The 114,111-nt window shown below is 67.2% G+C and carries 96 protein-coding genes, 1 tRNA gene, 1 other RNA gene and 11 pseudogenes (2 of these 109 cut by a window edge); 70 read left to right on the forward strand and 39 right to left on the reverse strand.

All coding sequences use genetic code 11. From position 1 onward, the window contains the following. From secA to JYG37_RS04795, 4 genes are all read left to right on the forward strand, one after another. On the forward strand, window positions 1-1,471 hold the 3' portion of the coding sequence (secA, locus tag JYG37_RS04780) for a preprotein translocase subunit SecA (RefSeq protein WP_213345914.1). The gene continues 1,346 nt to the left of window position 1, outside the view; 1,471 of the gene's 2,817 nt are visible here — the last part of the coding sequence; its start codon lies off the left edge, out of view; it ends in the stop codon at window positions 1,469-1,471. A gap of 142 nt (window positions 1,472-1,613) precedes the next feature. After that, the gene (gene argJ / locus JYG37_RS04785; protein WP_213345915.1) at window positions 1,614-2,855 is read left to right on the forward strand and encodes a bifunctional glutamate N-acetyltransferase/amino-acid acetyltransferase ArgJ; all 1,242 of its coding nucleotides are present in this window, start codon (window positions 1,614-1,616) and stop codon (window positions 2,853-2,855) included. 19 nt (window positions 2,856-2,874) lie between these two features. After that, the gene (locus JYG37_RS04790; RefSeq protein ID WP_050013895.1) at window positions 2,875-3,744 is read left to right on the forward strand and encodes an ATP-binding protein; all 870 of its coding nucleotides are present in this window, start codon (window positions 2,875-2,877) and stop codon (window positions 3,742-3,744) included. Then, entirely contained in the window at window positions 3,741-4,184 is a 444-nt protein-coding gene (locus tag JYG37_RS04795) for an NUDIX domain-containing protein (RefSeq protein WP_050013894.1), read from the forward strand. The genes JYG37_RS04790 and JYG37_RS04795 overlap by 4 nt, the downstream gene beginning before the upstream one ends. A 60-nt stretch (window positions 4,185-4,244) precedes the next feature. Here the strand turns inward: JYG37_RS04795 and JYG37_RS04800 are convergent, their stop codons facing one another. The 9 genes and pseudogenes from JYG37_RS04800 to JYG37_RS04840 form a co-directional block, all read right to left on the reverse strand. Next, window positions 4,245-4,445, reverse strand: coding sequence for a DNA gyrase inhibitor YacG (locus JYG37_RS04800; protein ID WP_011544509.1), 201 nt, complete (start codon window positions 4,443-4,445; stop codon window positions 4,245-4,247). A gap of 28 nt (window positions 4,446-4,473) precedes the next feature. After that, complete coding sequence (zapD, locus tag JYG37_RS04805) at window positions 4,474-5,229, reverse strand: cell division protein ZapD (protein ID WP_050013893.1); 756 nt, start codon at window positions 5,227-5,229, stop codon at window positions 4,474-4,476. A gap of 109 nt (window positions 5,230-5,338) precedes the next feature. Beyond that, window positions 5,339-5,947: a dephospho-CoA kinase gene (gene coaE, locus JYG37_RS04810; RefSeq protein ID WP_050013892.1), complete on the reverse strand. Its 609-nt coding sequence runs from the start codon at window positions 5,945-5,947 to the stop codon at window positions 5,339-5,341. 1 nt (window position 5,948) lies between these two features. Further along, window positions 5,949-6,860, reverse strand: a complete 912-nt coding sequence (locus JYG37_RS04815) for a prepilin peptidase (RefSeq protein WP_050013891.1) — start codon at window positions 6,858-6,860, stop codon at window positions 5,949-5,951. 46 nt (window positions 6,861-6,906) lie between these two features. Then, entirely contained in the window at window positions 6,907-8,118 is a 1,212-nt protein-coding gene (locus tag JYG37_RS04820; RefSeq protein ID WP_089488153.1) for a type II secretion system F family protein, read from the reverse strand. Next, a pseudogene (locus JYG37_RS04825) lies at window positions 8,115-9,391 on the reverse strand (GspE/PulE family protein). Before JYG37_RS04825 ends, JYG37_RS04820 begins: the two are co-directional and overlap by 4 nt. A 116-nt stretch (window positions 9,392-9,507) precedes the next feature. Then, window positions 9,508-10,800 carry an HlyC/CorC family transporter gene (locus tag JYG37_RS04830; protein ID WP_050013888.1) on the reverse strand — a complete coding sequence of 431 codons (1,293 nt, stop codon included), beginning with the start codon at window positions 10,798-10,800 and terminating at the stop codon, window positions 9,508-9,510. Between the two features lie 138 nt (window positions 10,801-10,938). Beyond that, window positions 10,939-11,015: transfer RNA gene (locus tag JYG37_RS04835), tRNA-Pro, on the reverse strand. 149 nt (window positions 11,016-11,164) lie between these two features. Beyond that, entirely contained in the window at window positions 11,165-12,160 is a 996-nt protein-coding gene (locus tag JYG37_RS04840; RefSeq protein WP_050013887.1) for a polyprenyl synthetase family protein, read from the reverse strand. 210 nt (window positions 12,161-12,370) lie between these two features. Between JYG37_RS04840 and rplU the strand changes: the two genes are divergently transcribed. The 4 genes and pseudogenes from rplU (at window position 12,371) to proB (ending at window position 15,486) form a co-directional block, all read left to right on the forward strand. Further along, window positions 12,371-12,682, forward strand: coding sequence for a 50S ribosomal protein L21 (gene rplU, locus JYG37_RS04845; protein ID WP_004194344.1), 312 nt, complete (start codon window positions 12,371-12,373; stop codon window positions 12,680-12,682). Between the two features lie 24 nt (window positions 12,683-12,706). Next, window positions 12,707-12,970, forward strand: coding sequence for a 50S ribosomal protein L27 (gene rpmA / locus JYG37_RS04850; RefSeq protein WP_006476999.1), 264 nt, complete (start codon window positions 12,707-12,709; stop codon window positions 12,968-12,970). 186 nt (window positions 12,971-13,156) lie between these two features. Continuing rightward, window positions 13,157-14,270, forward strand: a pseudogene (gene obgE, locus JYG37_RS04855) (GTPase ObgE). 97 nt (window positions 14,271-14,367) lie between these two features. Further along, window positions 14,368-15,486, forward strand: coding sequence for a glutamate 5-kinase (gene proB / locus JYG37_RS04860; RefSeq protein WP_050013885.1), 1,119 nt, complete (start codon window positions 14,368-14,370; stop codon window positions 15,484-15,486). A gap of 98 nt (window positions 15,487-15,584) precedes the next feature. On the opposite strand, the gene JYG37_RS04865 is transcribed toward proB, so the two are convergent. Both JYG37_RS04865 and JYG37_RS04870 read right to left on the reverse strand, forming a co-directional pair. Next, complete coding sequence (locus JYG37_RS04865) at window positions 15,585-16,193, reverse strand: CNP1-like family protein (RefSeq protein ID WP_050013884.1); 609 nt, start codon at window positions 16,191-16,193, stop codon at window positions 15,585-15,587. A gap of 13 nt (window positions 16,194-16,206) precedes the next feature. After that, complete coding sequence (locus JYG37_RS04870) at window positions 16,207-16,851, reverse strand: RNA pyrophosphohydrolase (protein WP_050013883.1); 645 nt, start codon at window positions 16,849-16,851, stop codon at window positions 16,207-16,209. Between the two features lie 218 nt (window positions 16,852-17,069). On the opposite strand from JYG37_RS04870, the gene JYG37_RS04875 reads away from it, so the two are divergent. After that, on the forward strand, window positions 17,070-18,806 hold the full coding sequence (locus tag JYG37_RS04875; RefSeq protein ID WP_050013882.1) for a proline--tRNA ligase: 1,737 nt from the start codon (window positions 17,070-17,072) through the stop codon (window positions 18,804-18,806). Between the two features lie 21 nt (window positions 18,807-18,827). After that, window positions 18,828-19,436 (forward strand): MarC family protein, encoded by a 609-nt coding sequence (locus JYG37_RS04880; protein ID WP_050013881.1) that lies wholly within the window; start codon window positions 18,828-18,830, stop codon window positions 19,434-19,436. Between the two features lie 88 nt (window positions 19,437-19,524). On the opposite strand, the gene JYG37_RS04885 is transcribed toward JYG37_RS04880, so the two are convergent. Beyond that, the gene (locus JYG37_RS04885) at window positions 19,525-20,076 is read right to left on the reverse strand and encodes a hypoxanthine-guanine phosphoribosyltransferase (RefSeq protein ID WP_023477519.1); all 552 of its coding nucleotides are present in this window, start codon (window positions 20,074-20,076) and stop codon (window positions 19,525-19,527) included. A 94-nt stretch (window positions 20,077-20,170) separates the two neighbouring features. Continuing rightward, a complete protein-coding gene (gene ffh, locus JYG37_RS04890) occupies window positions 20,171-21,538 on the reverse strand; it encodes a signal recognition particle protein (RefSeq protein WP_089488154.1) in 1,368 nt (455 codons plus the stop codon). An 89-nt stretch (window positions 21,539-21,627) separates the two neighbouring features. Here ffh and JYG37_RS04895 point away from each other — a divergent pair, with 89 nt between their 5' ends. From JYG37_RS04895 to JYG37_RS04925, 7 genes and pseudogenes are all read left to right on the forward strand, one after another. Continuing rightward, a complete protein-coding gene (locus JYG37_RS04895; protein ID WP_213345916.1) occupies window positions 21,628-22,521 on the forward strand; it encodes a cytochrome C assembly family protein in 894 nt (297 codons plus the stop codon). A 13-nt stretch (window positions 22,522-22,534) separates the two neighbouring features. Continuing rightward, a pseudogene (locus JYG37_RS04900) lies at window positions 22,535-22,853 on the forward strand (PP0621 family protein). Further along, on the forward strand, window positions 22,850-23,440 hold the full coding sequence (gene ampD, locus JYG37_RS04905) for a 1,6-anhydro-N-acetylmuramyl-L-alanine amidase AmpD (protein ID WP_050013877.1): 591 nt from the start codon (window positions 22,850-22,852) through the stop codon (window positions 23,438-23,440). The pseudogene JYG37_RS04900 and the gene ampD overlap by 4 nt, the downstream one beginning before the upstream one ends. Window positions 23,441-23,889: 449 nt before the next feature. Beyond that, window positions 23,890-26,897: pseudogene (locus JYG37_RS04910) on the forward strand (ribonucleoside-diphosphate reductase subunit alpha). A gap of 457 nt (window positions 26,898-27,354) precedes the next feature. Next, window positions 27,355-28,471, forward strand: a pseudogene (locus tag JYG37_RS04915) (ribonucleotide-diphosphate reductase subunit beta). 82 nt (window positions 28,472-28,553) lie between these two features. Continuing rightward, window positions 28,554-28,880, forward strand: coding sequence for a hypothetical protein (locus JYG37_RS04920; RefSeq protein ID WP_080334256.1), 327 nt, complete (start codon window positions 28,554-28,556; stop codon window positions 28,878-28,880). Window positions 28,881-28,908: 28 nt separating this feature from the next. Then, window positions 28,909-29,559 (forward strand): histone H1-like DNA-binding protein, encoded by a 651-nt coding sequence (locus JYG37_RS04925; protein WP_089488157.1) that lies wholly within the window; start codon window positions 28,909-28,911, stop codon window positions 29,557-29,559. Between the two features lie 228 nt (window positions 29,560-29,787). Here the strand turns inward: JYG37_RS04925 and JYG37_RS04930 are convergent, their stop codons facing one another. The 10 genes and pseudogenes from JYG37_RS04930 to JYG37_RS04975 all read right to left on the reverse strand — a co-directional run bounded on the left by JYG37_RS04930 (window position 29,788) and on the right by JYG37_RS04975 (window position 38,137). Then, on the reverse strand, window positions 29,788-30,228 hold the full coding sequence (locus JYG37_RS04930) for an outer membrane lipoprotein (protein WP_213345917.1): 441 nt from the start codon (window positions 30,226-30,228) through the stop codon (window positions 29,788-29,790). Window positions 30,229-30,279: 51 nt separating this feature from the next. Next, window positions 30,280-31,218, reverse strand: coding sequence for a carbohydrate kinase family protein (locus JYG37_RS04935; RefSeq protein WP_176015581.1), 939 nt, complete (start codon window positions 31,216-31,218; stop codon window positions 30,280-30,282). An 85-nt stretch (window positions 31,219-31,303) separates the two neighbouring features. Beyond that, complete coding sequence (tpx, locus tag JYG37_RS04940; protein ID WP_050013872.1) at window positions 31,304-31,807, reverse strand: thiol peroxidase; 504 nt, start codon at window positions 31,805-31,807, stop codon at window positions 31,304-31,306. Window positions 31,808-31,878: 71 nt separating this feature from the next. Beyond that, the gene (locus JYG37_RS04945; protein WP_213345918.1) at window positions 31,879-33,345 is read right to left on the reverse strand and encodes a zinc-ribbon and DUF3426 domain-containing protein; all 1,467 of its coding nucleotides are present in this window, start codon (window positions 33,343-33,345) and stop codon (window positions 31,879-31,881) included. 45 nt (window positions 33,346-33,390) lie between these two features. Then, window positions 33,391-34,293 (reverse strand): 50S ribosomal protein L11 methyltransferase, encoded by a 903-nt coding sequence (prmA, locus tag JYG37_RS04950; RefSeq protein ID WP_050013870.1) that lies wholly within the window; start codon window positions 34,291-34,293, stop codon window positions 33,391-33,393. A 2-nt stretch (window positions 34,294-34,295) separates the two neighbouring features. Further along, a complete protein-coding gene (accC, locus tag JYG37_RS04955; protein WP_050013869.1) occupies window positions 34,296-35,663 on the reverse strand; it encodes an acetyl-CoA carboxylase biotin carboxylase subunit in 1,368 nt (455 codons plus the stop codon). Window positions 35,664-35,750: 87 nt separating this feature from the next. Beyond that, window positions 35,751-36,220, reverse strand: a pseudogene (gene accB / locus JYG37_RS04960) (acetyl-CoA carboxylase biotin carboxyl carrier protein). Between the two features lie 66 nt (window positions 36,221-36,286). Further along, window positions 36,287-36,738, reverse strand: a pseudogene (gene aroQ, locus JYG37_RS04965) (type II 3-dehydroquinate dehydratase). A 194-nt stretch (window positions 36,739-36,932) separates the two neighbouring features. After that, a complete protein-coding gene (locus JYG37_RS04970; RefSeq protein WP_089488160.1) occupies window positions 36,933-37,487 on the reverse strand; it encodes a TlpA family protein disulfide reductase in 555 nt (184 codons plus the stop codon). 7 nt (window positions 37,488-37,494) lie between these two features. Further along, window positions 37,495-38,137, reverse strand: a pseudogene (locus tag JYG37_RS04975) (UDP-N-acetylmuramate--alanine ligase). A 246-nt stretch (window positions 38,138-38,383) separates the two neighbouring features. Here JYG37_RS04975 and mpl point away from each other — a divergent pair. The 18 genes and pseudogenes from mpl to JYG37_RS05065 all read left to right on the forward strand — a co-directional run bounded on the left by mpl (window position 38,384) and on the right by JYG37_RS05065 (window position 58,250). Then, a pseudogene (gene mpl / locus JYG37_RS04980) lies at window positions 38,384-39,768 on the forward strand (UDP-N-acetylmuramate:L-alanyl-gamma-D-glutamyl-meso-diaminopimelate ligase). Continuing rightward, window positions 39,765-40,334, forward strand: coding sequence for a YqiA/YcfP family alpha/beta fold hydrolase (locus JYG37_RS04985; protein ID WP_050013864.1), 570 nt, complete (start codon window positions 39,765-39,767; stop codon window positions 40,332-40,334). Before mpl ends, JYG37_RS04985 begins: the two are co-directional and overlap by 4 nt. Window positions 40,335-40,414: 80 nt before the next feature. Beyond that, window positions 40,415-42,505, forward strand: a pseudogene (locus tag JYG37_RS04990) (RNB domain-containing ribonuclease). Then, window positions 42,502-43,368, forward strand: a complete 867-nt coding sequence (gene aroE / locus JYG37_RS04995; RefSeq protein ID WP_050013862.1) for a shikimate dehydrogenase — start codon at window positions 42,502-42,504, stop codon at window positions 43,366-43,368. The pseudogene JYG37_RS04990 and the gene aroE overlap by 4 nt, the downstream one beginning before the upstream one ends. Before the next feature lie 14 nt (window positions 43,369-43,382). Next, window positions 43,383-44,120 (forward strand): monofunctional biosynthetic peptidoglycan transglycosylase, encoded by a 738-nt coding sequence (mtgA, locus tag JYG37_RS05000; protein ID WP_089488161.1) that lies wholly within the window; start codon window positions 43,383-43,385, stop codon window positions 44,118-44,120. 422 nt (window positions 44,121-44,542) lie between these two features. Next, complete coding sequence (locus JYG37_RS05005; RefSeq protein ID WP_176015577.1) at window positions 44,543-46,153, forward strand: S10 family peptidase; 1,611 nt, start codon at window positions 44,543-44,545, stop codon at window positions 46,151-46,153. A gap of 80 nt (window positions 46,154-46,233) precedes the next feature. After that, entirely contained in the window at window positions 46,234-46,635 is a 402-nt protein-coding gene (locus JYG37_RS05010) for an EF-hand domain-containing protein (RefSeq protein WP_050013859.1), read from the forward strand. 359 nt (window positions 46,636-46,994) lie between these two features. After that, window positions 46,995-47,889: pseudogene (locus JYG37_RS05015) on the forward strand (IclR family transcriptional regulator). Further along, a complete protein-coding gene (locus JYG37_RS05020) occupies window positions 47,886-48,911 on the forward strand; it encodes a 2-dehydro-3-deoxygalactonokinase (protein ID WP_050013857.1) in 1,026 nt (341 codons plus the stop codon). Before JYG37_RS05015 ends, JYG37_RS05020 begins: the two are co-directional and overlap by 4 nt. A gap of 22 nt (window positions 48,912-48,933) precedes the next feature. Next, entirely contained in the window at window positions 48,934-49,611 is a 678-nt protein-coding gene (locus tag JYG37_RS05025; RefSeq protein WP_050013856.1) for a 2-dehydro-3-deoxy-6-phosphogalactonate aldolase, read from the forward strand. Next, a complete protein-coding gene (locus JYG37_RS05030) occupies window positions 49,611-50,390 on the forward strand; it encodes an SDR family oxidoreductase (RefSeq protein ID WP_213346082.1) in 780 nt (259 codons plus the stop codon). The genes JYG37_RS05025 and JYG37_RS05030 overlap by 1 nt, the downstream gene beginning before the upstream one ends. A gap of 109 nt (window positions 50,391-50,499) precedes the next feature. Beyond that, window positions 50,500-51,495: an arabinose ABC transporter substrate-binding protein gene (locus JYG37_RS05035; protein ID WP_050013854.1), complete on the forward strand. Its 996-nt coding sequence runs from the start codon at window positions 50,500-50,502 to the stop codon at window positions 51,493-51,495. A gap of 67 nt (window positions 51,496-51,562) precedes the next feature. Then, window positions 51,563-53,074, forward strand: a complete 1,512-nt coding sequence (gene araG / locus JYG37_RS05040; protein WP_213345919.1) for an L-arabinose ABC transporter ATP-binding protein AraG — start codon at window positions 51,563-51,565, stop codon at window positions 53,072-53,074. An 88-nt stretch (window positions 53,075-53,162) separates the two neighbouring features. After that, a complete protein-coding gene (araH, locus tag JYG37_RS05045) occupies window positions 53,163-54,176 on the forward strand; it encodes an L-arabinose ABC transporter permease AraH (protein ID WP_213345920.1) in 1,014 nt (337 codons plus the stop codon). A 28-nt stretch (window positions 54,177-54,204) separates the two neighbouring features. Beyond that, the gene (locus JYG37_RS05050; RefSeq protein ID WP_050013851.1) at window positions 54,205-55,014 is read left to right on the forward strand and encodes an SDR family NAD(P)-dependent oxidoreductase; all 810 of its coding nucleotides are present in this window, start codon (window positions 54,205-54,207) and stop codon (window positions 55,012-55,014) included. A 49-nt stretch (window positions 55,015-55,063) separates the two neighbouring features. Further along, the gene (locus JYG37_RS05055; RefSeq protein WP_213345921.1) at window positions 55,064-56,125 is read left to right on the forward strand and encodes an aldose 1-epimerase; all 1,062 of its coding nucleotides are present in this window, start codon (window positions 55,064-55,066) and stop codon (window positions 56,123-56,125) included. A 39-nt stretch (window positions 56,126-56,164) separates the two neighbouring features. After that, window positions 56,165-56,992, forward strand: a complete 828-nt coding sequence (gene pyrF / locus JYG37_RS05060; RefSeq protein ID WP_050013849.1) for an orotidine-5'-phosphate decarboxylase — start codon at window positions 56,165-56,167, stop codon at window positions 56,990-56,992. A 199-nt stretch (window positions 56,993-57,191) separates the two neighbouring features. Then, window positions 57,192-58,250, forward strand: a complete 1,059-nt coding sequence (locus JYG37_RS05065) for a haloacid dehalogenase-like hydrolase (RefSeq protein ID WP_213345922.1) — start codon at window positions 57,192-57,194, stop codon at window positions 58,248-58,250. A gap of 37 nt (window positions 58,251-58,287) precedes the next feature. On the opposite strand, the gene JYG37_RS05070 is transcribed toward JYG37_RS05065, so the two are convergent. From JYG37_RS05070 to thiL, 3 genes are read right to left on the reverse strand one after another with little or no spacing between them, the layout of a single operon-like run. Next, a complete protein-coding gene (locus tag JYG37_RS05070) occupies window positions 58,288-58,788 on the reverse strand; it encodes a CinA family protein (protein WP_050013847.1) in 501 nt (166 codons plus the stop codon). Window positions 58,789-58,819: 31 nt separating this feature from the next. Next, window positions 58,820-59,365 carry a phosphatidylglycerophosphatase A family protein gene (locus JYG37_RS05075; protein WP_050013846.1) on the reverse strand — a complete coding sequence of 182 codons (546 nt, stop codon included), beginning with the start codon at window positions 59,363-59,365 and terminating at the stop codon, window positions 58,820-58,822. After that, window positions 59,355-60,353: a thiamine-phosphate kinase gene (gene thiL / locus JYG37_RS05080; protein ID WP_050013845.1), complete on the reverse strand. Its 999-nt coding sequence runs from the start codon at window positions 60,351-60,353 to the stop codon at window positions 59,355-59,357. Before thiL ends, JYG37_RS05075 begins: the two co-directional genes overlap by 11 nt. A 134-nt stretch (window positions 60,354-60,487) precedes the next feature. On the opposite strand from thiL, the gene JYG37_RS05085 reads away from it, so the two are divergent. From JYG37_RS05085 to JYG37_RS05095, 3 genes are all read left to right on the forward strand, one after another. After that, entirely contained in the window at window positions 60,488-62,830 is a 2,343-nt protein-coding gene (locus tag JYG37_RS05085; protein ID WP_353968254.1) for an NADP-dependent malic enzyme, read from the forward strand. Between the two features lie 377 nt (window positions 62,831-63,207). Further along, window positions 63,208-63,639, forward strand: a complete 432-nt coding sequence (locus JYG37_RS05090) for a guanyl-specific ribonuclease (RefSeq protein WP_050013843.1) — start codon at window positions 63,208-63,210, stop codon at window positions 63,637-63,639. A gap of 16 nt (window positions 63,640-63,655) precedes the next feature. Then, a complete protein-coding gene (locus tag JYG37_RS05095; RefSeq protein WP_006476945.1) occupies window positions 63,656-64,219 on the forward strand; it encodes a barstar family protein in 564 nt (187 codons plus the stop codon). Between the two features lie 107 nt (window positions 64,220-64,326). On the opposite strand, the gene JYG37_RS05100 is transcribed toward JYG37_RS05095, so the two are convergent. From JYG37_RS05100 to speE, 3 genes are all read right to left on the reverse strand, one after another. Then, window positions 64,327-65,094 (reverse strand): 16S rRNA (uracil(1498)-N(3))-methyltransferase, encoded by a 768-nt coding sequence (locus JYG37_RS05100; protein ID WP_050013842.1) that lies wholly within the window; start codon window positions 65,092-65,094, stop codon window positions 64,327-64,329. A gap of 17 nt (window positions 65,095-65,111) precedes the next feature. Next, window positions 65,112-65,528 (reverse strand): VOC family protein, encoded by a 417-nt coding sequence (locus JYG37_RS05105; protein WP_089488163.1) that lies wholly within the window; start codon window positions 65,526-65,528, stop codon window positions 65,112-65,114. Window positions 65,529-65,615: 87 nt separating this feature from the next. Next, window positions 65,616-66,473, reverse strand: a complete 858-nt coding sequence (speE, locus tag JYG37_RS05110) for a polyamine aminopropyltransferase (protein ID WP_050013840.1) — start codon at window positions 66,471-66,473, stop codon at window positions 65,616-65,618. Between the two features lie 215 nt (window positions 66,474-66,688). Here speE and tkt point away from each other — a divergent pair, with 215 nt between their 5' ends. Continuing rightward, the gene (gene tkt, locus JYG37_RS05115; RefSeq protein ID WP_006485709.1) at window positions 66,689-68,761 is read left to right on the forward strand and encodes a transketolase; all 2,073 of its coding nucleotides are present in this window, start codon (window positions 66,689-66,691) and stop codon (window positions 68,759-68,761) included. Window positions 68,762-68,847: 86 nt separating this feature from the next. Next, window positions 68,848-69,858, forward strand: coding sequence for a type I glyceraldehyde-3-phosphate dehydrogenase (gene gap, locus JYG37_RS05120; protein WP_006476940.1), 1,011 nt, complete (start codon window positions 68,848-68,850; stop codon window positions 69,856-69,858). Between the two features lie 77 nt (window positions 69,859-69,935). Here the strand turns inward: gap and JYG37_RS05125 are convergent, their stop codons facing one another. Next, window positions 69,936-70,826: a LysR family transcriptional regulator gene (locus JYG37_RS05125; RefSeq protein WP_213345923.1), complete on the reverse strand. Its 891-nt coding sequence runs from the start codon at window positions 70,824-70,826 to the stop codon at window positions 69,936-69,938. Between the two features lie 151 nt (window positions 70,827-70,977). Between JYG37_RS05125 and JYG37_RS05130 the strand changes: the two genes are divergently transcribed. Further along, the gene (locus tag JYG37_RS05130) at window positions 70,978-71,751 is read left to right on the forward strand and encodes an SDR family NAD(P)-dependent oxidoreductase (protein WP_050013838.1); all 774 of its coding nucleotides are present in this window, start codon (window positions 70,978-70,980) and stop codon (window positions 71,749-71,751) included. A gap of 13 nt (window positions 71,752-71,764) precedes the next feature. Continuing rightward, a complete protein-coding gene (locus JYG37_RS05135; RefSeq protein ID WP_050013837.1) occupies window positions 71,765-72,823 on the forward strand; it encodes an L-idonate 5-dehydrogenase in 1,059 nt (352 codons plus the stop codon). Between the two features lie 157 nt (window positions 72,824-72,980). Here the strand turns inward: JYG37_RS05135 and JYG37_RS05140 are convergent, their stop codons facing one another. Then, a complete protein-coding gene (locus JYG37_RS05140; RefSeq protein WP_176015575.1) occupies window positions 72,981-73,703 on the reverse strand; it encodes a FadR/GntR family transcriptional regulator in 723 nt (240 codons plus the stop codon). Window positions 73,704-73,914: 211 nt separating this feature from the next. Here JYG37_RS05140 and JYG37_RS05145 point away from each other — a divergent pair, with 211 nt between their 5' ends. The 3 genes from JYG37_RS05145 (at window position 73,915) to JYG37_RS05155 (ending at window position 76,894) form a co-directional block, all read left to right on the forward strand. Beyond that, window positions 73,915-75,234 carry a C4-dicarboxylate transporter DctA gene (locus JYG37_RS05145; RefSeq protein ID WP_050013920.1) on the forward strand — a complete coding sequence of 440 codons (1,320 nt, stop codon included), beginning with the start codon at window positions 73,915-73,917 and terminating at the stop codon, window positions 75,232-75,234. Window positions 75,235-75,338: 104 nt separating this feature from the next. Further along, window positions 75,339-76,346, forward strand: a complete 1,008-nt coding sequence (gene alc, locus JYG37_RS05150) for an allantoicase (protein WP_050013835.1) — start codon at window positions 75,339-75,341, stop codon at window positions 76,344-76,346. Window positions 76,347-76,360: 14 nt separating this feature from the next. Next, complete coding sequence (locus tag JYG37_RS05155; protein ID WP_050013834.1) at window positions 76,361-76,894, forward strand: ureidoglycolate lyase; 534 nt, start codon at window positions 76,361-76,363, stop codon at window positions 76,892-76,894. A gap of 91 nt (window positions 76,895-76,985) precedes the next feature. Here JYG37_RS05155 and fur read toward each other — a convergent pair whose 3' ends face one another. Beyond that, window positions 76,986-77,414: a ferric iron uptake transcriptional regulator gene (gene fur / locus JYG37_RS05160; protein WP_006400349.1), complete on the reverse strand. Its 429-nt coding sequence runs from the start codon at window positions 77,412-77,414 to the stop codon at window positions 76,986-76,988. A gap of 141 nt (window positions 77,415-77,555) precedes the next feature. Here fur and JYG37_RS05165 point away from each other — a divergent pair, with 141 nt between their 5' ends. The 9 genes from JYG37_RS05165 to JYG37_RS05205 all read left to right on the forward strand — a co-directional run bounded on the left by JYG37_RS05165 (window position 77,556) and on the right by JYG37_RS05205 (window position 86,877). Next, a complete protein-coding gene (locus tag JYG37_RS05165; RefSeq protein ID WP_050013833.1) occupies window positions 77,556-78,353 on the forward strand; it encodes an outer membrane protein assembly factor BamE in 798 nt (265 codons plus the stop codon). Between the two features lie 65 nt (window positions 78,354-78,418). Next, window positions 78,419-79,216 (forward strand): 4-hydroxy-tetrahydrodipicolinate reductase, encoded by a 798-nt coding sequence (gene dapB, locus JYG37_RS05170; RefSeq protein WP_050013832.1) that lies wholly within the window; start codon window positions 78,419-78,421, stop codon window positions 79,214-79,216. Between the two features lie 17 nt (window positions 79,217-79,233). Next, on the forward strand, window positions 79,234-79,902 hold the full coding sequence (locus tag JYG37_RS05175; protein ID WP_050013831.1) for a MotA/TolQ/ExbB proton channel family protein: 669 nt from the start codon (window positions 79,234-79,236) through the stop codon (window positions 79,900-79,902). A 24-nt stretch (window positions 79,903-79,926) separates the two neighbouring features. Continuing rightward, entirely contained in the window at window positions 79,927-80,370 is a 444-nt protein-coding gene (locus JYG37_RS05180) for an ExbD/TolR family protein (protein WP_124594272.1), read from the forward strand. Window positions 80,371-80,664: 294 nt separating this feature from the next. Then, on the forward strand, window positions 80,665-83,259 hold the full coding sequence (gene leuS / locus JYG37_RS05185) for a leucine--tRNA ligase (RefSeq protein ID WP_050013829.1): 2,595 nt from the start codon (window positions 80,665-80,667) through the stop codon (window positions 83,257-83,259). Window positions 83,260-83,297: 38 nt separating this feature from the next. Further along, on the forward strand, window positions 83,298-83,849 hold the full coding sequence (locus JYG37_RS05190) for an LPS-assembly lipoprotein LptE (RefSeq protein ID WP_050013828.1): 552 nt from the start codon (window positions 83,298-83,300) through the stop codon (window positions 83,847-83,849). A gap of 18 nt (window positions 83,850-83,867) precedes the next feature. Then, on the forward strand, window positions 83,868-84,962 hold the full coding sequence (gene holA, locus JYG37_RS05195) for a DNA polymerase III subunit delta (RefSeq protein WP_050013827.1): 1,095 nt from the start codon (window positions 83,868-83,870) through the stop codon (window positions 84,960-84,962). A gap of 197 nt (window positions 84,963-85,159) precedes the next feature. Further along, entirely contained in the window at window positions 85,160-86,431 is a 1,272-nt protein-coding gene (locus JYG37_RS05200) for a glutamate-5-semialdehyde dehydrogenase (RefSeq protein WP_050013826.1), read from the forward strand. A 23-nt stretch (window positions 86,432-86,454) separates the two neighbouring features. Next, complete coding sequence (locus tag JYG37_RS05205; protein ID WP_089488167.1) at window positions 86,455-86,877, forward strand: CopD family protein; 423 nt, start codon at window positions 86,455-86,457, stop codon at window positions 86,875-86,877. Window positions 86,878-86,970: 93 nt separating this feature from the next. On the opposite strand, the gene JYG37_RS05210 is transcribed toward JYG37_RS05205, so the two are convergent. Then, window positions 86,971-87,819: a MurR/RpiR family transcriptional regulator gene (locus tag JYG37_RS05210; RefSeq protein ID WP_050013824.1), complete on the reverse strand. Its 849-nt coding sequence runs from the start codon at window positions 87,817-87,819 to the stop codon at window positions 86,971-86,973. Between the two features lie 294 nt (window positions 87,820-88,113). Between JYG37_RS05210 and edd the strand changes: the two genes are divergently transcribed. From edd to JYG37_RS05230, 4 genes are all read left to right on the forward strand, one after another. Next, window positions 88,114-89,970 carry a phosphogluconate dehydratase gene (edd, locus tag JYG37_RS05215; RefSeq protein ID WP_050013823.1) on the forward strand — a complete coding sequence of 619 codons (1,857 nt, stop codon included), beginning with the start codon at window positions 88,114-88,116 and terminating at the stop codon, window positions 89,968-89,970. Window positions 89,971-89,989: 19 nt separating this feature from the next. After that, the gene (eda, locus tag JYG37_RS05220) at window positions 89,990-90,616 is read left to right on the forward strand and encodes a bifunctional 4-hydroxy-2-oxoglutarate aldolase/2-dehydro-3-deoxy-phosphogluconate aldolase (protein WP_006483410.1); all 627 of its coding nucleotides are present in this window, start codon (window positions 89,990-89,992) and stop codon (window positions 90,614-90,616) included. A 217-nt stretch (window positions 90,617-90,833) separates the two neighbouring features. After that, on the forward strand, window positions 90,834-92,195 hold the full coding sequence (locus JYG37_RS05225) for a GntP family permease (protein WP_050013822.1): 1,362 nt from the start codon (window positions 90,834-90,836) through the stop codon (window positions 92,193-92,195). 13 nt (window positions 92,196-92,208) lie between these two features. Further along, a complete protein-coding gene (locus JYG37_RS05230; protein ID WP_050013821.1) occupies window positions 92,209-92,712 on the forward strand; it encodes a gluconokinase in 504 nt (167 codons plus the stop codon). Window positions 92,713-92,783: 71 nt separating this feature from the next. Here JYG37_RS05230 and JYG37_RS05235 read toward each other — a convergent pair whose 3' ends face one another. Beyond that, window positions 92,784-93,431: a TetR/AcrR family transcriptional regulator gene (locus tag JYG37_RS05235; protein WP_050013820.1), complete on the reverse strand. Its 648-nt coding sequence runs from the start codon at window positions 93,429-93,431 to the stop codon at window positions 92,784-92,786. Between the two features lie 283 nt (window positions 93,432-93,714). Between JYG37_RS05235 and JYG37_RS05240 the strand changes: the two genes are divergently transcribed. After that, the gene (locus JYG37_RS05240; RefSeq protein WP_124555625.1) at window positions 93,715-95,136 is read left to right on the forward strand and encodes an NAD(P)/FAD-dependent oxidoreductase; all 1,422 of its coding nucleotides are present in this window, start codon (window positions 93,715-93,717) and stop codon (window positions 95,134-95,136) included. 77 nt (window positions 95,137-95,213) lie between these two features. Here the strand turns inward: JYG37_RS05240 and purB are convergent, their stop codons facing one another. Further along, window positions 95,214-96,602: an adenylosuccinate lyase gene (gene purB / locus JYG37_RS05245; RefSeq protein WP_213345924.1), complete on the reverse strand. Its 1,389-nt coding sequence runs from the start codon at window positions 96,600-96,602 to the stop codon at window positions 95,214-95,216. A 255-nt stretch (window positions 96,603-96,857) separates the two neighbouring features. Between purB and JYG37_RS05250 the strand changes: the two genes are divergently transcribed. The 6 genes from JYG37_RS05250 to JYG37_RS05275 all read left to right on the forward strand — a co-directional run bounded on the left by JYG37_RS05250 (window position 96,858) and on the right by JYG37_RS05275 (window position 102,737). Further along, a complete protein-coding gene (locus tag JYG37_RS05250; protein ID WP_050013817.1) occupies window positions 96,858-97,823 on the forward strand; it encodes a LysR substrate-binding domain-containing protein in 966 nt (321 codons plus the stop codon). A 276-nt stretch (window positions 97,824-98,099) separates the two neighbouring features. Further along, entirely contained in the window at window positions 98,100-99,386 is a 1,287-nt protein-coding gene (locus JYG37_RS05255; protein ID WP_050013816.1) for a Glu/Leu/Phe/Val family dehydrogenase, read from the forward strand. Between the two features lie 233 nt (window positions 99,387-99,619). After that, complete coding sequence (locus JYG37_RS05260; RefSeq protein WP_050013815.1) at window positions 99,620-100,513, forward strand: glutamate/aspartate ABC transporter substrate-binding protein; 894 nt, start codon at window positions 99,620-99,622, stop codon at window positions 100,511-100,513. An 84-nt stretch (window positions 100,514-100,597) separates the two neighbouring features. Beyond that, a complete protein-coding gene (locus tag JYG37_RS05265; RefSeq protein ID WP_069616754.1) occupies window positions 100,598-101,338 on the forward strand; it encodes an amino acid ABC transporter permease in 741 nt (246 codons plus the stop codon). Further along, entirely contained in the window at window positions 101,338-102,015 is a 678-nt protein-coding gene (gene gltK, locus JYG37_RS05270) for a glutamate/aspartate ABC transporter permease GltK (protein WP_050013813.1), read from the forward strand. Before JYG37_RS05265 ends, gltK begins: the two co-directional genes overlap by 1 nt. Continuing rightward, complete coding sequence (locus tag JYG37_RS05275) at window positions 102,012-102,737, forward strand: amino acid ABC transporter ATP-binding protein (RefSeq protein WP_124594277.1); 726 nt, start codon at window positions 102,012-102,014, stop codon at window positions 102,735-102,737. Before gltK ends, JYG37_RS05275 begins: the two co-directional genes overlap by 4 nt. A gap of 82 nt (window positions 102,738-102,819) precedes the next feature. Here JYG37_RS05275 and JYG37_RS05280 read toward each other — a convergent pair whose 3' ends face one another. Further along, window positions 102,820-108,084, reverse strand: a complete 5,265-nt coding sequence (locus JYG37_RS05280; RefSeq protein ID WP_213345925.1) for an autotransporter outer membrane beta-barrel domain-containing protein — start codon at window positions 108,082-108,084, stop codon at window positions 102,820-102,822. Between the two features lie 606 nt (window positions 108,085-108,690). Beyond that, on the reverse strand, window positions 108,691-109,605 hold the full coding sequence (locus JYG37_RS05285; RefSeq protein ID WP_176015573.1) for a class II glutamine amidotransferase: 915 nt from the start codon (window positions 109,603-109,605) through the stop codon (window positions 108,691-108,693). A 204-nt stretch (window positions 109,606-109,809) separates the two neighbouring features. On the opposite strand from JYG37_RS05285, the gene pyrC reads away from it, so the two are divergent. After that, entirely contained in the window at window positions 109,810-110,874 is a 1,065-nt protein-coding gene (pyrC, locus tag JYG37_RS05290) for a dihydroorotase (RefSeq protein ID WP_050013810.1), read from the forward strand. A gap of 107 nt (window positions 110,875-110,981) precedes the next feature. Beyond that, window positions 110,982-111,393: RNase P RNA component class A (rnpB, locus tag JYG37_RS05295), an RNA gene on the forward strand. Between the two features lie 67 nt (window positions 111,394-111,460). Here rnpB and JYG37_RS05300 read toward each other — a convergent pair. Beyond that, window positions 111,461-111,925, reverse strand: a complete 465-nt coding sequence (locus JYG37_RS05300) for an OsmC family protein (protein WP_074801272.1) — start codon at window positions 111,923-111,925, stop codon at window positions 111,461-111,463. A gap of 410 nt (window positions 111,926-112,335) precedes the next feature. After that, window positions 112,336-112,632 carry a DUF1090 family protein gene (locus tag JYG37_RS05305; protein ID WP_050013809.1) on the reverse strand — a complete coding sequence of 99 codons (297 nt, stop codon included), beginning with the start codon at window positions 112,630-112,632 and terminating at the stop codon, window positions 112,336-112,338. Window positions 112,633-112,943: 311 nt separating this feature from the next. On the opposite strand from JYG37_RS05305, the gene rplM reads away from it, so the two are divergent. The 3 genes from rplM to erpA form a co-directional block, all read left to right on the forward strand. Further along, window positions 112,944-113,372, forward strand: a complete 429-nt coding sequence (gene rplM, locus JYG37_RS05310) for a 50S ribosomal protein L13 (RefSeq protein WP_009687896.1) — start codon at window positions 112,944-112,946, stop codon at window positions 113,370-113,372. 10 nt (window positions 113,373-113,382) lie between these two features. Further along, window positions 113,383-113,775 carry a 30S ribosomal protein S9 gene (rpsI, locus tag JYG37_RS05315; protein WP_006476904.1) on the forward strand — a complete coding sequence of 131 codons (393 nt, stop codon included), beginning with the start codon at window positions 113,383-113,385 and terminating at the stop codon, window positions 113,773-113,775. Between the two features lie 216 nt (window positions 113,776-113,991). Then, window positions 113,992-114,111 carry the 5' portion of an iron-sulfur cluster insertion protein ErpA gene (gene erpA, locus JYG37_RS05320; protein WP_006759918.1) on the forward strand. Its footprint extends 252 nt past the window's final position, so the window shows 120 of its 372 coding nt (coding positions 1-120); it begins with the start codon at window positions 113,992-113,994; its stop codon lies off the right edge, out of view.

Raw genomic sequence — 114,111 nt, forward strand, 5'->3', positions numbered from 1 at the left:
CGAGCGCGGCCAGCCGGTGCTGGTGGGCACGACCTCGATCGAGAACTCCGAGCTGCTGTCGCACCTGCTGAAGCAGGCCGGGCTGCCGCACGAAGTGCTGAACGCGAAGCAGCACGAGCGCGAAGCGGCGATCGTCGCGGAAGCCGGCCGTCCGAAGCGCATCACGATCGCGACCAACATGGCCGGTCGCGGTACCGACATCGTGCTCGGCGGCAACGCCGAGAAGCAGGCCGCGTTCATCGACGCCGACGACGCGATTCCGGCCGACGAAAAGGCACGCCGCATCAAGCAGCTGCATGACGAGTGGGAAACGCTGCACGAGCAGGTGAAGGCCGCGGGCGGCCTGCACATCATCGGTACCGAGCGCCACGAATCGCGCCGGATCGACAACCAGCTGCGCGGCCGTGCGGGCCGCCAGGGCGATCCGGGCTCGTCGCGCTTCTATCTGTCGCTCGACGATCCGCTGCTGCGCATCTTCGCGGGCGACCGCGTGCGCTCGATCATGGATCGCCTGAAGATGCCGGAAGGCGAGGCGATCGAGGCGGGTATCGTCACGCGGTCGATCGAATCGGCGCAGCGCAAGGTCGAAGCGCGCAACTTCGACATCCGCAAGCAGCTGCTCGAATACGACGACGTGTCGAACGACCAGCGCAAGGTGATCTACCAGCAGCGCAACGAGCTGCTCGAAGCGCACGACATCACCGAGACGATCACCGCGATGCGTCACGGCGTGATCACCGAGGTCGTCCGCCAGTTCGTGCCGGAAGGCAGCATCGAAGAGCAGTGGGACGTGCCCGAGCTCGAGGAAGCGCTGCGCAACGACTGGCAGCTCGACCTCGCGATCCAGGAAATGGTGAACGAGTCGTCGTCGATCACGGCCGAGGAGATTCTCGACGCGGTGACGACGGCCGCCGACGAGCAGTACGACGCGAAGGTCGCGCTGGTCGGCCGCGAATCGTTCAGCGCGTTCGAGCGTTCGGTGATGCTGCAGACGGTCGACCGCCTGTGGCGCGAGCACCTCGCGGCGCTCGACCACCTGCGTCAGGGCATCCATCTGCGCGGCTATGCGCAGAAGAATCCGAAGCAGGAGTACAAGCGCGAGGCGTTCGAGCTGTTCGCCGCGATGCTCGACGCGATCAAGCAGGAAGTCACGCGCGTCGTGATGAACGTGCAGATCCAGTCGCCGGAGCAGCTCGAGGAGGCGGCCGAGCAGATCGAGGAGCGCGGCGGTCATCTCGAGAACGTCGAATACCAGCACGCCGACTACGCGGACGCCGGTGCGCCGGTCGCGAACGTCACGGCCGCCGCGGCGGCCACGGCGGCCACGGCGGCCACGGCGACGGCCGACATGGTCGGCAGCGCGATGACGCACAGCGGCCCCGGCGGCGAAATGCCGAAGGTCGGCCGCAACGACCCGTGCCCGTGCGGCAGCGGCAAGAAGTACAAGCAATGTCACGGGAAGCTGTCATGATCGGCGGCGGCGCGCGTCACGCGTGCCGCGTCGTTCGCAGCGTCGAGTCAGTGATGTGAGTTGTGGCGGCCCGCGTGGGGCCGCCGGTTCTTCCAATCGATGCCGGCGCATGCCGGCATTTTCCATCCGGCAGGTGTGCCCCATGGCTGTCAATTTTCCGTCGATCGATCCCGCCCAACTGCATCCCGTCGCCGGCGTCACGCTCGGCTGGGCGGAAGCGAACATCCGCAAGCCGAATCGCAAGGACGTGCTGGTCATTTCCGTCGACGAAGGCGCGACGGTCGCGGGCGTGTTCACCGAAAATCGTTTCTGCGCGGCGCCGGTCACCGTCTGCCGCGAGCACCTGGCGAAGGTCCGTGCGGGCGGCGCGGGCATCCGCGCGCTGGTCGTGAATACGGGCAATGCGAACGCGGGCACCGGCGACCCGGGCCTCGTGAACGCACGCGAGACCTGCACGGAGCTCGCGCGTCTCGCGGGCATCGCGCCGGCGCAGGTGCTGCCGTTCTCGACCGGCGTGATCCTCGAGCCGCTACCGATCGACCGCCTGAAGGCCGGCCTGCCGGCCGCGCTCGCGAACCGCCAGGCCGCGAACTGGTTCGACGCCGCGCAGGCGATCATGACGACCGACACGCTGCCGAAGGCGACGTCGCGCCAGGTGACGATCGACGGTCACACGGTCACGCTGACGGGCATCAGCAAGGGCGCGGGCATGATCAAGCCGAACATGGCGACGATGCTCGGCTTCCTCGCGTTCGACGCGAACGTCGCGCAGCCGGTGCTCGACACGCTGGTGAAGGAAGTCGCCGACCGCTCGTTCAACTGCATCACGATCGACGGCGACACGTCGACGAACGACTCGTTCATCCTGATCGCATCGGGCAAGAGCTCGCTGCCGGCCATCACGTCGACCGATTCGCCGGCCTATGCGGTGCTGCGCGACGCGGTGACGGAAGTCGCTCAGGTGTTGTCGCAACTGATCGTGCGCGACGGCGAAGGCGCGACGAAATTCATGACGGTGCAGGTCGAAGGCGGCAAGAGCGTCGCCGAATGCCGCCAGATCGCGTACGCGATCGGCCATTCGCCGCTCGTGAAGACGGCCTTCTACGCATCCGACCCCAACCTGGGCCGGATTCTCGCGGCGATCGGCTATGCGGGCGTCGCGGATCTCGACGTCGGCAAGATCGACCTCTATCTGGACGACGTGCTAGTCGCGAAGGCGGGCGGCCGCAACCCGGCCTACCAGGAAGAGGACGGCCAGCGCGTGATGAAGCAGAGCGAGATCACGATCCGCGTGCTGCTCGGTCGTGGCGACGCGCAGGCCACCGTCTGGACGTGCGACCTGTCGCACGATTACGTGAGCATCAACGCGGATTACCGCTCCTGATCGGGAGCGCTCGAACGACATGGACAAGCTTGAACAGTTTCTGACGCGCGCGGAAGCGCTGCTCGGCCGTCTCGAAGGAATGCTGCCGCCCGCACCGGCGGCCATCGACTGGAACGCGGCGCACGCGTTCCGCTGGCGCAAGCGCCAGGGGCGCGGCTACCTGCAGCCGGTACCGGCCGTGTCGTCGATCACGCTCGGCGACCTGCACAACATCGATCGCCAGAAAGTGCTGATCGACCAGAACACGCGGCAGTTCGTGCAGCGCAAGCCGGCCAACAACGTGCTGTTGACCGGCGCGCGCGGCACCGGCAAGTCGTCGCTGATCAAGGCGTGCTTGAATGCGTACGCGAACGACGGGCTGCGCCTGATCGAAGTCGACAAGGACGACCTGCACGATCTCGGCGACATCGTCGACCTGATCTCGCAGCGTCCGGAGCGGTTCATCGTGTTTTGCGACGACCTGTCGTTCGAGGACGGCGAATCGGGCTACAAGGCGCTGAAGGTCGCGCTGGACGGGTCGATCGCCGCGCAGTCGGACAACGTGCTGATCTACGCGACGTCGAACCGCCGCCATTTGCTGCCCGAGTACATGAGCGACAACGAGTCGTACAAGCATCTGCCGGACGGCGAGATTCATCCCGGCGAAGTCGTCGAGGAGAAGATCTCGCTGTCGGAGCGCTTCGGCCTGTGGGTCAGCTTCTATCCGTTCAAGCAGGACGACTACCTCGACATCGTCGCGCACTGGCTGCGTCACTTCGGCTGCCCGGATGCGGAGATCGAGACCGCGCGCGGCGACGCGCTCGTATGGGCGCTCGAGCGCGGCTCGCGTTCGGGCCGCGTCGCGTGGCAGTTCGCGCGGGACTGGTCGGGCCGCAAGGAGCAGGCATGAGCGCGGATCAGGCACAGGGCGCCGTGCGGGCGCCGGACGGTCGCAAGGTGACCGAAGTCGCGGTCGGCGTGATGGTGCAGCCGGACGGGCGTTATCTGCTCGCGCAGCGCCTGCCGGGCAAGCCGTATGAAGGTTACTGGGAGTTTCCGGGCGGCAAGCTGGAGGCCGGCGAAAGCGTCGAGGACGCGCTGGCGCGCGAGCTGCACGAGGAACTCGGCATTGACGTCACGGCCAGCCACCGCTGGCACACGCTCGAGCACGATTATCCGCACGCGTATGTGCGGCTCTATTTCTGCAAGGTGACGGGCTGGACGGGCGAGCCGCACAGCAAGGAAGGGCAGGCGTTCGTGTGGCAGCAACTGCCGGTCGAGGTTGCGCCGCTGTTGCCGGCGGCGCTGCCGGTGCTCGAACTGCTCGAGAAGGAAGCGGCGTCGCAATGACGCCGCGGCGGCCCGCCTGAAACGCGGGCCATATCAGCGGACGGCGGCGTCGCGCGCCGCTCAGCTGTCGCGGCGGTTGTCCGTGCCGTCTTCTTCCGACGACGGACCCTCGTCGGAGGCGCCGCCGATCCGATACTTTTCCGCGGCCCATGCGCCGAGGTCGAGCTGCTTGCAGCGGGCCGAACAGAAGGGACGGAACTTGTTTTCAGGCGTCCAGCGCACTTCGGCGCCGCACGAAGGACATTTCACAACGGTAGTCATACGAAAGCATCGATCCGGCACGTGGCCGTTACAGATTACACAGTGTCAGATGGAACGGCACGTCGATGTCCACCGCGCGCGGCCGTACATCGCCGTCCTGCATGGTGAACCGCACCCACAGCATGTATTTGTTGGCGCTCGCCTCGGGAATGACGCGCAGCTCCGGCGGCACCCGTACCTGCATCAGCTGGTAGGTGCGGCCGGACAGCATCTGCTGGTAGCTGCCCTGCATCGCCATGACCTTCGACGCCTGACCCGATTCGCGCGCGAGCCGCAGCACGATCGCCGCGGCGTCGCGCAACGGCAGCATCGGCAGGACCCACTTCGCGATGTCCTGGCGCCGCTGCTCCGCAGGCCATTGCTGCCACGCGTAGTACGACGGCAGGTCGAACTTGCAGGTACCGCCCGGAATCACCGCGCGGCTGCGGATGCTGGCGAGCCACTCGTTGTCGACGAGGTGCTGGCCGGTCTTGCCCTGCATCTGCGCGAGATTCGCGAGCGTCTGCTCGATTTCGCCGAGCACGGCCTCGAGCGCGTTCTGCTCGATGCCCGGATTGCCGCGAAAGGGGGCGAGCGTCTGGCGTTGACGTTCGAGCTCCTTCATCAGATCCGATTTCAGGTCCGCGCGGCCCGTTACCTCGGCGATTTCGAACAGCGTCGTCAGCGCGACGTGGTGTTCACGCGGGTCCTCCTGAGCCAAAAAGAACGTGAAGCGCTCGAACAGATCTTCGAGACGCAACAGCGTGCGAATTCGCTCGTTGAACGGATACTCGTAAAGAATCAAGCGCGCTCGCCTCTTGGGTAGGGATTGAAACAATGAAGGACATTCTAATGCCCCCTCTCTACCCTAGCAACGCGCCAATTTCGTACACCATCACGATTGCGCGCGATGCTCAGTGCGCGGCGGCCGCGAATTCGACATAGCGTTGGTGCAGTGCATCGACCTGCGCGGCGAGCGCGTCGGGCGTGAGCGCGTCGTTGACGATCACGTCGTCGGCCGCCGCGAGGCGGGCTTCGCGCGACGCCTGTCGCGCGATGATCGCTTCGACCTGTTCGCGCGTGAAACCGTTGCGCCGCATCACGCGCGCGATCTGCGTTTCGACCGGGCAGTCGACGACGAGCACGCGATCGCTGCGCGCCTTCCAGGTGCCCGACTCGACGAGCAGCGGCACGACGAACATTACGTACGGACCCCGCGCTTTGCGCGCGTCGCGATCGGTCTCCGCGCGGATCAGCGGATGCGTGATCGCTTCGAGGCGCCGGCGCGCGGCGTCGTCGCTGAAGATCAGCGTGCGCATCTTCGCGCGATCGAGCGAGCCGTCGGCGGCCACGAAGTCGCGACCGAAAGCCTGCTCGATCGCGGGCATCGCGAGGCCGCCCGGCGCGGTGATGCGGTGGGCAATCAGGTCGGTATCGACGAGCGATGCGCCACGGGCGCCGAACAGGTCGGCAACGGTCGTCTTGCCGCTGCCGATGCCGCCCGTGAGTCCTACGGAAAACATGTCAGCCTCCGAGCGCCGCATAGAAAGGGGTGCCGAAAAACAGCGTGGCGACGCCGCCGGCCGCGAGGAACGGGCCGAACGGAATCGGCTCCTCGAAGCGCATGCGGCCGCGCCAGGTTGCGACGAGCCCGACGATCGCGCCGGTCACCGCCGCGAACAGCACGACCTGCGGCAGCGCGGCCCAGCCCATCCATGCGCCGAGCGCGGCAAGCAGCTTCAGGTCGCCGAAACCGATGCCCTCGATGCCGCGCAGCCATTTGAACAGCCAGTAGATCGACCACAGGAACAGGTAGCCGGCCATCGCGCCGATCACGGCCGAGCGCAGCGACGTGAAGGTGCCGCCGAGGTTCAGCACGAGCCCTGCCCACAGCAGCGGCAGCGTCATCGAGTCGGGCAGGTAGCCGGTCCGGATATCGATCGCGCTCATCGAGAGCAGCGCCGCGCACAACGCGAACGCGGCAAGCGCGGCGACGGTCGGGCCGAACGCCGCGAGCGAGCCGGCGGCGAGCCCTGCGCACGCGATCTCGACGAGCACGTAGCGGATGCCGATCGCATGGCCGCAGCGCCGGCAGCGCCCGCGCAGCATCAGGTAGCTGACGAGCGGGATGTTTTCCCACGCGCGCAATACGTGGCCGCAATGCGGGCAGGCACTGCGCGGGCGCCACAGATCGTAGCGCGGCGGATAACCGTCGTCGGGCGGGGCGCTCGCGGTGCCCGTCGCCTCGGCGATCTCGGCCTGCCATGCGCGCTGCATCATCACGGGCAACCGGTGCACGACCACGTTCAGGAAGCTGCCGATGCAAAGGCCGACGACGACCGCGAACGCATACTGCAGCGCGGGCGGCAGCATCGCCAGCGCGAGCAGCGTGCTCTCGGGCGAATCGGAAACGGCGGACAGGGGCGCGGGCGTCATGAGGCTCAAGGTTCGGACTTAAAAGGCGACAGAATCGGTTGCGATGCTACACCACGTTGCCGAGTTGAAGGATCGGCAGATACATCGCGATCACGAGACCGCCGACGAGTGCGCCCAGCACGATCACGATCAACGGTTCGCCGAGCGCCGCGAGCGCATCGAGGCGCGCGTCCAGCTGGCGTTCGCACAGCGCGGCGATGTCGGCAAGCATCGTGTCGAGCGCACCGGTTTCCTCGGCGACGGCGATCGGCTGCACGACGTCGTCCGGAAAGCAGCCGGCCGAATGCATCGCATCGGCCAGACGTACGCCGCGCAACACGCGTGCGGCGATGTGCGCGGTGGCGTGCGCGAACACCGGGTGGCCGGCCGTGCGCTCCAGCGTGGCGAACGCATCGGCGAGCGGCACGCCGGCGCCGAGCAGGGTCGCCAGCGAGCGGCACCAGCGTGCGGCAGCGTATCGCTCGAGCGCGCTGCCTGCGAGCGGAGCGCGCAGCAGGCGCCGCGCGAGCGCGTGACGCAGCGCGGCCGAGCGCCGCAGCGCGTGCCGCGCGGCAAGGCCCGTGGCGGCCGCGCCGGCCAGGAGTACGCCGCCCCACGCCGACAGCGCGGAGGACAGCGCGAGCAGCGCGCGGGTCGGCGCGGGCAGCGCGGCCCCGAAACCGTCGAAGATCTGCCGGAAGGTCGGCACGACCCACATCATCAATGCAGCGGAGATCGCGAGCCCGAACAGGATGACGGCGGCCGGATACGCGAGTGCGGCGCGCAGCTTGCGCCATTGCGCATCGGCGCGCTCGCGGTGTTCCGCGACCCGTGTCAGCACGACGCCGAGCGAACCGGACGCTTCGCCGACCTCGATCAACTGACGATACAGCGTGCCGAATTGCGATGGATAGCGTGCGAGCGCATCGGCGAAGCGCCGGCCGCCGACGATCTCGCGGGCGAGACCCGCGGCAATGCGCGGCACGCCGTCGCGCGTGCGGGTGCGCGCGAGCATCTCGAGCGACGGCGCGAGCGGCAGGCCGGCCTGCAGCAGGCTCGCGAGCTGGCGCGTGAAGCGCGTGATGTCGCGCGCGGCCGCCGTAGGCGGACGGGCCGGCCCGCGGACGTCGAGCGACAGTACCGCGATGCCGTCGCGCGCGAGCGTGGCGCGCGCGGCCGAGGCGTCGAACGCGATGACGATCCCGCGGCGTGGAGAGCCGTCGCGATGGCGGCCGCGCCATGCGAAGCGGGTTTCGCGCGGCGGCGTGCGCACGTTCACGCGGCGGGGGTGGCGGCGACGGCTTCCGCGAGGCTCGTCGTGCCGTCCATGACGCGCGCGAATGCCGCGTCGCGTAGCGTGCGCACGCCTTCGGCCGCCACGCAGTGCGCGAGTTCGCCGACGCTCGCCCGCGCGACGATGCGCTCGGCCAGCGCGGCGAGACCGGCATCGTCTGATGCAGGCCGATGCGGCCGCGATAGCCGATCCCGTGACAGGCGGAACAGCCGCGCGCGACGAACGGCCGCCAGCCGGCCGCCAGCGCCGCCGGGTCGCAGCCGGATTCCCGCAGCGCGCGCGCCGATGCGTCCGAAGGCGCGCGGCAGTGAACGCACAGGCGCCGGACGAGGCGTTGCGCGGTGACGAGGTGCAGCGCGGCGGCGAGGTTGTACGGCGCGACGCCGATGTCGAGCAGCCGCGCGACGGCTGCCGGCGCGTCGTTCGTGTGCAGCGTCGACAACACGAGATGGCCGGTCTGCGCGGCCTTGATCGCGACGTCGGCCGTCTCCGCATCGCGAATCTCGCCGACCATGATGACGTCCGGGTCCTGTCGCAACAGCGCGCGCAGCGCCGTCGCGAACGTGAGCCCCGCCTTGTCGGCGACGCCGACCTGATTGATTCCGTCGAGCTGGATCTCGGCGGGATCCTCGACCGTGCAGACGTTGTGCGCGTCGCGATCGAGCATTTGCAGCGCGCAGTAGAGCGACAGCGTCTTGCCGCTGCCGGTCGGGCCCGTGACGAGCACGAGGCCATGCGGCGCGCGGATCGCGGCCTCCATCGCGGCCGCCTGCCGCGCATCGAAGCCGAGGTTGGCCAGCGTGAGATCGGGCGGCAGCGTTTCGAGCCGCCGCAGCACGAGCTTTTCGCCGAACAGCGTGGGCAGCGAACTGACACGATAGTCGCCGCGCGTGCCGCCGTCGATCGCGATGCGCAGCCGGCCGTCCTGCGGAAGCCGCCGCTCGGCGATGTCCATGCGCGAGAGCACCTTGATCCGCGTGACGAGCGCATCGCGCAGGTGCAGCGGCGGTCGCGCGTGTTCATGCAGCACGCCGTCGATGCGCAGACGGATGCGCCAGCCGGCTTCGAACGGCTCGACGTGGATGTCCGACGCGTCGCGCACGCGCGCCGCGTGCAGCGTGTCCGTCAGCAGCCGTACGGCGGGGGCATCGTCGAGCTGGGCCGCATCGAGTGCATGGGGCGTGTCGGCGGGCGGCGCGTCGGCGTGCGCGGGCGCCGACCGCGCGTGTAGCGACGCCGCGGAGGAAGGAAAGTGCATGTGAGCCGGCACGCTGGCCGCCAGTTGACCGTGATGCGCAGATCATCGCGCGTCGCGGCCAGCGCCGGCAGTCGGCCGTTCGGCTAGCGCTAGCCCGTTATTAGCGTGAACCGGCCCTAGCGCGAGGCGGCGCGCACGGTGCGCGTGCCGCGCGGCTTGAAGAGCTTGACGGTGCGTACTGCCTGATCGTCGCTGCGCATCACCTCGAGCATCACGTCGCCGATTTTCAGGCACACGTCGTCTTCCGGAATTTCCTCGAGGATCTCGAGTACCAGTCCGTTCAGCGTCTTCGGCCCGTCGGTCGGCAGTTTCAGGTGCAGCCAGCGGTTCAGCTCGCGCAGCGGCATGCTGGCCGACACGATGCATTCGCCGTTCTCGTCCCAGCCGCCCGCGCGTTCGCTGCGCGGCATCGACGTCGTGAATTCGCCGATCAGTTCCTCGATGATGTCCTCGGGCGTGACGAGCCCTTCGAGTTCGCCGTACTCGTTGACGACGAGCGCGGTGCGCTGCCGGGTTTCCTGGAAGAACTGGAGCTGCTGGACCACCGGCGTGCCGGACGGCACGTAGTACGGTTCGGCGAGCAGCGCGCGGAGCGTCTCGCGGTCGAAATCCTGGTTGTGCAGCCCGGTGAGCGTCTTGCGCACGTGCAGCACGCCGAGCACCTTGTCGATGTCGCCTTCGTAGACGACCAGCCGGTTGTGATAGCAGGTTTCGAGCTGATGCAGGATGTCGTCGAGCGGCGCGTAGAAGTTGAGCGACTCGATCTGGCGGCGCGGGACCATCACGTCGTCGACCGTGATGTTCTCGAGGTCGAACAGGTTGAGCAGGATGCTGCGGTGCTTGGTCGGCATGAAACTGCTCGATTCGAGCACGATGGCGCGCAGCTCGTCGGCCGACATCCGCTGGTCGCGGCCCGTCTTCGTGTTGATGCGCAGTACCCACAGCACGCCGTTCGCGAGCGCGTTGACGAACCACACGACCGGCTTGAACACGCGCATCAGCGGGGCGATCACGAGGCTCGCGGGCAGCGCGATGCGTTCGGGGAACGTCGCGCCGACGATCTTCGGCGCGATTTCCGCGAACACGATGATCAGGAACGCGACGACGCCGGTGGCGATCGACAGCGCGAGGTTGTTGCGGCCGAACGTATGGAGCGCGAGCGACGTCGTGAGGACCGGGATGATCGTGTTGAACAGGTTGTTGCCGATCAGGATCACGCTGAGCAGCAAGTCAGTGCGCGTGAGAAGCCCCTGCGTGGTTTTCGCGCCGAGTGCGCCTTGACCTGCGAGATGCTTCAGCCGATGGCGGTTGAGCGCCATCATCGCGGTCTCGGAAATGGAAAAGAAGCTGGAACAGAGAAGAAGCAGGAAGACGGCGCCGATTTGCGCCCATAAGGGAATTTGGTCCACGCGTTGGAAAGGGCAGTGAAGGACAGGGATGGGGGAAATATAGCAGAGGCCGGCGACCGCGATGTGTCGCGCGCGACACGAGGGCCCGCGGCGGCCGGACGAAAAAACCGTGCACGCGGTGCACGGTTTTTTTAAATCTGGTCGGGGTGAGAGGATTCGAACCTCCGGCCTCTACGTCCCGAACGTAGCGCTCTACCAGGCTAAGCTACACCCCGATTTTTGCTCTTCTGACTTCGCCGTCTTCGTTAAGAATCGCTGCGTCGTCACAAGCAAGAACGTAACTATAACGATGTTTTTTCTAAAAGGGAATACTTTGATGAAGAAAATTTTCGAGACAACGCATCGCTTCGCGTTCGCGGCGTGTTTACGATTGCCGCGACGTCGAGTATGAGCACAACCCGAGCAGGCTTTCCTTGTAGATCGAATCGGGGAACGCGGCAATCGCCGCGGCGGCCGCCTGCGCTTCCTGGCGTGCGCATTCAAGCGTGTGATCGAGCGCGCCCGAGCGCGTGATCGCTTCGAAAATCGTGTCGAAGCGATCGGTGCCGCCGTGTTCGATCGCCTCGCGTGCGAGCGCCGACTGTTCGGGCGTGCCGCGCTCGATCAGATAGATGAGCGGCAGCGTCGGCTTGCCTTCGCGCAGGTCGTCGCCGGCATTCTTGCCCATTGCCTCGGCGGTGCCCGCATAGTCGAGCCAGTCGTCCATGATCTGGAACGCGGTGCCGATCCGGCGGCCGTATTCGGCGGCGGCGGCCTCGGTCGGCGCATCGGCGCCCGCGAGCACCGCGCCCAGGCGCGCCGACGCCTCGAACAGCTTCGCCGTCTTGTAGCGGATCACCTGCATGTAGCGCGTTTCGTCGACGTCCGCGTCGTGCATGTTGAGGAGCTGCAGCACCTCGCCTTCCGAAATGATCGTCGTCGCTTCGGACAGGATCTCCATCACGCGCATCTTGCCGACGCCGACCATCATCTCGAACGAGCGCGAGTAGAGGTAGTCGCCTACCAGCACGCTCGCCGCGTTGCCGAACAGCGCATTGGCCGTCTGGCGGCCGCGGCGCAGCTCGGATTCGTCGACGACGTCGTCATGCAGCAGCGTGGCCGTGTGGATGAACTCGACGACGGCGGCCAGCACGTGCCGCTGGTGCGACGTTTCGCCGAGCGCGCCGGCGACGAGCAGCAGCAACGCCGGACGCAGCCGCTTGCCGCCCGCGCCGATGATGTATTCGGCGATCTGGTTGATCAGCAGCACGTCGGACGCGAGGCTTTGCCGGATAACGCGATTCACCTGCTCCATGTCGCTGGTGATCGGGGCGAGCAGGTGGGCGGCGCTGAGGGTGGGGGAGGCGGTGGACGACGACATGATGATGGAATTGGGTGATGCGGCGGATTATAAGTCGAATCCGCGATATGCCGGTCTGTCAGACGTACCAGCGGCGCGATTTTGGCCGTCCGGCCGAAGCCCGCGCGCGGCAATCGTCGATCGGCTTTGACTTGGATGCTAAGCCCATGTATAATCACGTGTTTTCCGCGCGTGGTGTGCGGAAAAATTGGATCCAGAGTGAGGTTCTCAATGTACGCGGTCATAAAAACCGGCGGCAAGCAGTACAAGGTTGCCGTTGGCGAAAAACTCAAAGTAGAACAGATACCGGCTGACATTGACGCTGAAATCACGCTCGACCAGGTTCTCGCAGTGGGCGAAGGCGAATCGATTCAGTTCGGTACGCCGCTGGTCAGTGGGGCTTCCGTCAAGGCCACCGTTGTGTCGCACGGTCGTCATGCCAAGGTCACCATCTTCAAGATGCGTCGCCGGAAGCACTACCAAAAGCACGGCGGCCACCGCCAGAACTACACTGAGCTGCGCATCGACGCGATCAACGCGTAAGCGCCTCGGTAAAGGAGCAATCAGATGGCACACAAAAAGGCAGGCGGCTCTTCCCGGAACGGCCGCGACTCCGAGTCGAAACGTCTCGGCGTGAAAGTGTACGGCGGCCAGGCAATCAACGCTGGCGGCATCATCGTGCGTCAGCGCGGCACGCGCATGCACGCTGGCGAGAACGTCGGCATGGGCAAGGATCACACCCTGTTCGCGCTGGTCGACGGTCACGTCAAGTTCGCGACGAAGGGCGCGGACAAGAAGCATCTGGTCATCGTCGTCCCGGCGGCTGCCTAAGTCAGGCACCCACGGGCTTCGTAGCCGAAAGGCCCCGCAGTCTTCGCGGGGCCTTTTTTATTGGGTCGCCGCCCGCCAGTGCGGACCGGCGACCCTCGCGCAACCGGCGGTCGATCGGCCGAACGGCAGATTGTTCAAGCGTGCCGGCGCGCGGCACAATAGCGGAAATACTGGGCGGAGTGACGAATGAAGTTCATTGACGAAGCACGAATCGAAGTCATCGCCGGCGACGGAGGCGATGGCAGCGCGTCGATGCGCCGCGAGAAATTCGTCCCGTTCGGCGGGCCGGACGGCGGCGACGGCGGCCGGGGCGGCAGCGTTTACGCGATCGCCGACCGCAACATCAACACGCTGATCGACTACCGTTACGCGAAGAAGCACCTCGCGCGCAACGGCGAAAACGGTCGCGGCTCGGATTGCTACGGCAAGGGCGGCGACGACGTCACGCTGCGCATGCCGGTCGGCACGATCATCAGCGACATGGAAACGGGCGAGCTGATCGCCGACCTGACCGAGCACGACCAGCAGGTGATGCTCGCGCAGGGCGGCGCCGGCGGTCTCGGCAACCTGCATTTCAAGTCGAGCACGAACCGCGCGCCGCGCCAGAAGACGGACGGCAAGCCGGGCGAGCGGCGCATGCTGAAGCTCGAGCTGAAGGTGCTCGCCGACGTCGGCCTGCTCGGCATGCCGAACGCGGGGAAGTCGACCTTCATCTCGTCGGTGTCGAATGCGAAGCCGAAGATCGCCGACTACCCGTTCACGACGCTTGCGCCGAATCTCGGCGTGGTGCGGGTCGGCCCGAGCAAGAGCTTCGTGATCGCCGATATCCCGGGGCTGATCGAAGGGGCGGCCGAAGGCGCGGGCCTCGGGCATCAATTCCCTGCGTCACCTGCAGCGTACCGGCGTGCTGCTGCATCTGGTCGATCTCGCGCCGTTCGACGAAAGCGTCGATCCGGTCGCGGAAGCGACGGCGATCGTCGGCGAACTGCGCAAGTATGACGAGGCGCTCTACGAGAAGCCGCGCTGGCTCGTGCTCAACAAGCTGGACATGGTGCCGGAAGACGAGCGCGAGGCGCGCGTCGCGGATTTCCTCGACCGTTTCGGCTGGGACGGCCCGGTGTTCGAGATCTCGGCGCTGACGGGCCAGGGCTGCGAAGCACTGTGCTACGCGATCTACGACTACCTCTCCGAACATTCGGACGCGCATCGCGCGGCGGAGGCGGAGGATCTCGCGGCGGACGTGCGTTTCCGCGATGCGCCGCCGGCGAAGGGCGGCGCGGCCCCGGGCGACGACGCCTGAACGGTCAGGCGGTCAGATCACGCGCCGGGCGTGCCGCCCGGCGTCGGCGTTCCATCGCGCCCGGCGGGCCGGCATCAGATACAGGAGACAGTGCAGGATGCGTTCGATCATCGCGGATTCGAAGCGATTGGTGGTGAAAGTGGGTTCCAGCCTCGTGACCAACGACGGCAAGGGGCTCGATCATGCTGCAATCGGCCGCTGGGCAGCCCAGATCGCCGCGTTGCGTGCGCAGGGCAAGGAAGTCGTGCTCGTCAGTTCGGGCGCGATTGCCGAAGGCATGCAGCGGCTCGGCTGGAGCAAGCGGCCGCGGGAAATCGACGAGCTGCAGGCCGCTGCCGCGGTCGGCCAGATGGGGCTCGCGCAAGTCTACGAGAGCCGCTTCACCGAGCACGGCATCCGCACTGCGCAGATCCTGCTCACGCACGCCGATCTGGCGGACCGCGAGCGCTACCTGAATGCGCGCTCGACGCTGCTCACGCTGCTGCGGCTCGGCGTCGTGCCGATCATCAACGAAAACGACACGGTCGTGACCGACGAAATCAAGTTCGGCGACAACGACACGCTCGGCGCGCTCGTCGCGAACCTGATCGAAGGCGATGCGCTGATCATCCTCACCGACCAGTCGGGGCTGTTCACGGCCGATCCGCGCAAGGACCCGAATGCGACGCTCGTCGGCGAGGCCAATGCGGGCGCACCGGAGCTCGAGGCGATGGCGGGCGGGGCCGGTTCGAGCCTCGGTCGCGGCGGGATGCTGACGAAGATCCTCGCGGCGAAGCGTGCGGCCCACAGCGGCGCGAATACCGTGATCGCGAGCGGCCGGGAGTCCGACGTGCTCGTGCGCCTGGCGGCCGGCGAGGCGATCGGCACGCAACTGATCGCCCGTACCGCGCGGATGGCGGCACGCAAGCAATGGATGGCCGACCATCTGCAGGTGCGCGGCCATGTCGTGATCGACGCGGGCGCGGTCGAGAAGCTGACGGCCGGCGGCAAGAGCCTGCTGCCGATCGGCGTGATCGACGTGCAGGGCGCGTTCGCGCGCGGCGAGGTGATCGCGTGCGTCGGCCCGGACGGGCGCGAGGTGGCGCGCGGGCTCACGAACTACAGCAGCGCGGAAACGAAGCTGATTCACCGCAAGCCGAGCGGCGAGATCGAGACCGTGCTCGGCTACATGCTGGAGCCCGAACTGATTCATCGCGACAACCTCGTGCTGGTGTGAGCGCCGGCCAAATGCCGCCGTTCAAATGAAAAAGCCCGCGCGATGCGGGCTTTTTTGTCCGGCGGGAGGGCGATGCGGACGACCCGCATCGCGTGCCGTCAGCGCAACTGCGTCATCGCGGTGCGGTGGAACCGGATGTTTTCGAGGATCTGCCGGGTCGAGCCCTGCGGCATCTTGTTCGCGCAGAAGTAGTCCTGGTAGAGCGCGGAGTGGTAGGCGTTCAGCTCGCCGTTCTCGATGCGCCGCCAGTCGTTCTCGACGGTGCGATCCCAGCCGTTGTGGTCCGAGTTCAGGCCGGCGTACTGGCGCCATTCGTAGGTGTCGCAGCGGATGCCTTCGTAGTTCACGTTGCGCGCACCGGCCGGGCTCGTGACGACGACTGCGTAGCGCACGACGCCGTCGCTGCCGACCTCGAGGGACTTCGCATCGACGAAGAACTTCAGCGGTGTGTTCTGCGACACGTTGAACGGCAGCAGATCGCCCGTTTGCGGCAGCGGCGGCAGCGTGTCGACGGCGTTTTCCTTCCAGGTTCCCTGACGGTCGAGCAGGTACACGAACTCGCTGTCATCCTTGTTGGACGGCGCTTTCGAGTTCGCGCAGCCGGCCAGGGCGGCCATCGCGGCGATCGATGCGAGCGCGAGAGCAATCGCTTTCAATATGCATTCCTCGTAAAAAAAGGGCGCGACACCAAGGTCGCGCCCGGTCATGCAGTCCGACTCGTCACTTGCCGACGATCACGTGGGGCGGCATCTCGTCGAGCGTGCTCGCTTCCACTTCGATCTCCGAACAAACCACCGATGCGTCGACAATCGTCAGCGTTTGAGCCTGTGCGCCAATGACGCGCGGATAGCGCGACACACGCGGCCCGCGCGGCTTCTCGGCTCGCTGCGCCGGGCGGCGCAGGAAGCGCGACAGTTCCGTCAGCGCCAACTGATAGACATCCCGCTTGAACTCGATCACCGCATCGAGCGGTACCCAATACTCGTTCCAGCGCCACGCATCGAACTCCGGGTGGTCGGTCGCGCGCAAGCAAATGTCGCAATCGCGTCCAACCATCCGCAGCAGGAACCAGATCTGCTTCTGGCCGCGGTAATGACCGCGTACTTCGCGTTTGATGAACTTGTCAGGCACCTCGTAACGCAACCAGTCGCGGGTGCGGCCGATTATCTTGACGTGTTCCGGATGCAGGCCCGTTTCCTCGTGCAGTTCCCGGTACATCGCCTGCATGGGGGTCTCGCCGTACTTGATCCCACCTTGAGGAAACTGCCAGGAATGCTCGCGGAGCCGCTTGCCCCAAAACACCTCGTTGCGCGCGTTCAAGAGGATGATGCCGACGTTCGGGCGAAAGCCTTCACGATCCAGCATACAACCACCTTCGAATCCTTTAAAATTGCTTTGATTATAAACAGATAACGGGCGCTGCGCACCGTGACGGAGCGAATCCGCGCGGGGCACACCGGCTGAATTGTCCCTGATTAGTCTGCTACGTCATCTGCGCCATCGTCGTTCGCGGCGCGCCGCTTTTTCACCTTGAAACTTTTTCGGGCGCCCCGCCTGGGGGCGCCGTTTTTGGAACCGTCCGCATGAAAGCTTCCCGTTTCTTTATCGGCACCCTGAAAGAGGCACCCGCCGACGCAGAGATCGTCAGCCACAAGCTGATGGTCCGCGCCGGCATGATCCGTCGCGTCGCCGGCGGCATCTACAACTACCTGCCGGTCGGCCTGCGTTCGATTCGCAAGGTCGAGGCGATCGTGCGCGAGGAAATGAACCGGGCGGGCGCCATCGAGCTGCTGATGCCGGCCGTGCAGCCGGCCGAGCTGTGGCAGGAGTCGGGCCGCTGGGAGCAGTACGGCCCCGAGCTGCTGCGCTTCAAGGACCGCAAGGACAACGATTTCGTGATCGGGCCGACGCACGAGGAAGTCGTCACCGACATCGCGCGCAACCAGATCAAGAGCTACCGGCAGATGCCGGTGAACTTCTACCAGATCCAGACGAAGTTCCGCGACGAGATCCGCCCGCGCTTCGGCGTGATGCGCGGCCGCGAATTCATCATGAAGGACGCGTATTCGTTCGACAAGGATGCGGCCGGCCTGAACGAGTCGTACCGCAAGATGTACGACGCGTACGTGCGCATCTTCACGCGCCTGGGCCTCGAGTTCCGCGCGGTCGCGGCCGACAGCGGCTCGATCGGCGGCAACTTCTCGCACGAGTTCCACGTGATCGCCGATACCGGCGAGGACGCGATCGCGTACTGCCCGACGTCCGAATTCGCGGCGAACGTCGAGGCGGCCGAAGCGCTGCCGCTGACGCCTGAGCGCGCGGCGCCGGCCGAAGCGATGGAAAAGGTCGCGACGCCCGGCAAGGCGAAGTGCGAGGCCGTCGCCGAACTGCTGGCGATCCCGCTCGAGCGCACGATCAAGTCGATCGTGCTCGCGACCGACAACGAAGGCGCCGAGCCGACCATCTGGCTCGTGATGCTGCGCGGCGATCACGACCTGAACGAGATCAAGGTGTCGAAGCTGCCGGGCCTGAAGAACCACCGCTTCGCGACCGAGCAGGAAATCGTCGAGTGGTTCGGCACGCCGCCGGGCTATCTCGGCCCGGTCGGCACGAAGAAGCCGGTGAAGGTGATCGCCGACCGTACGGTCGCGAACATGAGCGATTTCGTCGTCGGTGCGAACGAGGTCGACTATCACATCGCGGGCGTGAACTGGGGCCGCGACCTGCCGGAGCCGGACGTCGCCGACGTGCGCAACGTGAAGAAGGGCGATCCGTCGCCGGACGGCAAGGGCGCGATCGACATCTGCCGCGGCATCGAAGTCGGCCACGTGTTCCAGCTCGGCACCAAGTACTCGGAAGCGATGGGCGCGACGTTCCTCGACGAGTCGGGCAAGCCGCAGCCGATGCTGATGGGCTGCTACGGCGTGGGCATCACGCGCATTCTCGGCGCGGCGATCGAACAGAACTTCGACGACCGCGGGATCATCTGGCCCGAGTCGATCGCGCCGTTCGAGGTCGTGCTGTGCCCGATGGGCTATGACCGCAGCGACATGGTGCGCGAGACGGCCGACAAGCTGTACGCGGAACTCGTCGCGGCCGGCATCGACGTGATCCTCGACGATCGCGGCGAGCGCCCGGGCGTGATGTTTGCCGACTGGGAGCTGATCGGCGTGCCGCATCGTCTCGTGATCGGCGAGCGCGGCCTGAAGGAAGGCAAGATCGAGTACCAGGGCCGCCGCGACGCCGAAGCGACGCTGCTGCCGGCCGACACGGCCGCGGCGACGGTCGCCGAAAAGATCCGCGCCGCGCTCGCGCACTAAGCGCGGCGACCGGGGGACACGATGGAATACACGTTCCTGTCGGCCACCGTGCTCCTCGTGCTGATCACGGATCCGCTCGGCAACATCCCGCTGTTCATCACGGCGATGCGGGATGTGCCGCGCGAGCGGCGCGTGAAGCTGATCCTGCGCGAAGTGGGGATCGCGTTCGTGATCCTGCTGTTCTTCATGCTGGTCGGCGACCGCTTCCTGCGGATGATGAGCCTCACCGACCTGTCGCTGCGGCTCGGCGGCGGGATCGTGCTGTTCCTGATCGCGCTGCGGATGATCTTCCCGCATCCGGACGGCGCGCTCGGCAGCGATCCGCGCGCGGGCGGCGAGCCGTTCATCGTGCCGCTCGCGATTCCGGCGCTGGCCGGGCCGTCCGCGCTCGCGACGGTGATGCTGCTGACGTCGCAGGCGCCCGGCAAAATGCTCGAGTGGGTCGGCGCGCTGACGGTCACGATGATCGTCTGCGCGATCACGCTGGTGCTGGCCGAACGGATTCAGGCGTGGCTCGGCGAGCGGACCGTCGCCGCGTTCGAGCGGCTGATGGGCCTCGTGCTTGTCGCGATCTCGGTCGAGATGCTGCTCGCGGGCATTCGCGCGTTCGTGCACCAGTTGCAGCCGTAGCGCGGGCGGCGCGGCGGGCCGACGAAAAAAGCGGCGCTCCGGGCAACCGGAGCGCCGCTTTCTATTTATATAGCGGACAGCGCGGCGATCAGACGTTCGCGGTCAGCGCGCGGATCGTCGGCAGGTTGCGCCAGTAGCCCTTCGCGTCCATCCCGCAGCCGAACACGTAGCGGTCCGGCACCGAGAAGCCGCAGAAGTCGGGGTGCAGCGGTTTCGCCTTCGCGAGCGTCTTCTCGCACAGCACGGCCGACATGAAGCGCTTCGCGCCCATGTCGAGGATGCGGTCGCGGATCGCGGCCATCGTCTCGCCTTCGTCGAGGATGTCGTCGAGTACGAGCACGATGCGGTCCTTCACCGATTCGCGCGGCGCGACGCGCCAGTGCATCTCCGGGCTGCCCTGCGTCGTGTTGCGGTAGCGGGTCAGGTGGATGTAGTCGAATTCGAGCGGGAAATCGAGATGCGGCAGCAGCATCCCGGTAAACACCGCAGCGCCGCCCATCACCGAGAGAACGAGCGGGAACGCGTCGCCGATCTCGGCGCGGATCGCGTCGGCCATCTTCGAGATCGACGCATTGACGGCGTCGGCCGAGACGATCTCTTCGGAGTGGTCGAAAATGTGGAGGGCTTCTTCGCGGTTCATGTGTTCTGGCGGGCAGTCGGTATACAAATAAGGATGAAGCAGAACGGCAGGCGCGCGCTACGGCAAAAACCCGCGCGCCGGCCGACGGACGTAATCAGCGCATGCCGGGCATCATGCCTTTCAGGCCGCGCATCATCTTCTGCATGTTGCCGCCCTTCAGCTTCTTCATCATCGTACGCATCTGGTCGTACTGGTTCAGCATCCGGTTGACTTCCTGCACCGGCACGCCCGCGCCGGCCGCAATGCGGCGCTTGCGCGTCGCCTTGATGATTTCGGGTTTCGCGCGCTCGGCGGGCGTCATCGAGCTGATGATGCCTTCCATCCGGCGGATCGACTTCTCGGCCTGGCCCATGTCGGCGCCGGCAGCCGCCTGCTGGAATTGCGCGGGGAGTTTGTCCATCAGCGACGACAAACCGCCCATGTTCTTCATCTGCGAGATCTGCGCGCGGAAATCGTTCAAGTCGAAATCGCCGCCTTTCTTGACCTTGTCGGCGAGCTTCTGCGCGGCCTGGACATCGACGCCGCGCTGCGCTTCCTCGACGAGCGCGAGGATGTCGCCCATGCCGAGGATCCGGTTCGCCATCCGGTCGGGGTGGAACACCTCGAGGCCGTCGAGCTTCTCGGCGACGCCGACGAACTTGATCGGCTTGCCCGTGACGTGACGCACCGACAGCGCGGCGCCGCCGCGCGAATCGCCGTCGAGCTTGGTCAGCACGACGCCGGTGAGCGGCAGCGTGTCGTTGAACGCCTTCGCGGTGTTGACGGCATCCTGGCCGAGCATCGCGTCGACGACGAACAGCGTTTCGGCCGGCTTCAGCGCGCCGTGCAGCGCGGCGATTTCCTGCATCATCGCTTCGTCGATGCCGAGGCGGCCGGCCGTGTCGACGAGCAGCACGTCATGGTAGTGGCGCTTCGCCCAGTCGACGGCCGCGAGCGCGATGTCGACGGGCTTCTGGTCCGGCGTGGACGGGAAGAAGTCGGCGCCGACCTGCTCGGTCACCGTTTTCAGCTGCATGATCGCGGCCGGCCGATACACGTCGCACGACACCGTGAGCACCTTCTTCTTGTACTTCTCGCGCAGCAGCTTCGCGAGCTTGCCGACGGTCGTAGTCTTGCCCGCGCCCTGCAGGCCGGCCATCAGGACCACGGCGGGCGGTGTGACCGCGAGGTTCAGCTCGGCGGCCTTGCCTTCGTAGTCGCCGCCGATCACGGCGGTCAGTTCCTTCTGGACCACGCCGACGAGCGCCTGGCCCGGCGACAGGCTGCTGATCACTTCTTCGCCGAGCGCCTTTTCCTTGACCTTGGCGATGAATTCGCGGACGACCGGCAGCGACACGTCGGCTTCCAGCAGCGCGAGACGCACCTCGCGGAGCATCTCCTGCGTGTTCGCCTCGGTGAGCCGGGCCTCGCCGCGCAGCGTCTTGACGACGCGCGCCATCCGTTGAGTGAGATTGTCGAGCATGGGGAGCGATGGACAGTGGGGCCCGAAGGCGCGGCGGAACCGAACAAAGGGAGCCGTCGCGGGAAGGGGGCCTAGTGTAAACTTCGAACATGGATATTGTACTGTATGCCCTCACCGCATTCCTGTACGGCGGCCTCGCCGTCGCAGGCTGGCGCACGCATCGCCAGGGCGCGACGCCGCTCGTCGCGAGCGTGCCGGCCGTGCCGGTCCCTGCATCGGCCGCGTCCGGGATGAGCGGGGCCGGTCGCGCGCTGCTGTTCGCCGCGCTGCTCGCGCGCGGCGTGCTGCTCCACATGACGATCTTTCCGAACGACGCGATGGTGTTCGGCTTCGCGTTCGCGCTGTCCGCGATGTTCTGGCTCGGCGCCGGCATCTACTGGATCGAGAGCTTCTTCTTCCCGCTCGACAGCCTGCGCCTGCTGGTGCTGCCGCTCGCGTGCGGCGCGTCGCTGCTGCCGCTCGTGTTCGGCGGCGTGCGGGTGCTGCCTTATGCCGCAGCGCCGCTGTTCAAGCTGCATTTCCTGATCGCGAACATCGCGTACGGCCTTTTCGCGATCGCCGCGCTGCACGCGATCCTGATGCTGATGGTCGAGCGGCGCCTGCAGTCGCTGCGGCACGGCGGGCGCGACGGCTCGACCGGCTGGATCGCGAGCTGGCTCGAAACGCTGCCGCCGCTGCTCACGCTCGAGAAGCTGCTGTTCCGCCTGATCGGCGCCGGCTTCGTGCTGCTGACGCTGACGCTCGCGTCGGGCATCCTGTTCAGCGAACAGGTCGACGCGCGCGCGTTGCGGCTCGACCACAAGACGGTGTTCGCGATCCTGTCGTGGCTGATGTTCGGCGGCCTGCTGGTCGCCCGCAAGACGTCGGGCTGGCGCGGCCGCGGCGCCGCGCGCTGGGTGCTCGTGTCGTTCGCCGCGCTGCTGCTCGCGTATGTCGGCAGCCGATTCGTGTTCGAGGTGCTGCTGCACCGCTCCGTGGTTTGACCGCAGGTTTCCGATGCGACAGATTCTTCTCCTGATCCTTCTCTTCTTCGCCGGTTCTTGGCTCGCGCGCAAGCTGCGCCGCGCAGGAACAGGCGCAGGCGCGCACCGGCCGCGGCGCCGGTTACGACGGCGCGCCTGGTGCCGGTGTCGGTGGTGGCGCCGCGCGCCCGAACGGCGACGCGCGGTCGCTGCCCGAGCCGATGGTGCGTTGCGCCGAATGCGGCGTGCACGCGCCGAAGGGCGACGCCGTCGCCGCGAGCGGCGAATACTTCTGCAGCGCCGAGCATGCGCAGCGCCACGCCACGCGCGTGAACGGCCGCGACGCGCGATGAGCGACGCGCCGGTGTTGTCGGTCGACGCGAACGGCTGGGTGCGCGAAGCGCGCCATGCGCCGTCGCCGAACTTCGAGGCGCGGCCCGCGGGTGCGGCGCCGACGCTCGTGGTCGTCCACAACATCAGCCTGCCGCCCGGCGAATTCGGCGGCGACGCGATCGAGGCGCTGTTCCTGAATCGCCTCGACTGCGATGCGCACCCCTATTACCAGCGCCACCTGCGCGGCGTGCGCGTGTCCGCCCATTTCCTGATCCGCCGCGGCGGCGAACTCGTGCAGTTCGTGTCGTGCGACGAGCGCGCGTGGCACGCGGGCTCGTCCGAGTTCTTCGGCCGCACCCGCTGCAACGATTTCTCGATCGGCATCGAGCTCGAGGGCGCGGACGACGTCCCGTTCGACGATGCGCAATACGCGGTGCTCGCCGCGCTCTCCCGCGCGCTCGCCGCGCACTATCCGGTCGACGCGTTCGCGGGTCACTCGGACGTCGCGCCGGGCCGCAAGACCGACCCGGGCCCGCACTTCGATTGGCAACGCTTCGCGAGCGATGCCGGTTTTTCCGCCGAATACTTTCCTTTCCGTCAGCACTGATCGCGGGGTTTTTGAGCGGAGAAAGTTTTTCTCCGACCAATGCCTTGCCGTGTCTGCGCGCGAGCGATGTCAAGACCTTCGCCGCAAATTATCCGTTTGGACGTCCTCCGAATGTCCACTATACTTGGTGCCAGTTGAGTAGTTCTGTACTAGATATAGGTGTGTCGCAGGGGAAAACCCGAGCGGCACCGGCCGGCGGGCAACGTCGGCGGACAGGGTTCTCACGGCGGCGCGTCAGGCCGGGCGGTCCGGGCGTCGCGACCAGCGCAGCGAACATCGACGGGGCAGGGTACACATGACGAAGCACACGACCGGCTGGGTTGTCGCGCATCGACCGAACCGGCTTCCCCGGCGCATCGCTCGCCTCTTACCGCTCGCGCACCGCATTGCGCAGCGTTCGTTTTAATCCGCGGTTCTCTCCGCACCATCCAACACCAGGAGCTTTGCACATGCAAACCACCGACAACGCGACGTCCCAGTACGAGAGCGCCTCGAGCCGTCCGCTCGGCGGGACCGAACAGGGCGCGAAGGCGCTCGCGCCGCAGGCCACGTTCGCCGACTACAAGGTGATCCGCCGCAACGGCAGCGTGGTGTCGTTCGAACCTTCGAAGATCGCGATCGCGGTGACCAAGGCTTTCCTGGCCGTCAATGGCGGGCAGGGCGCGGCATCGGCGCGCGCGTGCGCGAGCAGGTCGAACAACTGACGCACAACGTCGTTCGCGCGCTCGTGCGCAGCCGCCCGAACGGCGGTACGTTCCATATCGAAGACATCCAGGACCAGGTCGAACTCGCGCTGATGCGCGGCGGCGAGCACAACGTCGCGCGTGCGTACGTGCTGTATCGCGAGAAGCGTCACCTCGAGCGCCAGCATGCGGGCGAGGAAGCGGCGGCAGCGGGCGGCGAGTCGACCACCGGCATCAACGTCGTCGACAACGGCGTCACGCGCCCGCTCGACCTGAACGCGCTGCGCGCGCTGATCGTGTCGGCGTGCGACGGCCTCGGCGCTGCGGTTAACCCTGACCCGATCGTCGCGGAGACGGTGAAGAACCTGTACGACGGCGTGCCGATGAGCCAGGTCTACGACTCGGCGATCCTCGCGGCGCGCACGATGATCGAAAAGGACCCGGCGTACAGCCAGGTCACGGCCCGCATCCTGCTGCACACGATCCGTCGCGAGATTCTCGGCGAGGAAGTCGTGCAGGCCGAGATGTCGACCCGCTACGCCGAATACTTCCCGCAGTTCCTGAAGCGCGGCGTCGACGCCGGCCTGCTCGACGACAAGCTGCTGCAGTTCGACCTGAAGCGCCTCGGCGAAGCGCTCGACGCGAACCGCGACCTGCAGTTCGGCTACCTCGGCCTGCAGACGCTGTACGACCGCTACTTCCTGCACGTCGAAGGCACCCGCATCGAAATGCCGCAGGCATTCTTCATGCGCGTCGCGATGGGCCTGTCGCTGAACGAGATCGACCGCGAAACGCGCGCGATCGAGTTCTACAACGTGCTGTCGAGCTTCGACTTCATGAGCTCGACGCCGACGCTGTTCAACTCGGGCACGCACCGCTCGCAGCTGTCGTCGTGCTACCTGACGACGGTCGCGGACGATCTCGACGGCATCTACGAAGCGCTGAAGGAAAACGCGCTGCTGTCGAAGTTCGCCGGCGGCCTCGGCAACGACTGGACGCGCGTGCGCGCCCTCGGCTCGCATATCAAGGGCACGAACGGCAAGTCGCAAGGCGTGGTGCCGTTCCTGAAGGTCGTGAACGACACGGCCGTCGCGGTGAACCAGGGCGGCAAGCGCAAGGGCGCGGTCTGCGCGTACCTCGAATCGTGGCACCTCGACATCGAGGAGTTCCTGGAGTTGCGCAAGAACACCGGTGACGACCGTCGCCGTACGCACGACATGAACACGGCGAACTGGATTCCCGACCTGTTCATGAAGCGCGTGATGGAAGGCGCCGACTGGACGCTGTTCTCGCCGTCGACCTGCCCGGACCTGCACGACAAGTTCGGCGCCGAATTCGAGAAGGCTTACACGGCTTACGAAGACAAGGTCGCGCGCGGCGAGATCAAGCTGTTCAAGAAGATCCCGGCGCAGCAGCTGTGGCGCAAGATGCTCGGCATGCTGTTCGAGACGGGCCACCCGTGGATCACGTTCAAGGATCCGTGCAACGTGCGCTCGCCGCAGCAGCACGTCGGCGTCGTCCATTCGTCGAACCTGTGCACGGAAATCACGCTGAATACGAGCGACACCGAAATCGCGGTGTGCAACCTGGGCTCGGTGAACCTCGTCGCCCACCTGGTGAAGCAGGCCGACGGCAGCTACGCGCTCGACCACGACAAGCTCAAGCGCACGATCAGCGTCGCGATGCGCATGCTCGACAACGTGATCGACATCAACTACTACGCGGTGCCGAAGGCGCGTAACTCGAACCTGAAGCACCGCCCGGTCGGCATGGGCATCATGGGCTTCCAGGACTGCCTGCACCTGCTGCGCACGCCGTACGCGTCGCAAGAGGCGGTCGAGTTCGCCGACCGTTCGATGGAAGCCGTCTGCTACTACGCGTACTACGCGTCGACCGAGCTGGCCGAAGAGCGCGGCCGCTACTCGAGCTACCGCGGCTCGCTGTGGGATCGCGGCATCCTCCCGCAGGACACGCTGAAGCTGCTGACGGAGGCGCGCGGCGGCTACGTCGAGGTCGACACGTCGGAATCGCTCGACTGGACGACGCTGCGTTCGCGGATCGCCGCGCACGGCATGCGCAACTCGAACTGCGTCGCGATCGCGCCGACGGCGACGATCTCGAACATCATCGGCGTGTCGGCCTGTATCGAGCCGACCTTCCAGAACCTGTACGTGAAGTCGAACCTGTCGGGCGAATTCACGGTGGTGGTGAACGAGTACCTCGTCCGCGATCTGAAGGAACGCGGCCTGTGGGACGAAGTGATGGTCGCCGACCTGAAGTATTTCGACGGCATGCTGTCGCGCATCGACCGCATCCCGGCCGACCTGCGCGCGATCTACGCGACCGCGTTCGAGGTCGACCCGACGTGGCTGGTCGAAGCGGCATCGCGTCGCCAGAAGTGGATCGACCAGGCGCAGTCGCTGAACATCTACATGGGCGGCGCGTCGGGCAAGAAGCTCGACGAGACCTACAAGCTCGCATGGCTGCGCGGCCTGAAGACGACCTACTACCTCCGCACGATGGCGGCGACGCACGTCGAGAAGTCGACGGTCGCACACGGCGCGCTGAACGCAGTGCCGACGGGCGGTGCGGGTGGCGGCTCGAGCAGCGGCGGCGCGCAAGGCGCGGCGGGCGGCTTCGGTGCGGCGGGCGGCGGTGCGTCGTCGGGCGCGGTCAACGCGGCGCCGGCACTCGCGCCGGTCGAAGCGGATGGTCCGGTGTGCACGATGCGTCCGGGCGACCCCGGCTTCGACGAGTGCGAAGCGTGCCAGTAACGCAGTGCGCCTGACCTGAGAAGCAGGCCTGCGCGGCGCACACGACGACCGATCGAGGTTGAAGTGTGCGCCGCGCTCAACTAAAAAAATGATAAGGAATCTGTAACGCGACACCTGCGTTGCAGGCAATGACAAGCGATCGAAACATCTCCGACGGCGTCGCGTTTCGATCGGCGTTCGATGCGTCGAGCGCACCTCGCGATACACGCGCGACTCACATCGCGCGCTGCATGAACGACGATGCGTTGCTCAAAGTGTTGTATCGAGGTCGCAACGCGAATCGAAAAAGGATTTTTCGTGAGCGAACCCTTTTATCGCTCAGGAAAAGATGGTACAAACCGTTCTAAATTGATGGTGAGAATTTATGCTCAACTGGGATGACGAGAAGACTGCCGTAACCCCCGCGAGCGGAGCGCAGCAAAACGCGATGCGCACCTCCGCCGGGATGGCTGTCGGAATGCAGGCTGCAACGCCTGCCGCCCATCAGGTCCGCGACATTTTCGAAGGCGATCTTGCGGTGCCGCCGCAAGCATCGGCTGTTCCCGCCGGCGGGTCGGAAGCGCGGGTCAATGTCGCCGACAAGCGCATCATCAACGGCCAGACTGACGTCAATCAGCTGGTGCCGTTCAAGTACAAGTGGGCGTGGGAAAAGTATCTGGCCGGTTGCGCGAACCACTGGATGCCGCAGGAAATCAACATGTCCCGCGACATCGCACTGTGGAAGGACCCGAACGGTCTGACCGAGGACGAGCGCCGCATCGTGAAGCGCAACCTCGGCTTCTTCGTGACGGCCGATTCGCTCGCGGCGACAACATCGTGCTCGGCACGTACCGCCACATCACGGCGCCGGAGTGCCGGCAGTTCCTGCTGCGCCAGGCGTTCGAGGAAGCGATCCACACGCACGCGTACCAATACATCGTCGAATCGCTCGGCCTCGACGAAGGCGAGATCTTCAACGCGTATCACGAGGTCACGTCGATCCGCGCGAAGGACGAATTCCTGATCCCGTTCATTCATACGCTGACGGACCCGGCCTTCAAGACCGGCACGCTCGAAGCGGATCAGAAGCTGCTGAAGTCGCTGATCGTGTTCGCCTGCATCATGGAAGGCCTGTTCTTCTATGTCGGGTTTACGCAGATCCTCGCACTCGGCCGCCAGAACAAGATGACGGGTGCTGCAGAGCAATACCAGTACATCCTGCGTGACGAGTCGATGCACTGCAACTTCGGCATCGACCTGATCAACCAGATCAAGCTCGAGAACCCGCATCTGTGGACCGCGGAATTCCGCGCCGAGATCCGCGAGCTGTTCAAGCAGGCTGTCGAATCGAATACCGCTACGCCGAGGACACGATGCCACGCGGCGTGCTGGGTTTGAACGCGTCGATGTTCAAGAGCTATCTGCGCTTCATCAGCAACCGCCGTTGCCAGCAGATCGGCCTCGACCCGCTGTATCCGAACGAGGAAAACCCGTTCCCGTGGATGAGCGAGATGATCGACCTGAAGAAGGAACGCAACTTCTTCGAGACGCGTGTGATCGAGTATCAGACGGGGGGCGCGCTGTCCTGGGAATAACCCGCAGCAGCGAACCCGTTACATGATGGAGCAGCCGGTGGCCTCTCGGCCCTGGCCCAAGGTTTAGGAGCAAGAACGCCTGATGCAAAGCATGCCCGGTGCCTTAACGGCCCAACGATACGACAGGCACTTTGCGAACCCTTCAGTGGGATGGGCAAACTTCCCTCCGGAAAAAGCGGACGGCCGTGTGGCGGTCCGCTTGATCAAGCGATTAGGGGTAGCGGCGCGAGGTGCGCCGGCTACCGACTTGATTTGGCGTGCGAGGCCATGGGGTCACGCGCGCCATACCGTATTCATTAGCGTAAGCGCGCGGTATCTGCGTACGCCGATGAATAGCCCGCTTCGAAGCGCACGTCCTGAACAGCGTCCGCGGGAAGCGGGTTTTGACGAAGGGTGTAGTTTGAACTGACTCTCATCTGAACCTGAAGGAGAACAACATGGCTACTGCCAAGAAGAAACCGGCTGCTAAGAAGGTTGCTGCCAAGAAGACCGTTGCGAAGAAGGCTGCTGCGCCGGCGAAGAAGGCCGCAGTGAAGAAGGTTGCTGCGAAGAAGGTCGCGGTGAAGAAGGTTGCCGCGAAGAAGGCAGCACCGGCGAAGAAGGCCGCTGCAAAGAAGGTCGCTGCAAAGAAGGTCGCAACGAAGAAGGTTGCAGCCAAGAAGGTCGCAGCGAAGAAGGCGGCACCGGCCAAGAAGGCCGCTGCGAAGAAGGTTGCAGCCAAGAAAGTCGCAGTGAAGAAGGTTGCCGCGAAGAAGGCGGCACCGGCGAAGAAGGCTGCCGCCAAGAAGGCCGCACCGGCGAAGAAGGCTGCTGCGAAGAAGGCTGCGCCGGCGAAGAAGGCTGCTGCCAAGAAGGCCGCGCCTGCGAAGAAGGCTGCCGCGAAGAAGGCTGCGCCCGCCAAGAAGGCTGCCCCTGCGAAGACGGCTGCCGCACCGGCGAAGAAGGCTGCTGCGCCGAAGAAGGCCGTCGTGAAGAAGGCTGCGCCGGCAACGACCGCGTCGACCGCATCGGTTGCGCCGGCATCGGGCGTGAAGACCGCGCTCAACCCGGCAGCCGCATGGCCGTTCCCGACCGGCAGCCGTCCGTAATCGCGGCTGAGCAGCATCACCCGGACACGCACGTGGTGTCCGTGGGTTGAGTAGCGCTACTCAATCAATCCCGCCATCTGGCTCAGATGGCGGGATTTTTTTCGTCCGCATGGGTCGTCGATCGGCCGGCCGACGCGAACGTGGACGAAAGCGCATGGACGAAAAAACGCATGTGCGGCTTCGCACATGCGTTCGACCGCGGCTTGCGCCGCGCGCTGAGGATACCGGTTAGTGCGTGACGCGCGTGACGCCGCCGCTCGACAGCAGGCGTACGCGCTCGCCGGCGCGGAACGCTTCGCCGCTGGCTGCCTGCGTGATCGAGCGCAGATCGCCGTTGTCGAGGCGCACGGTAATTTCGACACCGTTCGCCGTGCTGAGGTTTTCGCCGACCGCGTTACCCGCGACCGCGCCGACGAGGCCGCCGGCGATCGCCGTCAGGATCGAGCCTTTGCCGCCGCCGATCGCGCTGCCCGCGACCGCGCCGAGCGCGCCGCCGCCGAGCGTGCCGATCGCGCTGCCGCCGCCGTCGGACTGGATGCGCACCGCACGGACGCTTTCGACCGTGCCCATGCGGACCGTCTGTTCGCGCTGCGCCTGGCCGACGCTATAGACATCCGCCGAACCGGGTGCCGTGAAGCAGCCGGCGAGAGTCAGCGTGGCCGCCAGCATGGCCGCGAGCGTGAGGGTTTTTTCGTCAACATCTTTGCTCTCCCACAATATTCATTTGAGACTGTAACCGAACGCAGTCTCGAAGCGTGCGTCGATTTCGGCGCGCGTCAGGTCGTAAGTCTGGGGCCCTTGATGGGCGATCTTGACGGAGCCCATCAGGCTCGCGAGGCGGCCGGTGGTTGCCCAGTCGAGGCCGTGCTCGATGCCGTACAGCAGGCCGCCCCGGAAGGCGTCGCCGCAGCCGGTCGGATCGGCGATGCGCTCGGCCGGCACGACCGGAATCTGCTCCGCACCCTGCTTGTGGCGGATGGTCGCGCCGTGCTCGCCACGCGTGATGACGAGCGCGTCGACCCGGCTGGCGATTTCATCTTCGGACCATCCCGTCTTGTCGCTCACCAGCTTGGCCTCGTAGTCGTTGACCGCGACATAGGTCGCAAGTTCAATGCTGCGGCGCAGCGTCGCACCGTCGAACAGCGGCAGGCCCTGGCCCGGATCGAACACGAACGGCACACCGGCCTTGGCGAGCTCTTCCACGTGCTGCACCATCCCGTCGAAGCCGTCCGGACCGACGATCGCCAGCTTGATGTCCGGCGCGTCGCCCGCGTGGTTCAGGTGCGACTGCATCATCGCGCCCGGGTGGAACGCGGTGATCTGGTTGTTGTCGAGATCGGTCGTGATCATCGCTTGCGCGGTGTACGTATCGGGTAGCACGCGAACGTGATCGCGGCGCAGGCCGAGCTGGTCGAACCGATCGAGATACGGCTGCGCGTCGAACGCGCCCATCGTGGCCATGATGCGCGCATCGCCGCCGAGCAGGTGCAGCGCGTAGGCGATGTTGCCCGCGCAGCCGCCGAATTCGCGGCGCATCGTCGGCACGAGGAAGCTCAGGTTGATGAGGTGCACCTGGTCGGGCAGGATGTGCTCGCGGAACCGCCCTTCGAAGGTCATGATGGAGTCGTAGGCGATCGAGCCGCAAATCAGCGTAGCCAAGGTGTGCGTTCCTGTAGAAATGAGGGGCCCTGCGCGACAACGCCGCGCGAAGGGCGCGGCGCGGCAGGGGAAAGCGGAAGAAAGCTTACTTCAGTGCGGCGAGCGCTGCATCGTAGTTCGGCTCGTCCTTGATTTCGCCGACGAGTTCCGCATGGATCACCTTGTCCTGCGCGTCGAGCACGACCACCGCGCGTGCGGTCAGGCCGTTCAGCGGGCCGCTCGTCACGTCGACGCCGTAGGCGTTCGCGAACGCGCGGCCGGTGCGGAACGTCGATGCCGTCACGACGTTCGCGAGGCCTTCGGTCGTGCAGAAGCGCGTGGCGGCGAACGGCAGGTCGGCGGACACGACGATCACGACCGTGTTGTCGAGCGACGACGCGGCTTCGTTGAACTTGCGGGTCGACGTCGCGCAGGTCGGCGTGTCGAGGCTCGGCACGATGTTCAGCACCTTGCGCTTGCCGGCGAAGCTGGCAAGCGTCAGATCGGCGAGATCCTTGCCGACCAGCTTGAAATCGGCGGCTTGCGCGCCGACGGCCGGGAACGTGCCGGCGAGATCGATCGGGTTGCCACCCAGCGTAACTTTGCTCATGTTCGTGCTCCGAAATAGCGCGCCGCTCGGGCGCGCGGGTTGAGACGGGCGCGCAAGCGCGCCGCGGCGCGTCACGGATAGAAGATCTGGACGCGGAAATTCGAGGCGGGCGTGCCGTTCGTTTCGAGGCGGACGACCATCGTCTGCGTCGTGCCGGGCGGCAGCCCGGCGTCGATCGGCGTGCCCGGGCGCACGTAGTCGCGCGGCGCGAGCACGCGGCGCACGGTGACGTGATTGGTGTCGTCGAGCAGCGTGAGTTCGAGCGACGGGTATGCGAGCGCGACGCGGTAGCGGTTCGTCAGCGGCACCTTCAGTTCGAGCTCGCGCGGGCCGTCGAGCTGGCGCAGGTCGGTCGGGTCGAGCCGCAGCCCGTCGATCGCGCGCGGCGGCGTGACCGTGCAGCCGAGCGGCGCGCACGCCTGCCGGAACCAGCCCTGTGTGACGGGCCAGTAGATCATCAGCGTCTCGCGCTGCCACCACGCCAGTTGCGCGACGAGCAGCCCGACCAGCGCGGCCGCGACGAGGCCGCCGAAAAAGCCGCCGAGCATCCCGCGTCGCTGCGGCGCGCGCGTCTCGCGCGTGACGGCGAAGTGCGGGCGATCGTCGTCGGTCAGGGCGGCGGGGAAGGGGGCGACCGGCTGGGCGACCGGCTGGGCGACCGGTTGGACGTCGGGCTGGGCCGGCGGTTGGGTGACCGTCCGGGCGACTGGTTCATCGGTTGCCGCCGCGGTCGACGCGTTGTCGTGCCGGGTGAAGGTGCCGGGTTCCGATGCGGTCTCGGCTTCGGTGAAGGCCGGTGCGGGCGTGAACGCGAAACGGGGTTCGCGCGGCGCGCGTTCGTCGTCCGGCGCCACGAAGTGCGCGGGGACGACGGGTTCGATCGGCGCGGGTTCGACCGGTCCGGCGGCGGTTTCCGTGTCGGACGGAACGTGAGCGACGAAGCGGGGCTCGCGCGGATCGCGCTCGACGGGCGCGATGGGTACGGGCGACGGCGCGGCTTCTTCGGTTTCGTGCGGTTCGTGCCGCGTCTGCGGCGAATGCGGTTCGGCCGGTTGCTCGACGGCAGCCGAAGCATCGAGCTCGGCCGGCGACGACGCGAACGGCTCGGGCGTACCCGACAGGTGGACGACGCCCGCTTCCGTGGACGGCAGCGCGAGCGGTATCAACGGCTCGGTTCGCACGGTCTCGACGCTGTGCTGCAGCGACGGATCGACGCCGGCGTCGAGCCACGGCGCCCACATGTCCCAGCCTTCCGGCTTGTAATCGGCGCCGGTCGGCAATTCGGGCGGCGCGTCGGCGGTGAACAGCCGGGCCGGGGCGGCCTGCTGCGGATGCGCGTCGCCGCCGCCGTGCGGCGCGGCAGCCGGCTCGGTTAATGCCGGCTCGGGCTGCGGCGCGTACTCGGGAACGAGCGATTCGGCGGCGTTGAAGACTTCGTGGCAATGGCCGCAGCGCACGAGCCCCTGATGCAGCGAGAGCTGTTCCTGCTGCAGCCGGAAGACGGTTTCGCAATGAGGGCAGCGCGTCGCAAGAAGCATGTCGAGCCGGGCGGCCTGCTGGCCAGAGTGAAGGACAGCGCTATTCTAATGGCTTTCGCGGCGCGTTCCGGCAAGGCATACCCAGCCTTCGTGTTCGCGCCAGACCGAAATGTCGACGTAGCGCGCATAAACGGCCGCGACTTCGTCCGCCTGGCGCGCGAGCACGCCCGACAGCGCGATGCGCCCGCCCGGCTTGACCTTCGATGCGAGCATCGACGCCATCAGCTTCAGCGGATTCGACAGGATGTTCGCGACGACGATGTCGAATTCGCCGTCCGGGCACGCATCGGGCAGCCCGTACGTAACTTCCGCCCGGTTGCGTTCGCTGTTCTGGCGCGCCGATTCGACTGCCTGCGGATCGATGTCGATGCCGATCACGGGGTTCGCCCCGCATTTCTTCGCGAGGATCGCGAGAATGCCCGAGCCGCAGCCGTAGTCGAGCACCGACTGACCGGGCTTCACCGACTGCTCGAGCCACTCCATGCACAGACGGGTCGTCGGATGGCTGCCGGTGCCGAATGCGAGGCCGGGGTCGAGCTCGAGGACGAGCGCATCGGGATCGGGCGCGTCGTGCCACGACGGCACGACCCAGATCCGCTCGCCGATCGGAATCGGCTCGAACTGCGACTGCGTGAGCCGCACCCAGTCCTGCTCCTCGACTTCGCGCACGACGAACCGGGGCGTCTCGGCGAGGCCGATCTCGTTCGCGGCCGCCGCGAGCAGCACGGCCGGCTCGTGATCGGCCGACAGCAGCGCGACCACGCGCGAGTGCTGCCACGCGGTGCGATCGGGCACGAGGCCCGGCTCGCCGAAGAGCGGCTGTTCGTCGGGCGTGTCGGCGTCGGCGTCCTCGACGGACACCGACAGCGCGCCGAGATCGAGCAGTGCGTCGGACAGGGCCTCCGCATGCTCGCGGGCCAGTTCGACGACGAGTTCGCGATAACTCATGCTTACGCTTCTTCCGGTGCGACCTGCTGCTTCTGCGCGAGCCGGTTTTCGAGGTAATGGATGCTGGTGCCGCCTTCGACGAACTTCGCGTCGATCATCAGCTCGCGGTGCAGCGGGATGTTGGTCTGGATGCCTTCGACGACCATTTCCGACAGCGCGATGCGCATCCGGCGGATCGCCTGCTCGCGTGTCGCGCCGTAGGTGATCAGCTTGCCGATCATCGAATCATAGTTCGGCGGCACGAAATAGCCATTGTAGGCGTGCGAATCGACGCGCACGCCGGGGCCGCCCGGCGTATGCCACGACGTGATCCGGCCCGGCGAAGGCGTGAACTTGAACGGATCTTCGGCGTTGATCCGGCATTCGATCGCATGTCCGCGGAACTGGATGTCGCGCTGGCGCAGCGTGAGCTTCTCGCCGGCCGCGATGCGGATCTGTTCCTGCACGATGTCGACGCCGGTGATCAGTTCCGATACCGGGTGCTCGACCTGCACGCGCGTGTTCATCTCGATGAAGTAGAACTCGCCGTTTTCGTACAGGAATTCGAACGTGCCCGCGCCGAGGTAGCCCATCTTCTTGCATGCGTCCGCGCAGCGATCGCCGATGCGGTCGATCAGGCGGCGCGGAATGCCGGGCGCCGGCGCTTCCTCGATCACCTTCTGGTGGCGGCGCTGCATCGAGCAGTCGCGCTCGCCGAGCCAGATCGCGTTCTTGTGCGCGTCCGACAGCACCTGGATCTCGATATGGCGCGGGTTCTCGAGAAACTTCTCCATGTACACCTGCGGGTTGCCGAACGCACGGCCGGCTTCCTCGCGGGTCATGTTGACCGCGTTGACGAGCGCGGCTTCGGTGTGCACGACCCGCATCCCGCGCCCGCCGCCGCCACCCGCCGCCTTGATGATGACCGGATAGCCGATCGCGCGCGCAATCTTGACGATCTCCTTCGGATCGTCCGGCAACGCGCCTTCCGAGCCCGGCACGCACGGCACGCCGGTCTTGATCATCGTCTGCTTCGCGGTGACCTTGTCGCCCATCATGCGGATCGTTTCCGGGCGCGGGCCGATGAACGTGAAGCCCGACTGCTCGACGCGCTCCGCGAAATCGGCGTTCTCGGACAGGAAGCCGTAGCCGGGGTGGATCGCCTCGGCGTCGGTGACTTCCGCGGCGCTGATCAGCGCCGGCATGTTCAGGTAGCTCAGGTTCGACGGGGCCGGGCCGATACAGACGGCTTCGTCGGCGAGGCGCACGTACTTGGCTTCCTTGTCGGCTTCCGAGTACACGACCACCGTCTTGACGCCGAGTTCGCGGCACGCGCGCTGGATGCGCAGCGCGATTTCACCGCGGTTGGCAATGAGGATTTTTTCAAACATAGCGAGTATTCGTCTCTTCGAGGGGCGCGCGAACGGCGCCTGGCGAGCATCTCGGCGGCGCGCGGCCGGCAGGGCCGCGCGGCGGGCTTAGCCGATCACGAAAAGCGGCTGGCCGTATTCGACGGCCTGGCCGTTCTCGACGAGGATTTCCTGATCACGCCGGCCTTGTCCGACTCGATCTCGTTGAGCAGCTTCATCGCTTCGATGATGCAGATCGTCTGGCCTTCCTTGACCGTGTCGCCGGCCTGCACGAACGGGTCGGCGCCCGGCGACGGCGCGCGATAGAACGTGCCGACCATCGGCGACGTCACGACGTGTCCCTGCGGGACGGCCGGTGCGGCGGCTGCGCCGGCGGCCGGCGCCGCGCCGTCGGTCGGCAGCGCGGCCGACGGAGCCGGCGCGCTGACTTGCGGGGCATACCCAGCCGTCGGCTGCACGTAGACCGGCGGCGCGTTCTTGACGATGCGCACCTTGCCTTCGCCTTCCGTCACTTCCAGCTCGGAGATGCCGGATTCGGAAACGAGGTCGATCAGAGTTTTCAGCTTACGAAGATCCATCGGGAATTCCCCTTTCAATACGTGAAAGCGCCGGTGAGGGGCCGGCGCTGAATCTAGATCGCGAAATCAGCCGCGCGACGCGCCTTGCAGCTTGTCCAGCGCGTACTCGAGCGCGTACAGATAACCTTTCCAGCCGAGCCCGCAGATCACGCCTTCGGCCTGGTCGGAAAAGTAGGAGTGGTGCCTGAACGCTTCGCGGCGATGCACGTTCGACAAGTGAACCTCGACGAACGGGATGCCGACACCGGCGATCGCGTCCCGGATCGCAACGCTCGTGTGCGATACGCGGCCGGATTGATCAGGATGAAATCGGTCTGTTCCTCCCGCGCGGCCTGGATGCGGTCGACCAGCGCGCCTTCATGGTTGCTCTGGAACGACGACAGTTCGGCGCCGGCTTCCCGGGCGCGCGCGGCAAGCGCCTGATCGATCTGCGCGAGCGTGACGCGGCCGTACACCTCCGGTTCCCGGGTGCCGAGAAGGTTCAGGTTGGGGCCGTGCAACACCAGCAATCGTGTCATGGTCGCTTCTATTTCTGCGGAATTGCGCGAACTTTAGCGCTATTTAGAGAAATTTGTCTAGTTTTGCCGAACGGCCAGGCGCGCCGGACCTGCAAGAATTACCGGCGCGGGCGCAAAGTATCCGCGAATTCACGCGAAATTGCCGCGATCGACCTGCAAATCGCCGCCAACGTGCGGGCTGCCGTTCGGACCGATTACAGTGCGTCGAGCGTCTTTTTCAGCTCGGCCGGTTGGATTTGTCCCAATTTTGTCTCGCGAATCTTGCCGGTTTCGTCGATGACGACGGTAAACGGCAGCGCGCCGGCGGTATTTCCGAAATTTCGGGCCAGATCGGCGCCTGCGTAGCCGCTGACGAAGACTGGATAGTCGACCTTCACCTTCTGCAGGAAGTTCTTCACGTTCTGCCCGGAATCGACGCCGATTCCGACGAAACGGATGCCTTTCTGCTTGTACTGATGTGACAGCGCGACGAGCTCGGGCATTTCCTCGACGCACGGGCCGCACCACGACGCCCAGAAATTGACCACAACCTTCTGGCCCTTGAAGGAAGCGAGCGACGCCGGCTTGCCGTCGACGCCGGTCAGCGACGACGCCCACAGCTGGTCGACCGGATTGCCGTGGGCGGCCGGCGCGGCGACGGCGACACCGTCGTCGGCGCTGCCGCCGCGGAACCAGTGGCCGGCGGCGAGCCCGCCGGCGATGGCGGCGGCCGCGACCACCGCGAGCGCCAACATGCGTTTCATCATCATCGTTGAATCATTCCGGTTCGGAAGGAGCCTGGCCTGCATCGACGAGCGCGCGCAGCGCCGCGGCGTCCGCGCGGGCGACGCGGCCGCGCGTCGGCCTTCACCGCGCCGCGCAGGTCGTCGCTCGCATACAGCGCAAGATGGATGCCGATCGCATCCACGTCGCGCCGCGGGCGCCACAGGAAACTGAGCGTCTCGACGTCGCCGCGGCCCGCGAAATGCCGCGTCTCGGACACGTCGTACTGGACGTTCTGGTTCAGCAGGTAGATCGCGACGTCCTTCGGGTTGTCGGTGAAGGCCTGCAAATGGATATCCGAATGCGCGTTCGCAGTGCCGTTCAGCACGGCGCCCGTCACATAAGGATGGAACTCGGCGAGCCGGCCCATCCAGTCGAGCGCGATTTCACGCAGGCGGCGCAGTTCGTCCGGCTGCGTGTCGCTCTGGAACAGCGCGAGGTACTCGCGCAGTTCTTCCTCGATCTGGTCGTTATCCGGCAGCCATTCGCCGGCAACGCGCGAATCGCCCAGTAACTGGCGCGCGGCCTTGCGCTTCGCGCCGGCATAGTCCTGGCCGTCCTCCGCGATCAGGCGGGCGGCGGACTGGGCGATTTCCTCGCGGACGCGCCGCGGGTCGACAAGAGGTTTGCGAGACATGATCCGGCAATCATACTCGATCGCCACGGCGCCCGAGCGCGGGTGCGGCGGCCCGCCGTCCGAGGGCGTCGGCGCTGCTCGCGCGCATCGTTCGGGCCGCCGGGCATCGCAGGCCGTCAGTTACAATACTGCTCTTTGTGTCGCGGCCAGGTCGTTGGCCGGGCGCCGGCCGGACGGCCTCGCCGGCGCGCCGCACACGCATCCTTTCCGAATCGACGGCGCCCGGCGGCGCGAAAGCATTCCTCTATGCACATCCACATTCTTGGCATCTGCGGCACCTTCATGGGCGGTCTCGCCGTACTCGCACGCGAGGCGGGCCACACGGTGACGGGTTGCGACGCGGGCGTCTATCCGCCGATGAGCACGCAGCTCGAGGCGCAGGGCATCACGCTGATCGAGGGCTACGGCGCCGAGCAGATCGACCTGAAACCGGACCTGTTCGTGATCGGCAACGTCGTCACGCGCGGCAATCCGCTGATGGAGGCAATCCTCGATCGCGGCCTGCCTTACGTGTCGGGTCCGCAGTGGCTCGGCGAGCACGTGCTCGCCGGCAAGTGGGTGCTCGCGGTCGCGGGCACGCACGGCAAGACGACCACGTCGTCGATGCTCGCATGGCTGCTGGAAGATGCCGGCCTGAACCCGGGCTTCCTGATCGGCGGTGTGCCGCTGAACTTCGGCGTGTCCGCGCGGCTCACCGATTCGAGCTTCTTCGTGATCGAAGCCGACGAGTACGACACGGCATTCTTCGACAAGCGCTCGAAGTTCGTGCACTACCGGCCGCGCACCGCGGTACTGAACAACCTCGAATTCGATCACGCCGACATCTTCCCCGATCTCGCCGCGATCGAGACGCAATTCCACCATCTCGTGCGCACCGTGCCGGGCGTCGGGCGGATCGTCACGAACGGCCGCTCGGATGCGCTCGAGCGCGTGCTCGCGCGCGGCTGCTGGAGCGAGGTCGAGCGTTTCGGCGTCGACGGCGGCTGGCAGGCGCTGCCGGCCGAGGACGGCGTGCCGGTCGACGAACGCTTCGCGGTGTATCGCCAAGCCGAGCGCGTCGGCGAAGTCGCGTGGCAGGTGCAGGGCGACCACAACCGGATGAACGCGCTCGCGGCGATCGCCGCCGCGCGCCACGTCGGCGTGCCGCCGGCGCAGGCTGCGGTTTCCCTCGCGTCGTTCCGCAACGTGAAGCGCCGCATGGAAGTGCGCGGCAGCGTGGACGCGCGACCGTCTACGACGATTTCGCGCACCATCCGACCGCGATCGATACCACGATCGCCGGTCTTCGTGCGCGCATCGGCCGCCAGAATGCCCGCATCCTCGCCGTGCTCGAGCCGCGCTCGAACACGATGAAGCTCGGCGTGATGAAGTCGCAACTGCCGGCGAGCCTGGCCGATGCCGATCTCGTGTTCGGCTACGGCGCGCCGACCGGGCGCGATGCGCTCGGCTGGAATCTCGCCGAGGCGCTCGCGCCGCTCGGCGAGCGCGCGCGCGCATTCGACGATCTGCATCTGCTGGTGAAGGCGGTGGTCGAGGCCGCGCGTCCGGGCGACCACGTGCTCGTGATGAGCAACGGCGGCTTCGGCGGCGTGCACCAGAAGCTGCTCGACGCGCTCGGGAGCCGCCCGTGATCCTGTATCTGCACGGCTTCCGGTCGTCGCCGGAATCGCAGAAGTCGCGGCTGCTCGCCGCGCGGATGGCCGAACTCGGCCGCGCCGACGAGTGGCGGTGCCCGTCGCTGTCGGTGTCGCCGCTGGAGGCGATCGCGGTGGCGGAAGCCGAGGTCGCGGGCGCACGCGACGTGACCGTGATCGGCAGCTCGCTCGGCGGGTATTACGCGACGTGGCTCGCCGAAAAGCATGGCTGGAAAGCCGTGCTGCTGAATCCGGCGATCGTGCCGCAGCGGGATCTGGAACAACATCTGGGCGAGCAGCCGCTGTGGCACGGCGGCGGCACGATCGTCGTCGAGCGCCGCCACCTGCACGAACTCGACGCGCTGCGCGTGCCGGCGATCACGCGCGCCGACCGCTACTATCTGTTCGCGGCGACCGGCGACGAAGTGCTCGATTACCGCGAGATGCTCGCCCATTACCCGGGCGCGAAAACCCGCGTGATCGACGGCAGCGACCACGGAATCAGCGAATTTGCCGACTATGTCGACGACGTTCTCGCGTTTTGCGACGGAAAGACGTCATAAACCGGCCACGTGCCAATCGAATTCCCATCATCATGCGGCGCCGCCGACGCGGCGCCCGGCAGTCTGAACGAGAGTACTGAGTGAACGTTTTCTTCGAGGAATCGGGCAGTTTCAAGGCGGGCAGCGTGCTGTCGCGCCAGGGCGACGCATTTCAGGTCGAGTTGCCCGGCGGGCGGCGCGCGAAGGTGCGCGCGAAAGACGTGCTGATCGAATTCGACAAGCCGGCTGCAGGCGAACTGATGCAGGAGGCCGACACGGCCGCGCAGCAGATCGATCTGGACTTCCTGTGGGAATGCGCGCCGGCCGACGAGTTCGCGTATCGGCGCTCGCCGCCGAATACTTCGGCGCGACGTACGGCCCGGTCGAGCGCGCGGCGCTGGTGCTGCGGCTGCACGGCTCGCCCGTCTATTTCCGCCGCAAGGGGCGCGGCCAGTACCAGCGCGCGCCGGAAGAGCAGCTCAAGATGGCGCTCGCGTCGCTCGAGCGCAAGCGCCAGCAGGCGCTCGTGCAGGCGCAGTATGAAGAAGAGCTGAAGCGCGGGCAAGCTGCCGGAAGCGTTCGCGGGCAAGGTGCTCGGGCTGCTGACGCGGCCGGACAAGAATTCGATCGAATACAAGGCGATGGAAGCGGCGGCCGGCGCGCGCGGCGTGTCGCCGGCGCGGCTGATGCTCGACTGCGGCGGCATCGAGTCGCCGCGTGCGCTGCACGAAGCGCGCTTCCTCGCGGAATTTTTCCCGCACGGCACCGGCTTTCCGCCCGTCACGGTCGGCCCGCTGCCGGACGACCTGCCGCGCGCGAACGTCGAGGCGTTCTCGATCGACGACATCACGACGACCGAAATCGACGACGCTTTCTCGGTCGAGCACCTGGCCGACGGCCGGGTGCGGATCGGCGTGCACATCGCGGCGCCGGCGCTCGGCATCGTGCGCGGCGATCCGGTCGACGCGATCGCGCGCGCGCGGCTGTCGACCGTCTACATGCCGGGCGACAAGATCACGATGCTGCCGGACGACGTCGTCGACGTGTTCACGCTGAAAGAGGGCGATTACCGGCCGGCGCTGTCGCTGTACATCATCGTGAACCGCGACACGCAGGACATCGTCGCGAACGAGACCCGCGCCGAGCTCGTGTTCGTGAAGAACAACCTGCGCCACAACACGCTCGACGAGCTCGTCAACGAAGAGACGCTCGCGGCCGGCACCGGCGACTACCCGCACAAGGACGACATCGCCGTGCTGTGGCCGCTCGCGCAGGCGCTGTTCGAGAAGCGCCAGGTCGCGCGCGCGGGCTACGGCCTGAAGCGCGAAGTGCAGCGCAACACCGACTACAACTTCTACGTCGAAGGCGAGCACGTGACGATCACGCCGCGCCGCCGCGGCTCGCCGCTCGACCTGATCGTGTCGGAGCTCGCGATCCTCGCGAACTCGACCTGGGGCGCGTTCCTGCACGATCACACGGTGCCCGGCATCTACCGGTCCCAGCGCGGCTTCGGCGCGCCGGGCCCGAAGCGCACGCGGATGCAGACGACGGCCGCGCCGCACGAAGGCCTCGGCGTCGCGCAGTACGCGTGGAGCACGTCGCCGCTGCGCCGCTACGTCGACCTCGTGAACCAGTGGCAACTGCTCGCGTGCGTGCAGCACGGCGTCACCGCGAAGCTCGCCGCGCCGTTCAAGCCGAAGGACGCCGATCTCTACGCGGTCGTGCAGGGCTTCGACGATACGTACACGGCCTACGCCGACTACCAGCGCCGGATGGAGTACTTCTGGTGCCTGCGCTGGCTCAAGCAGGAGCAGAAGAAGCAGGTCGTCGCGAGCGTCGTCAAGGGCGATCTCGTGCGCCTCGAGGAAATCCCGCTGCTGCTGCACGTGCCGGGACTCGGCGTGCATGCGCGCGGCACGCGCGTGCTGCTCGACGTGATGTCGCTCGACGAACTGACGATCGAGGCGTCGGTGCGTCTGCTGAACGTGCTCGACGCGCCGACCGTGACGAGCGGCGATACGGCCGAGGCCGACGAAGAGGATGATGCCGAAGGCGGCGACGACACGCTGGTCGACGCGGAAGACGCGTCGGCGCAAACCGAGGCCGAAGCGCTGGCCGAATCGGGCGACGCGGCGGCACAGGGCGGCGAAGCCGCGAGCGGCAACGACGGCGAAGAGGGACGCGCATCATGAACGCAGTTGCGTCGACGAGCGGCACGGACCGCTATGTCGTGTTCGGCAACCCGGTGGCGCACAGCAAGTCGCCGTTCATCCACGCGCAGTTCGCCGCCCAGACCGGCGAGCCGATCGAGTACGCGCACCGGCTCGCGCCGGTCGACGGATTCGAGGCCGCCGTGCGCGCGTTCGTCGCCGAAGGCGGTCGCGGCGCGAACGTGACGGTGCCGTTCAAGCTCGACGCGCATGCGCTCGCCGACACGCTGTCGCCGCGCGCGGCGGCGGCAGGCGCGGTGAACACGCTGCGCATCGACGCCGACGGCCGCCTTTACGGCGACAACACCGACGGCGTGGGCCTCGTGCGCGACATCGAAGCGAATCTCGGCGTGTCGCTCGCGGGTGCGCGCATCCTGCTGCTCGGCGCGGGCGGCGCCGCGCGCGGTGTCGTGCTGCCGCTGCTCGACCGCGCGCCGCTGTCGATCGGAATCGTCAATCGCACCGCGAGCAAGGCCGAGGCGCTCGTCGGCCAGTTCATGCAGGCCGCGCACGATGCGGGCTGCATGCTCGCGGGCGGCGGGCCCGGCGTCGTGCGGGCCGAGCCGTACGACGTGGTGATCAATGCGACGGCCGGCAGCCTCGATGCCGCGCTGCCGGAATGCGACGCGGCCGCGTTCGGCGCCGGCACGCTCGCGTACGACATGATGTACGGCGCGCAGCCGACCGTGTTCATGCAGCACGCGGCGTCGCTCGGCGCGCGCACGGCCGACGGGCTCGGGATGCTGGTCGAGCAGGCGGCCGAATCGTTCTTCATCTGGCGCGGCGTGCGGCCGGACGGCGCACCGGTGCTGGCCGCGCTGCGCCAGGCGCTCGCGGCGAGCTGAACGGAGCGCGGCACGTGGCGGCGGTGAGCGGCACGCAGCGCACGCGGACGGTGAGCATCGCGCGCTGGATCGTCTATGCGGGATCGGTGTTCGCGCTCGCGTGGCTCGCGACGCAGCTGTTCTATCTCGCGCAGATCGCGCTGTGGTCGTTCGTGAATCCCGGCTCGACCGCGTTCATGCGCACCGACGCGTGGTGGCTGTCGCGCGACACGCCGCCCGCGCAGATCCGGCACCAGTGGGTGCCGTACGACCAGATCTCGCGCAACCTGAAGCGCGCGCTGATCGCGTCCGAAGATTCGACCTTCGCGACCAACAACGGCTACGACGTCGACGCGATCCTGCAGGCGTGGGAGAAGAACAAGGCGCGCGGCAGGATCGTCGCGGGCGGCTCGACGATCACGCAGCAGCTCGCACGCAACCTGTTCCTGTCGCGCGAGAAAAGCTACATCCGCAAGGGGCAGGAGCTGATCATCACGTGGATGCTCGAAACGGTGCTCGACAAGGAGCGCATTTTCGAGATCTACCTGAATTCGGTCGAATGGGGGCGCGGCGTGTACGGCGCGGAAGCGGCCGCCCGCTATTACTACAAGATTCCCGCGAGCCGGCTCGGCGCGTGGCAGTCGGCGCGTCTCGCGGTGATGCTGCCGAAGCCGCGCTGGTTCGATGCGCATCGCGGCTCGGCCTACCAGGCGCAGCGTGCGGCGATCATCGCACGCCGGATGGGCGCGGCCGAGCTGCCGCAATCCGAGTAAGCGGCGCGCCCGCATCGCTGCGTTGTCCGTTCTGCCGTTCGCGCAGGATTGCTGCGTTGCAGCGCATTCGTGTCATCACCCTTTCGGGCCGCATCCTTTAGACGAATTCGTCTATTTCGCTTTGCTGAGCAATATCGGCGAGTGCATGTTTTTGTTGAGCGTCATCGCACGAAACGGGTGCTTTTTTAGTCGTTACCAGTAAACGCGAAAGTCGATGAAAGCGACGTGAAATGCAACGTTTCGCGAATCGAAGCATTCCTGAAAGGTGTGCGCTGCACTGCTTGCGCGCCGAATATTTCCAAATTTTTCAAAGCCGGCGGGCTCGCGTATATTGGCCGGCGCCTCGGCTCATCGGCCGCAATCGAGGCGGGGGCGGCTTATCCGGCTGCTCGACAAAAAAACATGCGAGAAGGGACGCAACGATGCCAGCGAGCAAAGCGAAGCTGTTGTTGGGAGTGGTGTGTTCTTCGCTGATACTGACGGCCTGCAATGACGACGTGACGTCGTCGTCTGCAGCGAGCGCCGCCAATTCAGCCGACCCTGCCGGTCAGGTCGACCGCGCGTACAACGATCCAAACAGTTATTCGTCGAGCGCGAACGCGTCGCTCGATGCCTCCACCGCGGTCGAAAAGGCCGCCGTCACGCACCATCAGATCACGCTGAACGGCAAGACGATCCGGTACACGGCCACGGCCGGCCACCTCGTCGCACGCAATCCGCAGACGGGCGCGCCCGAGGCCTCGTTCTTCTACGTCGCGTACACGGCCGACAACCAGCCCGCGGCGAAGCGGCCCGTCACGTTCCTGTACAACGGCGGCCCCGGCTCGGCGTCGGTGTGGCTGCACCTCGGCTCGTTCGGCCCGCGCCGGATCCAGACCGGCGACCCGAACGCGAACGCGTCGACGTTCCCGTTCGTCGACAACCAGGAAACCCTGCTCGACACGACCGACCTCGTGTTCGTCGATGCGATCGGCACCGGCTTCTCGGAAGCGGTCGCGCCGAACACGAACCAGACGTTCTGGGGCGTCGACCAGGACGCCGGCGCGTTCCGCGATTTCGTGACGCGCTACCTGAGCGTGAACCAGCGCAACGATTCGCCGAAATACCTGTTCGGCGAATCGTACGGGACGCCGCGCACCGACGTGCTCGCGAACCTGCTCGAGACGGCCGGCGTGAAGCTCGACGGCATCGTGCTGCAGTCGTCGATCCTGAACTACAACACGAACTGCGACATGGCGAGCGACTATGTCGGCAACTCGAACAACGGCGCGAGCCCGGTGAGTTGCGCGGGCTTCGTGCCGTCGTATGGCACGGTCGGCGCGTATTACCAGCTCGACAACCCGAACCCGTCGAACCTGCCGCAGTATGCGGACCAGATGCGGCTGCTGACGGCCGGCAGCTACGCGCCCGCCGTGAACGCGTACCTCGCGAGCCATACGCCGCCGCCGCCGAATCTCGTCACGACGATGGCGAATTCGACCGGCGTGAAGCAGGCGTTGTGGAATGCGGACTTCAACGTGGTCCCGACCTTCTTCGACAACAGCTTCCAGCTGTCGCTGGTGCCGGGCACGCTGATCGGCCGCTATGACGCACGCGTGAACGTGCCCGTGTCGAGCCCGCTCGCGGCCGACGGCGATCCGTCCAGCTCGTTCATCACGAAGCCGTTCACCGACACGATCGGCAGCTACCTGCCGAACGAGCTGAAGTACACCGCGCAGTCGGCCTACTCGGTGAGCAGCAATGCGATCAACACGTGGGACTGGACGCACGACGGCCTCGCGATGCCCGACACGATCCCCGATCTGGCCGCGGCGCTGACGCTGAACCCGGCGCTGAAGGTGCTGTCGCTGAACGGCTATCACGACATCGCGACGCCGTTCTACCAGACCGAGCTCGACCTCGCGCGGCTCGGCACGCAACCGAACCTGACGATCAAGGACTATCAGGGCGGGCACATGGTCTATCTCGACGATACGTCGCGTCCGCAGGAGAAAGCCGACCTCGTGACCTTCTACAACGTGGCCGCGCACTGATTGCGCCACGCCGGCGACGGGCGCCCTCGGCGGCGCCGCTCGCCGGCAGTCGACGACCTCATTCCAGACTGGAGCCTGACATGAAGAATCGTTTCATCGTCGTTGCCGCGGCGCTCGCATGCGTCGGCGCCGCCGCATCCGTTTCCGCGTTCGCGCAGGCGAGCGACGCCGCTGCCGCACCGGCGCGTGCGCGCCAGGCGCAGCTCGGCGATCCGTACGTGCCGCCGGCCGCGCGCCACGCGACCGCCGGCACGCAGACCACCGGCGCCGCGCTGCATGCGCAGGTGGTGCGCAAGCTCGCGCGGCAGTTCAGCGCGGCCGACACGCAGAACACGGGTTCGATCACCGAGTCGCAGGCGCGCGCGGCCGGCCTCGGCTATGTCGCGAACCACTTCCGGCAGATCGACGCGGGCGGCAGCGGCCGTGTGTCGTTCGCCGACGTCCAGCGCTACATGCAGGCGCGCAGCACGAGCCAGCAGTAAGCGCGGTACGGCATGAACAAACGGGGGCGGAACCTGCGACACGGCAGGTCCCGCCCCCGTATGCATGGCGCGGCCGGCGCAGCGAGCCCGCTGCCTATCCCGCCTGAATTCTCATTATCTGGACAACGCACTCAAATATTGGAGACGAGTGCGTGCGCTCCTACAATCCGAAGCACATCGACAGCTTCGGACCCACGCATCGCGCGGCGCCCGTCGCACACGGAGACACCTTCCATGAAGTTCGCCGGGCGCTTTACTCGGTGCATCGACCGCCGCCACGCCGCCGCACCGGACGCAGTTCCGGCGCCGCGCGAGCGGCTTCACCGATTCCGTTGAAGACGCCCCGTTCCATGACCAAGATGCCAGACTCTCTTGCCCTCGACGCCCGGCGTGCGATGCCGGCCGAACCGTCGCTGACCGACAGCATCGGCGCGACCAGCACGCCGCTCGACCTCGCCGCGCAGCAGGCCGGCACGCAGACGCTGCTGCGCGGCCTCGCGATCCTCGAGGCGATCGCGAACGGTGCGCGCGACATGCGCGCGATCGGCGCCGCGCTCGGCACGACGCGCAGCACGACGCACCGTCTCGTCAGCAGCCTCGTGCAGGCGCGCTATCTGCGCCAGGTGCAGGGCGGCTACCTGCTCGGCCCGAAGCTGATCGAGCTCGGCACGATCGCGCTCGAGCAGATGCCGCTGACCGCGGTGGCGCGCCCGCATCTGGAAGCACTCGCGGAAGCGACGCTCGACACGATCCATCTCGGCGTGCGCGACGGCGACGACGTGCTGTACATCGACAAGATTCCCGGCACGCACGCGCGGCCTTGAGATGCGCTCGCGCGTCGGCCACCGGATGCCGCTCGCGTCGACCGGCATCGGCAAGGCGATGATGCTCGACCTCGATCCGGATCTGTGGCGCTCGCTGTTCGAAGCCGCGCGGCGCGCGCTGGCCGGCGTCAACTTCAAGCCCGACAACCGGCCCGAGACGAGCGCGTTCCTGCAGCGCATGGCCCATTACGCGGCCGGCGGCTATACGTTCGATCTCGAGGAAAACGAGGCGTCGATCCGCTGCGTGGCCGCGCCGATCCGCGACGCATCGGGTGCGATCGTCGCGGCGGTGTCGGTCGCGAGCACGATTCCGTACATGCCGCACGACCGCATGGACGAACTGATTCCGCTCGTGCAGCGCGAAGCGCGAGCCATTTCCGCGGAGCTGGGCTGGAGCCCGCCGCAGGGTACCCGCAGGATCAAACGATGACGACTTCGACCCGGCCCGTTCCGGATGCCAGTTCCGCCTCCCCGTCGCTGATCGCGCTCGACTGGGGCACCACGTCGCTGCGCGCGTATCTGTACGACGCGCACGGCGTGCCGATCGACACGCGCAGCCGGGCGGCCGGCGTGATGCACGTGCCGGGCGGCGGCGCGCGTGCGTTCGACGCGGTGTTCGAGGAAGCGTGCGGCGACTGGCTCGACCGCACGCCCGGCCTGCCGGTGCTCGCCGCCGGGATGGTCGGCAGCGCGCAGGGCTGGCGCGAAGCGCCGTACGTCGCGGTGCCGGCCGGCGCCGACGCGCTCGTCGCAGGTCTCATCACCGTGACGACGGCGCGCGGCACGACGGTTTCGATCGTGCCGGGCGTGATCGCGACGGGCGAATTGCCCGACGTGATGCGCGGCGAAGAAACGCAGATCGTCGGCGCGCTTGCGAGCGATCCCACGCTTGGCGCTGATCGTTCAGGGGTACTGATCGGCCTGCCGGGCACGCATGCGAAATGGGCGTGGGTGAAGGACGGCCTGATCGAACGCTTCCAGACCTTCATGACCGGCGAGCTGTTCGCGGTATTGCGCGACCACACGATCCTCGGCCGCACGATGCGCGCGGGCGAATCACCCGATCGCGCGGCGTTCTTGCGCGGCGTGGCAGTCGCCCGCGGCGCGCAGCGCACGGGCCTGCTCGCGACGATTTTCAGCACGCGCACGCTGGGGCTGACCGACCGGCTCGCCCCCGATGCGCAGGGCGACTATCTGTCCGGCTTGCTGATCGGCCATGAGCTGAACGCGCTCGACGCGATGCTCGCGGAGCGCGGCATCGCGCTCGCGGACCAGCCGCTGCTGCTGATCGGCGACGACGCTTTGTGTTCGCGCTACGTCGATGCGCTCCGGGTATTCGGCCATATGCATGCGCGTGTCGCCCCGCATGCGACCGAGCGCGGCCTGTGGCGGATCGCGTCGCGCGCCGGGCTCGTGCGCGCGGACGGCGAGCCCGTCTGTGCCGACCAGTGAACTGCTTGAAGAGGAATTGCCGATGCCGTCCGACCTGACCTTGCCCGCACCGTACATGCCCCACGCCGCATTGATGCGTGCGTTCGACGCGTGTCCGCTGATCGCGATCATGCGCGGCATCACGCCTGCCGAAGCGGCCGACCATGGCCGTGCGCTGTACGAAGCCGGCTTCCGGATCGTCGAGGTGCCGCTCAACTCGCCGGAGCCGTTCGACAGCATCGCTGCGCTGCGGCGTGCGCTGCCCGACGACATGATCGTCGGCGCGGGCACCGTGCTGCGCGCCGAGTACGTCGACCGCGTGCAGGACGCGGGCGGCGCGCTGATCGTGATGCCGCACAGCGACGCGGCCGTGATCCGCCGCGCGCGCGAGCGCGGGCTCGCGAGCGCGCCGGGCGTCGCGACGCCGACCGAAGCGTTCGCGGCGCTGACGAATGGCGCCGACGTGCTGAAGATGTTCCCGGCCGAGCAGCTCGGCGTGACGGTCGTGAAGGCCTGGCGCGCGGTGATCGACCGTGCGGTGCCGCTGATTCCGGTCGGCGGGATCGCGCCGGACAACATGCAGCCGTTCCTCGACGCCGGCGCGAACGGCTTCGGGCTCGGCTCGGCGCTGTACCGTCCCGGCCAGTCGGCGGATGCGACCGCGGCGAATGCGCGCGCGTTCCAGGCCGGCTTGCGCATCGCGCGCGGCGGAGCCGCATGATGGGCCGCCTCGCGGGCAAGGTCGCGATGGTGACGGGTGCGGGCCGTGGCATCGGCGCCGCGATCGCGCGTGCGTTCGTGCGCGAAGGCGCGGCCGTCGCGCTCGTCGATCTCGACTTCCCGCAGGCGCAGCACACGGCCGCCGCGATCGCACGCGAATGCGACGGCGCGCGCGTGCTGCCGCTGCAGGCGGACGTCGCGCGGCAGCAGGCGGTGCGCGACGCGCTCGCGCAGACGGAAGCGGCGTTCGGCCCGCTCGACGTGCTCGTGAACAACGCGGGCATCAACGTGTTCGCCGATCCGCTGACGATGACCGACGACGATTGGCGCCGCTGCTTCGCGGTCGATCTCGACGGCGTGTGGCACGGCTGCCGCGCGGCGCTGGAGGGCATGGTCGAGCGCGGTCGCGGCAGCATCGTGAACATCGCGTCGACGCATGCATTCAGGATCATCCCGGGCTGCTTTCCGTACCCGGTCGCGAAGCACGGCGTGCTCGGCTTGACGCGTGCGCTCGGCATCGAATACGCGGCGCGCAACGTACGCGTGAACGCGATCGCGCCGGGCTACATCGAGACGCAACTGACGCGCGACTGGTGGGACGCGCAACCCGATCCGGCCGCCGCGCGCGCCGATACGCTCGCGCTGCAGCCGATGAAGCGCATCGGAAAACCGGAGGAGGTCGCGATGACGGCCGTGTTCCTCGCGTCCGACGAGGCGCCGTTCATCAATGCCGCGTGCATCACCGTCGATGGCGGGCGCGCGGCGCTGTATCACGACTGACACGATTGACGCAACGATTCGAAAGACCGCACGTGCGACGGCCGCGCGCGCTGCGTCGAAACCAACAAGCGGCTGCATCCTGTTCGATGAAAACAAGGAGACACTGGAGATGAAACGCAGAACGTTCGTAACGCTGGCCGCCGCGGCCGCGGTGGTGATGGGCAGCCCGGTCGCGCACGCGGCCGACCCGGTCAAGATCGGCTTCCTGGTGAAGCAGCCGGAAGAGCCGTGGTTCCAGGACGAGTGGAAATTCGCCGAGATCGCCGCGAAGCAGAAGGGCTTCACGCTCGTGAAGATCGGCGCGCCGTCCGGCGAGAAGGTGATGAGCGCGATCGACAACCTGTCCGCGCAGAAGGCGCAGGGCTTCATCATCTGCACGCCCGACGTGAAACTCGGGCCGGGCATCGTCGCGAAGGCGAAGTCGCACAACCTGAAGATGATGACGGTCGACGACCGCCTCGTCGACGGCGCGGGCAAGCCGATCGACGCGGTGCCGCACATGGGAATTTCCGCGTACAACATCGGCAAGCAGGTCGGCGACGGCATCGCGGCCGAGATCAAGAAGCGCGGCTGGGACATGAAGGACGTCGGCGCGATCGACATCACCTACGAGCAGCTGCCGACCGCGCACGACCGCACGAGCGGCGCGACCGACGCGCTGGTCGCCGCGGGCTTCCCGAAGGCGAACGTGATCGCGGCGCCGCAGGCGAAGACCGATACCGAGAACGCGTTCAACGCGGCGAACATCGCGCTCACGAAGAACCCGCAGTTCAAGCACTGGGTCGCGTACGGCCTGAACGACGAGGCCGTGCTCGGCGCGGTGCGCGCGGCCGAAGGGCGCGGCTTCAAGGCCGACAACATGATCGGCATCGGCATCGGCGGTTCCGATTCGGCGTTGAACGAGTTCAAGAAGCCGCAGCCGACGGGCTTCTACGGCACCGTGATCATCAGCCCGAAGCGCCACGGCGAGGAAACCTCGGACCTGATGTACACGTGGATCACGCAGGGCAAGGCGCCGCCGCCGTTGACGCTGACGACGGGCATGCTCGCGACGCGCGACAACGTGTCGAAGGTGCGCGAGGAGATGGGGCTCGCGTCGAAGTAAGCGGCCCGCCGGCGGCCGCGGCGGCGCGGCGGCGGGCGGTCGATGGATCTGGAAGTGGGGAGACGACGTGTCAGCGGCACTGCGTTTTGACAATATCGGCAAGGTATTTCCCGGCGTGCGCGCACTCGACGGCATTTCGTTCGACGTGCATGCGGGCGAGGTGCATGGCCTGATGGGCGAGAACGGCGCCGGCAAGTCGACGCTGTTGAAGATTCTCGGCGGCGAATATCAGCCCGATGCGGGCAGCGTGCTGGTCGACGGCCAGCCCGTGCAGTTCGCGAATGCGGCCGCGTCGATCGCGGCCGGCATCGCGGTGATTCACCAGGAATTGCAGTACGTGCCCGACCTGACGGTCGCGGAGAACCTGTTGCTCGGCCGCCTGCCGAATGCGTTCGGCTGGGTCAGGAAGCGCGAGGCGAAGCGTTACGTGCGCGAGCGGCTTGCCGAGATGGGCGTGGACCTCGATCCCGACGCGCGGCTCGGGCGGCTGTCGATCGCGCAGCGACAGATGGTCGAGATCTGCAAGGCGCTGATGCGCAATGCGCGCGTGATCGCGCTCGACGAACCGACGAGCTCGCTGTCGCATCGCGAGACGGAAGTGCTGTTCAAGCTGGTCGACGACCTGCGCGCGCAGGGCCGTGCGCTGATCTACATCTCGCACCGGATGGACGAGATCTACCGGCTGTGCGACGCGTGCACGATCTTTCGCGACGGGCGCAAGATCGCGTCGCACGAAGCGCTGGCCGACGTGCCGCGCGAGCGGCTGGTCGCCGAGATGGTCGGGCGCGAGATCACGGACATTTACCATTACGCGCCGCGCGCGCTCGGCGACGTGCGGTTCTCCGCCGAAGGCGTCGACGGCCCGGCATTGCGCGAACCCGCGAGCTTCTCGGTGCGCGCGGGCGAGATCGTCGGCTTCTTCGGGCTCGTCGGCGCGGGCCGCAGCGAACTGATGCGGCTCGTGTACGGCGCGGACCGCCGGCGCGCGGGCGTGCTGACGCTCGACGGCAAGCGCATCGACGTGAAGCGCACCGGCGACGCGATCCGCCACGGCATCGTGCTGTGCCCCGAGGACCGCAAGGAAGAAGGGATCATCGCGATCGCGTCGGTCGCCGAGAACATCAACATCAGCTGCCGCCGCCATTCGTTGCGCGCGGGGCTGTTTATCAACGGCAAGACCGAAAGCGCGACGGCCGACCGCTTCATCCAGCGGCTGAAGATCAAGACGCCGAACCGGCGGCAGAAGATCCGCTTCCTGTCGGGCGGCAACCAGCAGAAGGCGATCCTGTCGCGCTGGCTCGCGGAGCCCGACCTGAAGGTCGTGATCCTCGACGAGCCGACGCGCGGGATCGACGTCGGCGCGAAGCACGAGATCTACGACGTGATCTACCGGCTCGCGGAGCGCGGCTGCGCGATCGTGATGGTGTCGTCGGAACTGCCGGAAGTGCTCGGCGTGTCCGACCGCATCGTCGTGATGCGCGAAGGCCGGATCGCCGGCGAGCTGCCGCGCGCCGACGCGAACGAGCACGCGGTACTGAACCTCGCGCTGCCGCAGACGAGCGCGGTCGAGGCAGCCTGACGCGGCCGGCTACGTCCGGACAACCCCGGGACATTCGAATCGAACACGCGCGGCGCGGGTCGCGCGATGCAGGAGCAGGAGACACACCATGCAAGCCAACGAAAACCTTGCCAGCGCCGCAGTGAAGTCGGCCGACGTGCTGGTGCCGCAGCAGAGCGACCGCCAGAAGTGGTGGCAGCATCTGACCGAATACAGCCTGATCGCGATCTTCGCGGTGATGTTCATCACGATGTCGCTGACCGTCGATCACTTCTTCTCGATCGACAACATGCTCGGCCTCGCGCTGTCGATCTCGCAGATCGGCATGGTCGCGTGCACGATGATGTTCTGTCTCGCGTCGCGCGACTTCGACCTGTCGATCGGCTCGACCGTCGCGTTCTCGGGCGTGCTGTGCGCGATGGTGCTGAACGCAACCGACAACACGTTCGTCGCGATCATCGCGGCGGTCGCGGCCGGCGCCGCGATCGGCTTCGTGAACGGCGCGGTGATCGCGTATCTGCGCATCAACGCGCTGATCACGACGCTCGCGACGATGGAGATCGTGCGCGGGCTCGGCTTCATCGTGTCGAAGGGGCAGGCGGTCGGCGTGTCGTCGGATACGTTCATCGCGCTCGGCGGGCTGTCGATGTTCGGCGTGTCGCTGCCGATCTGGGTCACGCTGCTGTGCTTCATCGGCTTCGGCGTGCTGCTGAACCAGACCGTCTATGGCCGCAACACGCTCGCGATCGGCGGCAACCCGGAAGCGTCGCGGCTCGCGGGGATCAACGTCGAACGCACGCGCGTGTACATCTTCCTGATCCAGGGCGCGGTGACCGCGCTCGCGGGCGTGATTCTCGCGTCGCGCATCACGTCGGGCCAGCCGAACGCCGCGCAAGGCTTCGAGCTGAACGTGATCTCCGCGTGCGTGCTCGGCGGCGTGTCGCTGATGGGCGGCCGCGCGACGATCTCGGGCGTCGTGATCGGCGTGCTGATCATGGGCACCGTGGAGAACGTGATGAACCTGCTGAACATCGACGCGTTCTACCAGTACCTGGTGCGCGGCGCGATCCTGCTCGCGGCCGTGCTGCTCGACCAGCTGAAGAACCGCGGCGTACGCGACTGACCGACCTGTTTCCACGGAGACGATCCGCATGACCATCGATACATCAGTGCACGGCGCGAACACGGCGGCGAGCGACGCGCGCTTCGCGCGCTACCCGAGCCTCGAGGATCGCGCGGTGCTGATCACGGGCGGCGCGACCGGCATCGGCGCGTCGTTCGTCGAGCACTTCGCCGAACAGGGCGCGCGCGTCGCGTTCGTCGACCTCGACGCGGCGGCCGGCGCCGCGCTGGCCGAACGCCTCGCGCACGTACGCCATGCGCCGCTGTTCCTGTCCTGCGACCTGACCGACATCGACGCGCTGCGCCGCGCGATCGACGCGATCCGCGCACGCATCGGCGCGATCGCGGTGCTCGTGAACAACGCGGCGAACGACACGCGCCACACGATCGGCGACGTGACGCCCGCGTCGTTCGACGCGGGCATCGCGGTGAACCTGCGTCACCAGTTCTTCGCCGCACAGGCGGTGATCGACGACATGAAGCGGCAGGGCGGCGGCGCGATCATCAATCTCGGCTCGATCAGCTGGATGCTGAAGAACGGCGGCTATCCCGTCTACGTGATGGCGAAGGCGGCCGTGCAGGGCCTGACGCGCGGCCTCGCGCGCGATCTCGGCCCGTTCGGCATCCGCGTGAATTCGCTGGTGCCCGGCTGGGTGATGACCGACAAGCAGCGCCGGCTGTGGCTCGACGACGCGGGCCGGGCGGCGATCAAGGCCGGCCAGTGCATCGACGCCGAACTGCTGCCGGCCGATCTCGCGCGGATGGCGCTGTTTCTCGCGGCCGACGACAGCCGGATGATCACCGCGCAGGACGTGATCGTCGACGGCGGCTGGGCCTGACCGCTCGCACGACCTGCATCGTTTCTTCGACGAAGGAAAGGAGCTCACCATGACCGCCACGTCCTCGCGCGCATCGTCGTCCACCAGCCAGTCGCGCCGCGCGCGCCTGGCGGCCGCCGCCCAGCCGGTCAGCCCCGGCCCGCAGACGGCCGTGTTCGCGCAGGGCGTCGGCGCCGCGCATGCGGCGGTCGTCACGCTGTCGAACGCATCGCTGCGGCTCGACGTGCTGCCGCACCTCGGCGGCGGCATCGCGCGCTTCGACTGGCGCGGCGACAACGGCGTGCTGATGCCGGTGTTCCGCCGGTGCGAGCACCCGGAGACGGCGACGGACCCGAACGAGCTCGCGTGCTATCCGCTGCTGCCGTACTCGAACCGGATCGGCGACGGGCGCTTCGAATGCGACGGGCGCAAGGTCGCGGTGCCGCGCAACCGCCGCGACGAGCCGCTGCCGATCCATGGCGACGGCTGGCTCGCGCCGTGGCAGGTGGACGATGCGACCGACACGTCGCTGCAACTGTCGCTCGACCGCGCCGCCGGCGCGCCGTACGCGTTCCGCGCGATCCAGTCGTTCGAACTCGACGACGCGACGCTGTCGATCGCGCTGACGATCGAGAACGCGGGCCGCGCGCGGCTGCCGTTCGGGCTCGGCGTGCATCCGTTCCTCGTGCGCGATGCGGCGACCGAACTCGCCGCGGCGGCGGGCGGGCTGTGGTTGTCGGGCGCCGATTTCCTGCCGGTGCGGCACGTCAGCGTGCCGCCGGCCTGGCAGTTCGGCGTCGCGTATCCGCTGCCGGCCACGCTCGTCAATCACGCGTTCACCGGCTGGGGCGGCCACGCGACGGTGAGCTGGCCGCGCCGCCGCCTGTCGCTGACCGTCGCGGCCGACGCCGACGCGTACGTGCTCTATACGCCGCCGGGCGCGGATTTCTTCTGCTTCGAGCCGGTCGATCATCCGATCAATGCGGTGAACCTGCCGGGCGGCGCGACCGCGCACGGGATGACGCTGCTCGCGCCCGGCGAGCGGCTCACGCGGCGTTTCGCGTTCACCGTCGGACGCACCGATGTGTGCAGCCATGCCGCGACACGCGAGGGACACCGGCGACGCGGGTAAAATACGCGGTCTACCAACGGTTTGCCGCGAGTATCCGCCATGTCTTCCCCGCTTACTTTCATTGAATCGCTGCGCGCCGCGTGGCAGCGCACGAATTCGCTGCTGTGCGTCGGCCTCGATCCCGAGCCGTCGCGCTTTCCCGTGCAGTTCGACGGCCAGCCCGACGCGATCTTCGAGTTCTGCCGGCAGATCGTCGACGCGACCGCGCAGTACGCGAGCGCGTTCAAGCCGCAGATCGCGTACTTCGCCGCGCATCGCGCGGAAGACCAGCTCGAGCGGCTGATCGCGCATATCCATCTCCAGCATCCGGGCCTGCCCGTGATCCTCGACGCGAAGCGCGGCGACATCGGCAGCACGGCCGAGCAGTACGCGCGCGAAGCGTTCGAGCGCTATCGCGCGGACGCCGTCACGGTGAACCCGTACATGGGCTACGACTCGGTCGAGCCGTATTTCGAGCACGAAGGCAAGGGCGTGATCGTGCTGTGCCGCACGTCGAACCCGGGCGGGTCCGACCTGCAGTTCCTCGATACGAACGGGCGGCCGCTGTACCAGGTCGTGGCCGATCTCGCGGCGAACAAGTGGAACGCGAGGAACGGCCAGCTCGGCCTCGTGGTCGGCGCGACGTTCCCGAAGGAAATCGAGATCGTGCGCGGGATCGTCGGCGACATGCCGCTGTTGATCCCCGGCATCGGCGCGCAGGGCGGCGACGTGCAGGCGACCGTCAACGCGGGCCGCACGGCCGACGGCACCGGGATGATGATCAACTCGTCGCGCGCGATCCTGTACGCGAGCAAGGGCGAGGATTTCGCTGAAGCCGCGGCGCTTGCCGCGCAGAAGACGCGCGACACGATCAACGCGCATCGCTGAAATACCGGCCGCCCGCCCCGGGCGGCCTTCGACCGCCGCGCCCGCGTCCGCGGGCCGCGCGCGTTCATCGCGTGTTCGCCGTCCTGGCGCACGCGAACAACTTCCCGTCGCTTCCGTATCGCATGCGCGCAATTTAGTCGCGCGATGCTGCCGGTTGTCACCGATCCGTCACAAAAATGTCAAGAAAAGGAGCGACGCCATGCCCAAGCTGTTCCGCCGTCTTCTGAGCGCGTTCGCCGCGTCGCTATGCATGACGTTCGCCCATGCGGCGGATCTGTCGCACTGGCCCGCCGACAGCGCGAAGGCGCTGAACGCGATGATCGCCGCGCACGCGAACCGCGGCGACTACGCGGTGTTCGACGCCGACAACACGACCTACCGCTATGACCTCGAGGAAGCGCTGCTGCCGTATCTCGAGAACCATGGGGTGCTGACGCGCGATTCGCTCGATCCGTCGCTGAAGCTGATCCCGTTCAAGGATTCCGCCGACTACCGGGAATCGCTGACGAGCTACTACTACCGGCTCTGCGAGATCGACGATCTGGTCTGCTATCCGTGGATCGCGCAGGCGTTTGCCGGGCAGTCGCTCGCCGACCTGAAGCGCCACATCGACGCGATGCTCGCCGACGGCAAGCCGATTCCGATCCGCTACTGGCAGGGCGACAAGGTGGTCGACGGCACGGTGAACCCGCCGCGCTTCTTCCGCGGGATGCAGGAGCTGTACAACGCGCTGTGCGAGAACGGGATCGACGTCTACGTGATGACGGCCGCGCACGAGGAGCTCGCGCGGCTCGTGCTGGCCGACCCGAAGTACGGCTACAACGTGAAGCCGCAGAACGTGATCGGCGTGACGACGCTGCTGCGCAACCCGGCGACCGGCGCGCTGACGACGTCGCGGCTGCAGATCAAGGCCGGCAAGTACGACGAGGCTGCGAACCGCAATCTCGTGATCACGCCGTTCCTGATGAACCCGATGACGTGGTACGAAGGCAAGCTCGGTTCGATCGTCGGCTGGATCGACCAGTGGAAGAAGCCGGTGCTCGTCGCGGGCGACACGCCGACGTCCGACGGCTACATGCTGCTGAACGCGACCGACGTCGCGCGCGGCGGCGTGCGCGTGTGGGTCAACAAGAAGGACAAGCAGATGACGCAGATCCGCGCGTGGTCGGACGAATCGGCCGCGAAGCAGAAGGCGCTCGGGCTGCCGGTGACGGCGGACAAGAACTGGATCGTCGTGAAGCCCGACGCGATCCAGTAAGCGAGTAGAGCGGGCGCGGCACGCGCGCCCTGCCCGGTCAGCGTTCGCGCTCGTCGAGCAGCTTCAGCAGCCCGCGCAGCGCATGCGCGGCCGCCTGCGTGCGGATCTGTTCGCGATCGCCCTTGAACACGAGCGTCTCGACGTCGGTATGCAGCCGGTTGCTCCAGCCGAACGACACGGTGCCGACCGGCTTGTTCTCGCTGCCGCCGCCCGGGCCCGCGATGCCGGTGACGGACAGCGCGACCTGCGCGCGGCTGTTGCGCAGCGCGCCTTCGGCCATCGCGCGCGCGACGGGCTCGCTGACCGCGCCGTGCTTGTCGATCAGGTCGGCCGGCACGCCGATCATCTCGATCTTGGCCTGGTTCGAATACGTGACGAAGCCGCGCTCGAACCACTGGCTGCTCCCGGAAATATCGGTGATCGCCGCGGCGATCATGCCGCCGGTGCAGGATTCGGCGGTGGCGAGCGTCAGGTGCTCGTCACGCAGCTTGTTGCCTGCGCGGATCGCAAGCTGATGGACGACGGAATCGGTTGGCATGCGCGTCGGGAAACGGGAGTCGGGAAATCGGTCAGCCGGCGACGGAGCGCCACAGCGCGATCACCAGCAGCGTCATGAACGCGGCGACGAGGTCGTCGACCATGATGCCGAGCCCGCCTTTCAGGCGGCGGTCGAAGTAGCGGATCGGCGGCGGCTTGAGCATGTCGAAGAAGCGGAACGCGACGAACGCCCACAGCTGGCCGACGAAGGTCGCGGGCGTGACGAACAGCATCACGAGCCAGATCGCGACGATCTCGTCCCAGACGACGGCGCCCGGATCGGACACGCCGGCCTTCTTCGCGGTGAAACCGGTGACCCAGGTGCCGGCCACGAAGCCGACGGCGATCAGCGCCCACCATTCGGGCACCGTCAGGTAGCGGTTGAGCACGACGAACGTGAGCCAGCCGAACAGCGAGCCGAACGTGCCGGGCATGATCGGCGCGAGCCCGCTGCCGAAGCCGAGCGACACGATATGCGCCGGGTGCGACAGCATGAAGCGGGCCGTCGTGCGGGTCGGCGCGGGCGGCGCGGCGCCGGGCTCGGCCGCGGCGTGCGCGGGCGTCGGATCAGTCTGCATGGAAGTGGTCGAAACCGTGCAACGTGAGAGCGAGGGGCGCGCCGGCGGCGTCGCGCCACGCGATGGCGGGTTGCGCCGATGGCGCGGACAACGCGCGTATTGTACCGATTCGCGTGACCGGCACGCCGGCCGTGGCGCCCGCCGCTTCGACCGCTGCGCGGGCCGCGACCGGCGCCGTGAAGCACAGTTCGTAGTCGTCGCCGCCGGCCAGCGTGCAGCGGCGCTGCACGTCGGCCGGCAGCGTCGCGAGCGCGGCCGAGCGCGGCACCGCGTCGGCGTCGATCTCGGCGCGCACGTTCGAGCGCGTCAGGATGTGCTGGAGGTCGCCGGCGAGGCCGTCCGACAGGTCGAGCGCCGCATGCGCGACGCCCGCGAGCGCAAGCCCCAGCGCGACGCGCGGCTCCGGACGCTCGAGCGCGCGCCGGAATGCGGCGGCTTCTTCCGCGCCGGCCGTCCATTCGCCGCGGGCGACGCCGAGGCCCGCGCGTGCATCGCCGAGCGTGCCGGACACCCATACGTCGTCGCCGTCGCGCGCGGCATCGCGCCGCAGCGCCGCGTCGGGCGCGACTTCGCCGAACACGGTCACGCACAGGTTCAGCGGCCCGCTCGTCGTGTCGCCGCCGATCAGCTCGCAACCGTAGCGCTCGGCCAGCGCGAACAGGCCGTCGCTGAACGCCTCGAGCCACGCCGCGTCGGCGCGCGGCAGCGCGCACGCGAGCGTGAACGCCCGCGGCGCGGCGCCCATCGCCGCGAGGTCCGACAGGTTGACCGCGAGCGTCTTGTGGCCGAGCGCGTCCGGCGCGACATCGGGGAAGAAGTGGCGGCCTTCCACCAGCATGTCCGTCGAAATGGCCAGCAATTTCCCGGATCGGGGCGCGATCAGCGCGCAATCGTCGCCGATGCCGAGCGTCGACGCGCGGGCGCCCTGCGCGGCGCGGCGCGTGAAGAAGCGTTCGATCAGCGAGAACTCGGAGAGGGCGGCTGGCACGGCGGGCGATCCGAAACGGTTGAAGGAACGGCATTGTACGAGGCGGGCGGCGGCGCGCCTGTACTGTCCAGTTCATTTTTGTCGCGGCTGTCGCACCCGAATCGCCGGTCTGGCGGCCGATGATTGGCGCTACAATGCCGTCGAACAGTTATTCTAATCCGCCCGTCACGAGACACATGTCCACCCAAGCCTCCTCTAAAGCCAAGCTCCGCGAAGCCGCGCTCGACTATCACGAATTTCCGACCCCCGGCAAAATCGCGATCGCCCCGACCAAGCAGATGATCAACCAGCGCGACCTCGCGCTCGCGTATTCGCCGGGCGTGGCGTACGCGTGCGAGGAGATCGTCGAGAATCCGCTGAACGCGGCGCGCTTCACCGCGCGCAGCAACCTGGTCGGCGTCGTGACGAACGGCACGGCGGTGCTCGGTCTCGGCAACATCGGCCCGCTCGCGTCGAAGCCGGTGATGGAAGGCAAGGCCGTGCTGTTCAAGAAGTTCGCGGGCATCGACGTGTTCGACATCGAGCTGAACGAGTCGGACCCGCACAAGCTCGTCGACGTGATCGCCGCGCTGGAGCCGACCTTCGGCGGGATCAACCTCGAAGACATCAAGGCGCCGGACTGCTTCATCGTCGAGCGCGAAGCGCGCAAGCGGATGAAGATCCCGGTGTTCCACGACGACCAGCACGGCACCGCGATCGTCGTGGCCGCGGCCGTCACGAACGGGCTGAAGGTCGTCAACAAGGACATCAAGAAGGTCAAGCTCGTCGCATCCGGCGCGGGCGCGGCCGCGCTCGCGTGTCTGGACCTGCTGGTCGACATCGGGCTGCCGCTCGAGAACATCACGGTGACGGACCTGGCCGGCGTGGTCTACAAGGGCCGCACCGAGCTGATGGATCCGGACAAGGAGCGTTTCGCGCGCGAAACCGACGCCCGCACGCTGGCCGAAGTGATCGACGGCGCGGACATCTTCCTCGGCCTGTCGGCCGCGGGCGTGCTGAAGCAGGAGATGGTGAAGGGCATGGCCGAGCGCCCGCTGATCCTCGCGCTCGCGAACCCGACGCCGGAAATCCTGCCGGAAGCGGCGCTCGAAGTGCGCCCCGACGCGATTCTCGCGACCGGCCGCACCGACTACCCGAACCAGGTCAACAACGTCCTGTGCTTCCCGTTCATCTTCCGCGGCGCGCTCGACGTCGGCGCGACGACGATCACGCGTGAAATGGAGATCGCGGCCGTCAATGCGATCGCCGAACTCGCGCAGCACGAGCAGAGCGACATCGTCGCGACCGCGTACGGTATCCAGGATCTGTCGTTCGGGCCCGAATACCTGATTCCGAAGCCGTTCGATCCGCGCCTGATCGTGAAGATCGCGCCGGCCGTCGCGCAGGCCGCGATGGACGGCGGCGTCGCGACGCGCCCGATCGAGGACATGGACGCGTACAAGCAGCATCTGCAGCAGTTCGTGTATCACAGCGGCACGACGATGAAGCCGATCTTCCAGATCGCGCGCGCCGCGCCGGAAGAGAAGAAGCGCGTCGTGTTCGCGGAAGGCGAAGAAGAGCGCGTGTTGCGCGCCGTTCAGATCATCGTCGACGAAAAACTCGCGAAGCCGATCCTGATCGGCCGTCCGTCGGTGATCGAGCACCGTATCCAGCGCTACGGCCTGCGCCTGAATCCGGGCGTCGACTTCACGGTCGTCAACACCGAGCACGACGAGCGCTACCGCGACTTCTGGCAGACGTATCACAAGCTGATGGCGCGCAAGGGCATCAGCGAGCAGCTCGCGCGCGTCGAGATGCGCCGCCGCACGACGCTGATCGGCTCGATGCTGGTGAAGAAGGGCGAAGCGGACGGGATGATCTGCGGCACGATCAGCACCACGCACCGCCATCTGCACTTCATCGACCAAGTGATCGGCAAGCGCCCGGGCTGCAGCGTGTACGCGGCGATGAACGGCCTCGTGCTGCCCGGCCGCCAGATTTTCCTCGTGGATACGCACGTGAACGTCGATCCGACCCCTGAGGAACTGGCCGAAATCACGATCATGGCCGCGGAAGAAGTGCGCCGCTTCGGCATCGAGCCGAAGGTCGCGCTGCTGTCGCATTCGAATTTCGGCACGAGCAACGCCCCTTCGGCGAAGAAGATGCGCGATACGCTCGCGATCCTGCAGGAAACCGCGCCGGAGCTGAAGGTGGACGGCGAAATGCACGGCGACGTCGCGCTCGACGCGGCGCTGCGCAAGGAAATCCTGCCGGAATCGACGCTGGAAGGCGACGCGAACCTGCTGATCCTGCCGAACATCGACGCCGCGAATATCGCGTACAACCTGCTGAAGACGGCCGCGGGCAACAACATCGCGATCGGGCCGATTCTGCTGGGCGCCGCGGAGCCCGTGCACGTGCTGACCGAATCGGCGACCGTTCGTCGCATCGTCAACATGGCGGCGCTGCTGGTCGCCGACGTCAACGCCGCACGCTGAGCCGGAACGAACCCGCGGCGTCGGTCGAACCGGCGTCCCGGGTCGGGCGAAATTGTAAACAAAGGCAAAAAGAGGCGTGCCCGCAAGGGGCACGCCGCGGGTAGGGCGCAACCGCGCTTCCCATAAAGCAACAGCAGCATCTCTCCACTCCGGGTAGCGAGTGTGGCAAGGAGGCAGGGTCTTGCCATACGAGCGATGCCGCCCGCATTTTATCTCATGTAAGATAAGTGTAGTGTAATTTCGGTAAGAAATACGGAATCTCGAGTGCCGAGAGGCTTTCGATTCCCAAACGGACATTGATTCGCGCGGCCAATAACGCTACGCTAACGCCTTTGTTGGTCGTCAACTACTTGATTTAACAGCGGGAACCCTGGTTCATGGCACGCAAGTGGCTCCGCAACGGCGCGCTCGCGTCCGTCTTCGCGATGTTCGCGATGGGTATCGTCGGCACGCCGACGGGCAGTCTGGTTTCCGCCGCTTACGCACGGGAGGCCGTTCCGGCCGACGTGGCCGCGAGCGGGCTCGATACGATCCCGACCGCCCGTCTTCCGCGCGAGGCCGTGACCACGCTGGGCCTGATCGGCGCCGGCGGCCCCTATCCGTACGAGAAGGACGGCGTCGTGTTCGGCAACCGCGAGCGGATCCTGCCGAAGGCGAAGCGCGGCTACTACCATGAGTACACGGTGCCGACGCCGCGTGCGCGCAATCGCGGCGCGCGCCGGATCGTCTGTGGCGGGCCGTTGCGCCGGATCGACAACTGTTATTACACGGGCGACCACTACACCAGTTTTAAACGTATTGTTGAATGACTTCGGGACGAATGGCATGAGCGACTCCATCTACGCGCACGATACGGCGGCGGCGGAACTGTTCGCGGCCGGCGACGGCAATCTGTTTCAGCGTGTGATTCAGTTGCACGCGGCGGCGCAGGCCGGCGGCACGCCGGAGCAACAGGAAGCCGAGCCCGGGCTTTCATCGAACGAGGAGCCTATGAGCCTTTTCACGACCGTGCGACCCAATCTCGTGCAGTCGATCCGCGCGTTCCGCGTGCAGGATCTCGCCGACGAAGCCGGTCGGCTCGGCCAGCATTTCCTGTATGCGTATTGCGGCGCCGCGCAGTCGAAGCAGGAAGTGATGGAAACGATCGCGACCTCGTTCCTGTTTCCGAAGCATTTCGGGAAGAACTACGACGCGCTGTACGACTGCCTCACCGACCTCGTCGCGAAGGCCGGCGCGCAGCCCGGTTTCGTGATCGTCCTCGAAGGGCTGCCGATCGCGCAGAAATTCGACAAGGAAGGGCGCGAAACGCTGCTCGACGTGTTCCGCGAGGCGGCCGAATTCTGGGCCGAGCGCAAGGTCGCGTTCCGCGTGTTCTACTCGTTCGCGTAAGCGCACGGTCGGCCCGCGCGGCCGATTCGGTAACAAGCCCGCTTCGAGCGGGCTTTTTTGCGTGTGCGATTCGCGCTCGGCTGCATGGCGCGGCGCGCTGACGCGCTTTACCACCCGCCCCAGCGCGCCGCCAACGCCGCGAGCACGGCCGCGCCGGCCGTCTCGGTACGCAGCACGCGCGGCCCGAGCGACAGCGCGGTGAACCCCCGTGCGCGGGCTGCATTTTCCTCGTCGGGCGACAGCCCGCCTTCGGGCCCGATCAGCAGCGTGACGGCCGCCGCGGGCGGCGCGTCGGGCAGCGACGCGAACGGGATGCTCGCGCGCGGGGACAGCAGCAGCCGCAGCTCGCCGTCGGCCGGCGCGGCCTGCCGCGCATCGAGCCATGCGTGGAAGCCGGCCACCGGTGCGACGTCGGGCACGCGGTTGCGTCCGCATTGCTCGCACGACGCGCGTACGACGCCGCGCCAGTGCGCGACGCGCTTGTCCGCCCGTTCGCCGGACAGCTTCACGACGCCGCGCGCGGTCGACAGCGGCACGACCGCCGCGACGCCGAGCTCGACGGCCTTCTCGATCACCCAGTCCATCTTGTCGCCGCCCGCGATCCCCTGCGCGAGCGTCACGCGATAGGGCGGCTCGGCCTCGACGGGCTCGAACGTATCGACCTGCACGAGCGCGCTGCGCTTGTCGACCTCGACGAGCCGTGCGCGGTACTGGCCGCCCGTGCCGTCGAACAACGCCAGCACGTCGCCCGGCTGCAGGCGCAGCACCTGCACGTGGCGCGCGACGTCGGCCGGCAATGCGAGCGTGGCGTCGGCGCGCAGCGCGACATCGACGAAAAAGCGCGGCACGGCCGCGGTGGTGGTGGCTTCGTTCATGCGTGTGGCGGTTTCGGTCATGCGTCGAGACGGCACCCGAGCGCCCAGCGGTAGCCGTCGAGATCCTCGATCTGCGCGAACCGGTCGCCCCAGAACTGGTCCTGCGGCGCGCTCAGCGATTTCGCGCCCGCATCGAGCGCGCGCTGCCAGGTGGCGTCGACGTCGTCGACATACAGATAGAACGATTGCGGCGCGGTGGCGTTCGCGTGCTTCGGCGTGAGCGCGGGCGAACCGAACGCGCCTTCGGGCGCGAACATCACGATCAGCTGGCCGCGATAGGCCATCTCGACGTGCATGATCGCGCCGTCCTCGTCGTGCACGTCGCGTACGGTGAAGCCGAATGCGGCCTTGAAGAACTCGATGGCCGCGCGCGCGTTGCGTACGGCCAGGTAGGGCGTCAACCAAGGCACGTTGGCCGGACGTGGATCGGTCATGAAAATCTCCTGTTGCTCGGTGTCGGCGCGTCGGCGCCTGCGCCGGTCTCATGCTGGAGCAGCGGAACGGTGCAGCCGTCCTGATGTTCAGCGGCGAACGCCCAGTGTATCGCGCAGTGCGCGCGGCAGGGTAAAGAGGGACGCATGCAGCCGCGCATCGTAATAGCGCAAGCCGCCGACGCGGCGGGCCGCGAGCCGTTCGTCGACGTCGTGCGCGAACAGCGCCGCCGCATCGAGCGTGTCGCTCGCGATCGCCATCAGCCACTGCGAGCCGTACAGCGGCACGTGCGCGGACAGCAGATCGACGACCGCGAAGCGCGCGCGCAGGTCGTCGAGCAGCGCGGCGATGCGCGCGGCATGGAACACCGGCGAGCCGAGATGCATCGAGATCACGCCGCGCGGCGTCAGGATCCGCTTGAGCCGTGCGTAGAAGTCGCGCGTGTAGAGGCCGGCCGCCGGCGAATCGGGCGGCGTGAGGTCGAACACGACGAGATCGAAATGTTCGACCGTCGACTCGACGAAATGCGCGGCGTCGCCGATCACGACCTCGACGCGCGGGTCGTCGAGCGCGCCCTGGTGCACGTCGTCGAGATAGCGGCGCGCCATCCCGACCACCTCGTCGTCGAGTTCGGCGATCACGATCCGCTCGATGCACGCGTGCTTGAGCAACTGGCGCGCGGCGCCGCCGTCGCCGCCGCCGAGCACGAGCGCCTTCCTCGGGCACGGATGCGCGAGCGCGGCCGGGTGCGTCATGCACTCGTGATAGACGAACTCGTCGCCGACCGACGTCATCGGCCGGCCGTCCAGCGTGAACAGCCGGCCGAGCTGCGGCGTTTCCCAGACTTCGATCTGCTGGTGCGCGGACGCGACGTGCGCGAGCCGCCGCGCATTCGGGAAGCCGTAGGTGGCGTCGGGCGTCGGGTGAAAGAGAAGGGTGGTGCTCACGGGCGGGCCGCTGGGGCAGGCAGTTCCGACGCCTGAATTATAGGAGGCGGGCGGTTCGACGGAAAACCGTGCCGGAACACTACGCGCCGACAAGGGAAATGTCGGCCCATCTGTTAAAATGACGAGCTTTGCAGCCCCGTCCGTTGGCTCCGTCCGCTTCGCGTCCGTCAGGCGCCGCACCGCGCGCCGGGAACGATTGACGCTCGAGCTTCCGGATGCCGCCGTGCCCCCGTTTCCTCGACTCGTTCTCCGGACTCGACATGACGACTTCGTCTCCCGCCTCCACCACCCTGATGGCCAACGCGATCCGTGCGCTCGCGATGGACGCCGTCCAGCAAGCGAACTCCGGCCACCCCGGCATGCCGATGGGCATGGCCGAAATCGGCGTCGCGCTGTGGTCGCGCCATCTGAAGCACAACCCGACGAACCCGCACTGGGCCGACCGCGACCGTTTCGTGCTGTCGAACGGCCATGGCTCGATGCTGCTGTACTCGCTGCTGCACCTGACCGGCTACGACCTGCCGATCGAAGAGCTGAAGAACTTCCGCCAGCTGCACTCGAAGACGCCGGGCCACCCGGAATACGGGATCACGCCGGGCGTCGAGACGACCACCGGCCCGCTCGGCCAGGGTCTCGCGAACGCGGTCGGCATGGCGCTCGGCGAAGCGCTGATGGCCGACGAGTTCAACCGTGACGGCGCAAAGATCGTCGATCACCACACGTACGTGTTCCTCGGCGACGGCTGCCTGATGGAGGGCATCTCGCACGAAGCCTGCTCGCTCGCGGGCACGCTGAAGCTGAACAAGCTGATCGCGCTGTACGACGACAACGGCATCTCGATCGACGGCGACGTCGTGAACTGGTTCCACGACGACACGCCGAAGCGCTTCGAAGCGTACGGCTGGAACGTGATCCCGAACGTGAACGGCCACGACGTCGATGCGGTCGACGCAGCCATCGCGAAGGCGAAGCTGTCGGACAAGCCGACGCTGATCTGCTGCAAGACGGTGATCGGCAAGGGCGCGGCGACCAAGGCCGGCGGCCACGACGTGCATGGCGCCGCGCTCGGCGCGGAAGAAATCGCGAAGACGCGCGAAGCACTTGGCTGGAAGTGGGAGCCGTTCGTGATTCCGCAGGAAGTCTACGCGGCATGGGACGCGAAGGAAGCCGGCAAGCGCGCCGAGTCCGAATGGGACGCGACGTTCGCGGCCTATCGCGCGAAGTTCCCGGCAGAAGCCGCCGAATTCGAGCGCCGGATGGCGAACAAGCTGCCGGCCGACTGGGCCGAGAAGGCAGCCGCGATCATCGCCGGCGCGAACGAGCGCGCCGAGACGGTCGCGACCCGCAAGGCGTCGCAGCAGGCGATCGAAGGCCTCGCTGCCGCGCTGCCCGAGCTGCTCGGCGGCTCGGCCGACCTGACCGGCTCGAACCTGACCAACTGGAAGGCGTCAAAGGCGGTGCGCGCGAATCCGGAAGGCGCGGGCGTGCTGCTCGGCAACCACATCAACTACGGCGTGCGCGAATTCGGCATGAGCGCCGCGATCAACGGCCTCGCGCTGCACGGCGGCCACAAGCCGTTCGGCGGCACGTTCCTGACGTTCTCCGACTACAGCCGCAACGCGCTGCGCGTGGCCGCGCTGATGAAGGTGCCGTCGATCTTCGTGTTCACGCACGATTCGATCGGCCTCGGCGAGGACGGCCCGACGCACCAGTCGATCGAGCACGTGTCGAGCCTGCGCCTGATCCCGAACCACGACGTCTGGCGTCCGGCCGATACGGTCGAGACGGCCGTCGCATGGACCCACGCGGTCGCCGCCGACCGTCCGTCGAGCCTGATCTTCAGCCGCCAGAACCTCGCGTTCAACCCGCGTACCGATGCGCAGATCGCCAACATCGAGAAGGGCGGCTACGTGCTGAAGGACTGGGATGAAGAGATCGTCGCGCGCAAGATCATCCTGATCGCGACGGGCTCGGAAGTCGAACTCGCGATGAAGGCCGTCGAACCGCTCGCGCAGCAGGGCATCGCGGCGCGCGTCGTGTCGATGCCGTCGACCAACGTGTTCGATCGCCAGGACGCCGAATACCGCGAACGCGTGCTGCCGCACGGCGTGCGCCGCGTCGCGATCGAAGCGGGCGTGACGAGCTTCTGGCACAAGTACGTCGGCCTCGAAGGCGGCGTCGTCGGGATCGACACGTTCGGCGAATCGGCGCCGGCCGGCGTGCTGTTCAAGTACTTCGGCTTCACCGTCGAGCACGTCGTCGAGACGGCCAAGGCCGTGCTGGCCTAAAAGCCTACGCGGCGCGCGCCACCCGTTGCGCGCGTCGCACCGTGAAGCTGCACGAAACGAATTTTTTCAGCCATCAGGAGATAACCATGACGATTCGCGTCGCAATCAACGGCTACGGCCGTATCGGCCGCAACACGCTGCGCGCGTTCTATGAAAACGGCAAGAAGCACGATCTCGAGATCGTCGCGATCAACGACCTGGGCGATGCGAAGACCAACGCGCACCTGACCCAGTACGACACCGCGCACGGCAAGTTTCCGGGCGAAGTGTCGGTCGACGGCGACTACCTCGTCGTGAACGGCGACAAGATCCGCGTGCTGGCGAACCGCAACCCGGCCGAACTGCCGTGGGGCGAGCTGGGCGTCGACGTCGTGATGGAATGCACGGGCTTCTTCACGACGAAGGAAAAGGCGAGCGCGCACCTGAAGGGCGGTGCGAAGAAGGTGATCATCTCGGCGCCGGGCGGCAAGGACGTCGACGCGACGATCGTCTACGGCGTGAACCACGACGTGCTGAAGGCCGAGCACACGGTCATCTCGAACGCATCGTGCACGACGAACTGCCTCGCGCCGCTCGTCAAGCCGCTGAACGACAAGATCGGCCTCGAAACCGGCCTGATGACGACGATCCACGCGTACACGAACGACCAGGTGCTGACGGACGTCTATCACGAAGACCTGCGCCGCGCGCGTTCGGCCACGCACAGCCAGATCCCGACGAAGACGGGTGCGGCATCGGCCGTCGGCCTCGTGCTGCCGGAACTGAACGGCAAGCTCGACGGCTACGCGATCCGCGTCCCGACGATCAACGTGTCGATCGTCGACCTGTCGTTCATCGCGAAGCGCGACACGACGGTCGAGGAAGTCAACGCGATCATGAAGGAAGCATCGGAAGGCGCGCTGAAGGGCATCCTCGGCTACAACGACGCACCGCTGGTGTCGATCGACTTCAACCACAACCCGGCTTCGTCGACGTTCGACGCGACGCTGACCAAGGTGTCGGGCCGCCTCGTGAAGGTGTCGAGCTGGTACGACAACGAGTGGGGTTTCTCGAACCGCATGCTCGATACGGCAATCGCATTCGCGAACGCGAAGTAATCGCGTACGTCGCTCGGCCGCTGGAAGGCGGCCGGCGTGGCGAACGAACCCGGCCCGGAGTTTTCCGGCCGGGTTTTTTATTGCCCGGCGTTCGCCGTCACGTGCTCGATCGCATCGACGAAAGCCCGTTTGAGCGGGCTGTCGAGATCGGTCCACGCGAGGCCGATGCCGCTGCGGTGACCGGCCAGATCGAGTGGCCGCGCGAGCACGTTCGGCGGCAGCGCGCTCGCCGCCTGCGCCGGGATCAGCCCGATCCCCATTCCCGCCGCGACGAGCGCGAGCATCGTCGTGAATTCGCCGAAGTCCTGCGCAATCTCGAGCGTCGTGCCTGCACGGCTCAGCGCGAGCAGCATGTCGTCGTGAAAGCCAGGCGCATAGCGGCGTGCGAGCACGAACGCGGGGTGGCCGCGCAGGTCGGCCGGCGCGATCGCATCGCGCGCGGCCAGCGGATGGTCGAGCGGCAGCGCGACGACGAACCCTTCCTCGAGCACCACGCGCGTGTCGATGCCCGCATACGCGGCCGGCAGCCGGATCATCCCGAAGTCGATCCGCCGGTCGCGTAGCGCGGCGATCTGGTCGGGCGTCGGCATGTCCTTCAGTTCGAGCGCGATCGACGGATAGCGTTCGCGCATCGTGCGCAGCACGGCTGGCAGCAGCGTCGGCAACACCGACGACACGAACGCGATCCGCAGCGTGCCGATTTCGCCGCGGCTCGACAGCCGCGCCATCTGTTCCGCGCGCGCGGCCTGCTGTAGCGTTGCCCGCGCTTCGGGCAGGAACACGCGCCCGGTGTCGCTCAGCTCGACCTTGTGCCGGTCGCGCTCGAACAGGCGCGCGCCGAGTTCCGCCTCGAGCGCCTTGATCTGCATGCTCAGCGCGGGCTGCACGATGCACAGGCGCTGCGCGGCGCGCCCGAAATGCAGGTCTTCCGCGAGCGTGACGAACGCGCGCAATTGCTTGAGTTCCATGGGGCGGCGGGCACGAGAGAGTGGTAATCAATTTTCATGATAACCGGATCAAAAAAGACCATTGGCGCGGACCCGGCCGGCGGTCGAAGATACCGTCAACGCGAGACCGGCCGCGACGGGCAGCCGGCTCGACTGGCACGAGGAGACATCCATGACTCACGCGCTTGACCGGTTCCGCCTCGACGGCCGCCGCGCGCTGATTACCGGTTCCGGCCGCGGGATCGGGCTGACGCTTGCCCGCGGGCTCGCGGAAGCCGGTGCGGCGATCGTCATCAACGATCGCAATGAAGAGAAGGCCGCGACGCTCGCGCGCCAGTTTCGCGATGAAGGCTTCGCGGCCGACCATGCGGTGTTCGACGTGGCTGAGCACGCGCAGGTACGCGCGGCGGTCGACGATTTCGAGGCGCGCGTCGGCGCGATCGACATTCTCGTGAACAACGCGGGCATCCAGCGTCGCGCGCCGCTCGACGCCTTCGACCCGGCCGACTGGCATGCGCTGATGCGCGTGAATCTCGACGGCGTGTTCAACGTCGCGCAGGCGGTCGCGCGGCACATGATCGCGCGCGGCCGCGGCAAGATCATCAACATCTGCTCGGTGCAGAGCGAGCTCGCGCGGCCGACGATCGCGCCGTATGCGGCGACCAAGGGCGCGGTGCGGATGCTGACCAAAGGGATGTGCGCGGACTGGGCGCGCCACGGGATCCAGGCGAACGGCCTTGCACCCGGCTATTTCGAAACCGAACTGAATCGCGCGCTGGTCGACGACGCGGCGTTTTCGGACTGGCTGTGCAAGCGCACGCCGGCCGGCCGCTGGGGGCAGGTCGACGAGCTGTGCGGCGCGGCGATCTTCCTCGCGTCGGCCGCATCCGATTTCGTGAACGGGCAGACGCTGTTCGTCGACGGCGGGCTGACGAGTGCGGTCTGACAAGGAGAATGTCGTGCGTATGCGTTGCATGTGTGTGGTGATCCACGGGCCGAACGACCTGCGGGTCGAGGAGCAGGACGCGGGCGAGATCGGCCCGGGCCAGGTGCGCGTCGACGTCGCGATGGGCGGCATCTGCGGCTCCGACCTCCATTACTTTCGGCATGGCGGCTTCGGCGCGATCCGGCTGCGGCAGCCGATGGTGCTCGGCCACGAGGTCGCCGGCACGGTCGCGGAAGTGGCGCCGGACGTGACGTCGGTGAAGGTCGGCGATCGCGTCGCGGTCAATCCGAGCCGGCCGTGCGGCGCATGCCGCTACTGTCTCGAAGGGCTGCCGAACCAGTGTCTCGACATGCGCTTCTACGGCAGTGCGATGCGGATGCCGCACGTGCAGGGCGCGTTCCGCAATGCGCTCGTGTGCGACGCGGTGCAATGCGTGAAGGTCGCCGATCACGTGCCGCTGTCGCTCGCGGCGCTGGCCGAGCCGTTCGCGGTCGGACTGCACGCGGTGTCGCGCGCGGGCCCGCTGATCGGCAAGCGCGTGCTCGTGTCGGGTTGCGGGCCGATCGGCGTGCTGGCGGTCGCGGCGGCGCGCGTGCACGGCGCGGCGGAAATCGTCGCGACGGATGTCGTCGAAGCGCCGCTCGCGGTGGCGAGCGCGCTCGGCGCGGACCGCACGATCAATGCGGCGGCCGATACCGGCTGGGTCGAGCGCTACAGCGCCGACAAGGGCACGTTCGACGTGATGATCGAGTGTTCGGGCAATGCGCGTGCATTGCGCGACGGGTTGGACGTGATGCGGCCGCGCGGTGTCGTCGTGCAGCTCGGGCTCGGCGGCGACGTGAGCCTGCCGCAGAATGTGGTGGTCGCGAAGGAGCTGTCGATCTGCGGCTCGTTCCGCTTTCACACGGAATTCGCGCTGGCGGTGCAACTGATCAACGCGGGGCGCGTCGACCTGCGGCCGGCCGTCACGCGCGTGTTCCCGATGCGCGACGCGAACCTCGCGTTCGAACTGGCAGGCGATCGCCAACGTGCGATGAAGGTGCTGATCGATTTCGCGAACGAGGCCGCGTGACGGTGCCGCGTTAGCGTCGCGACGGCAGCGGCGCCCTTTGCAAAAAAGGCACGCCCGCGATGCGCGGCGCGTGCCTTTTTCGTCGTGCGGCGGAAACGGATCGCCGGCCCGCCGCATGACTGCGTGACCGGCCGCGTGCCAACGCGGCGCGGGAGGATTACGCGCCGGGCGTCGGGAAGAACACGCCTGCGCGCTGCGCGGCGTTCGCGATGTGCGTTTCGATCGCGGTGCCGGCGGCGGCCGCATCGCGCGCGATCAGCGCGTCGACGATCGCGCGGTGCTCGTGCCACGTCGACAGCAGCAGCTCGCGCCGGTAGAACGGCATGCGCTGGCTTTCCTTCATGATGTCCGCGCTGCTGCGCAGGATCGACTCGATCGCCGCATTCCCGGCCAGATGGATGATCCGCATGTGGAAGTCGAAGTCGAGCCGCGATGCCTCGTCGAGCGCGCTTTCGGTCAGCGCGACGTGCAGGTCGGCGAGGTTGTCCTCGAACCACGCGATGTCATCGTCGCTGACGACGTGCGCGGCCATCCGTGCGGCGAAGCCTTCGAGCGCATAGCGCATCTGGTACGTATCGGGCGGCGACGACTGCTCGGCGAATTGCCACGGATGCGCGGCCGACGCCTGCGCGCTTTCGACGTACACGCCCTTGCCCGCGCGGATGCGCAGCATCCCGAGCGCCTCGAGCGTCGACAGCGCCTCGCGCAGCGACGCGCGGCTGATCTCCAGCTCCTCGGAGAGCTGGCGCTGGGCCGGCAGCAGGCTGCCGACCGGATACACGCCTGCCTCGATCCGGTCGCGGATCGTCGCGATGGCGGCGTCGGTCACGGTGTGCGGAACGTTCTTCATGATATGAGTGATGGCCGGTCTGACCAGCATTGTAATCCGCACGCGCTCGGCGCATGGGCGGCCTACGGGTAAGCCACGATCAAGCCGACTCCGGCGCGTTCCGGCCCCGCTGGAGGGGCGGGAAATCCCTATTTTGTTCGTCCTTGACGCGACTATATCGGCTTCCTACTATCCACCATAACATCACTGGTCTTACCAGTATGAACAGACGAAACTGCAACCGTTGGATCGGGAGAGCGCCGTGTCGAAATTCCTCAATTCGCTGTTTGGCCGGGTAGTCGTCGCATTGATACTAGGGGTCGCGCTCGGCGCGTTCTTCCCGCATTTCGCCGAGTCGCTGCGTCCGCTCGGCGACGGCTTCCTGAAGCTGATCAAGATGGTCATCGGCCCGATCGTGTTCTGCGTCGTGGTCAGCGGGATGGCCAATGCGGGCGACCTGAAGAAGGTCGGCCGGGTCGGCCTGAAGGCCGTCGTCTACTTCGAGGTGATGACGACGCTCGCGCTCGGCATCGGGCTCGTCCTCGCCTGGGTCACGCGCCCGGGCGTCGGGATGAACATCGACCTGCGCTCGCTCGACGCGGCGTCGCTGTCGACGTACGCGAAGAACGCCGAAAGCCTGAAGGACACGGCCGGCTATCTGATGAAGATCATCCCCGACACCGCGATCGACGCGTTCGCGAAGGGCGACATCCTGCAGATCCTCGTGTTCGCGGTGCTGTTCGGCTCCGCGCTGTCGCTGCTCGGCGACAAGGCGCAGCGCGTCAATTCGCTGATCGAGGAACTGTCGCACGTGTTCTTCAGGATCATCGGCTTCATCATCAAGCTCGCGCCGCTCGGCGTGCTCGGCGCGATCGCGTTCACGACCGGCAAGTACGGCGTCGCGTCGCTCAAGCAGCTCGGCTACCTCGTCGCGGTGTTCTACCTGAGCTGCTTCGTGTTCGTCACGGTCGTGCTCGGCGTGGTGATGCGGCTCGCGGGCTTCTCGGTGTTCAAGCTGATCCGCTACCTGCGCGAGGAACTGTCGATCGTGCTCGGCACGGCGTCGTCGGATGCGGTGCTGCCGCAGGTGATGAGCAAGCTCGAATACATGGGCATCAAGGATTCGACGGTCGGCCTCGTGATCCCGACCGGCTATTCGTTCAACCTCGACGGCTTCTCGATCTACCTGACGCTCGCGGTGCTGTTCATCGCGCAGGCCACCAACACGCCGCTGTCCACGCACGACCTGATCGTCGTGCTGCTCGTGTCGCTCGTCACGTCGAAGGGCGCGCACGGCATCCCCGGCTCGGCGATCGTGATTCTCGCGGCGACGCTGTCGGCGATTCCCGCGATTCCGGTGCTCGGCCTCGTGCTGATCCTGCCGGTCGACTGGTTCGTCGGCATCGCCCGCGCGCTGACCAACCTGATCGGCAACTGCGTCGCGACGGTGGTCGTCGCGGTGTGGGAGAACGACATCGACCGCGCTCGGGCGACGCGCGTGCTGAACCGCGAGCTGCGCTACGTGGCCGACGCGCCGGGCGCCGCCGCACCGGTCGCCGGCGATCAGGCCCATGCGCTCTGAACACCGCTCTCGCGCGGCGCGGCTTCCCCGGCCGCACCGCGCGACCGACCTTCATGCGACCGGCGCGCTGACGCGCCGGCGCCTCTCAAAATAATGGAGACGACATGGCAGCCCCCATCCTCGATCCGAACGCGCCGGCTTTCACGCGGCGCTACATGAACCTCGCCGACCCGCGCCTGGGCGCGCAGGCGCTCTTCGCCAGCGACGAATTCTTCGCGCCGAAGGAGCGGATGCTCAATCCCGAGCCGGCCGTGTTCATTCCCGGCAAGTACGACGACCACGGCAAGTGGATGGACGGCTGGGAAACGCGCCGCAAGCGTACGACCGGCCACGACTTCTGCGTGGTGCGTCTCGCGCGGCCGGGCGTGATTTATGGCGTCGATCTCGATACGAGCCACTTCACCGGCAACTTCCCGCCGGCCGCGTCGATCGACGCGTGCGCGGTGGACGGCGACACGCCGCCGGACGACGCCGAGTGGCGCACGATCGTCCCCGCGACGACGCTGCAGGGCAATTCGCATCACTACGTGAGCGTCGACGATGCGCGGCCGGTCACGCACCTGCGTGTGAACCTGTATCCGGACGGCGGGCTCGCGCGGCTGCGCGTGTACGGCCAGCCGCAGCGCGACTGGCGCCACGTGCCGGCGGGCGAGCTCGTCGATCTCGCGGCGATCGAGAACGGCGGCTATCTGGTGGCCGCGAACAACCAGCACTTCGGCCCGGCCTCGCAGATGCTGATGCCGGGGCGCGGCGCGAACATGGGCGACGGCTGGGAAACGCGGCGCCGCCGCGAGCCGGGCAACGACTGGGCGATCGTCGCGCTTGCGCGGCCGGGCATCATCCGGCGCGTCGAGGTCGACACGGCGTTCTTCAAGGGCAATTTCCCCGACCGCTGCTCGCTGCAGGCCGCGCACGTGACGGGCGGCACCGACGATTCGCTCGTCACGCAGGCGATGTTCTGGGCCGAACTGCTCGGCGAGCAGAAGCTGCAGATGGACCACGTGCACACGTTCGATCAGCTCGCGGCGCTCGGCCCCGTCACGCACGTGCGGTTCAACATCTTCCCGGACGGCGGCGTGTCGCGCCTGCGTCTGTGGGGCGAGCCGGCTTGAAGGAGGGCAGCGGCATGAGCGGAACTCCGATCCTGCGCGTCGAGCGCCTGACCCGCGAAGCGTTCGCGCCGTTCGGCGACGTGATCGCGCTCGAAGGCGCGCGGCATTTCCCGATCAACGGCGGCACGACCGAGCGCTTTCACGATCTCGCGACGATCGACGTGTGCGCGGACGGCGGCCGGCCGCTCGTCAGCGTGTTTCGTGCGCAGCCGCGCGCGCTGCCGGTCGCGGTCACGCTGATGGAGCGCCACCCGCACGGCAGCCAGGCATTCATCCCGCTCGCGGCGGTGTCGCGCTACGCGATCGTCGTCGCGCCGGCCGGCGAATTCCGGCCCGACGCGATGCGCGCGTTCCTGGCCGAGGGCTGGCAGGGCGTCAATTATGCGAAGGGCGTCTGGCACCATCCGCTGCTCGCGCTCGATGCGGTCAGCGATTTCGTGATCGTCGATCGTGGCGGCCCGCAGCCGAACTGCGACGAGATCCCGCTGGAACGCGCGTGGGCGCTCGATTTCGAGCCGGCCTGCGCGCGCGCCGAAGGGCTTTCGTAAGCATGCCGGGCGCGCGGCACGCGCGCCGAAAAAGCACACGGCCCGGGCGGCGAGATGCCGGCCGGGCCGTGCCGTGTGCGGGTGGCGCGATTCAGTGCTTGCGGTGCGGGCAGTTCTCGGTCGTGCACGAACCGTACATCGCGAGCGAGTGCTCCTGGAGCCGGAAGCCGCGCTCCTTCGCGATTGCCTGCTGGCGGCTCTCGATCTCGGCGTCGAAGAATTCCTCGACGCGGCCGCAATCGAGGCACACGAGGTGGTCGTGGTGCGAACCTTCGTTCAGCTCGAACACCGCCTTGCCGGACTCGAAGTTGCTGCGCGACAGCAGGCCGGCCTGCTCGAACTGCGTGAGCACGCGATAGACGGTGGCGAGCCCGATGTCGAGCTGCTCGTTGAGCAGGTTGCGGTAGACGTCTTCGGCCGTCAGGTGGCGCACGGGGCTCTGCTGGAAGATCTCGAGAATCTTGAGGCGCGGTAGGGTGGCCTTTAGCCCGATATTCTTGAGATCCGTCGGATTGGTCATGGCTAGGCATCCCTAGAGTACAATGCAGGGCTTCAATGTTACCGGCTTTTCGCCGTTCCAGATATACGCGCGGCCTGCACGCGGGCCAGCACGGTGAAGGAAATGATCCCAGAATCGCTTTCGCACTTTCAGAGGAGTCGCATGCGGAGTGCCATCATCGCTGCCGCCGCCGTCGTCGCGCTGGCGGGTTGTTCGTCGTACGACAGCGTGACGCAGCGCATCGCGCAGAGCATCACGCCGTATCGGATCACCGTCGTGCAGGGCAACTTCGTGTCGCAGGAGAAGGCCGCCCAGTTGCAGGTCGGCATGACGCGCGAGCAAGTCCGCGCGCTGCTCGGCACGCCGCTGCTCGCGGACATGTTCCACGCGGATCGCTGGGATTACCTCTTCTACTTCAAGCGCGGCTCGACGTCGATCGTCCAGCAGCGCGACCTCGTGGTGACCTTCGCGGGCGATCGCGTCGCCAGCTGGACCGGCGCCGACAACCTGCCGTCCGAGCTCGACCTGCTGGCCGACATCGACGGCGACCGCGGCGGCAAGAAGGCGAAGGCCGCTGCCGCGGCGAAGAAGGCGTCCGAAGCCGCTGCGGCCGCGAGCGCCGCGCAGGCTGCCGCTGCCGCGAGCCCGGCTACCGAGCCGGCGCCGGGCGCGGTGGTCGACCAGGATGCGAACGCCCAGGCGGCGCGCGCGGCGAACCGTGCGACCAACCAGGTGTCGGGGCAGGGTTCGGGGTCGCGCCGGTTCACGCCGGCCGCGCAGGCCTCGGGCGGCGCGCCGGTGCCGGGCGGCCAGCCGCCGGGCGCCGCGCCGGCGATCCAGCCGCAGTTCCAGTTCCATCGTCCGCCGCAGCCGAACGCGACGAACGAAGCGGCGCCGCCGGTCGGCCCGCAAGGCTCGGACAACCTGCAGAACCAGCCGCTCACCGCCCCGGCGCAGTAAGCGGCCGGCCTGCGGAAACGGGGCGGCATGCGCCGCCCGCCTTTAGACCTGTCGTGTAGAAAGCCATGAAGATTGCGATTGCCGGCGCATCGGGCCGAATGGGCCGGATGCTGATCGAAGCCGTTCTCAACGATGCCGACGCGCAGCTCGTCGGCGCGCTCGACCGCGCCGGTTCGCCGTTCCTCGGCCAGGACGCCGGTGCGTTCCTCGGCAAGGACACCGGCGTCAAGCTGACCGACGACCTCGACGCCGTGTTCGCACAGGCCGACTATCTGATCGATTTCACGCGTCCGGAAGGCACGATGGCCCACATCGAGGCCGCGCTGCGCCACGACGTGAAGCTCGTGATCGGCACGACCGGTTTCACCGCCGAGCAGAAGGCCGAGTTGCAGGCCGCGGCGGGCAAGATCGGCATCGTGTTCGCGGCGAACATGAGCGTCGGCGTGAACGTCACGCTGAAGCTGCTCGAATTCGCGGCGCAGCATTTCTCGCACGGCTACGACATCGAGATCATCGAAGCGCATCACCGCCACAAGGTCGATGCGCCGTCGGGCACCGCGCTGATGATGGGCGAGGCCGTCGCCGGCGCGCTCGGCCGCTCGCTCGACGACTGCGCGGTGTACGGCCGCCACGGCGTGACCGGCGAACGCGATCCGTCGTCGATCGGCTTTGCCGCGGTGCGCGGCGGCGACATCGTCGGCGATCACACCGTGCTGTTCGCCGGGATCGGCGAGCGCATCGAGATCACGCACAAGTCGTCGAGCCGCGTGTCGTACGCGCAGGGCGCGTTGCGTGCGGTCCGCTTCCTGTCGGCGCGCGACGCCGGCCTGTTCGACATGCAGGACGTGCTCGGCCTGCGCTGACCCGCGAGGAAACTCCGATGGCGATTCCCACCGGCGTTGTCCACTACCTCGAAAGCGGCGATGCGATCACGCACGCCGTCTCCTATGTGCTGCTGGCGATGTCCGTCGCCAGCTGGTGCTTCCTCTTGATGAAAGCCTGGCTCCTGGTCCGCGCGAAGCGGCAGGGGTCGCGCGCGCTCGCCGCGTTCTGGCGCGCGCCATCGCTCGATGCCGGCATCGCCGCGCTGGCCGGCGCCGATCGCGAGCGCGTGTTCGTGCCGCTCGCCGAAGCCGCGCGCGACGCGGCCGACGACCACGACCCGGCCGCGCTGGCCGCGCGCGTCGAGCGCGGCGAACGCGTGCTGCGCGCGTTGCGTCATGCGATGCTGCGCTCGCAGCGGCGCCTCGAATTCGGCCAGGTGCTGCTCGCGTCGATCGGCAGCACCGCGCCGTTCGTCGGGCTGCTCGGCACCGTGTGGGGCATCTATCACGCGCTCGGCAGCATCGCCGCGAGCGGGCAGGCGCAGATCGAGAACGTCGCGGGGCCGGTCGGCGAGGCGCTGATCATGACCGCGTTCGGGCTGGTCGTCGCGATTCCCGCGGTGCTCGCGTACAACATCCTCGGCCGGCTCGTCCGGCAGCTCGCCGAGGAACTCGACGGCTTCGCACGCGATCTGCACGTATTCGTGTGCGCGCAGGGCGCCTGACGCGCCGGCTCCGGAGGAACGACCATGGCATTCGGCGGGCTCGAGCACCACAAGACGTCCGCGCCGATGGCGGAGATCAACATGACGCCGCTGATCGACGTGATGCTCGTGCTGCTCGTCATCTTCATCATCACCGCGCCGCTGATGACGCACGCGATCCGGCTCGACCTGCCGAAGGTCGCGGCGAGCGTCGCGCGCGACACGCCGCAATCCGTCACGCTGTCGATCGACGACGCGGGCAAGCTCTACTGGGACGACGCGCCCGTGGCGCTCGACGCGCTGCCCGCGCGGTTCCGGGCCGCCGCCGCGGGCGCCGCGCCGCCCGAGTTGCGGCTGCGTGCGTCGCGCGCGACGCGCTACGACGTGATCGCGCAGGTGATGGGCGCCGCGCAGGCCGCGGGCCTCACGCGGATCGGCTTCGTGACCGACGTGCCGCCGGCGGGTGCCGCCGCGGGCGCGCAACGCTGACGCGCCGGCGAACCGCCGCGCGGATCATCAGGCGAGTTCGCGCCCGCCGCGGGAACGGGCCGCGCGCCGCAAGACCGGCCGGATGGGCCGGCGCTGACGGTATAATCAACGTTTTTCCCGGTTGGCAGGTTTTTTCCAGGTAACCCGGAATTTTCCCGGTAACCCGGAAAATATCCGGAAACCCCGAACAGGTCCCACAACAGCGAACCTGCAGTGCCGCCGGGCACGCACGATTTTCGATCCAATCCTGCGCGCGAGCCGTCGCGCCGCTTAAAGCCTAGCCCGAACCACACCATGCACGAGAGATACGTACCCGCCGACGTCGAAGCCGCCGCCCAGGGCGACTGGCGCGCAGCCGATGCCTACAAGACGAAGGAAGATTCGCAGAAGCCGAAGTTCTACTGCGTGTCGATGCTGCCGTACCCGTCCGGCAAGCTGCACATGGGTCACGTGCGCAACTACACGATCAACGACGTGATGTACCGCTATCTGCGGATGAACGGCTACAACACGCTGATGCCGATGGGCTGGGATGCGTTCGGGATGCCGGCCGAGAACGCCGCGATGGCGAACGGCGTGCCGCCCGCGAAGTGGACCTACGACAACATCGACTACATGAAGGGCCAGATGCAGTCGATGGGCCTCGCGATCGACTGGTCGCGCGAAATCGCGACGTGCAAACCCGAGTACTACAAGTGGAACCAGTGGCTGTTCCTGAAGATGCTCGAGAAGGGCATCGCGTACAAGAAGACGGGCACCGTGAACTGGGACCCGGTCGACCAGACCGTGCTCGCGAACGAGCAGGTGATCGACGGCCGCGGCTGGCGCTCGGGCGCGCTCGTCGAGAAGCGCGAGATCCCGATGTACTACCTGCGCATCACGCAGTACGCGGATGAGCTGCTGAACGATCTCGACGGCCTCGGCTGGCCCGAGCGCGTGAAAATCATGCAGCAGAACTGGATCGGCAAGAGCTTCGGCGTGAACTTCGGTTTCCCGTACGAACTCGACGGCGAGCAGAAGCTGCTGCGCGTGTTCACGACGCGCGCCGACACGATCATGGGCGTCACGTTCTGCGCGATCGCGGCCGAGCACCCGCTCGCCACGCGCCTCGCGCAGGACAAGCCGGAACTGCTCGCGTTCATCGAGGAATGCAAGCGCGGCGGCGTGGCCGAAGCCGACGTCGCGACGATGGAGAAGAAGGGCGTTGCGACCGGCTTCTCGGTCAAGCACCCGCTGACCGGCGAGCCGGTCGAGGTGTGGATCGGCAACTACGTGCTGATGAGCTATGGCGAAGGCGCGGTGATGGGCGTGCCGGGCCACGACGAGCGCGATTTCGCGTTCGCGAAGAAATACGATTTGCCGATCAAGCAGGTGATCGCGAGCGAAGGGCAGACGTACTCGCTCGACGCATGGCAGGAGTGGTACGGCGACAAGGACACCGCGGTCTGCGTGAACAGCGGCAAGTACGACGGCCTGCGCTACGCGGACGCGGTCGACGCGGTCGCGGCCGACCTGAACGCCGGCGGCTTCGGCGACAAGCAGGTCACGTGGCGCCTGCGCGACTGGGGCGTGTCGCGCCAGCGCTACTGGGGCACGCCGATCCCGATCATCCACTGCCCGTCGTGCGGCGACGTGCCGGTGCCGGAGCAGGACCTGCCCGTCGTGCTGCCGGAAGACCTCGTGCCGGACGGCTCGGGCAACCCGCTCGCGAAGTCCGAAGCGTTCCTGAACTGCACGTGCCCGAAGTGCGGCGCGGCCGCGAAGCGCGAAACCGACACGATGGATACCTTCGTCGATTCGTCGTGGTACTTCTCGCGCTACACGGCGCCGGACGCCGAGACGATGGTCGACGCGCGCACCGATTACTGGATGCCGATGGATCAATACATCGGCGGCATCGAGCACGCGATCCTGCACCTGCTGTATTCGCGCTTCTGGACCAAGGTGATGCGCGATCTCGGCCTCGTGAAGTTCGGCGAGCCGGCGAAGAACCTCCTCACGCAGGGGATGGTGCTGAACGAGACGTACTACCGCGAGGACGCGGCGGGCAAGAAGACCTGGTACAACCCGCTCGACGTGACGGTCACGCACGACGACAAGGGTCGCCCGGTCGGCGCGACGCTGAATGCGGACGGTCAGCCGGTCGTGCTCGGCGGCATCGAGAAGATGTCGAAGTCGAAGAACAACGGCGTCGATCCGCAGCTGCTGATCGATCAGTACGGCGCCGATACCGCGCGCCTGTTCACGATGTTCGCCGCGCCGCCGGAGCAGCAGCTCGAGTGGTCGGGCGCGGGCGTTGAAGGCGCGAGCCGCTTCCTGCGCCGCGTATGGAGCTTCGGCGCCGGCAATCGTGAAGCGCTTGCCGCCCGCGCCGGTTTCGACGCGGCGACGCTCGGCGACGCCGACAAGGCGCTGCGCCGCGAGATCTACAGCGTGCTGAAGCAGGCCGACTTCGACTACCAGCGCCTGCAGTACAACACGGTCGTGTCGGCCGCGATGAAGATGCTGAACGCGATCGACGGCGCGAAGGGCGCGACGCCTGCCGTGCTGCGCGAGACGTACGGCGTGCTGCTGCGCGTGTTGTACCCGGTCGTGCCGCACGTCACGTTCGAGCTGTGGAAGGCGCTCGGCTACGCGGACGAATTCGGCCCGCTGCTCGATGCACCGTGGCCGAAGGTCGACGAGGCCGCACTCGAGCAGGCCGAGATCGAACTCGTGCTGCAGGTGAACGGCAAGGTGCGCGGCGCGCTGAAGGTCGCGAAGGACGCGAGCCGCGACGCGATCGAAGCAGCGGCGGTGGCCGACGAGGCATTCGCGAAATTCAGCGACGGCAAGCCGGCGAAGAAGATCGTCGTCGTGCCGGGCCGCCTCGTGAACATCGTCGTCTGACGGCCGCCGGCCGTCGGACGTACCCAGAAGGAGCGAAGGTGATCCGCAGATCGTTTTTGATGCTCGTCGGCAGCGCGGTCGTGCTGTCGGCATGCGGCTTCCAGTTGCGCGGCCAGCAGGACTACGCGTTCAAGCACCTGTTCGTGGCCGGTGCGCCGGCGTCCGTCGGGGCGCGGCTCACGCGCCTCGTCGAGGCCGGCAGCGACACGAAGATCGTCAAGTCGCCGGACGACGCCGACGCCGTGCTGCGCATGTGGGAGTCGCGTGGCCAGAACACGCTGACGCTCAACAAGTACGGCTCCGCGCAGGAATACGCGCTGTTCTACACGCTGAACTACACGCTGACGAGCAAGGACGGCACCGTGCTGATCCCGCCGAGCGCGATCGCGCTGAACCGCGCGATGACGTACAGCGACCAGTACACGAACGCGAAGGCGCAGGAAGCCGACATCCTGTACGGCGACATGCAGAACGACGCGGTCGACCAGTTGATGCGGCGTCTCGCGATCGTCCATTCGCTGACGCCGGCGCCGGAGGACGTGGTGCCGGGCGTGGCGCCGCGCGCGCCGCTGCCGCCGCCGCCGCTCTGATCGCGGGCGCACGCAGCGATGCAATTGCGACTTGATGCGCTGGAGCCGCACCTCGCGAAGGGGTTGGCCGGGCTCTATACCGTCTACGGCGACGAGCCGCTGCTCGCGCAGGAAGCGTGCGACCGCATTCGTGCGGCCGCGCGCGCGGCCGGCTTCACCGAGCGTTCGGTGCATACGGTCGAGCGCGGCTTCGACTGGAGCGTGCTGCTCGGCGCGACCCAGGCAATGTCGCTGTTCGGCGAGCGCCAGCTGATCGAGCTGCGCATTCCGTCGGGCAAGCCCGGCAAGGAAGGCGCCGATGCGCTGAAGATGCTCGCGGCCACGCCCAATCCCGATGCGCTGATGCTCGTCACGTTGCCGCGCCTCGACGCGGCCACGCAGAAATCCGCGTGGTTTACCGCGCTGCAGAACGGCGGCGTCGCGCTGAAGATCGATCCGGTCGACCGCGCGCAACTGCCGAACTGGATCGGCCAGCGCCTGTCGATGCAGGGCCAGCGCGTCGCGTCCGGCGACGACGGGCGCCGCGCGCTGCAGTTCATCGCGGAGCGCGTCGAGGGCAACCTGCTCGCCGCGCACCAGGAAATCCAGAAGCTCGGGCTGCTGTATCCGCAAGGCGCGCTGTCGTTCGAGCAGGTGCACGACGCGGTGTTGAACGTCGCGCGCTACGATGTGTTCAAGCTCAACGAAGCGATGCTCGCCGGCGACGCCGCGCGGCTCGCGCGGATGATCGACGGGCTGAAGGGCGAGGGCGAGGCGATCGTGCTCGTGATGTGGGCCGTCGTTGAGGAACTGCGCACGCTGCTGCGGATCAAGCGCGGCACGACGGCCGGCAAGCCGCTCGCGACGCTGCTGCGCGAGAACCGCGTGTGGGGGCCGCGCGAGCGGCTGATCGCGCCCGCGCTGAACCGCGTGTCGGAAGCGGTGCTCGAAAAGGCGCTCGCGTTCGCCGCGAAGCTCGACCGGCAGGTCAAGGGGCTCACGGCTGTCACGCCGGGCCGCCGCACGCAGGACGAACCGCCGCCCGACCCGTGGGACGGGCTGTTCCAGCTCGCGATGACGGTCGCGGGCGCCCGCGGCGAGCGACCGCCGACCGCGGGTCGCGTGCGACGCTAAGTTCCGTTCGGGCCTTCAGCGCGCGCTGCGCAACCCGCTTACAATGCTTCGATGACCGGGGCGCCGCCCTGCGCGGCGCGGTCTTGCGGCCGTTACCCCGCCCGGATGGTCGTCCCGGATAGCCGTCTCCGCATGGCCGTCCCCGCTTCCCCCACGAATTCATGCCGCTCCGCGCGGCTCGCTTCTCGAGTCACACGATGGATATCGATCAGTACATGACCGACCTGGGCCGTCGCGCCCGGCACGCCTCCCGCGCGATGGCGCGCGCCAGCACGGCCGCGAAGAACGCGGCGCTCGACGCCGTGGCCCGCGCGATCGAACGCGACGCGCAGGCGCTGAAGGACGCGAATGCACGCGACGTCGCCCGCGCCCGTGAAAAGGGGCTCGATGCGGCGTTCGTCGACCGCCTGACGCTGTCGGACAAGGCGTTGAACACGATGATCGAAGGGCTGCGTCAGGTTGCGTCGCTGGCCGATCCGATCGGCGAGATCGGCAACCTGAAGTTCCGCCCGAGCGGGATCCAGGTCGGCCAGATGCGCGTGCCGCTCGGCGTGATCGGCATCATCTACGAATCGCGCCCGAACGTGACGATCGACGCGGCCGCGCTGTGCCTGAAGTCGGGCAACGCGACGATCCTGCGCGGCGGCTCCGAAGCGCTCGAGTCGAACGCGGCGCTCGCGAAGCTGATCGGCGAAGGGCTCGAGGCGGCAGGCCTCCCTCAGGACGCGGTGCAGGTCGTCGCGACGGCCGATCGCGCGGCGGTCGGCAAGCTGATCACGATGACCGAATTCGTCGACGTGATCGTGCCGCGCGGCGGCAAGAGCCTGATCGAACGGCTGATCAACGAGGCACGCGTGCCGATGATCAAGCACCTCGACGGCATCTGCCACGTGTACGTCGACGATCGCGCCGATCTCGACAAGGCGCTGACCGTCTGCGACAACGCGAAGACGCACCGCTACGGCACCTGCAACACGATGGAGACGCTGCTCGTGTCGAGCGGCATCGCCGCGAAGCTGCTGCCGCCGCTCGGCAAGCTGTATCGCGACAAGCAGGTCGAACTGCGCGTCGACGCGGCCGCGCGCGCGGTGCTCGCCGATGCGGGCGTCGGCCCGCTCGTCGACGCGACCGAAGAAGACTGGCACACCGAATATCTGGCGCCGGTGCTTGCGATCAAGGTCGTCGACGGGCTCGACGCCGCGATCGAGCACATCAACCATTACGGCTCGCATCACACGGATGCGATCGTCACCGAGGATCACGACCGCGCGATGCGCTTCCTGCGCGAAGTCGATTCGGCGAGCGTGATGGTCAACGCGTCGACACGCTTCGCGGACGGTTTCGAATTCGGCCTCGGCGCGGAAATCGGCATCTCGAACGACAAGCTGCACGCACGCGGCCCCGTCGGCCTGGAAGGGCTGACGTCGCTGAAGTACGTCGTGCTCGGGCACGGCGAAGGTCGTCAGTAAGTCAACCGCGAGGCGCACAATCGATGGCAATGCTCTGGGTCAAGACGTTCCATATCGTTCTGATCGCCGCGTGGTTCGCGGGGCTGTTCTACCTGCCGCGCATCTACGTGAACCTGGCCATGGAGACCGATCCGGCTGCGGTGCGGCGCCTGCTGCTGATGGCGCGCAAGCTGTTCCGTTTCATGACGATGATCGCGGTGCCGGCGCTCGCGTGCGGGCTGTGGCTGTGGCTCGTGATCGGCATCGGCCAGGGGCAGGGCTGGATCCATGCGAAGGTGACGGTCGTGTTGCTGCTGATCGTCTATCACGCGTATTGCGGGCATCTGCTGAAAGTGTTCGAGCGAGGCGAGAACCGCCGCACCGACAGGTGGTATCGCGTGTTCAACGAGCTGCCGGTGCTCGGCATGCTCGCGGCGGTCGCGCTGGTCGTGATCAAGCCGTTCTGAGCGGCGCGGCCGGCGAGTCCGTCGCCGCCGAATCATGCGCAACGGCGCCCCGCGGGGCGCCGTCGTTCGTTTACGCTCGGCGTTCCGCGACGACTAGTCCTTCGTCGGGTCGTCGATCCGGCGTCGCGTGATCGCTTCCTTCGCGCGGCCGACGCGCTCCATCAGCGCCGGCCCGCGCGACAGCGCGACGCCGACCGCGAGGATGTCGCCGATCGCGAGATGCGACATCCGCGACGTCATCGGCGAGAACACGTCCGTTTCCTCGGCGACGTTCGACGCGAGGCTGACCGTCGCGAGCTTCGCGAGCGGCGAATGGCTCTGCGTGATCGCGACGACTTTCGCGCCGCATGCGAGCGCGGAGCGCGCGGCGTCGACGATGTCGCGCGTGCGGCCGGTGTTCGAGATCGCGACGACGACGTCGTGCGGGCCGAGCAGCGCCGACGACATCGAGAACGTGTGCGGGTCCGAATACGCGACGCTCGGCACGCCGAGCCGGAAGAACTTGTGCTGGATGTCCTGCGCGGCGATGCCCGAGCCGCCGGCGCCGTAGAACTCGATCCGCGACGCGTTCGACAGCAGCGCGATCGCGTCGGCGACGCTGCCCGCCGACAGGCTGTTGCGCACCTCGATCAGCGCGCCGATCGTGCGGTCGAACACCTTGCCGATGATGCCGGGCGCCGGCTCGTCGGGCTCGACGTCGCGGTACACCGACGACACGCCCGGCGCGACGCTCTGCGCGAGCCGGATCTTGAATTCGCGGAAGCCGCTGCAGCCGAGCGCCTGGCAGAAGCGCGCGATGGTCGGCTGGCTGACGCCCGCGCGGGTCGACAGCTCGGTCATCGCGAGGTCGAGCACCTCGCGCGGCGCGGCGAGGATGTAGTCGGCGAGCTTGCGCTCGGACGGGCGCAACTCGGCGCGGATCGCTTCAATGCGAGGCAGCATGGGACGGCACGTGGAAATCGGGTTCGGATGAGCGAGTGTATCGCACTCCAATTGTAGAAAATCTACATGAAAATACTAGCGCAATTGCAGCGGTTCGGATGCGAGTTCAGCAGGGGGAATTAGGGTTTTCACTGATTAAAGCCTTGCTGGTGGCGGGAATAAGGGTTGCGAGCCAACCGATCCGCATTGCGTGCTTGTAGTTTTTCTACTAGACTTGCTTCGTTCGATCGACGAAGCTCGACCGTCCCCACGATTCCAACCGCCGGTGTCGGCCGGCATACAGGAGCGCCCAGCATGACGTCGCTGCACCCCACTCTGGCGAAGGTCACCGAACGCGTGATCGCCCGCAGCCAATCGACCCGTTCCGCCTATCTGCAGCGCATCGACGGCGCGCAAGGCAAGTTCCCGGCACGCGGCGCGCTGTCGTGCGCGAACCTCGCGCACGGCTTCGCGGGCCTCGAGGGTAACGACAAGTTCTCGATCAAGGCGATTCGCGAGCCGAACATCGGCATCGTGTCCTCGTACAACGAGATGCTGTCCGCGCACGCGCCGTACAAGGATTTCCCCGAGATCATCAAGGCGGCCGCGCGCGAGAACGGCGGGGTCGCGCAGTTCGCGGGCGGCGTGCCGGCGATGTGCGACGGCGTCACGCAGGGCAACCCGGGGATGGAGCTGTCGCTGTTCTCGCGCGAGGCGATCGCGATGGGCACGGCGATCGCGCTCACGCACAACATGTTCGATGCCGCGCTCTGCCTCGGCATCTGCGACAAGATCGTGCCGGGCCTCTTGATCGGCGCGCTGCAGTTCGGCCATCTGCCGACGATCTTCGTGCCGGCCGGCCCGATGACGAGCGGCCTGTCGAACGACGACAAGGCGAAGATCCGCCAGCAGTTCGCGACCGGCCAGGTCGGCCGCGACGCGCTGCTCGAAGCCGAATCGGCCGCGTATCACGGCCACGGCACCTGCACGTTCTACGGCACCGCGAACAGCAACCAGATGCTGATGGAGCTGATGGGGCTGCACCTGCCGGGCTCGGCATTCGTTCATCCGCACACGCCGCTGCGCACCGCGCTGACGGCCGAGGCCGCGCGCCGCGTGCTCGACCTGACCGTCGAGCGCGGCCAGTACACGCCGATCGGCCATGTGATCGACGAAAAGGCGATCGTCAACGGGATCGTCGCGCTGCTCGCGACGGGCGGCTCGACCAACCACACGCTGCACCTCGTCGCGATCGCGCGCGCGGCCGGCATCCTGATCGACTGGAACGATTTCGACGAGCTGTCGGCAGTCGTGCCGCTGCTCGCGAAGATCTACCCGAACGGCAAGGCCGACGTGAACCATTTCCACGCGGCGGGCGGTGTCGCGTTCCTGGTGCGCAACCTGCTCGAAGGCGGGCTGCTGCACGAGGACGTGACGACGGTCGCCGGCAAGGGGCTTGCGCACTACACGAAGGAGCCGAAGCTGATCGACGGCAAGCTGACGTGGGTCGACGGCGCGGCCGAGAGCCACGACACGAAGGTGCTGCGGGGCATTCGCGACCCGTTCCAACCGGACGGCGGCCTGCGCCTGATGCAGGGCCGGCTCGGCCGCGGCGTGATCAAGATCTCGGCGGTCGCGCCCGAGCACCGCAAGGTGAAGGCGCCGGCGATCGTGTTCGACTCGCAGGAAGCCGTGCAGGCCGCGTTCGATCGCGGCGAGCTGAAGCGCGATTTCGTCGCGGTGGTGCGCTTCCAGGGCGCGCGCGCGAACGGCATGCCCGAACTGCACCGTTTGACGCCGCTGCTCGGCGTGCTGCAGGATCAGGGCTTCCACGTCGCGCTGGTCACCGACGGCCGCATGTCGGGCGCGTCGGGCAAGGTGCCGGCCGTGATCCACGTGTCGCCGGAGGCGCTGCTGGCCGGCCCGATCGGCAAGGTGAAGACGGGCGACATGCTCGTGATCGACGCGGAAGCCGGCGTGCTCGACATCGAGGTCGACGACGCCGAATGGCACGCGCGCCCGGTCGCGCAGCCGCAGCACCAGGCCGAGAACGAAGTCGGCTTCGGCCGCGAACTGTTCGGCGTGTTTCGCGCGGCGGCCGCGCCGGCCGAGCAGGGCGCATCGGTTTTCGGGACGCTGGTCGGCGAAACGGCCGCCAGCGTCGCCGCATGAATTTCTAGGAGCCAATTCAATGAAGACGATTGCTGAAATCGTGAAGCTGGGCCCGGTCATTCCGGTGCTCGCATTCGACTCGGTCGAGCAGGGCGAAAACGTGTCGCGCGCATTGCACGCGGGCGGCGTGAAGGTGCTCGAGATCACGCTGCGCACGCCGGCGGGCCTCGAGGCGATCCAGCGCGCGAGCCAGCTCGCGGACGACATCGTCGTCGGCGTGGGCACGATCACGAAGCCCGAGCACTGCGCGCAGGCGAAGCGCGCGGGCGCGACGTTCGGCGTGTCGCCGGGCCTGACGAAGGAGCTGCACCTCGCGTCGCTCGACGCGGGCCTGCCGCTGCTGCCGGGCGTGATGACGCCGAGCGACATCATCCAGGCGCTCGAATTCGGCTACGACATCGTGAAGTTCTTCCCCGCGCAGCAGGCGGGCGGCGTGCCGATGCTGCAGGCGTTCCACGGCCCGTTCCCGGCGCTGAAGTTCTGCCCGACGGGCGGCATCACGGTCGATACCGCGCCGAACTTCCTGAAACTGCCGAACGTCGTGTGCGTCGGCGGCTCGTGGCTCACGCCGAAGGCCGCGCTCGCCGCGCAGGATTGGGCCGAAGTCACGCGCCTCGCGCAAGCGGCGAGCCAGCTTCCCCGTTAAGACTTGTGCCAAATGACGGTTTGGCCCTCGGAAAGCAAGCGTTAGTGCTTGTTTTACCGAGGGTTTTTGCTGATGGAACCGGTTCTATCCGCGGATCGCAAAGATAAGTAAAATTCAGCGTCCTGACGGGGGGGTACCCCCGTGTTTCGGAGACCTGCATAGCCGGGCATACTCGCAACGACTCGCCCGGTTCGAACAATTCTAGGAGGAGTGCCACATGGGGGCCGTCCAAGGCAGCATGCTGCTCGTATTCACGCTGATCGCGATTGCCGCGCTGATCCTGATGATCGCGCGCTACAAGATCTACCCGTTCCTGGTGCTGATCATCGTTTCGCTCGGCCTCGGCCTCGTCGTCGGCATGCCGATGGACAAGATCGTCAAGTCGTTCGAAACCGGTACCGGCGGCACGCTCGGCCACATCGCGATCGTCGTCGGCCTCGGCACGATGCTCGGCAAGATGATGGCCGAATCGGGCGGCGCCGAGCGGATCGCGACCACGCTGATCGACTGGTTCGGTGAAAAGAACATCCACTGGGCGATGATGTTCGTCGCGATCATCGTCGGCCTGCCGGTGTTCTTCGAAGTCGGCTTCGTGCTGCTGATCCCGATCGCGTTCAACGTCGCGAAGCGCACCGGCAAGTCGCTGCTCGTCGTCGGCCTGCCGATGGTGGCCGGCCTGTCGGTGGTGCACGGGCTGATCCCGCCGCATCCGGCCGCGCTGCTGGCCGTCCAGCAATACGGCGCCGATATCGGCAAGACGATCGCGTTCGGCCTCGTCGTCGGCGTGCCGACCGCGATCATCGCGGGCCCGCTGTTCGCGCTGATGATCTCGAAGTTCGTGAAGCTGCCGGAAAACAACCCGCTCGCATCGCAATTCGTCGATTCGCGCACGGATGGCGGCAAGCGCGAACTGCCGAGCTTCGGCATCACGCTGTTCACGATCCTGCTGCCCGTCGTGCTGATGCTCGTCGGCAGCTGGGCCGACCTCGTGTTCACGCCGAAGTCGCTGCCGAACAACCTGCTGCGTTTTGCCGGCAACTCGGACGTCGCGCTGCTGATCGCCGTGCTCGTGAGCTTCTGGACCTTCGGCGCGAAGCAGGGCTTCAACCGCGACCAGATCCAGAAATTCTGCGGCGAGTGCCTGGCGCCGATCGCCGGCATCACGCTGATCGTCGGCGCGGGCGGCGGCTTCGGCGGCGTCCTGCGCGACAGCGGGATCTCGCAACAGATCGTCGAGACCGCGAAGCACGCGCATCTGTCGCCGCTGCTGCTCGGGTGGTTCGTCGCGGCGCTGATGCGTCTCGCGACGGGTTCGGCGACGGTCGCGATGACGACGGCCTGCGGCATCGTCGCACCGATCGCGGCGGCGTCGGGCGCGGCGGTCCGGCCTGAGCTGCTGGTGCTCGCGACGGGCTCGGGCTCGCTGATCTTCTCGCACGTGAACGACGGCGGCTTCTGGCTGATCAAGGAATATTTCGGGATGACGGTCGGCCAGACGTTCAAGACCTGGTCGCTGCTTGAAACCATCATCTCGGTGCTCGGTCTGAGCTTTACGCTGTTGCTGAGCGTGGTTCTGTAACAAGGGGTAGTCAATGATTCTGATCGCAATGGGCGTGTCGGGCGCGGGCAAGTCGCGAATCGGCGAAATGCTGGCGGAACGCCTGTCGTGCAGCTATACCGATGGCGACGCGTTTCACAGCGCGGCCAACAAGGAAAAGATGCACCACGGCATTCCGCTGACCGATGAAGACCGCTGGCCGTGGCTGCGCACGATCCGCGCGGCCATCGAGGAAAAGCAGCACGCGGGCGAAACCGCCGTGTTCACGTGCTCGTCGCTGAAGCGGTCGTACCGCGACGTGCTGCGCGGCACCGACACCGACGTGCGGTTCGTGTATCTGAAGGGGTCGTTCGAGGTGCTGCAGGAACGCCTGAAGAGCCGCACCGGCCATTTCTTCGATCCGTCGCTGCTGAAGAGCCAGCTCGACACGCTCGAGGAGCCGGGCCCGGACGAGGCGATCGAGGTCAGCATCGAGCTGACGCCCGAGCAGATCGTCGATCAGGTCATGCTGAAGATCGGCCTCGCGCATCAGCACTGAGCGCGGTTCGCGGCCATCGTCATCGAAAAGGCGCCTTCGGGCGCTTTTTTCGTTGGCGGGGTGGACGCCGGTCAGGCCGTGCGCGAGCGTTGGGCTATGCCGTCAAGCAGCACGTCGAGCATCGTGTCATGGACGGCCGCCGGATCGAGCTGCGCATAGAGCGGCGCGGCCGACTTGACGAGCGGATGCGCGGCGTCGGACAGCGCGTGCATTTCCGCGAGCTCGACGTCGTTCGCGGGCCGTGTGAGGCCGCCCGCTTCGGCAGCGGCCAGCCCGATCACGCTCGCGTACCAGCCGACGCATACCGACGGCAGCGCCGCGCGCGGGATGCCGGCGTCGGTCAGCGCGCGATGCACGGCCTCGATGTGCGCGAGGTCGGCCGGGCCGGTGCTCATGTGCCGCTGCAGCAGCGCGAATGCGGCCGGGTAGCGCAGCGCGAGCGCGCGGTACTGGCGCGCGAGGTCGCGCAGCCGTTCGCGCCACGGTAGTGACGGATCGACCGGCACGAGCGAGCGCGACAGCGCATTCGCGATCGCGCGGCTCAGGCCGTCCTTCGACTTGAAGTGATACAGCACGCTCATCGGATCGCAGCCGACCGATTGCGCGAGCTTGCGCACGCTGAACGCGGCTTCGCCGACGTCTTCGAGCAGCGCGAGCGCGGCCGCGACGAGCGCGTCCTTGTCGAGGCCGCGCGGCCCCTGGGCGGGTTTGTCTTTCATCGACGCAGGCTGGCACGCCGGCACGGCACCGGCTGTAAACTTGACGAAAGCTTATTCTACACTGTAGAATTATTTCTGCGGTGTAGAAATTGGGTGTCCCGGCACCTTTCAATACGTGCTTTCGCACAGTCCGGGATCCAGGCGGCACGAGCGTGCCGCCGTCAACACGGGCCATCGCGCCCCTTTTCTCGTTGACACCCATGTGGAACCGGCTGCCCCACCCGCGAAGCCTCGAAGCAACGAGGCCCTTCGACAGGCGGCCCAAGACCATGCAAGTGCAATCATGACGTCCAACAACAGGCCCTTGATCCAGGGCGAATCGCGTTTCGAGCAAACGCAACTGAATATCGAAAAAGACAACTGGAACTGGTGCGATCCGGCCCGCCACGACGGCGAACGGCCGGCCAACTGGTACGAGGCGTCGTTGTCGCGCCATGAAAACAGCGCGCCGCTGGCGCGCGACGCCGTCTGCGACGTGCTCGTGATCGGCGCCGGCTTGCTCGGCGCATCGGCCGCCCTGCATCTCGCGGAAGCGGGCGTCGACACGATCCTCGTCGACAAGCATCACGTCGGCTCGGCCGCGTCGGGCCGCAACGGCGGGCAACTGACGCCCGGCCTTGCGCGCTGGGAAGCCGCCGACATGATCGACTACCTATCGCACGACGATGCGAAACGGCTGTGGCGCTTCGCGTCGGCCGAGTCGATGGACCTGATCGACGAAATCGGCGCGCGTTACGCGCTCGATCTCGATCGCAAGCGCGGCCACGTCACGGCGGCGGTTCACCCCGGCCACATGAGCGCGCTGCTCGACGGCGCGGATGCGCGACGCCATCTCGGCGACGCGGGCGTGACGCTCGTCGGCCGCCATCAGCTGCACGACGAATACGTGCGCTCGGGGCTGTATCACGGCGCGGCGATCGACGCGGTCGGCGGGCAGATTCATCCGCTCGCGCTGGTGCGCGGCCTCGTGCACGGCTTCCGGCTGAACGGCGGAGCGCTGTACGAGGGCACCGAGGTGCTCGAACTCGACGAGACGCCCGCGGGCGTCGTCGCGACGACGCCGGGCGGCACGATTACCGCGCGCCGCGGCGTCGTGCTCGCGCTGCACAACACGACGTTCCGTTTGCTCGACGACGGCGCGGCGACCACCGTGCCGTTCTTCACGTACGTGAGCGTGACGGCGCCGCTCGACGTCGACGTCGCGACGCTGATGCCGGCCGGCATGCCGGTGTACGACACGCAGTTCCAGATCGACTACTACCGGCCGGTGCGCGGCAACCGCCTGCTGTTCGGCGGGCAAGGCACCGGCAGCTGCTGGGCGCAGCCCGACGTCAACGCGTATCTGCTGACACGGCTGAACACGGTGTTTCCGCAGCACGACGGCCGCTTCGCGCTCGACTACTGCTGGAGCGGCGTCAGCGACTTCACGCTGAACGGCGCGACCGACAGCCGCAAGACCGACGGCCGCGTGCCGATGTACATGGTGCAGGGCTGGAGCGGGCACGGCGTCGCCCAGACGGTGCGGATCGGCAAGGCGATCTGCGACGATTTCGTCGGCCGCAACGACGACTTCTCGATGCTCACGGGCATCGACCATCGTGCGATTCCGCTCGGCCGGCAGCTGTCGCCGATCGCGATTCCCGCCGCGAAGGCCGCGATGAGCGTGATGAGCGCGCTGAACCCGGGGCGGATGATCTCGTTCTGACCGGCTGCTGCAGGCAATAAAAAGCCCGATGCGAATCGCTTCGCATCGGGCTTTTTTGCGTCAGGCGACGGCGGCGCTTACGCGATCCGCTTCGCGAGTTCGACGGCTTTGCCGATGTACGACGCGGGCGTCATCGCGAGCAGGCGATCCTTCGCGTCCTGCGGGATTGCCAGCGTGCCGACGAATTCCTGCAGCGCTTCGCGCGTGATGCCCTTGCCGCGCGTCAGTTCCTTCAACTGCTCGTACGGGTTCTCGATGCCGTAGCGGCGCATCACCGTCTGCACCGGCTCCGCGAGCACTTCCCAGCAGTTGTCGAGATCTTCGTTCAGGCGCTGCGGGTTCACTTCGAGCTTGTCGAGGCCGCGGATCAGCGAATCGTACGCGAGCAGCGAGTAGCCGAGCGCGACGCCCATGTTGCGCAGCACCGTCGAGTCGGTCAGGTCGCGCTGCCAGCGCGACACCGGCAGCTTGTCGGCGAGGTGGCGCAGCGTCGCGTTCGCGAGGCCGAGGTTGCCTTCCGAGTTCTCGAAGTCGATCGGGTTGACCTTGTGCGGCATCGTCGACGAGCCGATCTCGCCGGCCTTCGTCTTCTGCTTGAAGTAGCCGACCGAGATGTAGCCCCACACGTCGCGGTCGAGGTCGAGCAGGATCGTGTTCGCGCGCGCCACGGCGTCGAACAGTTCGGCCATGTAGTCGTGCGGCTCGATCTGGATCGTGTACGGGTTGAACGTGAGTTTCAGGCGGCTTTCGATCACGTCGCGCGAGAACGCTTCCCAGTCGAATTCCGGATACGCGGACAGGTGCGCGTTGAAGTTGCCGACCGCGCCGTTCATCTTGCCGAGGATCTCGACCTTCTCGATGCGCGCGATCGCGCGGGCGAGGCGCGCGGCGACGTTCGCGAGTTCCTTGCCGAGCGTCGTCGGGCTGGCCGGCTGGCCGTGCGTGCGCGACAGCATCGGCTGTTCCGCGTGCGCGTGCGCGAGCGCGACGAGGCGCTGGTAGACCGTGCGCAGCGCCGGCAGGATCACGTGTTCGCGCGCGCCGGCGAGCATCATCCCGTGCGACGTGTTGTTGATGTCCTCGGAGGTGCACGCGAAGTGAATGAATTCGCTCGCCTTCTCGAGTTCGGCCTGGCCCTTCACCGATTCCTTCAGCCAGTATTCGACGGCCTTCACGTCGTGGTTCGTCACGCGCTCGATTTCCTTGATGCGTGCGGCGTCGTGCGCGGTGAAGCGCTCGGCGAGCTGCAGCAGGAACTGCTCGGAGGCTTCCGAGAAGCGCGGGACTTCCGCGAAGCCGGCGCGCGACAGCGCGATCAGCCAGTGCACCTCGACGGTGACGCGGTGGCGCATGAAGGCGGCTTCGGAGAGCCAGTCGCGCAGCGCTTCGGTCTTGCTGGCGTAGCGGCCGTCGATGGGCGAGAGCGCGGTGAGGGCGAAAAGCGTATCGGGACGAGTGTCGGACATGATCGGGCAGGGCCTTTTGGGGCCGGGGCGAACGAGGGGAGGAGAATCCGGCATTTTACCATCGGCGCGCGTCGATTCCGGCCGAACCGGCCCGGCCGCGCGCGCCGCCGGCGAGCGATGCCCGGGCGGCACGCGAATGGCGTGTCGGCAGGCGCCCCCGCGGGCTCGCCGGGCTGTCCGCCAAGCCGCCGGCCGGGCCCGCCCGCCGGTAGAATGCAGGCTTCTTCCCGACCGCCGCCCGCCGCGCCCGCCTGCATGGAACTGAAATGGCTCGAAGACTTCGTCTCGCTCGCGGAGACGCGCAGCTTTAGCCGGTCCGCCGAGCTGCGGCACGTGTCGCAGCCGGCGTTCTCGCGGCGCATCCAGGCGCTCGAGGCATGGCTCGCGACCGAGCTGATCGATCGTTCGGTCTATCCGACGCGGCTCACGCAGGCCGGGCAGATCTTCTACGAGCAGGCGCTGACGATGCTGTCGCAGGCGCACGAGGCGCGCACGCTGCTGCGCGGCCACGTCGGCGCGCCGGTGCCGACGATCGAATTCGCGGTGCCGCACACGCTGTCGCTCACGTATTTCCCGCGCTGGCTCGAGCGGATCGAGGCGAAGATGGGCCAGGTCCACACGCGGCTGCGCGCGCTGAACGTGCACGACGCGGTGCTGTCGCTCGTCGAAGGCGGCTGCGACCTCGTGATGGGCTACCACCACCCGAGCCACCCGGTCGCGCTCGACCCGGCGCGCTACGACATGCTCGTCCTCGGCAGCGAGCCGATCAGCCCGTTCTCCGCGCCCGGCCGCGCGGGCCGGCCGCGCCATACGCTGCCGGGCACGGCCGACGCGCGCGTGCCGTACCTGTCGTATACGCCGAACGCGTATCTCGGCCGGATGACCGAAGTCATCATCGCGAACGCGCCGACGCGGCTGTTCCTCGATCGCGTGTACGAAACCGACATGGCCGAAGGGCTGAAGGCGATGGCGCTCGCGGGCCACGGCGTCGCGTTCCTGCCGCACAGCGCGGTCGACGATGCGGTCGCGGGCGGCCGGCTGATCCGCCTCGACCGGTCGGCGCGCGGCGGCGCGCATCCGTTCACGCTGACGATGGAGATCCGGCTGTACTGCGACAAGCTCGCGCTGCAGGGCGACGATCCGCGGCAGAAGCTCGTGCGCGCGCTGTGGGACGTCGTGCGCGACGAACTGCGCGAGACCACCGGCGATACTGCCGGTTAACCGCCGGCGGTTAACCCGGCCGATTGGCCCGGTCGGCTGACGGCGGCCTTGCACCGCCTGTCGGACGGCTGTCCCGCGGCCGGCTCGCGCCTGTCCAATCCGTTTTTCCACGAACGCGATGCACGGCCGATCGCGGGCGTTCTTGCGCAAATCGACCGCCGATTTGCAAAAAATCGCGATCATGCAAGAAACGCATAATCGAATAAACAAACGGCATTGGATAAAAAAAACGGCTTTTTCGACAATGTGCGCAATCCGTTGAACGTTGGAGCTTCCATGTCTTCGCAACAGCAGTCCATCCCGTCCTACCTGCACGCCGACGATCTCGGCCCGTGGGGCAACTACCTTCAGCAGGTCGATCGCGTCGCGCCGTACCTCGGTTCGCTGTCGCGCTGGCTCGAAACGCTGAAGCGTCCGAAGCGCATCCTGATCGTCGACTGCCCGATCGAGCTCGACAACGGCACCGTCGCGCACTTCGAAGGCTATCGCGTGCAGCACAACGTGTCGCGCGGCCCGGGCAAGGGCGGCGTGCGCTACCACCAGGACGTGACGCTGTCGGAAGTGATGGCGCTGTCCGCATGGATGTCGGTGAAGAACGCGGCCGTGAACGTGCCGTACGGCGGTGCGAAGGGCGGCATCCGCGTCGACCCGCGCAAGCTGTCGCGTGGCGAGCTCGAGCGCGTGACGCGCCGCTACACCAGCGAAATCGGCATCATCATCGGGCCGAACACCGACATTCCGGCGCCGGACGTCAACACCAACGAACAGGTGATGGCGTGGATGATGGACACGTACTCGATGAACCAGGGCCAGACGTCGACCGGCGTCGTGACCGGCAAGCCGATCGCGCTCGGCGGTTCGCTCGGCCGCAAGGAAGCGACGGGCCGCGGTGTGTTCGTCGTCGGCTGCGAAGCGGCGAAGAAGAAGGGCCTCGAGATCGAAGGCGCGCGCATCGCGGTGCAGGGCTTCGGCAACGTCGGCGGCATCGCGGCGAAGCTGTTCCAGGAAGCGGGCTCGAAGGTGATCGCGGTGCAGGATCACACGGGCACGATCTACCAGCCGGCCGGCCTCGATTCGAACAAGCTGCTCGACCACGTCGCACGCACGGGCGGCGTCGCGGGCTTCGAAGGCGCCGAGCCGATGCCGAACGACGAGTTCTGGACGGTCGAGACCGACATCCTGATCCCGGCGGCGCTGGAAAACCAGATCACCGAGAAGAACGCGGCGAAGATCCGCACGAAGATCATCGTCGAAGGCGCGAACGGCCCGACGACGACCGCGGCGGACGACATCCTGAGCGCGAACGGCGTGCTCGTGATCCCCGACGTGATCGCGAACGCCGGTGGCGTGACCGTGTCGTACTTCGAGTGGGTGCAGGATTTCTCGAGCTTCTTCTGGACGGAAGACGAGATCAACCATCGTCTCGAGCGCGTGATGCGCGAAGCGTTCGCCGGCGTGTGGGCGGTCGCGGAAGAGCACAAGGTGACGGTGCGTACGGCGGCGTTCATCGTCGCGTGCAAGCGCATCCTGATGGCGCGCGAAATGCGCGGCCTCTACCCCTGACCGGGCGTCCCTGATCATCGACCATGAAAGATTCATGACGCAATCCACCCGATTGCGGATGTGAACCCTCGCGGGCGGTGCCGAATCCGGCACCGCCCGCGCGCGCATCTGGCGCGCCCGGAGCCGGGAGGACGGCTTCGCACAGGGCGATTCGTAGTGCGGTAAACAACCAGTACTTTCAAAAATATTACTTTGATACACTGGCGCGGGTTTTAGCCAAGGAGATGACCAAAATGAAATACCACAAGGCAGTCCTGATGGCCGCGGCGCTGTGCGCGTTCGCAAGCGGCGCGCATGCTCAGGAGACTGGCACGCTGAAGAAGATCAAGGACACGGGCGTGATCGCGCTGGGCCACCGCGAATCGTCGATTCCGTTCTCCTACTACGACCAGAACCAGCAGGTGGTCGGCTATTCGCGCGAGTTCCAGCTGAAGATCGTGGACGCGGTGAAGAAGAAGCTGAGCCTGCCGAACCTGCAGGTGAAGAACATCCCCGTCACGTCGCAGAACCGCATCCCGCTCGTGCAGAACGGCACGGTCGACATCGAGTGCGGCTCGACGACCAACAACCTCGAGCGTCAGCAGCAAGCCGCGTTCTCCGACACGATTTTCGTGATCGGCACGCGCCTGATGACGAAGAAGGATTCGGGCGTCAAGGATTTCGCCGACCTGAAGGGCAAGACGGTCGTGACGACCGCCGGCACGACGTCGGAGCGCCTGCTGCGCAAGATGAACAACGACAAGCAGCTCGGCATGAACATCATCAGCGCGAAGGATCACGGCGATTCGTTCAACACGCTGGAATCGGGCCGCGCGGTCGCATTCATGATGGATGACGCGCTGCTCGCGGGCGAGCGCGCGAAGGCGAAGCAGCCGGGCGAATGGGTGATCGTCGGCACGCCGCAATCGGAAGAGGCTTACGGCTGCATGATGCGCAAGGGCGACGCCGACTTCAAGAAGGTCGTCGACGACGCGATCTCGCAAGTCGAGAAGTCGGGCGAAGCCGCGAAGATCTACGCGAAGTGGTTCGAGAACCCGATCCCGCCGAAGGGGCTGAACCTGAACTTCCCGCTGTCCGAGTCGATGAAGAAGCTGTACGCGAACCCGAACGACAAGGCGCTCGACTGACCGCACGGCCGTTGATGCAGAAATGACGCTAATGAGACGGAAGAGGCCACGCTTCTTCCGTTTCTTTTTGCTGGAGTCTTGCCCATGTCTTACCACTGGAACTGGGGCATCTTTCTGAGCCCCGTGTCGACCGGCGAGCCGACGACTTATTTCGGATGGCTGATGTCCGGCTTCTGGGTGACGATCGAAGTGTCGCTCGTCGCCTGGGTCATCGCGCTGATCGTCGGGTCGCTGTTCGGTGTGCTGCGCACCGTGCCGAACAAGTGGCTCGCCGCGATCGGCACCGTGTACGTGTCGATTTTCCGGAACATCCCGCTGATCGTGCAGTTCTTCGTCTGGTATCTCGTGATACCCGAGTTGCTGCCCGCATCGATCGGCACCTGGATCAAGCAGTTGCCGCCCGGCACGCAGTTCTTTACCGCGTCGATCGTCTGTCTCGGCCTGTTCACCGGCGCGCGCGTGTGCGAACAGGTGCGCTCGGGGATCAACGCGCTGCCGAAGGGCCAGCGCGCGGCCGGTCTCGCGATGGGTTTCACGCAATGGCAGACGTACCGCTACGTGCTGCTGCCCGTGGCATACCGGATCATCGTGCCGCCGCTCACGTCGGAATTCCTGAACATCTTCAAGAACTCCGCCGTCGCGTCGACGATCGGCCTGCTCGACCTGTCCGCGCAGGCGCGCCAGCTCGTCGACTACACCGCGCAGACCTACGAGTCGTTCATCGCCGTGACGCTCGCGTACGTGGTCATCAACCTCGTCGTGATGGCGTTCATGCGCTGGATCGAAGGCCGTACGCGGCTGCCCGGCTACATCGGAGGCAAGTGATGCATCAGTTCGACTGGAGTAGTATTCCCGGCGCGCTGCCGACGCTGTGGTCCGGTGCGATCGTCACGTTCAAGATCACGCTGATCGCGATCGTGGTCGGCATCGTCTGGGGCACGCTGCTGGCGCTGCTGCGGCTGTCCGGCGTGAAGCCGCTCGCGTGGTTCGCGAAAGCGTACGTGACGGTGTTCCGCTCGATCCCGCTCGTGATGGTGCTGCTGTGGTTCTTCCTGATCGTCCCGCAGTTGCTGCAGGGCGTGCTCGGGCTGTCGCCGACGATCGACATCCGCCTTGCGTCGGCGATGGTCGCGTTCTCGCTGTTCGAAGCCGCGTATTATTCCGAGATCATCCGCGCCGGCATCCAGGCGGTGCCGCGCGGGCAGGTGAACGCCGCGTTCGCGCTCGGCATGAACTACGCGCAGGCGATGCGCCTCGTGATCCTGCCGCAGGCGTTCCGCGCAATGGTGCCGCTGCTGCTCACGCAGGCGATCGTCCTGTTCCAGGATACGTCGCTCGTGTACGTGATCAGTCTCGCGGACTTCTTCCGCACGGCCGCCAACATCGGCGATCGCGACGGCACGACCGTCGAGATGGTCCTGTTCGCCGGCGCATGCTATTTCGTGATTTGCTCGTTGGCGTCTGCTCTCGTCAAGGGTCTCCAGAAAAAGGTCACAAGATGATTTCCATCAAGAACGTTTCGAAGTGGTACGGCCAGTTTCAGGTCCTCTCCGAATGCACGACCGAGGTCAAGAAAGGCGAAGTGGTCGTCGTGTGCGGCCCGTCGGGCTCCGGCAAGTCGACGCTGATCAAGACCGTGAACGGCCTCGAGCCGTTCCAGCAGGGCGAGATCCTCGTGAACGGCCAGTCGGTCGGCGACAAGAAGACGAACCTGTCGAAGCTGCGCTCGAAGGTCGGGATGGTGTTCCAGCATTTCGAACTGTTCCCGCACCTGTCGATCACCGAGAACCTGACGCTCGCGCAGATCAAGGTGCTCGGCCGCGGCAAGGACGAAGCGAACGAGAAGGGCATGAAGCTGCTCGATCGCGTCGGCCTGAAGGCGCATGCGCACAAGTTTCCCGGCCAGCTGTCGGGCGGCCAGCAACAGCGTGTCGCGATCGCGCGCGCGCTGTCGATGGACCCGATCGCGATGCTGTTCGACGAGCCGACGTCCGCGCTCGATCCGGAGATGATCAACGAAGTGCTCGACGTGATGGTCGAACTCGCGCAGGAAGGGATGACGATGATGGTCGTCACGCACGAGATGGGCTTCGCGAAGAAGGTCGCGCACCGCGTGATCTTCATGGACAAGGGCGCGATCGTCGAGGACGACCGCAAGGACGATTTCTTCTCGAATCCGAAATCGGAACGCGCGAAGGACTTCCTCGCGAAGATCCTGCACTGAGCGTTCGCGCGTTTTCGCGCGCACCCATGCGAAAACCGCCCGGCAGGCCGCCGGGCGGTTTTTTTTCGTCCGCCGCCGGGCGTTACCAGCTGTACCGGTAGCCGACCTGCCCGACGATCCCGCGCCGGTAATCGCCGCCGATGTTGCGCGCGATCTTCGCGTTCGCGTACAGCTCGCCCGACTTGCCGAAGCCGGCGGTCACGCCGACGCCGAGCTCGTACCAGGTGCGTCCGAGATGCGTCGCGAACGGCGTGCCGCCGACGACGGTCTGCCCCGGCGACAGGAAGTCGTGCAGCACGTCGGCCGTGAAGTACGGCGTCGCGGCGCTGCCGCCCGCGCTCGACTGGAGGTTCGGCCGGAAGATGCGCACGCCGACGCGACCGCGCAGCGCATTCGTCGTCGTACCCGACACGGCCGACACGTTGTCGTTGAACCCGTTCAGCTTCAGGTACTGGTACATCAGTTGCGCCTGCGGCTCGACCGCGACCGGCAACGCGCCGATCGCGAACGGCTTGCCGACTTCCTGCGACAGCGCGACGCCGAAGCCGTTCTGCGACGCTTCGTTGCCGTAGCTGTCGCGATAGCGGTTGCCGTAGTGCGTGACCTGCCCGACGCTGTCGAAGTAGGTGCCGTCCGGCAGGTAGCGCGTCCAGTAGCCGCCGACGCTCTGCGCGTGCATCTCGACCGAGCCGGTCGACGTCGACAGGTTGGGCGAGCCCGCGCGCGCCATGTCGCTGAAGCTCGCGTTCGACACGCCGATGCTGGCCGTCACGCCCGCATGCGTGCTGCCGGCGCCGTTCGGCGCCTGGTCGACAGTCCAGTCCTTGCCGAACTGCGCGAAGAACGTGCGTTCGTCGGCCGAGAAACGGCCCGCGTTCGCATCGAGGCTCTGGCCGCCGATGCGCCCCCACACGCCGTCGCGATTGCCGGGCTGCTGCTGCTCGACGTTGTAGATGTCGCCGACGCGTTCGTGCAGCTTGCCGAGCGTCGAGAAGCCGTAGTCGGCGTTCAGCAGCGGCGTCATCGCGTAGCCGGAAACGCCCGGACGATACGCGAGCGTACCGCCGTTGCCGTTGATGCCGCCGCCGCCGCCGGACGGGTGGATCGGGTCGCCGGGGTCGGTCGGGTCGAGCTGCGAACGCAGGTACCAGCCGTTCGCATCGCCTTGCCCGCCGCGATAGAGCCGGTACTCGTACGCGCCCGCTTGCACCGGGCCCGCGAGATGGAACGCCGACGCGGCGGTCGTACCGCCGTTGGCCGTGACGACCACCGGAATCCCGTCGCCGGTCGTCTGCGCGCCGGTGCCGGCCGTGTTGGCGATCTTCAGGCCGGTCGTGCCGCTCGCCGCGCCGCCGTTCACGATCAGCCGGTCGGTCGGCGACGCGTCGGCGCCGAGATACGTATTCAGCGCGATCATGCCGCCGTTGCCGACGTAGCCGCCCGTTGTCAGCGTCTTGTAGCTGCCGGTCAGCGTCGGCGAGCCGGTCGGCGCGGCGAATGCGACGAGGCCCGCGTTGTTCAGACTGCTCAGCACCGAGCTGCCCGTCATGCGCCACGTGCTCGTGCCGTCGACCGTCAGCGCGACCGGGTCGATCTTCCCGGTCAGCGTCGTGCCGTTCGCGAGGAACACGTTGCCGGTGCTCGACGCGTCGGAAACGATGTCGCCCGCGAGGTTCACCGCCGATGCATTGAACGTCACGTTGCTGCCGTTCGCGAGGTTCAGCAGCGTGCCGTTGCCGGCCGTCACGACCGTACCGTTGCGCACCGCGATGTCGGCCATGCCGCCGCGCGCGGCGAAGGCCGGCCCGGTGGCGGACGTCACGCTGCCGCCGTCGACGAGCACCGAGCTGGTCGCGCCGTTCGCGAGCGTGTCCGACGTCAGTACGCCGGCCGTCGCGCCCGTGAGCGCCGTGCCCGTCAATGCGAGCACGCCGCCGCTGTTCGCGGTTGCGCCGTTGCCGGCGGCGCTGGCGAGCGCCGACCCCGTATCGGCGATGCGGCCGCCGTTTTGCGCGACGACGCCGTCGGCCGCAGCACCCGATGCGGAAATCTTCGCGCCCGACAGCAGGGCCGTCGCGCCGCCGTCCATGACGATTGCATGGGCGTTCGTGCCGGTCGTCGCGACGGTCGTTCCGTTGGCCGCGAGCGTGGAATCGGCCCCCGACACGAACAGGCCGCGCGCGTCGGCGCCGCTCGTGCGGACGACCGCGGCCGCATCGGCCGCGATGTGCGCGCCGGCGCCGGTCGACGTGACGCCGGCGGCGCCGTTGCCGGTCGTCGCGATCTGCGTGCCGGACAGCGCGATCGTTGCATTCGCACCGAGGTTGCGGATCCCGCTGCCCGAGCCGCCGACCGCGATCGACGTCGCGCTGGCCGCGATGCCGCCGCCGGTGACCGTCGCGTCGATCAGCACGCCGTCGGCGCTGCCGTTCGCGATGACGGTGCCGGCGCCCGACAGCGCGACCGATGCGCCGGCGCCCGTCAGGCGTATGCCCGCGACGCCGTCGTCGGCTTCGATGGAACCCGCGTTCGCGAGCGTGGCCGACGCACCCTGCACGAGCGCGCCGGTGCCGTTGGCGACGCGGATCGTCGACGCGTTGTTCACCGTGCCCAGCGTGCCGGCCACGACGCCTGTCGAGCCCGCGCCGGTCAGCAGCACCGTGCTGCGGTTCTCGAGCGTGCCGAGGTTCTGCGCGATGAAACCGGTCACGCCGGCGGTCGACGACGTGACGGCGGCGTCGTTGGTCAGCGTCGTCGCGACCGGCGCGCCGGCGTTCGCGCCGGCGAGGTCGTGCGCCTGGCCGTCGACGATGCCCGCGGTCGCGCCGGCCGCGTTCAGGTCGATCGTCGCACCCGCGTCGATCGTGCCCTTCGCGCCGCCTTCCACGGCGATCGCGACGCCGTTCGCGCCGTTGACGTGGTAGACCGCGTTGCCGGTCGACAGCGTGGTGCCGGCGTCGGTCGCGAGTACGCCGCGCGAGCGCTGGCCGTTGACGTCGGTCGTCAGCGTGCCGGCCGCCGACGCGCCCGTGTAGGCCGCGCCGCCCGCGACGCGGAACAGCGTCGAGTCGTCGGTGTCGACGCTTAGGTGCTGCGCGGCGACGTTGATTTTCGAACCCGCGCCGTATGCGTAGAAGCCGATCTGGTTCGTGCCGGACATGAAGGCCGGCACCGCGTTCGCGCCGACGTCGATCGTCGCGCCCGAGCGTGCGTGCACGCCGATCGCGCCGGTGCCGGTCAGGTTCAGCGCACCGTCGAGCGTGGCCATCGCGAGCGGCCCTTCGGCCCAGACGCCGTAGTTGCGCGTGTCCGACGCGGGGTCGAGGCCGCCGGCCACGTCGATCGTGCCGGTCGACGTCGCAGTCGTCGCGTGCGTGCCGGTGCCGACGACCATGATGCCGATGCCGTTCACGCCATTCAGCGTGATCGTGCCCGTATTGGTCACGGTCGCGGCGGTGTCGGCCGCGAGCATGCCGACGTTCGCGAGCGGCGTGCCGGGCGCGGCGCCGTTGACGACGATCGCACCCGCGTTCGTTAGCGTGCCGGCGCTCGAGCCGATGCTCGCCAGCGCGGCGCCGTTCTGCGTCTGCGAGCCGATCACGATCGTGCCGAGGTTGCTCGCGCTGCCCGACGCGCCGAGCAGGATGCCGTACGCGTGCGCGGACAGCGCGACGTCGTTTGCCGCCTGGCCGGGCGCGTACTGCGCGGCGCGGCCCAGATAGATCGTGCCGCCTGCTTCGTTCGTGAAGCTGCCGCCGGCGACGAGGCCGCCGATCACCTGGCTGTCGAGCGTCGTCGCGTTGACGCCGACGTTGATCGTGCCGGCGTTCGTCGCGCGCGCGCCGTCCGTCGCGGCCACCGCGTAGTTCTGCAGGTCGGGGCGGTTGCCGTCGAGCGTCCATGCGCCGACGTTCATCACGCCGTTGTTCGCGAACGTGGTGCCCGCGCCGCTCGCGTACACGCCGTTGCCCTCGGTGTACGCGTGGAAGCCGAAATTGTCGGGTGGCGTGCTGCCGCTCGTGTCGACGTTGTTGCCGGACGCGTAGCCGGACGAGATCGCGCCGTTGTTGACGCCGCTCGCGCCGCTCAGGAGGCGCACCAGCGTGAAATCGCCCGACAAGCGCCCGTCGTTGACGAAGTGCGCGCCGTTTTCCGCGAGCACGGCCGAGCTCGATTCGATCGTGTTGGTGCCGCGGAAGTCGATCTGGCCGTCCTTGCCGATGTGCAGCGTCGCGTTCGCGCCCGTGCCGTGCATCACCGACAGGTGATCGATCGGCAGCGTGTTCTTGTCGCCGGCGGACACGTTGTTCGCGTACTGGAAGGTTTGCTGCGAGAACGTGACGGCCTGGCCGAACGCGGTGTCGTAGGCGGCCTGCGAGCCGAGCGCGCCGCTCTGGACCGAGCGCACCAGAAAGTCGTTGTACGCAGCGAGCGATGCGGCGTCGGTGACGGTCCAGCGACTGCCGTCGAACGCGGTGAAGGTGCCCGCGTAGGCCGGCACGTCGAGCTGGAGCTGGCCGACCGGGCCGCCGCTGGCGAGATAGTCGCCGGTGCCGAGCCAGATCTGGTTGCGGGAATTCCAGTTGACGACGCTCTTTGCCGCACCGGTGCCGTCCGCAAAGGTCAGGTCGGTCTGCTTCGGTGCGATCGAGATTCCATTGCCGGTCGCGTCTGGCGCATCCGCGGCATTGCCGATCGACACGTTCAGCGTGCCGCCGGTGCTGTCGACGGTGCCGATCCGCGTATTCACGTACTGGCCGCCGTTCACGTCGTGGTAAACGGGCACGGTGGTCGAGCCGGCCGTGGATGCGGTGAATTCGGCGGAGTTGTAGGTGGCGACCGACGTGTGGGTGGCCGTGATCGAGTCGGGCGTGCTGACGCTTTGCGTCTTGCCGCCGAGCGAGACCAGCGGCTGGTTCGGGTTGCCCGACACGAGGGTCGCGCTGCCGAGCGGCGTCAGCGTATAGCCGGGGTCGCCGGGGACGCCCGTCCATGCGCCTGCCACGCCGATCGTTTCGCCGCCCGACACGATCGTGGCGCCGGCCAGGTTGTCGTTGACGGTCGGGCTGAAACTGCCGAGTGCGCAGGTGCCGCCGCTCGCGACGGTCGCGCCGTCGCCGCACGTCGACGCGTGCGCCACGCCGGCCGACAGCGCGGCCAGCGCGGCCCCGAGCGCCGCGACGCGCCGCGGCGAGCGGCCTGCCGGGTGGTGCGCCACCTTGTGCGCGGTGCGGCGGCTCGAACCCGATTCGCTGCCCGAACGCTTGCCGCGCGCCCGAGCCGTTTCCGCCACCGCGACCCAGCAGCCGGCGGCGTCGCTCCATATCGATCGAAATGAGTGATTCACGACATACCCCTCTTTCTTCTTTTGACGTGGCATTCGCCGCGATTCGGCGAATTCGCATTCCGCGGTGGGGAAATGATCCGAAGGGGCGTGCGGCGGCTGTGGCTGCGTGTCGCGCCAATCGTGTTTCGTTACACCGAGGATGGGGCGAGTCTACTGATTCGGGCAGTCGCCGATTATCGAGAAAGGGGAAACTGTAATGATTCGAACCGTAATGCGTGGTATTTTTGATTTGTGTGGTTGATCGAACCGAAAGCCGTGGTGGTGGCGGGCTTGAGGGGTTTTGTTAAAGGCTGGCAGGACTGCTGGAGTCGGTGGGATAGCGCACGGTTTCGGCGGATGACGCGCGATAAAATGCGGGCCCGGAATTTTTGTTTTAATTGGCGGTTATTTTATCCGCTTCATCTTTTACTTATTTTCACTTGTAAATTAATAAAATCAAGCGAATGTTGCGTGACGTCGATTCGTTGCGCCGGGTGGTGGCCGAAATGAAACCGTATTGGCCGGAGCCGGGCGATTTGCGTCGATGACGGGCGTCGTCGGACGCATCGTACGACGCACGCGGCAAGCAGGAAGCGAGCAGAAAGCGGACGCGGCCGATGCCGCACTTCAGAAATCGATCGCGTCGTCGGCATCGCCGTCGGCCGCGGTGGCGAGCGCTTCGCGCACCACCGTGCGCGGTGCGGACGCCGACGCGTCGAGCGACGGGTTGCGCAGCTTCTCGAGCACGCGCGCGGGCACCGGAATCTGCATCCGCGCGGCGACGTCGCCGCACTGGAACATGATCAACTCGCCCGGCTCGAATGCGGTCCAGACTTCGTTGTCGGTGAGCGGCTGCGTCGCGATCACCGCGACGCGATCCTCGGGCGTCGTGTATTTCGCGAAGTCGATCGACAGGTCTTCGTCGACGAGATGCGCGGTCGAGAACGGCCAGCGCCGCACGAGGTAGTGCAGCCGCGTCGAGCAGTGCGCGAAGAGCGCCTGGCCGTTCGACATCAGGAAATTGAACACGCCGTGATCGGTGATGCCGCGCGTCAGTTCGCCGACCCGCTCGAACAGCTCGGGCAGCGGCGGCTGCGCGCCGGGAAAGGCTTCGCGCAGCCCCTGCATCAGCACGCAGAACGCCTGTTCGCTGTCGGTCGTGCCGACCGGATGGTAGACGCTGCCGTCCATGTCCGGTGCGTAGTCCTGCAGGTCGCCGTTATGCGCGAAGATCCAGTGCCGGCCCCACAGCTCGCGCATGAACGGATGGCTGTTCTCGAGCAGGATGTGCCCTTGCGTCGCCTTGCGGATGTGCGCGATCGTGTTCTTGGACTTGATCGGGTAGCGCTTCACCATTTCGGCGATCGGCGACGTGGCCGAGGCCTGGTGATCGATGAAGAGGCGGCAGGCCTTGTCTTCGAAGAACGCGATGCCCCAGCCGTCGGCATGGTGATCGGTGAGCCCACCCCGGGCCGCGAAACCTGTGAAGGAGAATGTGACGTCCGTCGGCGCGGCGCAGTTCATTCCAAGGAGTTGGCACATTTTACGTGGGGCGGCAGGCTGAAGCGGGGGTAACGAACCGGGCGAACCCCGGTACAATGCGGCTTCTAGCATATCACCGAGCCCTGAGCGGTAAAAAGCGGATTCCGCTGGCCAAAGGCCCCGTGTTGCGGTTTGCCGTCAATCGGCCCGTGCACGCGCGTTCCGGCCCCGCCGATCGCAAGCCCGTTCCTCACGACGCCTCCTATGACTGCCTCGAACGCTTCCTCCCCGGCGACGCTTTCGCTCGCCCGTCCCGACGACTGGCACCTGCACCTTCGCGACGGCGACATGCTCGCCGCCGTGCTGCCGCACACCGCCCGCCAGTTCGGCCGCGCCATCGTCATGCCGAACCTGAAGCCGCCGGTCACGACCACCGCGCAGGCGCAGGCCTATCGCGCGCGCATCCTCGGCGCACTGCCGGCCGGGATGACGTTCGAACCGCTGATGACGCTGTACCTGACCGACAACACGCCGCCCGACGAAATCCGCCGCGCCCGCGAAAGCGGCTTCGTGCACGGCGTGAAGCTGTATCCGGCAGGCGCGACGACGAATTCCGACCATGGCGTCACCGATCTGGCGAAATGCGCGAAGACGCTCGAGGCGATGCAGGAAACCGGCATGCCGCTGCTCGTGCACGGCGAGGTGACCGATGCGTCGATCGACCTGTTCGACCGCGAAAAGGTGTTCATCGACCGCGTGATGACGCCGCTGCGCCGCGATTTCCCGGGGCTGAAGGTCGTGTTCGAGCACATCACGACGAAGGACGCGGCCGACTACGTGCGCGATGCGGACGCGGCGCCCGGTCTGCTCGGCGCGACGATCACCGCGCATCACCTGCTGTACAACCGCAACGCGCTGTTCGTCGGCGGGATTCGCCCGCATTACTACTGCCTGCCGGTGCTCAAGCGCGAGACGCATCGCGTGGCGCTGGTCGAGGCCGCGACGTCGGGCAACCCGCGCTTCTTCCTCGGCACCGACAGCGCGCCGCATGCGCGCGGCGCGAAGGAAACCGCGTGCGGCTGCGCGGGCTGCTACACGGCGCTGCACGCGCTCGAACTGTACGCGGAAGCATTCGACACCGCCGGCGCGCTCGACAAGCTGGAAGGGTTCGCGAGCTTCTTCGGCGCCGATTTCTACGGGCTGCCGCGCAGCGCCGAGACGGTCACGCTGCGCCGCGAGGCGTGGGAGTTGCCGCGCGAGATCTTCGCGGGCGATACGCCGGTCGTGCCGCTGCGCGGTGGCGAGGCGATCGGCTGGAAACTCGCGTGAGCGGCGTGCCGCCGCGCGAACCCGGTCGCGTCGATCCGGCCGTGTTTCGCCGTGGCGGTGGCTCGCGCGCTGCCGACCGCGGCGCGCAGTGCTAGAATGCGCGTCGCAAAGCAGGCCAGGCAGTCGCGGCCTCGCCGCCTTCGGGCGCGCGGGGGCGAGGAAAGTCCGGACTCCACAGGGCAGGGTGATGGCTAACGGCCATCCGTGGCGACACGCGGAACAGGGCAACAGAAAGCAAACCGCCGATGGCCCGGCGCAAGCCGGGATCAGGTAAGGGTGAAACGGTGCGGTAAGAGCGCACCGCGGCGACGGCGACGTTCGCCGGCACGGTAACCTCCACCCGGAGCAATTCCAAGTAGGCAGGCGCGCATTTTCGGATGCAGGACGGGGCCCCCGTCTCGTCTGCGGGTAGGAAGCTTGAGCGCGTCAGCAATGGCGCGCCTAGAGGAATGGCTGCCACGCGTTGCGCGCTTCGGCGCGCGGCGTGCACAGAATCCGGCTTATCGGCCTGCTTTGCCGCTCGAATGCGAAAGGGCCGGCGCTCCCTGCGGAGCGCCGGCCCTTTTTTCATGCGCGCGCCGCGCGATCAGGCGGCGACGATGTCGAACGAATGCGTGAGTTCGGCCGTTTTCGCGATCATGATCGACGCGGAGCAATACTTGTCGTGCGACAGGTTGATCGCGCGTTCGACCGTGGCCGGGTTCAGGTTGCGGCCGGTGACCGTGAAGTGGAAGTGCACCTTCGTGAACACCTTCGGATCTTCGCTCGCGCGCTCGGCCTTCAGCGTGACCGAGCAGCCGCTCACTTCCTGGCGGCTCTTCTTCAGGATCAGCACGACGTCATAAGCCGTGCAGCCGCCGGTGCCGAGCAGCACCATCTCCATCGGACGCGGCGCGAGGTTGTGGCCGCCGCCTTCGGGCGCGCCGTCCATCGTGACGAGATGCCCGCTGCCGGTCTCGGCGGAAAACGCCATGCCGTCCTGGCCCATCCAGCTTACTTTGCATTCCATGCTTGCGCTCCAGCGTTGCCTGATTCGGATTCGATCCGGCATTGTAGCCCGCGGCGCAACGGTCGGCTGATGCGCTGCAAGACGAGCAATGCCGGCGCCGAGCGAGCGGCGCGGCGAGCGGCGATTTCCCTGCTGAATTTAGGGGTTTTGCTCTAGATGCGGGCGGTTTGAAGTTGTGCGTGACGCGCTTATATGCTTGATTTTGAATGGAAATTAATTTGCGTAAGCTTTTCGACTGGCATCCCATATCGTGGGAGTTGATTTCGCAATGCAAATTTTCTTGTGGACTCGGTCGGGCATTCGTATAATGACTCTCATTGGTTGTCGCGCTGCGGCAACCTCCGAATGTCTCCTCCACCCTCCTCCTGAGGTGGATTAAGCCCGAACCAGCCGTTCGGGCTTTTTTTCGTCCCATGCAAACATCGGCGCGCGGCTTGCGCGCGTCGGCACCGTCACGCGGGCTGCCGCGCGGCCGGCTGCGACGTCGCGTCCGGCGGCGTGCCGCGCGAGTCGGCCTCCGGCGCCGGTGCAGGGGCGGCCGACGCGTGGCCGCGTGCGCAGAAGTGGCGGACGCGTTCGCGCACCGCGCGCAGGCGCACGATGCGGTCTTCGGCATGGGCGGTTCGGGCTTCGGCGATGCGTGCATCGAGCGCGTCGAGCTTGGCTTCGCAGCCGGACGCGGCGACGGCGGGCGCCGCGGCGGCCAGCAGCGCGGCCGCGAGGAAGGGCGTAAGTCGTTGTTTCATCATGCTGGTTTGTTGTTTTTCGGGTTTGGCCGGTCTGGCGCGGCAAGGTCATGTGCCGCACGTCGATGGGTGCCGCCGCAGGCGCTCGGTTCGCCTGGCTTGTCGGGGCACGACCGGATTTTGGCCCATTTCGGCCGCCGCGAACACGGGGCGTGGATTCTCTTTGACCACGCAGCCGTATTTCCTTTATAATTCAGGGCTTTTCCGCATTCATGCCCACGGAAAAAGAACAGGGAGAGCCTGCACCGCGCCTCGAAGCGCACACAGACAAGCAGGAAGAACACATCGGGCAAAGCATTTTTTTTGGATCGATCATGAAGACGTTTTCCGCAAAAGCCCATGAGGTGACGCGCGAATGGTACGTGATTGACGCGACGGATAAGGTTCTCGGCCGTGTTGCCAGCGAAGTGGCACGCCGTCTGCGCGGCAAGCACAAGCCTGAGTTCACCCCGCACGTCGACACTGGTGATTTCATCATCATCATCAACGCGAGCAAGTTGAAGGTCACGGGCAACAAGACGCTGGACAAGAAGTACTACCGTCACTCGGGCTACCCGGGCGGTATCTATGAAACGACGTTCGGCAAGATGCAAGAGCGCTTCCCGGGCCGCGCGCTCGAGAAGGCGGTCAAGGGCATGCTGCCGAAGGGCCCGCTCGGCTACGCGATGATCAAGAAGCTGAAGGTCTACGCAGAAGCGACGCATCCGCACTCGGCTCAACAGCCGAAGGCGCTCGAGATCTAAGGGGACCCACATGATCGGTAACTGGAACTACGGTACGGGCCGCCGCAAGAGCGCAGTCGCACGTGTCTTCATCAAGGCTGGCAAGGGCGACATCATCGTCAACGGCAAGCCCATCGCTGACTACTTCTCGCGCGAAACGTCGCTGATGATCGTGCGTCAACCGCTGGAACTCACGAACCACGGCCAGACGTTCGACATCAAGGTGAACGTCAACGGCGGCGGCGAAACGGGTCAGGCAGGCGCAGTGCGCCACGGCATCACCCGTGCACTGATCGACTACGATGCGACGCTCAAGCCGTCGCTGTCGAGCGCAGGCTTCGTCACGCGCGATGCGCGTGAAGTCGAGCGTAAGAAGGTCGGTCTGCGCAAGGCTCGCCGCGCAAAGCAGTTCTCGAAGCGTTAATTCCGCTTCATGGCCTCGCCGCCTTCGGGCGGCGTCCGCCGGAAAAACCGCCAGCTTTCACGCTGGCGGTTTTTTTATGTCCGCTTCCGGGCCGCTGCGGCGGCCCCCGCGCGGGCGCGTTTGATGAAATCGACAAGAACCTATTGATTTCATGGACTTCAGCACGATCTTCTGATCGGCCCTACAATAGCGGCTAAAGCTTTTTGGAGAGTTCGAATGAACGCTGTTACCGAATCCGCAGCAACGACGACCGATATGCCGCTGCCGTTCGTCTTCACCGACGCCGCGGCCGACAAGGTCAAGCAACTGATCGACGAAGAGGGCAATCCCGACCTC

Origin of the sequence: Burkholderia sp. LAS2 (assembly GCF_018417615.1) — a bacterium.
GTDB classification, from domain to species: Bacteria; Pseudomonadota; Gammaproteobacteria; order Burkholderiales; family Burkholderiaceae; genus Burkholderia; species Burkholderia sola.

What these genes read in the sequence shown, in the direction of transcription:
- argJ (WP_213345915.1), top strand. Translation starts at nt 1,614, where the DNA reads ATGGCTGTCAATTTTCCGTCGATCGATCCCGCCCAACTGCATCCCGTC.
- JYG37_RS04790 (WP_050013895.1), top strand. Translation starts at nt 2,875, where the DNA reads ATGGACAAGCTTGAACAGTTTCTGACGCGCGCGGAAGCGCTGCTCGGC.
- JYG37_RS04795 (WP_050013894.1), top strand. Translation starts at nt 3,741, where the DNA reads ATGAGCGCGGATCAGGCACAGGGCGCCGTGCGGGCGCCGGACGGTCGC.
- JYG37_RS04800 (WP_011544509.1), bottom strand. Translation starts at nt 4,445, where the DNA reads ATGACTACCGTTGTGAAATGTCCTTCGTGCGGCGCCGAAGTGCGCTGG.
- coaE (WP_050013892.1), bottom strand. Translation starts at nt 5,947, where the DNA reads ATGTTTTCCGTAGGACTCACGGGCGGCATCGGCAGCGGCAAGACGACC.
- JYG37_RS04815 (WP_050013891.1), bottom strand. Translation starts at nt 6,860, where the DNA reads ATGACGCCCGCGCCCCTGTCCGCCGTTTCCGATTCGCCCGAGAGCACG.
- JYG37_RS04840 (WP_050013887.1), bottom strand. Translation starts at nt 12,160, where the DNA reads ATGTCGTCGTCCACCGCCTCCCCCACCCTCAGCGCCGCCCACCTGCTC.
- rplU (WP_004194344.1), top strand. Translation starts at nt 12,371, where the DNA reads ATGTACGCGGTCATAAAAACCGGCGGCAAGCAGTACAAGGTTGCCGTT.
- rpmA (WP_006476999.1), top strand. Translation starts at nt 12,707, where the DNA reads ATGGCACACAAAAAGGCAGGCGGCTCTTCCCGGAACGGCCGCGACTCC.
- proB (WP_050013885.1), top strand. Translation starts at nt 14,368, where the DNA reads ATGCGTTCGATCATCGCGGATTCGAAGCGATTGGTGGTGAAAGTGGGT.
- JYG37_RS04865 (WP_050013884.1), bottom strand. Translation starts at nt 16,193, where the DNA reads ATGACCGGGCGCGACCTTGGTGTCGCGCCCTTTTTTTACGAGGAATGC.
- JYG37_RS04870 (WP_050013883.1), bottom strand. Translation starts at nt 16,851, where the DNA reads ATGCTGGATCGTGAAGGCTTTCGCCCGAACGTCGGCATCATCCTCTTG.
- JYG37_RS04875 (WP_050013882.1), top strand. Translation starts at nt 17,070, where the DNA reads ATGAAAGCTTCCCGTTTCTTTATCGGCACCCTGAAAGAGGCACCCGCC.
- JYG37_RS04880 (WP_050013881.1), top strand. Translation starts at nt 18,828, where the DNA reads ATGGAATACACGTTCCTGTCGGCCACCGTGCTCCTCGTGCTGATCACG.
- JYG37_RS04885 (WP_023477519.1), bottom strand. Translation starts at nt 20,076, where the DNA reads ATGAACCGCGAAGAAGCCCTCCACATTTTCGACCACTCCGAAGAGATC.
- ffh (WP_089488154.1), bottom strand. Translation starts at nt 21,538, where the DNA reads ATGCTCGACAATCTCACTCAACGGATGGCGCGCGTCGTCAAGACGCTG.
- JYG37_RS04895 (WP_213345916.1), top strand. Translation starts at nt 21,628, where the DNA reads ATGGATATTGTACTGTATGCCCTCACCGCATTCCTGTACGGCGGCCTC.
- ampD (WP_050013877.1), top strand. Translation starts at nt 22,850, where the DNA reads ATGAGCGACGCGCCGGTGTTGTCGGTCGACGCGAACGGCTGGGTGCGC.
- JYG37_RS04920 (WP_080334256.1), top strand. Translation starts at nt 28,554, where the DNA reads ATGCAAAGCATGCCCGGTGCCTTAACGGCCCAACGATACGACAGGCAC.
- JYG37_RS04925 (WP_089488157.1), top strand. Translation starts at nt 28,909, where the DNA reads ATGGCTACTGCCAAGAAGAAACCGGCTGCTAAGAAGGTTGCTGCCAAG.
- JYG37_RS04930 (WP_213345917.1), bottom strand. Translation starts at nt 30,228, where the DNA reads ATGCTGGCGGCCACGCTGACTCTCGCCGGCTGCTTCACGGCACCCGGT.
- tpx (WP_050013872.1), bottom strand. Translation starts at nt 31,807, where the DNA reads ATGAGCAAAGTTACGCTGGGTGGCAACCCGATCGATCTCGCCGGCACG.
- JYG37_RS04945 (WP_213345918.1), bottom strand. Translation starts at nt 33,345, where the DNA reads ATGCTTCTTGCGACGCGCTGCCCTCATTGCGAAACCGTCTTCCGGCTG.
- prmA (WP_050013870.1), bottom strand. Translation starts at nt 34,293, where the DNA reads ATGAGTTATCGCGAACTCGTCGTCGAACTGGCCCGCGAGCATGCGGAG.
- accC (WP_050013869.1), bottom strand. Translation starts at nt 35,663, where the DNA reads ATGTTTGAAAAAATCCTCATTGCCAACCGCGGTGAAATCGCGCTGCGC.
- JYG37_RS04970 (WP_089488160.1), bottom strand. Translation starts at nt 37,487, where the DNA reads ATGATGATGAAACGCATGTTGGCGCTCGCGGTGGTCGCGGCCGCCGCC.
- aroE (WP_050013862.1), top strand. Translation starts at nt 42,502, where the DNA reads ATGAACGCAGTTGCGTCGACGAGCGGCACGGACCGCTATGTCGTGTTC.
- JYG37_RS05005 (WP_176015577.1), top strand. Translation starts at nt 44,543, where the DNA reads ATGCCAGCGAGCAAAGCGAAGCTGTTGTTGGGAGTGGTGTGTTCTTCG.
- JYG37_RS05010 (WP_050013859.1), top strand. Translation starts at nt 46,234, where the DNA reads ATGAAGAATCGTTTCATCGTCGTTGCCGCGGCGCTCGCATGCGTCGGC.
- JYG37_RS05020 (WP_050013857.1), top strand. Translation starts at nt 47,886, where the DNA reads ATGACGACTTCGACCCGGCCCGTTCCGGATGCCAGTTCCGCCTCCCCG.
- JYG37_RS05025 (WP_050013856.1), top strand. Translation starts at nt 48,934, where the DNA reads ATGCCGTCCGACCTGACCTTGCCCGCACCGTACATGCCCCACGCCGCA.
- JYG37_RS05030 (WP_213346082.1), top strand. Translation starts at nt 49,611, where the DNA reads ATGGGCCGCCTCGCGGGCAAGGTCGCGATGGTGACGGGTGCGGGCCGT.
- JYG37_RS05035 (WP_050013854.1), top strand. Translation starts at nt 50,500, where the DNA reads ATGAAACGCAGAACGTTCGTAACGCTGGCCGCCGCGGCCGCGGTGGTG.
- araH (WP_213345920.1), top strand. Translation starts at nt 53,163, where the DNA reads ATGCAAGCCAACGAAAACCTTGCCAGCGCCGCAGTGAAGTCGGCCGAC.
- JYG37_RS05050 (WP_050013851.1), top strand. Translation starts at nt 54,205, where the DNA reads ATGACCATCGATACATCAGTGCACGGCGCGAACACGGCGGCGAGCGAC.
- JYG37_RS05055 (WP_213345921.1), top strand. Translation starts at nt 55,064, where the DNA reads ATGACCGCCACGTCCTCGCGCGCATCGTCGTCCACCAGCCAGTCGCGC.
- pyrF (WP_050013849.1), top strand. Translation starts at nt 56,165, where the DNA reads ATGTCTTCCCCGCTTACTTTCATTGAATCGCTGCGCGCCGCGTGGCAG.
- JYG37_RS05065 (WP_213345922.1), top strand. Translation starts at nt 57,192, where the DNA reads ATGCCCAAGCTGTTCCGCCGTCTTCTGAGCGCGTTCGCCGCGTCGCTA.
- JYG37_RS05070 (WP_050013847.1), bottom strand. Translation starts at nt 58,788, where the DNA reads ATGCCAACCGATTCCGTCGTCCATCAGCTTGCGATCCGCGCAGGCAAC.
- JYG37_RS05075 (WP_050013846.1), bottom strand. Translation starts at nt 59,365, where the DNA reads ATGCAGACTGATCCGACGCCCGCGCACGCCGCGGCCGAGCCCGGCGCC.
- JYG37_RS05085 (WP_353968254.1), top strand. Translation starts at nt 60,488, where the DNA reads ATGCCGTCGAACAGTTATTCTAATCCGCCCGTCACGAGACACATGTCC.
- JYG37_RS05090 (WP_050013843.1), top strand. Translation starts at nt 63,208, where the DNA reads ATGGCACGCAAGTGGCTCCGCAACGGCGCGCTCGCGTCCGTCTTCGCG.
- JYG37_RS05095 (WP_006476945.1), top strand. Translation starts at nt 63,656, where the DNA reads ATGAGCGACTCCATCTACGCGCACGATACGGCGGCGGCGGAACTGTTC.
- JYG37_RS05100 (WP_050013842.1), bottom strand. Translation starts at nt 65,094, where the DNA reads ATGAACGAAGCCACCACCACCGCGGCCGTGCCGCGCTTTTTCGTCGAT.
- JYG37_RS05105 (WP_089488163.1), bottom strand. Translation starts at nt 65,528, where the DNA reads ATGACCGATCCACGTCCGGCCAACGTGCCTTGGTTGACGCCCTACCTG.
- tkt (WP_006485709.1), top strand. Translation starts at nt 66,689, where the DNA reads ATGCCGCCGTGCCCCCGTTTCCTCGACTCGTTCTCCGGACTCGACATG.
- gap (WP_006476940.1), top strand. Translation starts at nt 68,848, where the DNA reads ATGACGATTCGCGTCGCAATCAACGGCTACGGCCGTATCGGCCGCAAC.
- JYG37_RS05125 (WP_213345923.1), bottom strand. Translation starts at nt 70,826, where the DNA reads ATGGAACTCAAGCAATTGCGCGCGTTCGTCACGCTCGCGGAAGACCTG.
- JYG37_RS05130 (WP_050013838.1), top strand. Translation starts at nt 70,978, where the DNA reads ATGACTCACGCGCTTGACCGGTTCCGCCTCGACGGCCGCCGCGCGCTG.
- JYG37_RS05140 (WP_176015575.1), bottom strand. Translation starts at nt 73,703, where the DNA reads ATGCTGGTCAGACCGGCCATCACTCATATCATGAAGAACGTTCCGCAC.
- alc (WP_050013835.1), top strand. Translation starts at nt 75,339, where the DNA reads ATGGCAGCCCCCATCCTCGATCCGAACGCGCCGGCTTTCACGCGGCGC.
- JYG37_RS05155 (WP_050013834.1), top strand. Translation starts at nt 76,361, where the DNA reads ATGAGCGGAACTCCGATCCTGCGCGTCGAGCGCCTGACCCGCGAAGCG.
- fur (WP_006400349.1), bottom strand. Translation starts at nt 77,414, where the DNA reads ATGACCAATCCGACGGATCTCAAGAATATCGGGCTAAAGGCCACCCTA.
- JYG37_RS05165 (WP_050013833.1), top strand. Translation starts at nt 77,556, where the DNA reads ATGCGGAGTGCCATCATCGCTGCCGCCGCCGTCGTCGCGCTGGCGGGT.
- dapB (WP_050013832.1), top strand. Translation starts at nt 78,419, where the DNA reads ATGAAGATTGCGATTGCCGGCGCATCGGGCCGAATGGGCCGGATGCTG.
- JYG37_RS05175 (WP_050013831.1), top strand. Translation starts at nt 79,234, where the DNA reads ATGGCGATTCCCACCGGCGTTGTCCACTACCTCGAAAGCGGCGATGCG.
- JYG37_RS05180 (WP_124594272.1), top strand. Translation starts at nt 79,927, where the DNA reads ATGGCATTCGGCGGGCTCGAGCACCACAAGACGTCCGCGCCGATGGCG.
- leuS (WP_050013829.1), top strand. Translation starts at nt 80,665, where the DNA reads ATGCACGAGAGATACGTACCCGCCGACGTCGAAGCCGCCGCCCAGGGC.
- holA (WP_050013827.1), top strand. Translation starts at nt 83,868, where the DNA reads ATGCAATTGCGACTTGATGCGCTGGAGCCGCACCTCGCGAAGGGGTTG.
- JYG37_RS05200 (WP_050013826.1), top strand. Translation starts at nt 85,160, where the DNA reads ATGGATATCGATCAGTACATGACCGACCTGGGCCGTCGCGCCCGGCAC.
- JYG37_RS05205 (WP_089488167.1), top strand. Translation starts at nt 86,455, where the DNA reads ATGGCAATGCTCTGGGTCAAGACGTTCCATATCGTTCTGATCGCCGCG.
- JYG37_RS05210 (WP_050013824.1), bottom strand. Translation starts at nt 87,819, where the DNA reads ATGCTGCCTCGCATTGAAGCGATCCGCGCCGAGTTGCGCCCGTCCGAG.
- edd (WP_050013823.1), top strand. Translation starts at nt 88,114, where the DNA reads ATGACGTCGCTGCACCCCACTCTGGCGAAGGTCACCGAACGCGTGATC.
- eda (WP_006483410.1), top strand. Translation starts at nt 89,990, where the DNA reads ATGAAGACGATTGCTGAAATCGTGAAGCTGGGCCCGGTCATTCCGGTG.
- JYG37_RS05225 (WP_050013822.1), top strand. Translation starts at nt 90,834, where the DNA reads ATGGGGGCCGTCCAAGGCAGCATGCTGCTCGTATTCACGCTGATCGCG.
- JYG37_RS05230 (WP_050013821.1), top strand. Translation starts at nt 92,209, where the DNA reads ATGATTCTGATCGCAATGGGCGTGTCGGGCGCGGGCAAGTCGCGAATC.
- JYG37_RS05235 (WP_050013820.1), bottom strand. Translation starts at nt 93,431, where the DNA reads ATGAAAGACAAACCCGCCCAGGGGCCGCGCGGCCTCGACAAGGACGCG.
- JYG37_RS05240 (WP_124555625.1), top strand. Translation starts at nt 93,715, where the DNA reads ATGACGTCCAACAACAGGCCCTTGATCCAGGGCGAATCGCGTTTCGAG.
- purB (WP_213345924.1), bottom strand. Translation starts at nt 96,602, where the DNA reads ATGTCCGACACTCGTCCCGATACGCTTTTCGCCCTCACCGCGCTCTCG.
- JYG37_RS05250 (WP_050013817.1), top strand. Translation starts at nt 96,858, where the DNA reads ATGGAACTGAAATGGCTCGAAGACTTCGTCTCGCTCGCGGAGACGCGC.
- JYG37_RS05255 (WP_050013816.1), top strand. Translation starts at nt 98,100, where the DNA reads ATGTCTTCGCAACAGCAGTCCATCCCGTCCTACCTGCACGCCGACGAT.
- JYG37_RS05260 (WP_050013815.1), top strand. Translation starts at nt 99,620, where the DNA reads ATGAAATACCACAAGGCAGTCCTGATGGCCGCGGCGCTGTGCGCGTTC.
- JYG37_RS05265 (WP_069616754.1), top strand. Translation starts at nt 100,598, where the DNA reads ATGTCTTACCACTGGAACTGGGGCATCTTTCTGAGCCCCGTGTCGACC.
- gltK (WP_050013813.1), top strand. Translation starts at nt 101,338, where the DNA reads ATGCATCAGTTCGACTGGAGTAGTATTCCCGGCGCGCTGCCGACGCTG.
- JYG37_RS05275 (WP_124594277.1), top strand. Translation starts at nt 102,012, where the DNA reads ATGATTTCCATCAAGAACGTTTCGAAGTGGTACGGCCAGTTTCAGGTC.
- JYG37_RS05285 (WP_176015573.1), bottom strand. Translation starts at nt 109,605, where the DNA reads ATGTGCCAACTCCTTGGAATGAACTGCGCCGCGCCGACGGACGTCACA.
- pyrC (WP_050013810.1), top strand. Translation starts at nt 109,810, where the DNA reads ATGACTGCCTCGAACGCTTCCTCCCCGGCGACGCTTTCGCTCGCCCGT.
- JYG37_RS05300 (WP_074801272.1), bottom strand. Translation starts at nt 111,925, where the DNA reads ATGCCGGATCGAATCCGAATCAGGCAACGCTGGAGCGCAAGCATGGAA.
- JYG37_RS05305 (WP_050013809.1), bottom strand. Translation starts at nt 112,632, where the DNA reads ATGATGAAACAACGACTTACGCCCTTCCTCGCGGCCGCGCTGCTGGCC.
- rplM (WP_009687896.1), top strand. Translation starts at nt 112,944, where the DNA reads ATGAAGACGTTTTCCGCAAAAGCCCATGAGGTGACGCGCGAATGGTAC.
- rpsI (WP_006476904.1), top strand. Translation starts at nt 113,383, where the DNA reads ATGATCGGTAACTGGAACTACGGTACGGGCCGCCGCAAGAGCGCAGTC.